At 72.0% G+C, this 111,407-nt stretch carries 107 protein-coding genes and 1 pseudogene (2 of these 108 only partly in view); 46 read left to right on the top strand and 62 right to left on the bottom strand.

Features of this window, described 5'->3' with window-relative positions; all coding sequences use genetic code 11:
- Both ASD48_RS31710 and ASD48_RS31715 read left to right on the top strand, forming a co-directional pair.
- Positions 1–34 carry the end of a serine hydrolase domain-containing protein gene (locus ASD48_RS31710; protein ID WP_057605247.1) on the top strand. 1,133 nt of this gene lie to the left of the window's left edge, so 34 of the gene's 1,167 nt are visible here — the last part of the coding sequence; the start codon falls outside the window, past its left edge; it ends in the stop codon at positions 32–34.
- Between the two features lie 155 nt (positions 35–189).
- Entirely contained in the window at positions 190–948 is a 759-nt protein-coding gene (locus tag ASD48_RS31715; protein WP_057605248.1) for a GntR family transcriptional regulator, read from the top strand.
- A 19-nt stretch (positions 949–967) separates the two neighbouring features.
- Here ASD48_RS31715 and ASD48_RS31720 read toward each other — a convergent pair whose 3' ends face one another.
- Both ASD48_RS31720 and ASD48_RS31725 read right to left on the bottom strand, forming a co-directional pair.
- Positions 968–1,696 carry a class I SAM-dependent methyltransferase gene (locus tag ASD48_RS31720; RefSeq protein WP_057605249.1) on the bottom strand — a complete coding sequence of 243 codons (729 nt, stop codon included), beginning with the start codon at positions 1,694–1,696 and terminating at the stop codon, positions 968–970.
- A 5-nt stretch (positions 1,697–1,701) separates the two neighbouring features.
- Positions 1,702–2,265 (bottom strand): PadR family transcriptional regulator, encoded by a 564-nt coding sequence (locus ASD48_RS31725; RefSeq protein ID WP_057605250.1) that lies wholly within the window; start codon positions 2,263–2,265, stop codon positions 1,702–1,704.
- A 79-nt stretch (positions 2,266–2,344) separates the two neighbouring features.
- Between ASD48_RS31725 and ASD48_RS31730 the strand changes: the two genes are divergently transcribed.
- Positions 2,345–2,752, top strand: a complete 408-nt coding sequence (locus ASD48_RS31730) for a nuclear transport factor 2 family protein (RefSeq protein WP_057605251.1) — start codon at positions 2,345–2,347, stop codon at positions 2,750–2,752.
- 191 nt (positions 2,753–2,943) lie between these two features.
- Here ASD48_RS31730 and ASD48_RS31735 read toward each other — a convergent pair whose 3' ends face one another.
- Positions 2,944–3,843 carry a hypothetical protein gene (locus ASD48_RS31735; RefSeq protein WP_199876064.1) on the bottom strand — a complete coding sequence of 300 codons (900 nt, stop codon included), beginning with the start codon at positions 3,841–3,843 and terminating at the stop codon, positions 2,944–2,946.
- A gap of 694 nt (positions 3,844–4,537) precedes the next feature.
- On the opposite strand from ASD48_RS31735, the gene rho reads away from it, so the two are divergent.
- Positions 4,538–5,680, top strand: a complete 1,143-nt coding sequence (gene rho / locus ASD48_RS31740) for a transcription termination factor Rho (RefSeq protein WP_057605252.1) — start codon at positions 4,538–4,540, stop codon at positions 5,678–5,680.
- A gap of 88 nt (positions 5,681–5,768) precedes the next feature.
- Positions 5,769–6,686: pseudogene (locus ASD48_RS42755) on the top strand (serine hydrolase); the annotation flags it as partial.
- Positions 6,687–6,769: 83 nt separating this feature from the next.
- On the opposite strand, the gene ASD48_RS46225 reads toward ASD48_RS42755, so the two are convergent.
- From ASD48_RS46225 to ASD48_RS31820, 15 genes are all read right to left on the bottom strand, one after another.
- On the bottom strand, positions 6,770–8,188 hold the full coding sequence (locus ASD48_RS46225) for a glycosyltransferase 87 family protein (RefSeq protein ID WP_057605253.1): 1,419 nt from the start codon (positions 8,186–8,188) through the stop codon (positions 6,770–6,772).
- Positions 8,189–8,208: 20 nt separating this feature from the next.
- Positions 8,209–9,720 (bottom strand): polyprenol phosphomannose-dependent alpha 1,6 mannosyltransferase MptB, encoded by a 1,512-nt coding sequence (gene mptB, locus ASD48_RS31755; protein WP_282438359.1) that lies wholly within the window; start codon positions 9,718–9,720, stop codon positions 8,209–8,211.
- 36 nt (positions 9,721–9,756) lie between these two features.
- Complete coding sequence (locus tag ASD48_RS31760; protein ID WP_057605561.1) at positions 9,757–10,686, bottom strand: glutaminase; 930 nt, start codon at positions 10,684–10,686, stop codon at positions 9,757–9,759.
- 123 nt (positions 10,687–10,809) lie between these two features.
- Positions 10,810–12,222, bottom strand: coding sequence for an aspartate ammonia-lyase (gene aspA / locus ASD48_RS31765; RefSeq protein WP_057605255.1), 1,413 nt, complete (start codon positions 12,220–12,222; stop codon positions 10,810–10,812).
- Positions 12,223–12,466: 244 nt separating this feature from the next.
- Positions 12,467–13,483 carry an asparaginase gene (locus tag ASD48_RS31770; RefSeq protein ID WP_057605256.1) on the bottom strand — a complete coding sequence of 339 codons (1,017 nt, stop codon included), beginning with the start codon at positions 13,481–13,483 and terminating at the stop codon, positions 12,467–12,469.
- A 44-nt stretch (positions 13,484–13,527) separates the two neighbouring features.
- Entirely contained in the window at positions 13,528–14,967 is a 1,440-nt protein-coding gene (locus ASD48_RS31775; protein WP_057605257.1) for an amino acid permease, read from the bottom strand.
- Positions 14,964–15,641 (bottom strand): FadR/GntR family transcriptional regulator, encoded by a 678-nt coding sequence (locus tag ASD48_RS31780; RefSeq protein ID WP_057605258.1) that lies wholly within the window; start codon positions 15,639–15,641, stop codon positions 14,964–14,966. Before ASD48_RS31780 ends, ASD48_RS31775 begins: the two co-directional genes overlap by 4 nt.
- A 239-nt stretch (positions 15,642–15,880) precedes the next feature.
- On the bottom strand, positions 15,881–16,717 hold the full coding sequence (locus tag ASD48_RS31785) for an undecaprenyl-diphosphate phosphatase (RefSeq protein WP_057605259.1): 837 nt from the start codon (positions 16,715–16,717) through the stop codon (positions 15,881–15,883).
- Between the two features lie 94 nt (positions 16,718–16,811).
- Positions 16,812–17,177: a fluoride efflux transporter CrcB gene (crcB, locus tag ASD48_RS31790; protein WP_057605260.1), complete on the bottom strand. Its 366-nt coding sequence runs from the start codon at positions 17,175–17,177 to the stop codon at positions 16,812–16,814.
- Positions 17,174–17,566, bottom strand: a complete 393-nt coding sequence (locus ASD48_RS31795; RefSeq protein ID WP_057605562.1) for a DUF190 domain-containing protein — start codon at positions 17,564–17,566, stop codon at positions 17,174–17,176. The genes crcB (ASD48_RS31790) and ASD48_RS31795 overlap by 4 nt, the downstream gene beginning before the upstream one ends.
- The gene (gene crcB, locus ASD48_RS31800) at positions 17,563–18,033 is read right to left on the bottom strand and encodes a fluoride efflux transporter CrcB (protein WP_057605261.1); all 471 of its coding nucleotides are present in this window, start codon (positions 18,031–18,033) and stop codon (positions 17,563–17,565) included. The genes ASD48_RS31795 and crcB (ASD48_RS31800) overlap by 4 nt, the downstream gene beginning before the upstream one ends.
- Positions 18,034–18,111: 78 nt before the next feature.
- On the bottom strand, positions 18,112–19,080 hold the full coding sequence (locus ASD48_RS31805; RefSeq protein WP_057605262.1) for an SMP-30/gluconolactonase/LRE family protein: 969 nt from the start codon (positions 19,078–19,080) through the stop codon (positions 18,112–18,114).
- A gap of 133 nt (positions 19,081–19,213) precedes the next feature.
- Positions 19,214–19,501 carry a hypothetical protein gene (locus ASD48_RS31810; protein ID WP_057605263.1) on the bottom strand — a complete coding sequence of 96 codons (288 nt, stop codon included), beginning with the start codon at positions 19,499–19,501 and terminating at the stop codon, positions 19,214–19,216.
- Positions 19,502–19,713: 212 nt separating this feature from the next.
- The gene (locus tag ASD48_RS31815) at positions 19,714–21,282 is read right to left on the bottom strand and encodes an arabinogalactan endo-1,4-beta-galactosidase (RefSeq protein WP_057605264.1); all 1,569 of its coding nucleotides are present in this window, start codon (positions 21,280–21,282) and stop codon (positions 19,714–19,716) included.
- A 104-nt stretch (positions 21,283–21,386) separates the two neighbouring features.
- The gene (locus ASD48_RS31820) at positions 21,387–23,408 is read right to left on the bottom strand and encodes a beta-galactosidase (RefSeq protein WP_057605265.1); all 2,022 of its coding nucleotides are present in this window, start codon (positions 23,406–23,408) and stop codon (positions 21,387–21,389) included.
- 228 nt (positions 23,409–23,636) lie between these two features.
- On the opposite strand from ASD48_RS31820, the gene ASD48_RS31825 reads away from it, so the two are divergent.
- From ASD48_RS31825 to ASD48_RS31850, 6 genes are all read left to right on the top strand, one after another.
- On the top strand, positions 23,637–24,965 hold the full coding sequence (locus ASD48_RS31825) for an extracellular solute-binding protein (RefSeq protein WP_057605266.1): 1,329 nt from the start codon (positions 23,637–23,639) through the stop codon (positions 24,963–24,965).
- On the top strand, positions 24,962–25,897 hold the full coding sequence (locus tag ASD48_RS31830) for a sugar ABC transporter permease (RefSeq protein ID WP_057605267.1): 936 nt from the start codon (positions 24,962–24,964) through the stop codon (positions 25,895–25,897). Before ASD48_RS31825 ends, ASD48_RS31830 begins: the two co-directional genes overlap by 4 nt.
- Complete coding sequence (locus ASD48_RS31835; RefSeq protein WP_057605268.1) at positions 25,894–26,799, top strand: carbohydrate ABC transporter permease; 906 nt, start codon at positions 25,894–25,896, stop codon at positions 26,797–26,799. Before ASD48_RS31830 ends, ASD48_RS31835 begins: the two co-directional genes overlap by 4 nt.
- Positions 26,796–27,830 carry a LacI family DNA-binding transcriptional regulator gene (locus tag ASD48_RS31840; RefSeq protein ID WP_057605269.1) on the top strand — a complete coding sequence of 345 codons (1,035 nt, stop codon included), beginning with the start codon at positions 26,796–26,798 and terminating at the stop codon, positions 27,828–27,830. The genes ASD48_RS31835 and ASD48_RS31840 overlap by 4 nt, the downstream gene beginning before the upstream one ends.
- 128 nt (positions 27,831–27,958) lie before the next feature.
- Positions 27,959–28,309 (top strand): VOC family protein, encoded by a 351-nt coding sequence (locus tag ASD48_RS31845; RefSeq protein ID WP_057605270.1) that lies wholly within the window; start codon positions 27,959–27,961, stop codon positions 28,307–28,309.
- Between the two features lie 84 nt (positions 28,310–28,393).
- A complete protein-coding gene (locus ASD48_RS31850; RefSeq protein ID WP_020126045.1) occupies positions 28,394–28,786 on the top strand; it encodes a MarR family transcriptional regulator in 393 nt (130 codons plus the stop codon).
- Positions 28,787–29,031: 245 nt separating this feature from the next.
- Here ASD48_RS31850 and ASD48_RS31855 read toward each other — a convergent pair whose 3' ends face one another.
- Positions 29,032–29,430, bottom strand: coding sequence for an SseB family protein (locus ASD48_RS31855; protein ID WP_057605271.1), 399 nt, complete (start codon positions 29,428–29,430; stop codon positions 29,032–29,034).
- Between the two features lie 288 nt (positions 29,431–29,718).
- Positions 29,719–30,336, bottom strand: coding sequence for a MerR family transcriptional regulator (locus tag ASD48_RS31860; protein ID WP_057605272.1), 618 nt, complete (start codon positions 30,334–30,336; stop codon positions 29,719–29,721).
- A gap of 135 nt (positions 30,337–30,471) precedes the next feature.
- Here ASD48_RS31860 and ASD48_RS31865 point away from each other — a divergent pair, with 135 nt between their 5' ends.
- A complete protein-coding gene (locus ASD48_RS31865) occupies positions 30,472–30,873 on the top strand; it encodes a DUF3291 domain-containing protein (protein WP_057605273.1) in 402 nt (133 codons plus the stop codon).
- A gap of 118 nt (positions 30,874–30,991) precedes the next feature.
- Positions 30,992–32,437, top strand: coding sequence for a glyceraldehyde-3-phosphate dehydrogenase (locus ASD48_RS31870; protein WP_057605274.1), 1,446 nt, complete (start codon positions 30,992–30,994; stop codon positions 32,435–32,437).
- A gap of 59 nt (positions 32,438–32,496) precedes the next feature.
- Here the strand turns inward: ASD48_RS31870 and gndA are convergent, their stop codons facing one another.
- From gndA to ASD48_RS31885, 3 genes are all read right to left on the bottom strand, one after another.
- Entirely contained in the window at positions 32,497–33,936 is a 1,440-nt protein-coding gene (gndA, locus tag ASD48_RS31875; RefSeq protein WP_054240726.1) for an NADP-dependent phosphogluconate dehydrogenase, read from the bottom strand.
- Positions 33,937–34,124: 188 nt separating this feature from the next.
- On the bottom strand, positions 34,125–34,631 hold the full coding sequence (locus ASD48_RS31880) for a MarR family winged helix-turn-helix transcriptional regulator (RefSeq protein ID WP_057605275.1): 507 nt from the start codon (positions 34,629–34,631) through the stop codon (positions 34,125–34,127).
- Between the two features lie 285 nt (positions 34,632–34,916).
- Positions 34,917–36,551 carry a cellulase family glycosylhydrolase gene (locus ASD48_RS31885; RefSeq protein ID WP_057605276.1) on the bottom strand — a complete coding sequence of 545 codons (1,635 nt, stop codon included), beginning with the start codon at positions 36,549–36,551 and terminating at the stop codon, positions 34,917–34,919.
- A gap of 304 nt (positions 36,552–36,855) precedes the next feature.
- On the opposite strand from ASD48_RS31885, the gene ASD48_RS44530 reads away from it, so the two are divergent.
- On the top strand, positions 36,856–36,975 hold the full coding sequence (locus ASD48_RS44530) for an SDR family oxidoreductase (protein WP_157880751.1): 120 nt from the start codon (positions 36,856–36,858) through the stop codon (positions 36,973–36,975).
- 29 nt (positions 36,976–37,004) lie between these two features.
- Here the strand turns inward: ASD48_RS44530 and ASD48_RS31890 are convergent, their stop codons facing one another.
- Positions 37,005–37,748, bottom strand: a complete 744-nt coding sequence (locus tag ASD48_RS31890) for a GntR family transcriptional regulator (protein WP_057605277.1) — start codon at positions 37,746–37,748, stop codon at positions 37,005–37,007.
- Positions 37,749–38,118: 370 nt separating this feature from the next.
- Between ASD48_RS31890 and ASD48_RS31895 the strand changes: the two genes are divergently transcribed.
- A complete protein-coding gene (locus tag ASD48_RS31895) occupies positions 38,119–38,571 on the top strand; it encodes a hypothetical protein (protein ID WP_157880752.1) in 453 nt (150 codons plus the stop codon).
- Positions 38,572–38,983: 412 nt separating this feature from the next.
- Positions 38,984–39,643, top strand: coding sequence for a YceI family protein (locus tag ASD48_RS31900; RefSeq protein ID WP_057605279.1), 660 nt, complete (start codon positions 38,984–38,986; stop codon positions 39,641–39,643).
- Between the two features lie 721 nt (positions 39,644–40,364).
- Here the strand turns inward: ASD48_RS31900 and ASD48_RS31910 are convergent.
- Positions 40,365–40,925, bottom strand: coding sequence for a TetR/AcrR family transcriptional regulator (locus ASD48_RS31910; protein ID WP_057605281.1), 561 nt, complete (start codon positions 40,923–40,925; stop codon positions 40,365–40,367).
- 121 nt (positions 40,926–41,046) lie between these two features.
- Between ASD48_RS31910 and ASD48_RS31915 the strand changes: the two genes are divergently transcribed.
- The gene (locus tag ASD48_RS31915) at positions 41,047–41,733 is read left to right on the top strand and encodes an SDR family oxidoreductase (RefSeq protein ID WP_057605282.1); all 687 of its coding nucleotides are present in this window, start codon (positions 41,047–41,049) and stop codon (positions 41,731–41,733) included.
- 40 nt (positions 41,734–41,773) lie between these two features.
- Here the strand turns inward: ASD48_RS31915 and ASD48_RS31920 are convergent, their stop codons facing one another.
- A complete protein-coding gene (locus tag ASD48_RS31920) occupies positions 41,774–42,274 on the bottom strand; it encodes a PaaI family thioesterase (RefSeq protein WP_057605283.1) in 501 nt (166 codons plus the stop codon).
- Between the two features lie 91 nt (positions 42,275–42,365).
- Between ASD48_RS31920 and ASD48_RS31925 the strand changes: the two genes are divergently transcribed.
- Positions 42,366–42,833, top strand: a complete 468-nt coding sequence (locus ASD48_RS31925; RefSeq protein ID WP_057605284.1) for a helix-turn-helix domain-containing protein — start codon at positions 42,366–42,368, stop codon at positions 42,831–42,833.
- On the opposite strand, the gene ASD48_RS31930 is transcribed toward ASD48_RS31925, so the two are convergent.
- Positions 42,793–44,322, bottom strand: a complete 1,530-nt coding sequence (locus tag ASD48_RS31930; protein ID WP_057605285.1) for an NAD(P)/FAD-dependent oxidoreductase — start codon at positions 44,320–44,322, stop codon at positions 42,793–42,795. The genes ASD48_RS31925 and ASD48_RS31930 overlap by 41 nt on opposite strands.
- A gap of 1 nt (position 44,323) precedes the next feature.
- On the bottom strand, positions 44,324–45,310 hold the full coding sequence (locus tag ASD48_RS31935) for a patatin-like phospholipase family protein (RefSeq protein ID WP_242432797.1): 987 nt from the start codon (positions 45,308–45,310) through the stop codon (positions 44,324–44,326).
- A 161-nt stretch (positions 45,311–45,471) separates the two neighbouring features.
- Between ASD48_RS31935 and ASD48_RS31940 the strand changes: the two genes are divergently transcribed.
- A complete protein-coding gene (locus ASD48_RS31940; protein ID WP_057605286.1) occupies positions 45,472–46,065 on the top strand; it encodes a TetR/AcrR family transcriptional regulator in 594 nt (197 codons plus the stop codon).
- A gap of 29 nt (positions 46,066–46,094) precedes the next feature.
- On the opposite strand, the gene ASD48_RS31945 is transcribed toward ASD48_RS31940, so the two are convergent.
- The 7 genes from ASD48_RS31945 to ASD48_RS31975 form a co-directional block, all read right to left on the bottom strand.
- Positions 46,095–46,814, bottom strand: coding sequence for a DinB family protein (locus ASD48_RS31945; RefSeq protein WP_057605287.1), 720 nt, complete (start codon positions 46,812–46,814; stop codon positions 46,095–46,097).
- A gap of 392 nt (positions 46,815–47,206) precedes the next feature.
- The gene (locus ASD48_RS31950; RefSeq protein ID WP_057605288.1) at positions 47,207–48,007 is read right to left on the bottom strand and encodes a carbohydrate kinase family protein; all 801 of its coding nucleotides are present in this window, start codon (positions 48,005–48,007) and stop codon (positions 47,207–47,209) included.
- Between the two features lie 4 nt (positions 48,008–48,011).
- Positions 48,012–48,593 carry an inosine/xanthosine triphosphatase gene (locus ASD48_RS31955; RefSeq protein ID WP_057605289.1) on the bottom strand — a complete coding sequence of 194 codons (582 nt, stop codon included), beginning with the start codon at positions 48,591–48,593 and terminating at the stop codon, positions 48,012–48,014.
- Positions 48,583–49,137 (bottom strand): class I SAM-dependent methyltransferase, encoded by a 555-nt coding sequence (locus tag ASD48_RS31960; RefSeq protein WP_157880753.1) that lies wholly within the window; start codon positions 49,135–49,137, stop codon positions 48,583–48,585. Before ASD48_RS31960 ends, ASD48_RS31955 begins: the two co-directional genes overlap by 11 nt.
- A gap of 94 nt (positions 49,138–49,231) precedes the next feature.
- Entirely contained in the window at positions 49,232–49,849 is a 618-nt protein-coding gene (locus tag ASD48_RS31965; RefSeq protein WP_057605291.1) for a uracil phosphoribosyltransferase, read from the bottom strand.
- Between the two features lie 2 nt (positions 49,850–49,851).
- Positions 49,852–51,234, bottom strand: a complete 1,383-nt coding sequence (locus ASD48_RS31970) for a prenyltransferase/squalene oxidase repeat-containing protein (protein WP_057605292.1) — start codon at positions 51,232–51,234, stop codon at positions 49,852–49,854.
- A complete protein-coding gene (locus ASD48_RS31975; protein ID WP_157880754.1) occupies positions 51,231–51,950 on the bottom strand; it encodes a hypothetical protein in 720 nt (239 codons plus the stop codon). Before ASD48_RS31975 ends, ASD48_RS31970 begins: the two co-directional genes overlap by 4 nt.
- A 238-nt stretch (positions 51,951–52,188) precedes the next feature.
- Here ASD48_RS31975 and ASD48_RS46070 point away from each other — a divergent pair, with 238 nt between their 5' ends.
- From ASD48_RS46070 to ASD48_RS31990, 4 genes are all read left to right on the top strand, one after another.
- Positions 52,189–52,314 carry a hypothetical protein gene (locus ASD48_RS46070; protein WP_282438361.1) on the top strand — a complete coding sequence of 42 codons (126 nt, stop codon included), beginning with the start codon at positions 52,189–52,191 and terminating at the stop codon, positions 52,312–52,314.
- 224 nt (positions 52,315–52,538) lie between these two features.
- Positions 52,539–53,396, top strand: a complete 858-nt coding sequence (locus ASD48_RS31980; RefSeq protein ID WP_057605294.1) for an SDR family oxidoreductase — start codon at positions 52,539–52,541, stop codon at positions 53,394–53,396.
- Between the two features lie 171 nt (positions 53,397–53,567).
- Positions 53,568–54,326: a nuclear transport factor 2 family protein gene (locus ASD48_RS31985; RefSeq protein ID WP_057605295.1), complete on the top strand. Its 759-nt coding sequence runs from the start codon at positions 53,568–53,570 to the stop codon at positions 54,324–54,326.
- Positions 54,327–54,523: 197 nt separating this feature from the next.
- Positions 54,524–55,633, top strand: coding sequence for a macro domain-containing protein (locus ASD48_RS31990; protein ID WP_079074108.1), 1,110 nt, complete (start codon positions 54,524–54,526; stop codon positions 55,631–55,633).
- A 28-nt stretch (positions 55,634–55,661) separates the two neighbouring features.
- On the opposite strand, the gene ASD48_RS31995 is transcribed toward ASD48_RS31990, so the two are convergent.
- On the bottom strand, positions 55,662–56,573 hold the full coding sequence (locus ASD48_RS31995) for an AraC family transcriptional regulator (RefSeq protein ID WP_199876066.1): 912 nt from the start codon (positions 56,571–56,573) through the stop codon (positions 55,662–55,664).
- 231 nt (positions 56,574–56,804) lie between these two features.
- On the opposite strand from ASD48_RS31995, the gene ASD48_RS32005 reads away from it, so the two are divergent.
- Entirely contained in the window at positions 56,805–57,671 is an 867-nt protein-coding gene (locus tag ASD48_RS32005; protein ID WP_057605298.1) for a hypothetical protein, read from the top strand.
- Positions 57,672–57,729: 58 nt separating this feature from the next.
- Here ASD48_RS32005 and ASD48_RS32010 read toward each other — a convergent pair whose 3' ends face one another.
- From ASD48_RS32010 to ASD48_RS32020, 3 genes are all read right to left on the bottom strand, one after another.
- Positions 57,730–59,247 carry a glycoside hydrolase family 43 protein gene (locus tag ASD48_RS32010; protein ID WP_057605299.1) on the bottom strand — a complete coding sequence of 506 codons (1,518 nt, stop codon included), beginning with the start codon at positions 59,245–59,247 and terminating at the stop codon, positions 57,730–57,732.
- 263 nt (positions 59,248–59,510) lie between these two features.
- Complete coding sequence (locus ASD48_RS32015) at positions 59,511–60,377, bottom strand: GNAT family N-acetyltransferase (RefSeq protein WP_057605300.1); 867 nt, start codon at positions 60,375–60,377, stop codon at positions 59,511–59,513.
- A gap of 127 nt (positions 60,378–60,504) precedes the next feature.
- Positions 60,505–61,275, bottom strand: coding sequence for a response regulator (locus ASD48_RS32020; protein ID WP_199876068.1), 771 nt, complete (start codon positions 61,273–61,275; stop codon positions 60,505–60,507).
- A 109-nt stretch (positions 61,276–61,384) separates the two neighbouring features.
- Between ASD48_RS32020 and ASD48_RS32025 the strand changes: the two genes are divergently transcribed.
- Positions 61,385–62,992, top strand: a complete 1,608-nt coding sequence (locus ASD48_RS32025; RefSeq protein ID WP_057605301.1) for a sensor histidine kinase — start codon at positions 61,385–61,387, stop codon at positions 62,990–62,992.
- The gene (locus ASD48_RS32030; protein ID WP_079074110.1) at positions 62,989–64,200 is read left to right on the top strand and encodes a SpoIIE family protein phosphatase; all 1,212 of its coding nucleotides are present in this window, start codon (positions 62,989–62,991) and stop codon (positions 64,198–64,200) included. Before ASD48_RS32025 ends, ASD48_RS32030 begins: the two co-directional genes overlap by 4 nt.
- 256 nt (positions 64,201–64,456) lie before the next feature.
- Here the strand turns inward: ASD48_RS32030 and ASD48_RS32035 are convergent, their stop codons facing one another.
- Positions 64,457–65,269, bottom strand: coding sequence for a VOC family protein (locus tag ASD48_RS32035; protein ID WP_057605302.1), 813 nt, complete (start codon positions 65,267–65,269; stop codon positions 64,457–64,459).
- Between the two features lie 499 nt (positions 65,270–65,768).
- On the bottom strand, positions 65,769–67,550 hold the full coding sequence (locus tag ASD48_RS32040; RefSeq protein ID WP_057605303.1) for a RecQ family ATP-dependent DNA helicase: 1,782 nt from the start codon (positions 67,548–67,550) through the stop codon (positions 65,769–65,771).
- 311 nt (positions 67,551–67,861) lie between these two features.
- On the opposite strand from ASD48_RS32040, the gene ASD48_RS32045 reads away from it, so the two are divergent.
- The gene (locus tag ASD48_RS32045) at positions 67,862–69,307 is read left to right on the top strand and encodes an MFS transporter (protein ID WP_057605304.1); all 1,446 of its coding nucleotides are present in this window, start codon (positions 67,862–67,864) and stop codon (positions 69,305–69,307) included.
- Between the two features lie 83 nt (positions 69,308–69,390).
- On the opposite strand, the gene ASD48_RS32050 is transcribed toward ASD48_RS32045, so the two are convergent.
- The 4 genes from ASD48_RS32050 to lnt form a co-directional block, all read right to left on the bottom strand.
- Positions 69,391–71,319: a GAF domain-containing protein gene (locus tag ASD48_RS32050; RefSeq protein ID WP_057605305.1), complete on the bottom strand. Its 1,929-nt coding sequence runs from the start codon at positions 71,317–71,319 to the stop codon at positions 69,391–69,393.
- Positions 71,320–71,404: 85 nt separating this feature from the next.
- Positions 71,405–72,208 carry a 3-hydroxybutyrate dehydrogenase gene (locus ASD48_RS32055; protein ID WP_057605306.1) on the bottom strand — a complete coding sequence of 268 codons (804 nt, stop codon included), beginning with the start codon at positions 72,206–72,208 and terminating at the stop codon, positions 71,405–71,407.
- A gap of 54 nt (positions 72,209–72,262) precedes the next feature.
- A complete protein-coding gene (locus tag ASD48_RS32060) occupies positions 72,263–72,742 on the bottom strand; it encodes an NUDIX domain-containing protein (RefSeq protein WP_057605307.1) in 480 nt (159 codons plus the stop codon).
- Positions 72,743–72,769: 27 nt separating this feature from the next.
- The gene (lnt, locus tag ASD48_RS32065) at positions 72,770–74,380 is read right to left on the bottom strand and encodes an apolipoprotein N-acyltransferase (RefSeq protein WP_057605308.1); all 1,611 of its coding nucleotides are present in this window, start codon (positions 74,378–74,380) and stop codon (positions 72,770–72,772) included.
- A 221-nt stretch (positions 74,381–74,601) separates the two neighbouring features.
- On the opposite strand from lnt, the gene ASD48_RS32070 reads away from it, so the two are divergent.
- Positions 74,602–75,684: an O-antigen ligase family protein gene (locus tag ASD48_RS32070; RefSeq protein WP_079074112.1), complete on the top strand. Its 1,083-nt coding sequence runs from the start codon at positions 74,602–74,604 to the stop codon at positions 75,682–75,684.
- A gap of 24 nt (positions 75,685–75,708) precedes the next feature.
- On the opposite strand, the gene ASD48_RS32075 is transcribed toward ASD48_RS32070, so the two are convergent.
- On the bottom strand, positions 75,709–76,284 hold the full coding sequence (locus tag ASD48_RS32075; protein ID WP_057605310.1) for a hypothetical protein: 576 nt from the start codon (positions 76,282–76,284) through the stop codon (positions 75,709–75,711).
- Positions 76,285–76,391: 107 nt separating this feature from the next.
- Positions 76,392–77,177, bottom strand: coding sequence for an aspartate/glutamate racemase family protein (locus ASD48_RS32080; RefSeq protein WP_057605311.1), 786 nt, complete (start codon positions 77,175–77,177; stop codon positions 76,392–76,394).
- Between the two features lie 57 nt (positions 77,178–77,234).
- Here ASD48_RS32080 and ASD48_RS32085 point away from each other — a divergent pair, with 57 nt between their 5' ends.
- On the top strand, positions 77,235–78,410 hold the full coding sequence (locus tag ASD48_RS32085) for a glycosyltransferase (protein WP_199876070.1): 1,176 nt from the start codon (positions 77,235–77,237) through the stop codon (positions 78,408–78,410).
- A gap of 97 nt (positions 78,411–78,507) precedes the next feature.
- Here the strand turns inward: ASD48_RS32085 and ASD48_RS32090 are convergent, their stop codons facing one another.
- Entirely contained in the window at positions 78,508–79,830 is a 1,323-nt protein-coding gene (locus tag ASD48_RS32090; protein ID WP_079074114.1) for a TerD family protein, read from the bottom strand.
- Between the two features lie 281 nt (positions 79,831–80,111).
- Here ASD48_RS32090 and ASD48_RS32095 point away from each other — a divergent pair, with 281 nt between their 5' ends.
- The 4 genes from ASD48_RS32095 (at position 80,112) to ASD48_RS32110 (ending at position 84,749) form a co-directional block, all read left to right on the top strand.
- Positions 80,112–80,543 carry a DUF6643 family protein gene (locus ASD48_RS32095; RefSeq protein ID WP_057605314.1) on the top strand — a complete coding sequence of 144 codons (432 nt, stop codon included), beginning with the start codon at positions 80,112–80,114 and terminating at the stop codon, positions 80,541–80,543.
- 39 nt (positions 80,544–80,582) lie between these two features.
- Complete coding sequence (locus ASD48_RS32100) at positions 80,583–81,407, top strand: MOSC N-terminal beta barrel domain-containing protein (RefSeq protein WP_057605315.1); 825 nt, start codon at positions 80,583–80,585, stop codon at positions 81,405–81,407.
- 181 nt (positions 81,408–81,588) lie between these two features.
- Positions 81,589–82,194 (top strand): hypothetical protein, encoded by a 606-nt coding sequence (locus ASD48_RS32105; RefSeq protein WP_199876072.1) that lies wholly within the window; start codon positions 81,589–81,591, stop codon positions 82,192–82,194.
- 107 nt (positions 82,195–82,301) lie between these two features.
- A complete protein-coding gene (locus ASD48_RS32110; RefSeq protein ID WP_057605317.1) occupies positions 82,302–84,749 on the top strand; it encodes a right-handed parallel beta-helix repeat-containing protein in 2,448 nt (815 codons plus the stop codon).
- 5 nt (positions 84,750–84,754) lie between these two features.
- Here the strand turns inward: ASD48_RS32110 and ASD48_RS32115 are convergent, their stop codons facing one another.
- Positions 84,755–87,100 carry a hypothetical protein gene (locus ASD48_RS32115; RefSeq protein WP_057605318.1) on the bottom strand — a complete coding sequence of 782 codons (2,346 nt, stop codon included), beginning with the start codon at positions 87,098–87,100 and terminating at the stop codon, positions 84,755–84,757.
- A gap of 280 nt (positions 87,101–87,380) precedes the next feature.
- Here ASD48_RS32115 and ASD48_RS32120 point away from each other — a divergent pair, with 280 nt between their 5' ends.
- Entirely contained in the window at positions 87,381–88,211 is an 831-nt protein-coding gene (locus tag ASD48_RS32120) for a DeoR/GlpR family DNA-binding transcription regulator (protein WP_057605319.1), read from the top strand.
- 54 nt (positions 88,212–88,265) lie between these two features.
- Positions 88,266–88,736 carry an SRPBCC family protein gene (locus ASD48_RS32125; protein ID WP_057605320.1) on the top strand — a complete coding sequence of 157 codons (471 nt, stop codon included), beginning with the start codon at positions 88,266–88,268 and terminating at the stop codon, positions 88,734–88,736.
- 39 nt (positions 88,737–88,775) lie between these two features.
- Here the strand turns inward: ASD48_RS32125 and ASD48_RS32130 are convergent, their stop codons facing one another.
- On the bottom strand, positions 88,776–89,900 hold the full coding sequence (locus ASD48_RS32130) for a PLP-dependent cysteine synthase family protein (RefSeq protein WP_057605321.1): 1,125 nt from the start codon (positions 89,898–89,900) through the stop codon (positions 88,776–88,778).
- Positions 89,901–90,298: 398 nt separating this feature from the next.
- On the opposite strand from ASD48_RS32130, the gene ASD48_RS32135 reads away from it, so the two are divergent.
- Both ASD48_RS32135 and ASD48_RS32140 read left to right on the top strand, forming a co-directional pair.
- Positions 90,299–90,622 (top strand): hypothetical protein, encoded by a 324-nt coding sequence (locus ASD48_RS32135; RefSeq protein ID WP_054240675.1) that lies wholly within the window; start codon positions 90,299–90,301, stop codon positions 90,620–90,622.
- A gap of 224 nt (positions 90,623–90,846) precedes the next feature.
- Entirely contained in the window at positions 90,847–91,383 is a 537-nt protein-coding gene (locus ASD48_RS32140; RefSeq protein WP_057605322.1) for an ATP-binding protein, read from the top strand.
- 84 nt (positions 91,384–91,467) lie between these two features.
- Here the strand turns inward: ASD48_RS32140 and ASD48_RS32145 are convergent, their stop codons facing one another.
- Genes ASD48_RS32145 through ASD48_RS32155 form a run of 3 tightly spaced genes read right to left on the bottom strand, consistent with a single transcriptional unit; the run spans position 91,468 to position 95,074 of the window.
- Positions 91,468–94,029 (bottom strand): ABC transporter permease, encoded by a 2,562-nt coding sequence (locus ASD48_RS32145; RefSeq protein ID WP_057605323.1) that lies wholly within the window; start codon positions 94,027–94,029, stop codon positions 91,468–91,470.
- Positions 94,026–94,784: an ABC transporter ATP-binding protein gene (locus tag ASD48_RS32150; RefSeq protein ID WP_057605324.1), complete on the bottom strand. Its 759-nt coding sequence runs from the start codon at positions 94,782–94,784 to the stop codon at positions 94,026–94,028. Before ASD48_RS32150 ends, ASD48_RS32145 begins: the two co-directional genes overlap by 4 nt.
- Entirely contained in the window at positions 94,781–95,074 is a 294-nt protein-coding gene (locus ASD48_RS32155; protein ID WP_057605325.1) for an SHOCT domain-containing protein, read from the bottom strand. The genes ASD48_RS32150 and ASD48_RS32155 overlap by 4 nt, the downstream gene beginning before the upstream one ends.
- Before the next feature lie 233 nt (positions 95,075–95,307).
- On the opposite strand from ASD48_RS32155, the gene ASD48_RS32160 reads away from it, so the two are divergent.
- The 3 genes from ASD48_RS32160 to ASD48_RS32170 are packed head-to-tail and all read left to right on the top strand — an operon-like array spanning position 95,308 to position 97,372.
- Complete coding sequence (locus ASD48_RS32160) at positions 95,308–95,874, top strand: TetR/AcrR family transcriptional regulator (protein ID WP_242432798.1); 567 nt, start codon at positions 95,308–95,310, stop codon at positions 95,872–95,874.
- A gap of 8 nt (positions 95,875–95,882) precedes the next feature.
- Positions 95,883–96,467 carry a DUF4865 family protein gene (locus tag ASD48_RS32165; protein ID WP_057605327.1) on the top strand — a complete coding sequence of 195 codons (585 nt, stop codon included), beginning with the start codon at positions 95,883–95,885 and terminating at the stop codon, positions 96,465–96,467.
- Positions 96,464–97,372 carry a phosphotriesterase gene (locus ASD48_RS32170; protein ID WP_057605567.1) on the top strand — a complete coding sequence of 303 codons (909 nt, stop codon included), beginning with the start codon at positions 96,464–96,466 and terminating at the stop codon, positions 97,370–97,372. Before ASD48_RS32165 ends, ASD48_RS32170 begins: the two co-directional genes overlap by 4 nt.
- A gap of 24 nt (positions 97,373–97,396) precedes the next feature.
- Here ASD48_RS32170 and ASD48_RS32175 read toward each other — a convergent pair whose 3' ends face one another.
- Genes ASD48_RS32175 through ASD48_RS32185 form a run of 3 tightly spaced genes read right to left on the bottom strand, consistent with a single transcriptional unit; the run spans position 97,397 to position 99,285 of the window.
- Entirely contained in the window at positions 97,397–97,819 is a 423-nt protein-coding gene (locus ASD48_RS32175; protein ID WP_057605328.1) for a PPOX class F420-dependent oxidoreductase, read from the bottom strand.
- 55 nt (positions 97,820–97,874) lie between these two features.
- Entirely contained in the window at positions 97,875–98,759 is an 885-nt protein-coding gene (locus ASD48_RS32180; RefSeq protein ID WP_057605329.1) for an NAD(P)-dependent oxidoreductase, read from the bottom strand.
- 10 nt (positions 98,760–98,769) lie between these two features.
- Positions 98,770–99,285, bottom strand: coding sequence for a hypothetical protein (locus ASD48_RS32185; protein ID WP_057605330.1), 516 nt, complete (start codon positions 99,283–99,285; stop codon positions 98,770–98,772).
- 140 nt (positions 99,286–99,425) lie between these two features.
- On the opposite strand from ASD48_RS32185, the gene ASD48_RS32190 reads away from it, so the two are divergent.
- The 4 genes from ASD48_RS32190 to ASD48_RS32205 all read left to right on the top strand — a co-directional run bounded on the left by ASD48_RS32190 (position 99,426) and on the right by ASD48_RS32205 (position 102,485).
- A complete protein-coding gene (locus tag ASD48_RS32190; protein WP_079074116.1) occupies positions 99,426–100,400 on the top strand; it encodes a LysR family transcriptional regulator in 975 nt (324 codons plus the stop codon).
- A gap of 46 nt (positions 100,401–100,446) precedes the next feature.
- Entirely contained in the window at positions 100,447–100,983 is a 537-nt protein-coding gene (locus tag ASD48_RS32195; protein WP_242432799.1) for a hypothetical protein, read from the top strand.
- 70 nt (positions 100,984–101,053) lie between these two features.
- Entirely contained in the window at positions 101,054–101,638 is a 585-nt protein-coding gene (locus tag ASD48_RS32200) for a TetR/AcrR family transcriptional regulator (protein ID WP_057605332.1), read from the top strand.
- Positions 101,639–101,717: 79 nt separating this feature from the next.
- On the top strand, positions 101,718–102,485 hold the full coding sequence (locus ASD48_RS32205; RefSeq protein WP_057605333.1) for an SDR family oxidoreductase: 768 nt from the start codon (positions 101,718–101,720) through the stop codon (positions 102,483–102,485).
- A 352-nt stretch (positions 102,486–102,837) separates the two neighbouring features.
- Here the strand turns inward: ASD48_RS32205 and ASD48_RS32210 are convergent, their stop codons facing one another.
- Complete coding sequence (locus ASD48_RS32210; RefSeq protein WP_057605334.1) at positions 102,838–104,082, bottom strand: ROK family protein; 1,245 nt, start codon at positions 104,080–104,082, stop codon at positions 102,838–102,840.
- A gap of 27 nt (positions 104,083–104,109) precedes the next feature.
- Positions 104,110–104,772 (bottom strand): alpha-ketoglutarate-dependent dioxygenase AlkB, encoded by a 663-nt coding sequence (locus ASD48_RS32215; protein WP_057605335.1) that lies wholly within the window; start codon positions 104,770–104,772, stop codon positions 104,110–104,112.
- Positions 104,773–104,850: 78 nt separating this feature from the next.
- On the opposite strand from ASD48_RS32215, the gene ASD48_RS32220 reads away from it, so the two are divergent.
- The gene (locus ASD48_RS32220; RefSeq protein WP_057605336.1) at positions 104,851–105,990 is read left to right on the top strand and encodes a methyltransferase; all 1,140 of its coding nucleotides are present in this window, start codon (positions 104,851–104,853) and stop codon (positions 105,988–105,990) included.
- On the opposite strand, the gene ASD48_RS32225 is transcribed toward ASD48_RS32220, so the two are convergent.
- Entirely contained in the window at positions 105,977–106,819 is an 843-nt protein-coding gene (locus ASD48_RS32225; RefSeq protein WP_057605337.1) for a class II fructose-bisphosphate aldolase, read from the bottom strand. The genes ASD48_RS32220 and ASD48_RS32225 overlap by 14 nt on opposite strands.
- A gap of 27 nt (positions 106,820–106,846) precedes the next feature.
- Positions 106,847–107,728: an SIS domain-containing protein gene (locus ASD48_RS32230; RefSeq protein WP_057605338.1), complete on the bottom strand. Its 882-nt coding sequence runs from the start codon at positions 107,726–107,728 to the stop codon at positions 106,847–106,849.
- Positions 107,729–107,822: 94 nt separating this feature from the next.
- Between ASD48_RS32230 and ASD48_RS32235 the strand changes: the two genes are divergently transcribed.
- A complete protein-coding gene (locus ASD48_RS32235) occupies positions 107,823–108,602 on the top strand; it encodes a DeoR/GlpR family DNA-binding transcription regulator (RefSeq protein WP_057605339.1) in 780 nt (259 codons plus the stop codon).
- A gap of 268 nt (positions 108,603–108,870) precedes the next feature.
- Here the strand turns inward: ASD48_RS32235 and htpG are convergent, their stop codons facing one another.
- Both htpG and ASD48_RS32245 read right to left on the bottom strand, forming a co-directional pair.
- Positions 108,871–110,796 (bottom strand): molecular chaperone HtpG, encoded by a 1,926-nt coding sequence (gene htpG / locus ASD48_RS32240; protein ID WP_057605340.1) that lies wholly within the window; start codon positions 110,794–110,796, stop codon positions 108,871–108,873.
- Positions 110,797–110,907: 111 nt separating this feature from the next.
- Positions 110,908–111,407 carry the 3' portion of a hypothetical protein gene (locus tag ASD48_RS32245; RefSeq protein ID WP_242432800.1) on the bottom strand. The gene runs 151 nt beyond the window's last position, so 500 of the gene's 651 nt are visible here — the last part of the coding sequence; the start codon falls outside the window, past its right edge; the stop codon is at positions 110,908–110,910.

The raw sequence follows: 111,407 nt of genomic DNA on the forward strand, positions 1-111,407 counted from the left end.
GGCATTGGTGGACGCCCTGTACAGCGTGCTCTGAGCGAGGGCCCGGAGCGGGCGGCCGGGCGGTGCGGGGCGGTCCGGTTTCGGCCGATCGGGCGGCCCGCTCTTCCCAGCTGGTTTAGACCAATGCTAGATCTGGTGGCGCACCGAGTCCGCACGACCACGGCACGTCACCCACAGGAGGCGCGCGGCATGGCCCGCAGCACCACCCCCACCACCCCTCATGTCCACCCGCACCCCGAGGAGGGGCCGCTGTACCGGCGGATCGCCACGCAACTCCTCGGCGAGCTGCGCGAGGGCACCATCGCGCCCGGCGAACGGCTGCCCGCCGAGCGGCGGCTGGCCGGACACTTCGGCGTCAGCAGGCAGACCGTACGGCAGGCCCTGGAGGTCCTGCGGAGCGACGGCCTGGTCGAGACCGACCGGCGGGGCAGTCACGCCGCCCTGCCCGCCGGGTCCCTCGGCACCCCGTCGTTCCTCGCCTTCCCCGTGGGCGCGCGGCCCGCGGACGACGCGTCCGCGGTGGCCCACACCGCCGTGAGCTGGGAGACGCCCCCGCCCGAACACGCGGAGGCCCTCGGACTCGCCCCGCACCGGCCGACGCTGGTGCACCGCTACGAGTCCGCCCGCGCCGACGGACGCGGTCTGCGTACGGCCGTCACGTCCTTCTCCGCGGTGGCCCTGGCCGAGGTGGAGGAACTGGCCCGCTACCGGGACCGCGCCGACTCGGGCGCCTCCCCGGAGCTCCGGCGGGCCTACGACTGGATGCGCCGGGCGGGCCTGACCCTGCACCACCGGGACTGCATCACGCATCTCGCCGACGACCCGTCGATGCGGGTCACCCGGCGGGTGCACGACCAGTACGCCCGCCCCCTGGAGATCACCGACCTGGTGGTGGACACCCGGCGGGAGGCGCTGGTCTACGCCTTCACGCTGCCCGCGGCCGGGTGATCCGGCCGTCCGGACCGGTTCAGCGGTCCGTCCGGCGGGCTTCGACCACGCGGACCCGTGGGCTTCCGTCGCTCCTCGTCCCGAACTCGGGCAGGGCGCGGAGGTCCACGCGGAACCCGGCGCGCTCCAGTTCGCGCCGCACCTCACCGAGACGGAAGGCGCGGTAGTACATCACGAACGGCGGCCGCCACAGGGCGTTGCGCACCCGCATCACGGCGTCGAAGCCGAGGAGCATCCAGAACGCCGGCGAGCTCGGCCTCGGCGGGGCCAGGACGGGGAACGCGAAGCATCCGCCCGGCCGCAGCGCGGTCCGCACCTGGGCGAACAGGCCCGGCAGCTCGCGGGGCAGGAAGTGCCCGAACGCGCCGAAGCTGACGACGAGGTCGAAGGCGGCGGTGAACGGCAGGGCCCGGGCGTCCGCGCGCACCCAGGACACCGGGGGCCCCGCCGGAGAGGTCCGCCGGCGGGCCTGTGCCAGCATCCCGGCGCTGAAGTCGACGCCCGTCACACTCCCCCGGCACACCGTCGCCAGCACCTCGGCCCCCGCGCCCGTCCCGCAGCACAGGTCGAGGCCGTCCTCGTAGGGGCCGGACTCCTTCAGGGCCGAGGCGACCGCGTCCAGGACGGCGTCCGGGGTGCGGAAAGGCGTGTGGTCGAACTTCGGCGCGAGGAGGTCGTAGCCGTGCTCGACGGACGACAGGGCCTGGACGGCGAGTTCGCGCAGCGTGGGGCCTTCGGGACTGAACATCCGCGTCAGCCTACGGCCGTCCGCCGCTTGAGGAGCAGCAGCGCGCGTTCACACCAGGCCAGGTTCGTCTCCTCGAAGCCGATGCCGGCCAGCAAGGTCAGATAGGGGCCGATCCGGTCGGTCTCGGCCAGGTACGCGTCCTCGGTGCGCCCGTCGAGGAGGCGGTCGCGCACCCGCCGGTAGCGGTCGAGTTTGGCGCGGGACCAGGTCATGCGCTCCTCGACCAGCCCGCGGGTCACCTCGGGGTCCACGCCGTCCATCGCCTGGATCCTGATGAGGAGTTCGTCGCGGATGACGGTGGGCCGCCGCGGCGGGGTGGCGGCGAAGGCGTCCAGGTCCGCGCGGCCGGCCTCGGTGAGGGTGAACATCCTCTTGTTCGGCCGGCGTTCCTGCTGCACCACCCGTGCCTCGATCAGACCGTCCTGCGCGAGCCGCTCCAGTTCCCGGTAGAGCTGCTGCGGGGTCGAGGGCCAGAAGTTCGCGAGGGAGACGTCGAAGAGCTTCGACAGTTCGTAGCCCGAGGCCTCGCCTTCCAGGAGAGCGGCCAGGACGGCGTACTTGAGGGACATGTGGACACGGTAGCAGGAGGCGATTATTGTCATCGACACCTACTCAATAAATTGACCAGTCCAGCAATGAGGTGATCCGATGCGCGCGTTCCGCGAGGCGGTCGAGGCCGGCGATCTCGAGGCCGTCGAAGCGCTGCTGGCCGAGGACGTGGTGTTCACGAGCCCGGTCGTGTTCAAGCCGTACCCGGGCAAGGCGATCACCGCGTCGATCCTGCGGGCGGTGACGCGGGTCTTCGAGGACTTCCGCTACGAGCGGGAACTCGACGGGGGCGACGGGCGTGACCACGCGCTGGTGTTCCGGGCCCGGGTGGGCGAGCGGGAGCTGACCGGCTGCGACTTCATCCACCTCAACGAGGAGGGGCTCATCGACGAACTCACGGTCATGGTGCGCCCGTTGTCGGGCGCACAGGCTCTGGCGGCGGCGATGGGAGCCCGGTTCGACCAGATCCTGAAGGAGGCGGAGGCCCGGTCGGCCTCCGCCTCCTGACCTCAGGCCACCGTGAGGGTGAGGACTCCCGCGTAGGTCGCACCCGGCGTGAGGAAAGGTGAGGACGGGGTACACGGCGCACGGCGGGGTGACGGCGGTCACGAACGCGCTGGACGCGCCGGAGGCCGGCCGCTGAGGCGCGTGCCCGCGGTCCGGCCGCCGTGCCGTGCGGCCCGTGCCCCGGCCGGGCCTCAGCCCCCGAGGTCCTCCAGGGTCGTCCTCGTGTCCGTCTTCAGGTAGCCGGTGACCTCTTCGAGCGACGGCGGGTCCGTGTCCTCGTCGTACGAGGAGTAGTAGGCGCTGTAACTCATCGTGTACGTCACCCAGCCGTCCCGCACGGCGAGCGTGGCGTAGAGGGATCCGCTGGACGAGCCGGACGTGGTGTCGTTGCTGACGAGATAGGCCTCGTCGCCTATGCCCGTGACGGCTTCCACGTCGTAACCCGTGTGGCTGTCGGCGTAGTTCTTCCAGGCCGCGGTGAACTCCGGTCCGGGGTCGGTCTTCTTGTGCAGGTCCAGCTGGGAGTACAGGTAGGCGTCCGCGTAGCTGGACGTGGACTTCTTCAGGCTGATGCTGCACAGGCCCTCGTCGAGGGCGTCGTCCTCGAGGCTGTTGTGCGTCGGGGAGCTGTCGTTGTCCGGGTACTCCTCCTTGAAGGACGAGTAGTCCGTGGAGTTGCACAGGTTCGACGGCGCCGAGTAGCCGCCCAGGTCCGGATCGTCCTCGGCGCCGACCAGGAAGACGCCGGCCGCCCAGGCCGCGGACGCCAGCACCGCTCCGACGGCGCCCCACAGGACGGCCTTCCCGGCGCCGCCGCCACCGCCACCGCTCCCGGGCGGCGGGCCGACCACGGGGTACGGACCCTGCTGGAGGTACGGGTTGACCGGCTGGGGCTGCGCGGGCTGCCCGACCAGGGTCGGCTGGGCATGGACGCTCGGCTGGCCGGCCTGGGTCGCGGGCGCCGCCGGCGGGAAGCCCAGCGGTCCGCCGGGGGCCGGCGACTGCGGATGCGGGTAGGGGTACGCGCTCGACTGGGCCGGCGCGTCGGACGGCTGCTCCGGCTGCTGCGGGGGCTGAGGCGGCGTGGACATGACGTGAAGATAATGCAGAAATGGCGGTCAAGTCCCCTACCGTTACGGATCGTTACCCTCTGGGGACATCTGTGGGAGAACCCGGAAGAGGCCGGGACTTTCGCCCGGCCTCTCCTGTGTGCGTCGCCGTCTGAACCGGGGCGCCGACCGTCGCCTGCGCGGTGCTCTTCCGCACCAGGAACAGCGCGACCAGCGCGACCAGCGGCGACGCGCAGCCGCAGATCACCACGCCGACGGCCATCCCGTGGCCGAGGGCGGTCCGGGCCGCCGCGCGGGCGCTGTCACTGCCGGCGTTCGACGCGCCGCGTCCGCCACGCTGGTGGGCAAGCCGAGCGGGACCGACGCGGGGATGGAGGCGGCTGCGACGCCCCTGCGGGTGCGTGGCCGCTTCGTGGGGAACAACCGTCGCGCCGAGCGCGTTGACGCCATCGGGATCGACCGGCGTGCTACAGTGCCGACAGCACTTGTGTACGCCCCTCCAGTGGGCGCCGGTGCCAGTTCCCTTCAGTTCGCCGCGTCACCCGTCGCTTCCGACCGGTACAGCGGCTTTCCCGCACCACCTCACCGACGGCTCAGGTTCGCCGTGGCCGAGGTGCTGTTCCCGCCGCCCGAGGTGCGCCGTGCGCCCTCCCATCGCGGCCGCTCCCCCTCTCCGCATGCCTCATGCCTTCCGTCCTCGAAAGGACCGACCACCATGACCACCACTCTCGATCACCCCCCTGTCCAACAGCGGCCCCCGGCCCGGGTCGCCGCCGGTGTCCTCGACGTCGACGCGAGCGGGAAGGGGCAGTTGCGCCCCGCGGACTGCCTGTCCACACCCGCCGACCTCCAGGTCCCGGCCGCACTGATCCGCCGTCACGGCCTGCGCAGGGGCGACCTCGTGGAAGGGGTGCGCGGTACCCAGCGCGCCCTCACCGAGGTCGCCCGCGTCAACGGCCGGGCGCCCGAGGAGTTGCGCGCTCGCCGCCACTTCCGCGACCTGACTCCCGTCCACCCCCACGAGCGGCTCCGCCTGGAACATCCGGCGGCCGGCCTGGCCGGCCGGGTCACGGATCTCGTCGCGCCGATCGGCAAGGGACAGCGCGGACTGATCGTCGCCCCGCCGAAATCAGGCAAGACGGTACTGCTCCAGCAGATCGCCGCCGCCGTCGCCGGCAACCACCCCGGGGCGCGGCTGATGGTCGTCCTGCTCGACGAGCGGCCCGAGGAGGTCACCGACATGCGGCGCTCCGTGCGCGGCGAGGTGTACGCCTCGACGTTCGACCGGGCGCCCAGGCAGCACATCGCGCTGGCCGAACTCGTCATCGAGCGGGCCAAGCGGCTCGTCGAGGCGGGCGAGGACGTCGTGATCCTCCTCGACTCGCTCACCCGGCTGTGCCGGGCCCACAACAACGCGGCCGCCGCCGGGGGCCGCACCCTCAGCGGCGGTGTGGACGCGACCGCGCTGATCGGCCCCAAGCGGTTCTTCGGTGCCGCCCGGGCGGCCGAGGAGGGCGGCTCGCTCACCGTCCTCGCCACCGCCCTGGTCGAAACGGGTTCCCGGGCCGACGACTTCTACTTCGAGGAACTGAAGAGCACCGGCAACATGGAGCTCCGCCTCGACCGCGAACCGGCCTCCCGCCGGGTCTTCCCGGCCGTCGACATCAACGGCTCCGGCACCCGGCGCGAGGAACTCCTCTACTCACCGGGCGAGTTGACCGCCGTACGCGGTCTGCGCCGGGCCCTGCAGACCCGGGACGGCCAGGCGAACCTGGAGACGCTCCTGGAACGGATGCGCGAGACGCCGGACAACACGGCCTTTCTGCGCCGCATCCAGCCGACCCTGCCCGCCGCGTAGGGCGGAACGTGCGGCATCCGGGTGCACGCACCCCCGTGTCCGGCACGGGCAGCGCGGGGAATGCCGGGTTCATTCCTACGTTGATCGTATGACGATCGGATTCTCTTCCCGGGCCGTTGCGACGGCGTGCGCGTTCTGTGTGGCGGGCGTCCTCGCCCTCGGCCCCGCCGCGGCCGCCGGCGCGGACCCCGCAACGCCGGGTGGACCCGGCGGGCCCGGTGCGCCCGGTGCGCCCGGTGGGCCCGGTGGGCCAGGCGGGCCAGGCGGGCCCGGTGGGCCCGGTGGGCCAGGCGGCCCCCAGGTGACGGCGCCCCGCCCGTCCCTGCTCTACCGCTCCGGGACGCAGGTCAGGCCCCACCCTGGCGCACCCGAGGTCCCCGACGTCTCGGCGCTGTCCTGGCTGGTCTCCGACGCGCGGACGGGTGAGGTGCTCGCCGCGTCGAACGCGCACCGCAAACTGCCCCCGGCCAGCACCCTCAAGACTCTCTTCGCCCTGACGGTGCTGCCGCTCCTGCCCGGCGAGCTCCGGCACCGGGTGAGCGAGGAGGAGCTCAGCGGCGTCGGGCCCGGCAGCAGCCTCGTCGGAGTCGCCGAGGGACACACGTACCGGGTCTCCGACCTGTGGCGCGGAGTGTTCCTCAACTCCGGCAACGACGCCGTGCACGTACTGGCGGCCCTCAGCGGCGGCTGGCACGCCACGGCCACCCGGATGCAGGCCAAGGCACGTTCCCTGGGCGCCCTGGACACCCATGTGCTGTCGCCCGACGGATACGACGCCCCCGGCCAGGTGTCCTCCGCGTACGACCTGGCGGTGTTCGGGCGGGCGGGGCTGCGCAACGCGGACTTCGCGCGGTACTGCGGCACCGCCGAGGCGAGCTTCCCCGGGGACGGGGACCGGTCCTACGGGATCGCCAACACCAACCGGCTGCTGACCGGCGCGGACGGTGTCGAGCCGTACCCGGGGCTGATCGGGATCAAGAACGGCTACACCAGCAACGCCGGCAACACCCTGGTCGTCGCCGCCCGTCAGGGCGGCCGCACCCTCGTCGTGACGGTGATGAACCCTCAGGCGGGCGGCGGGTTCGAGGTCTACGAAGAGGCGCGCGCGTTGCTGGACTGGGGGTTCGCGGCCGCCGGGCGGGTCGATCCGGTGGGCTCGCTGGACGCGCTGCGGGCCCGTCCCCGGCCGCGGCCGGTACCCGGACCGGGCCCGGAGGCCGGGCCCGTGCTCCCCTCGGCCTCCGCCGCCGCCTCTCCCCCGGCCGGAACCACGGCCGCTGCGGCCGTCCCCGCCGCCGACCCGCCCGGCTGGCCGGAGGCGGCGCTGATCGCGGGCGCCACCGCGCTGGGCGGGGCAGCCGTGGCACTCGTGCTGCGGCTCGCCGGGCGGCGCCCGTCGGGAGGATGACCGACGGGCAGCCACACCAGCAGACCAAGCGTGATCCAGGTGTAGACGTTGCTGCCGAGGAAGCCGTCGACGCCGGACGCGTCGTCGAACCACAGCCACACCACGCTGGTGCACAGCACCGCGTACAGGGCGCCCGCGACGCGTGGGCGCCCCGCGCGGATCAGCACCGCGAAGGACGGCAGCAGCCACACCAGGTGGTGCACCCACGTCACGGGACTGACCAGACAGGCGGCGAGGCCGGTCAGGGCGAAGGCCGCCGGCCAGTCCCCCGCGGCCGCCGCCCGCCGCGCGCGCCACGCCCACCGGCCCAGCGCGGCCAGCACCAGTACCGCCCAGACCGCCCGGCTCTCCACGCCCAGCCGAGCCAGGACGCCCTGCAGCGACTGGTTGGAGACGTAGTCGAGCCGGCCCACCCGGGTCGTGTCCCACAGGGCCCGCGTCCAGTAGAAGCGCGAGGCGTCCGGGGCGACCAGGGCCGCGAGCGCGGTGGCGGCCGCCGCCACGGTCGTGGCCACCACGGCCGCCCGTCGGCGGCCGGCGACCAGCAGCAGGCCGACGAAGAGCGCGGGCGTGAGCTTGACGGCCGCCGCCAGGCCGATGCCGACCCCGGCCCAGCGGGTCCGCCCGGACGCGAGCGGCCCGGCGTCGGCGAGCACCAGGGCCAGCAGCAGCAGGTTGACCTGGCCGAAGCTGAGGGTGTCACGCAGCGGTTCGAAGAGCGCGAGTGCGCTGGCGGCGAGCCCGGCTCCGTACCAGCCGTAGCGCCGCCACCGGGGTCCGACGCACACCCGCGCCACGAACGCCAGCGCCGCCAGGTTGAGCAGCAGCGCGGTCACGATCGCGGTGCGCAGCCCGACCCACGCCATCGGCAGCATGACGACGGCCGCGAACGGGGGGTAGGTGAACCCGTACCGCGTGCCCGGTACCCGGTAGTCGTAGACCCGGCCGCCGTCGTGGATCCAGCTGTTGACGGTGCCGTGGTAGACCCGCAGGTCGAACCAGTCGCGCAGCAGCGGCACCGTCGCGGTGAAGACGGTGACGAGGGCGGCGAACGCGAGGAGCAGCAGGAGGCGGCCGCGGTCGGTGCGGGGCGGCTTCACCCCGCGGATCTCACGAGGTCTCACGCCGTACGTCCCAGGGCGGTCGGCGCCTGTGCGGCGAGGTGGGCCTGCCACAGGACGACCACGGCGAGCGCGCCGCCGCAGACGGCCAGGACCAGACGGGCCGGGTCGGCGGGGCCACCGTCGGGCAGGACGACGAGGGCGAGAACGCCCGCCACGGCCGCCGTCCGGTGGCGTATCAGGGTGGCCGGGGCCGCCGCCGCGATGAGGAACAGAGCCCACAGCGCGTACCAGGGGCGGATCGCCGGGCCGAACGCGGCCACCGTCGCGAGACTCAGGCCGAGCGCGTACACCGGCCGCCGACGCAGCCGCCACCAGATGACGACGAGGGCGACGGCGGTGACCGCGAGCCCCAGGGCGTGCCAGACGGGCACCGCCCAGGGCGCCAGGTCACTGCCCAGGCCCTCCAGGAGAGCGCGGGTGGCCCGGCCCAGCAGGCTGGTGAGCGCCCAGTTGTGCGCGGAGACGGGTGTGTTCAGGGCGGCTATCCAGCCGTAGCCGGTGCCCGCGACGGCGGTCGCCACGACCGTAGTGGCGGCGGCCGCGGCCCCCGTGGCCGACACGGTCCGGACCGGGCGCCCGCCCGCACGCAGCGACAGGACCACGATCGCGACGAGCCCCAGCGCGGCGGGCGCCTTGACCAGGGCGGCCAGGGTGACCAGGACGGCCCCGAGCACCGGGCGCCGGCCGAGCGCCGCCACCAGCCCGACACCGAGCAGGCCCAGCATGATCGCGTCATTGTGGGCACCGGCCACCAGATGCAGCAGCACCAGCGGATTGAGCGCGCCGAGCCAGAGCGCGGCCGCCGGGTCGGCCCCGCTGTGCCGGGCGAGCCGGGGCAGGGCGGCCGTCATCAGTGCCACCCCCGCCAGCGCGACGCACCGCATGCCGAGCAGCCCGGCGGACAGGGCGCCCCGGGTCAGTCCGGACAGGGCGGCGGCGACGGCGAGGAAGACCGGGCCGTACGGGGCTCCGGTGTTCCGCCACAGCGGGGCGACCTCGTCGGCGAGCGGACCGCCGAGCCGGGCCGGACCGTGGGCGTACACGTCGAGATGCGCGTCCACCATGGCGCCCTGCGCCAGATAGCTGTACACGTCCCGGCTGAACAGCGGCGGCGCGATCAGCAGCGGCGCCGCCCAGACGGCGAGGACCAGGACGAGGGCGCGGGGGGTCGGCGGATCCGCGCCACGCACCAGCGTGCCCAGCAGGATCCAGGCCGCGGTCAGCAGCACCAGCCCGAAGTACACGCCGACCAGACCCAGCACGGCGTGCACCGAGGACGGGGCCAGGAGTTCCCGGGCGGGCAGCGCGCCCGCCGTCTCGCCGCCGAGCGCGAGAAAGGCGGTTCCGGCCAGGCCCAGAACCTGGCAACGACGCAGATCGACGGAAAAGGCCTTGGTCAGCACTCTGTCATCGTGGCCGTCCCGGGTGACCGCGGAGCGACATCGCGCCTGCCTGGCGGCGGCCCGCGCGTGACCGGCGGGCGAGCCGGGCGCCGCGCCGACGAGCACCGCGGGCCGGACCGTCTCGCGGTGCGAACCGCGGGCTCAGAACACCGACACCCCGGTCAGGGTCGTGAACCGGTCCAGGGCGGCGACTCCCGCCACCGAGTTGCCCCGGTCGTCCAGACCCGGGCTCCACACGCACAGCGTGCAGCGGCCCGGGACGACGGCGATGATGCCGCCACCCACGCCGCTCTTGCCGGGCAGGCCGACCCGGTAGGCGAATTCGCCGGCCGCGTCGTAGGTGCCGCAGGTCAGCATCACCGCGTTGACCTGCTTGGCCTGGCTGCCGGTGAGCAGCCGGGTGCCGTCGGCGCGCAGGCCGTGCCGGGCGAGGAAGCCGGTGGCCAGGGCGAGGTCGGCGCAGGAGGCGGTGAGGGAGCACTGCCGGAAGTACTGGTCGAGGAGGACCGGTACCGGGTTGTCGATGTTGCCGTAGGACGCCATGAAGTGGGCGAGGGCGGCGTTGCGGTCGCCGTGCGCGGCCTCGGAGGCGGCGACCTCCTCGTCGAAACCGAGCGTGGGGTTGCCGCTCTCCGCACGCAGGAAGCCGAGGAGTTCGCCCGCCGCGTCCCCCGTGCGGGTCTGGAGCCGGTCGGTGACGACCAGCGCGCCCGCGTTGATGAAGGGATTGCGCGGGATGCCGTTCTCGTACTCCAGCTGGATCAGGGAGTTGAAGGGGTTGCCCGAGGGTTCGCGGCCCACGTGCTCCCAGAGTTCGTCGCCCTCGCGGGCCAGGTCCAGGGCGAGGGTGAAGACCTTGGTGAGGGACTGCGTGGAGAACGGCTCCCGCCAGTCCCCCACGCCGTACACCGTGCCGTCCGGTTCCGCGACGGCCATGCCGAAGCGGCGCGGGTCGCAGGCCGCGAGCGCCGGGATGTAGTCGGCGGGACGGCCCCGGCCGGGGGTGCGTTCCACCTCCTCGGCGATGCGGTCCAGGACCGGCTGGAAGGCACGGGACGGCGTCGTTGTCATGATCACTATTGTGCCTCCGTGCCGGTCCGGGCGCGTCGTCGCGGGTGGCGGGTGGCGGACGTGGGTGCCGGACGTCGGGTGCCGGGCGTGGGGTACCGGACGTCCGGTGCCGGACGAGTGCGGTCAGACGAGGGGGGCTCCGCTGCCCGCCAGGACCTCGGGGCGCAGCAGTTCGGCGAGCCGCTCGGCGGGCAGCAGGCCCTTCTCCAGGACGAGTTCGGCCACGCCACGGCCGGTGACGAGGGCCTCCTTGGCGATGTCGGTGGCCGCCGTGTACCCGATGTGCGGGTTGAGGGCGGTGACCAGGCCGATGGAGTTCTCCACGCTCGCGCGCAGCACCTCGGTGTTGGCGGTGATGCCGTCCACGCAGCGCTCGGCGAGGGTGAGACAGGCGGCGCGCAGGTGGGTGATGGACTCCGACAGGGAGTGCAGGATGATCGGCTCGAAGGCGTTGAGCTGGAGCTGTCCGGCCTCGGCGGCCATGGTGATGGTGACGTCGTTGCCGATCACCTCGAAGGCGACCTGGTTGACGACCTCGGGGATCACCGGGTTGACCTTGCCCGGCATGATGGACGAACCGGCCTGTACGGGCGGCAGGTTGATCTCGCCGAGGCCGGCGCGCGGCCCGGAGGACAGCAGCCGCAGATCGTTGCAGCTCTTGGAGAGCTTGACGGCGACGCGCTTGAGCACGCCGGACATCTGGACGAACGCGCCGCAGTCCTGGGTGGCTTCGACCAGGTTGGCCGCGGTGACCAGCGGCAGCCCGGTGATGTCGGCGAGGTGACGACGGGCGGCCTCGGCGTACCCGGCGGGGGCGTTGAGGCCGGTCCCGATGGCCGTGGCCCCCAGGTTGATCTCATGGATCAACTGGACCGCCTCGTCAAGACGGTTGCGGTCCTCGTCGATCATGACGGCATAGGCGGAGAACTCCTGACCGAGCGTCATCGGCACCGCGTCCTGCAACTGTGTACGGCCCATCTTGAGCACGTCACGGAACTCGACGGCCTTGCGGGCGAAGGAGTCCTGGAGAACGGCCATGGCCTTGAGCAGGCCGCGCACGGCGAAGACGGTCGCGACCTTGACCGCGGTGGGGTAGACGTCGTTCGTCGACTGGCCGAGGTTGACGTCCTCGTTGGGGTGCAGGTGCCGGTAGTCGCCCTTCGCGTGCCCGAGCAGCTCCAGCGCGCGGTTGGCGACGACCTCGTTGGCGTTCATGTTGGTCGAGGTGCCCGCGCCGCCCTGGACGACGTCGACGACGAACTGCTCGTGCAGCTTCCCCGCGCGTATCTCACGGCACGCGGCGACGATGGCGGCCGCCTTGTCCGGCGCGAGCAGGCCGAGCTCCTCGTTGGCGAGGGCGGCGGCCTCCTTGACGGCGGCGAGGGCGTCGATGAGGTGCGGATAGGCGGAGATCGGCGTCCCGGTGATGGGGAAGTTCTCCGTGGCGCGCAGGGTGTGGACGCCCCAGTAGGCGTCGGCCGGGACGTCCCGGTCTCCGAGCAGGTCGTGTTCGCTGCGGGTGACGGCGGCGGTCATGAGGGTACGGCCTCTTTCCGAGGGTGAGGGTCGGGTGGAGCGGGAGTCGTCCGGTGGGGAGGGCGGCCGGCTCGGGCGGTACGGGGTGACGCCCGCCCGAGCCGGTCGAGGCACCCGTCCGGCGGTGACCGGACCGGTGGTTCAGGGTCGGCCGCGCCAGGTCCGAGCGCGGTGCGAGGACCGCGCGTGGGATCCGGCGGGACGCCGGTGACCACCGCGCACACCCGGTGGTCACCGGAGACTGTCAGGCGCAGGCGCGCACGGTGACCGGGTCCAGCGCGCGGACCGGGCGGACGCAGCCGACCGGTTCGCCGCCGCCGAGGAGGGGTTCGCCCGCGAACTCGGTGAGCAGGGCGGGGTCCACGCCGGCGCGGACGAGCGCGGCCGCGGTGACCGGGACGCGGGCGCGGTTCGCGCCGTCGGAGATCTTGACGGCGACGGCCCTGCCGTCCGGGAGTGCGGCGACCTCGACGCCCTCGAAGCCGTCCTTCGCCAGCAGACCGGGGACGGCCCGCATCAGCGCGGCCACGTCCCGGCCGGAGCCGGACGCCATCTCGGCGTGCCCGCGCATCGCGTCGGCCACCCGCGCCTCGGGGGTACCGGGCGCGGAGGCGCTGACGCGGGCGGCGGCCCGGGCGAGGCCGTGCAGGGAGACCGAGAACAGGGGGGCGCCGCAGCCGTCGACCGTGACCCGGGCGATCCGCTGTCCGGTGAGGTCCTCGACGATCTCGGCGATCGCCTGCTGGAGCGGGTGCCCCGGGTCGAGGTAGTCGTCCAGGGACCAGCCGTTGAGCCTGCACGTGTACAGCATGGCCGCGTGCTTCCCGGAGCAGTTCTGGGCCGTTCGGGAGGGCGCGCGGCCCTCCCGTATCCAGGCGTCGCGGACCGCCGGGTCGTACGGCAGGTCCGCGACGTTGCGCAGGTCGTCCTCCGAGACGCCCGCCAGCTCGAGGATCCGCCGGGTCCCGGCGAGGTGGCGTTCCTCGCCGGAGTGGCTGGCGGCGGCGAGCGAGAGCAGCTCGCCGTCGAGCGGCAGCCCGGCGCGGACCATGGCCACGGCCTGGACCGGCTTGAGCGCCGAGCGCGGGTAGAAGGCGGCCTCGATGTCGCCGAGCTGGAGCTCGATCTCACCGCCCGCGCCGAGGACGACGACGGAACCGTAGTGGATGCCCTCGGTCACCCCGCCGCGGACGAGGTGGGCGACGGGGGTGTGGAGGGGTTCGCGGATCGCGGGGGCGTCGGCGAGGGAACTGCTGTACATCACTGCCTGCATCACTGGTGGGTGGTCGGCGGCCGGCGACGGGGTCACGCGTCGGCCTTGGCTGAGGTGCGCGCGAGGTTGCGGCGGATGGCGTACCACCCGGCGACCAGCGCGGCGGCGATCAGCGGCAGGCACAGCACGGTGGTGCGTCCGGCGCCGCCGTCGGCGTACATGAGGACCAGGACCGAGGCGAGGAAGAACAGCGTCACGAGTTCGGTCCAGGGGGAACCCGGCAGCCGGTAGTCGGGTCGGGTCAGTTCGCCCTTCTGGGTCTTCTGCCAGAAGAGCAGGTGACAGATCATGATCATGCCCCAGGTGGAGAGGATGCCGATCGCCGCGAAGTTCAGCACGATCTCGAAGGCGTCCGCCGGGACCACGAAGTTGAGGCCGACGCCCAGCACACAGATACCGCTGGTGAGCAGGATGCCGCCGTACGGGACCTGGCTGCGGCTCATCAGGCCGGTGAACTTCGGCGCGGAGCCGGACATCGCCATGGAGCGCAGGATGCGGCCGGTGGAGTACAGGCCGGAGTTGAGCGAGGACATGGCGGCGGTCAGGACGACGAGGTTCATCACGCCGCCCGCCGCGGGGATGCCGATGTTGGAGAGGACCGTCACGAAGGGGCTCTCGCCGGACGTGTACTTGTTCCACGGCAGCAGCATCGACAGCAGGACGACCGAGCCGACGTAGAACAGACCCACGCGCCACATGATCGAGTTGATCGCCTTCGGCATGATCTTCTCGGGGTTCTCGGTCTCACCGGCGGCGACGCCGACCAGCTCGACGGAGGCGTAGGCGAAGACGACGCCCTGGATGATCAGCAGCATGGGCAGCAGGCCGCTGGGGAAGATGCCGCCGTTGTCGGTGATCAGGGACGGGCCGGGCGTGGCGCCGTCCACCGGGTGCTGGGTGACCAGCAGGAAGATGCCGATGCACATGAAGATCACCAGCGCGCCGACCTTGACGATGGCGAACCAGAACTCCAGTTCGCCGAAGATCTTCACCGAGATCAGGTTCACGGTGAGGACCACGGCCAGGGCGATGAGCGCGATCACCCACTGGGGTATGTCGGAGAACATCCCCCAGTAGTGGGTGTAGGTGGCCACCGCGGTGATGTCGGCGATGCCGGTGGTCGCCCAGTTCAGGAAGTACATCCAGCCGGCCGTGTACGCGCCCTTCTCCCCCATGAACTCACGGGCGTAGGACACGAAGGCGCCGGAGGAGGGCCGGTACAGCACGAGTTCGCCGAGGGCGCGCACCACGAGGAAGGCGAAGATTCCGCAGACGGCGTAGGCGATGAAGAGGGACGGGCCGGCGTCGGCGAGCCGTCCGCCGGCGCCGAGGAAGAGACCGGTGCCGATGGCGCCGCCGATGGCGATCATGTTGACGTGACGGGACTTCAGCGACTTGCTGTAGCCCTCGTCTCCGGCGTCGACGTGACGGGTCGAGGGGCGCGTCTCGTCTTTGAGGTGCTGGTCGCTCACGCCGCGGGTCCGCCTTCCAGGGGAGGGTCCGTGCGCGGGGCGCGCACGATGTCGGTGAGGGTCGTCTCGACGCGGTCGAGGTGGTGGCTCATGGCCTCCACCGCGTCGGGCTCGGAACCGTCGATCAGCGCCTCGACGATCGCCCGGTGCTCGCGGTTGGACTGCTCGCGCCGTCCGCCCAGCTCGTTGAGGAAGGCCGACTGACGCGCCAGTGCGTCCCGGATCTCCTCGATGACCCGGCGGAACACCGGGTTCTGGGCGGCCTCGGCGACGGCCAGGTGGAAGAGCGTGTCCATCGCGACCCACGCGGTGGTGTCCGTCTCCCGCTCCATGCGGTCGAGCAGATGCGCCAGGTGGTCCAGGTTCTCCGGGGTGCGGCGCAGTGCCGCGTATCCGGCGACCGGGACCTCGACGTGCCGGCGCACCTCGAGCAGATCGCTGGCCGCGTAGTCGCCGAAGGTGGGGTCCTCCACGGTGTTCGCGATCACAAAGGTGCCTTTGCCCGTCTTGGCGACGGTCAGGCCCATCGTCTGCAGGGCGCGCAGGGCTTCCCGCAGGACGGGCCGGGACACCTCGAGGGTGCGGCAGAGCTCCGCCTCGGAAGGGAGCTTGTCACCGATGGCGTAGCGGCCGCGCTCGATGGCGCCGCGGAGGTGGGTGAGGACCGCTTCCATCGCACTGATGCGCCGCGGCCCCGCCCCACCTGTCTGGCTGTCTGACAGGTTCACGGGAGTGATACTCCGGGTGCGCTGCCGTCGCTGTCAAGACGTGCCGTGAAACAGAAAATTCAGGGGGCGGGGAGCCTGAAAGGTGTCTTCCCGCCCCCTGAGGGGTACGACGAGGGGATTACCCGACCCTCGGCCGGCCGGCCGCCGATGTGTCTCTATGTGTCTCGACCGGCCGCCGGGGCCGGTCAGCTGTCGAGGACCCCGGCGGCCAGCAGCCCGAACAGCGCGACGCCGACGACGAGCCGGTAGATCACGAACGCGTTGAAGGAGTGCTTGGCGACGTACTTCAGCAGCCAGGCGATCGAGGCGTAGGCGACCGCGAAGGACACCACCGTGCCGACGGCCAGGGGCGCCGCCCCGGCGCCCGTGCCCAGGGCGTCCTTCAGCTCGTAGATGCCGGCGCCGGTCAGGGCGGGGATGCCCAGGAAGAACGACAGCCGGGTCGCCGCCACCCGGTCCAGGTCGAGCATGAGCGCGGTGGACATGGTGGCGCCGGAGCGGGAGAAGCCGGGGAAGAGCAGCGCGAGGATCTGGGAGCTGCCGACCAGCATCGCGTCCTTGAACGAGGTGTCGTCCTCACCGCGCTTGTGGCGGCCCATCCGGTCGGCCGCCCACATCACGCCGCTGCCGACGATCAGCGAACCGGCGACCACCCAGAGCGAGGCCAGCGGGCCCTCGATGAGCGGCTTGGCGGCGAGGCCCACGACGACGATCGGGATCGTCGCGCAGATCACCCACCAGGCGAACTTGTAGTCGTGGTGGTGACGCTCCTGCGGGCTGCGCAGCCCGCGGAACCAGGCCGTGACGATCCGCACGATGTCCTTGCGGAAGTACACGAGCACGGCGGCGATCGCCCCGACCTGGATGACGGCCGAGAACCCGACGACGGCGTCGTCGTCGACCTTGATGCCCATCAGGCCCTCGGTGATCTTCAGATGGCCGGTGGAGGAGACGGGGAGGAACTCGGTCACTCCCTCGACGGCTCCGAGGACGACGGCCTGGCCGACGGAGATGGCGCTCATGGAATCCAGTTCTGAGGAGACGAATCGGTCGACGGCGTCGTGGACGCTCCGGTGTCGTACACAGTCCTACCAGGCGCGGAGCCGGCCGGGCCGCCTACGACCACACCCACCGGCCTGTGGCGACCCCGGCGAACGCGGCCCCGAGACCCACCGCCACGCTCGCGACGGCGTTGGCGGCGGCGTAGAGGCCCGCGCCGGTCTCGGTCAGCCGCAGCGTCTCGTACGAGAACGTCGAGTACGTCGTCAGCGCTCCGCAGAAACCCGTCCCCAGGAACAACCGCAGGTCGGGCCCGACGGTGGTGGCGCCTGTCAGGACACCGAGGATCAGGCAGCCGCCGATGTTGACGACGAAGGTTCCCCAGGGGAAGAGCGAGTCACGCCGGGCCTGCACCGCGCGGTCGGTCAGGTAGCGGAGCGGGGCGCCGATCATGCCGCCGACGACGACCAGCAGCCAGTTCACAACGACTTCTTACCCTTCATGTCCGGATCGCCCTGGTTCTCGGCCCGGTCCCCGCCCCGGCCGACGTACCGGATGACCTCGCAGCGTTCGAGCGTCACCATGCCCTCCGTGACCAGCTCGTCGAGCTCGGGCAGGAAGGCCCGCACCCGCTCCTCGGTGTCCACGACGACGATCGCGACCGGCAGGTCCTCGCTGAGCGACAGCAGCCGGGAGGTGTGGATCAGCGAGGAGGCGCCGAAGCCCTCGATGCCGCGGAAGACGCTGGCGCCCGCGAGACCGGCCGCGCGGGCGCGGTGCACGATCTCCGTGTAGAGGGGCTTGCGGTGCCAGGTGTCGCTCTCGCCGACGAAGACGGTCAGCCGCAGGGCGGTGCCGGTCGGTCTCGTCATCGCCGCCTCCACGATCGCTGCCTCCACAGGAGAACGCGGCGGGTGGCCGTGGCCGCCAGCCCGACCGCGAGGAGCGCCGCCAGCAGGGTCGCGGCGAGGTAGGCCAGGGCCGTACCGGGACGGTCCTCGTCGAACAGCCTGCGGATGTCGACGGCGTAGGTCGAGAAGGTGGTGAATCCGCCCAGCACCCCGGTGCCGAAGAACGGCCGCACCAGCCGGTGGGCGGTGACCGCCTCGGTGATCACCACCAGGAAGACACCGATCACCGCGCAGCCGGTCACGTTCACCCAGAAGGTCGTCCACGGGAACCCGCCGGTCTGTGTGGGCCACCACAGGGAGGCCGCGTAGCGCGTGGCGGCACCGGCCCCGCCACCGACGGCCACGACGGCGACCACCGGGAGCTGCCCCGTCCCGGTGGCCCTGCGTGCCGCGCCGGTGCGGAGGCTCTCGGCCTCCGGAGCTGTCATGTCGTACGTCTCCTGCCCTGGCCGGGACCGCCCCGCCTCATCGGAGTGATCACGACCGGGCACCAGCGTAACGCCGCCTCACTTGGTCACGGGCGCCTCGCAGACCGCGATCCCGCGCTCCCAGAGGCTGCCGAGGACCAGTCGGCCGCCGGTCTCGCAGACGCTGGTGACCATGCGGAACCCGGAGCGGCGGTAGGTGAGGTGGTGCACGATCCGGCCGTCGTCGTCGACGGCCAGCACCCCCGTCGTGCCCGACGGACGGTACGGCGCCTTCGCCGCGAGGCGGGCGGCGCGGCGGCGCACGGCGGGGCCTGCGCGGTGCAGGAGGTCGAGCGCAGGGACGCGCGGGCCGGCCAGGGCCACCCAGACCGGGCCGTCGGGCGCGCCGCGCCACAGGTTGTCCGGGAACCCCGGCAGCTGTTCGACGAGCGGCTCGGCCCGCCCGGCCCGGGGGCCGGTGAGCTGGTAGCGGGTGAGGCGGCGGGCGCCGGTCTCGGCGACGATCAGGAAGGAGTCGTCGGCGCCGCGCGCCAGGCCGTTGGCGAACTGGAGCCCCTCCAGGACCACTTCGGCCTCGCGGGCGCCGGGTTCCAGGCGCAACAGCCGTCCGGTGCCGGTGTGTTCGACGAGGTCGCCCATCCAGTCCTCCAGGGGGTGGACCCGGCTGGACACGGTGAAGTAGACGGTGCCGTCGGGCAGCGCGACGACGTTGCTGCAGAAACGCAGCCGCTCCCCCGCTGCCGACTCGGTCAGGACACGAACGTTTCCGGTGCGGCCCTCGGGGTCGACACGCAGCAGGGCGCCCTCGGCGCAGCAGACCAACAGGTCGCCGTCCGGCAGGAGTTCGAGGCCGAGCGGCCGTCCGCCGATCTCGGCGATGTGCTCCACGCGAGCCGCGGGCGGGTCGTCCAGACCGTCGATACGCAGGATCCGCCCGTCCGCCACCCCGGTCAGTACCCGCCCTCTGGGGTCGGCGACGACGTCTTCGGGGCCGTGCCCGGGGAGTGTGATGTACCTGAGGGGGACGAGAGGCGTCCGACGGTCCATAGGGGCCGCCCTTCCTTGAGGAGGCGGCCATCCTCGCAGGCGGGCATGGCGTCGACAGGTCGTGGCCGTGGTCTTTGCCGGGCCTTTCCGGAGGGTGAACCCTCCGTCCTCCACCGCCCCTTGGCGAAGTCCTTCACCACCCTTTCTCGAACATCCGCGCCACTTCGGCGATGCGCATCTCGTCGCGCCGGTAGTAGGTGCGGCGCCTGATCCGCTTGGCGCGCAGCAGGCCGATGCCGGCGAGCAGGCTGAGGTGGGTGCCGGCCACCTGGCGGCGCACGCCCAGCTTCGCCGCGACGACGTCCGCCGTGACGCCGTCCTCTACGAGGTCGCCGTGGCGCTGCGGCGGGAAGTGCCGGTCCGGCTCCTTCAGCCACTCCAGTATTTCCAGTCGCCTCTCACTCACTGGAGTCCTCAGCATCGTCGTGCCCTCCGTCCCTGTGGTCGGGGCTCCCCCGGTACCGCGTCGTCCCACTGTTCCGCAGCCGGGGCCGCCCTGTCCCGCACTCCGCGAGCCTTGGCCGGGATCGAACACCCTTGCTCCACAAGGGTGTTCGGATGAAGGGCCGGAAGACGGACGGGGGCCCGGCCGCGCGGTGCGGCCGGGCCCCCGCTCCGGGAGTGCTGGGCGGATCAGCGGTGGCTGAACCACGACATGGAGGACAGGGCCTTGTCGTCGTAGCCGAACAGGGCCTGGTTCTCCCAGCCGTTGCCGGAGGCGGCGTCGGTCGGGTCCCAGCCGTTGCCGGTGACGGCGGTCCAGGTGGACTCCCAGTAGAAGAGGCCGAGGCCACGGCCGTTCGGGACGGCCTCCACGATGCTCGCCACGTCGTTCATCCACCGGGTCTGGCCGGCGACGGTGGCCGGGTAGCCGGACACCAGCTCGCTCGAGAGGTCGATGATGTTCTCGGTCGAGTCCTCGCTGTCCAGCCGGAAGGGGTAGGCCGTCTCGGCGACGTACACCGGCTTGGCGTAGCGGGAGGCGGCGTCGTCCAGGGTGGTCTGGAAGTCGGCGAGCGTGCCGTGCCAGTACCCGTAGTACGACAGGCCGATGACGTCGAACTTCACCCCGTTGGAGACGGCGCTGTCGAACCACCAGCGGGTGCCGGCCAGGTCACCGCCCTTGGCGAGGTGCAGCGCCACGCTCGTACCGGAGTTGACCGCCTTGACCGCGTCGTAGCCGGAGTTGAGCAGTCCGGCGAGCTGCGACCAGTTGTCGGTGGAGCCCGTGGACCACAGCATGCCGCCGTTGATCTCGTTGCCGACCTGCACCATGTCCGCGGTGGTGCCCTGGGCCTTGAGGGCGTTGAGGACGTCGTAGGTGTGGTTGTAGACGTCCGTCTTCAGCTGGCTGTAGGAGTGCCCGGCCCACGCGGCGGGCACGGTCTGCGCCCCCGGGTCGGCCCAGGTGTCCGAGTAGTGGAAGTCCACCAGGAGCTTCGTGCCCTGCGCCTTGATGCGCTTGGCCGCCGCCAGGACCCGCGCCTTGTTGTTGTAGCCGTCGGCGGGGTTCACCCAGACCTTGACGCGCGCGTAGTTCTGACCAGCGTTCTTCAGGACGGCGAGCGCGTCCTGGGTGGTGCCGGAGCTGTTCTTGTAGACGCCGCCGAGGGCCTCGCTCTTGATGAGCGACGACACGTCCGAGCCCTTGACGGTCAGGCCGGTGGAGCCCGACGCGAAGGTCAGGTCGTCGACGTTGATCCAGTTCCCGGCGTTGGCGTCGGAGTTGATGCTGATGGTGCACTGGTTGTTCGTCACCGCGATGGAGGTGACGATGCGGATCCAGCCGCCGGCGGAGACCGGGATGGCGGTGCGCTGCTCGGCACTGCCGCAGTTCTTCAACGCGATGTACGCGGAGTTCTGGCCGCCGCCGGAGCGCACCCAGGCGGTGAGCTTGTAGTTCCCGTTGGTGAGCCCGGACAGGTACTGGTACGTCTCGACCTTGTAGGCGGAGGCCGAGTAGTGCGAGAGGCGGTAACTGCCCGCGTGGCCACCGGACTCGGTGAAGGAGGCGGAGTTCTGTCCGGCCGCCGAGTACGTCGACCAGCCGGACGGGGTCGCGGTGCCGGCGGCGTCGGTCTCGAAGCCGCCGTTGGTGAGCGTGGTGGCCGCCTGCGCGGTCTGCGCGGGCAGGACGGTGAGGGCGAGCCCCGCGGCGAGCGGCAGCAGCAGGGTTCTGAGTGTGCGTCTGGGATGGAACATCGTCGTCCGTCGTCCCTTCGACGTGATGGATGGTGATTCCCTCGTGCGGTGAGGGGCCCCCTCCGCCCGCGGCTCGCGGCTCCACGGGCGGAGGGGGAGTCGGCTCAGCCGTCGAGTCGCACGACCCGTACGGCGCCCGCCGGGACCGCGAGGCGGCCGGCGGCTCGTTCGCCCGTCAGCAGTTCGGTGCCGGAGGTCTCCAGCGGCACCTTGGCGTCGGCCGGGGTGTGGTTGATCGCGAAGAGGTAGCTGCCCGTCGCGCCGGAGCGGCGCACGACCTCCACGTCGTGCGGCAGGTCGGCGCGCGGGGCGATCGCCGCGTCCTCGGCGGCCCGGCCGAGCAGGGCGTCCAGGCCCTCGGGGCCGAGGCGGGTGGAGACGTACCAGGCGGTGCCCTCGCCGAGCCGGTGCCGGGTGACGGCGGGGTGGCCCGCGGTGAGGCCGTCGGCGTAGGTCCACACGGTCTCGGCGCCGCGCGGCACCACGAACTCCGTCCACACGTCGCCGGCGAGCTCGCTGCCGTCGGGGCCGGTCAGGCGCACGCCTCCGCCCTGGAGCAGCGGCGAGAACTCCTCGACCGTCAGGCCCAGGACGTCGCGGAGCGCGCCCGGGTAGGCGCCCTCGTGGACGGCGTCGTGCTCGTCGACGATGCCGGAGAAGTACGACACGACCAGGGTGCCGCCGTTCGCGACGTACTCCCTGAGGTTGTTCCCTGCCGCCTCCGTCATCAGGTACAGGGCGGGCACCACGACCAGCGGGTAGCGCGAGAGGTCGGCCTCGGGGTGGGCGAAGTCGACGGTGAGGTGGCGGTCGTAGAGGGCCTCGTAGAAGGCGTCGGCGCGTTCGCGCGGGTCGGCGTCCTCGCTGGGCCGCCAGTCGAGGTTCTGCGCCCACCAGGAGTGCCAGTCCCACAGGACCGCCACGTCGGCCTCGGTGCGGGTGCCGCGGATCGCGCCGAGCGAGTCGAGACAGGCGCCGAGTTCGACGACCTCGCGCCACACACGGGTGTCGGTGCCACCGTGCGGGACCATCGCCGAGTGGAACTTCTCGGCGCCGCGCCGGGACTGCCGCCACTGGAAGAACATGGCGCCCTCGGAGCCGCGGGCCACGTGGCCGAGGGAGTTGCGGGCCATCTGGCCGGGGGCCTTGGCGGGGTTGCGCGGCTGCCAGTTGACGCCCGAGGTGGAGTGCTCCAGGAGGATCCAGGGGGCGCCGGCGGCGACGGAGCGCGTGAGGTCGGCGGCCATCGCGAGGTTGACGTGGGTGCGGCGGCCGTCGGTGATCAGGTAGTGGTCGTTGGTGACGATGTCGACCTCGCGGCCCCAGGCCCAGTAGTCGACCGAGTCGCACTGGCTGAGCGCGGTCATGAAGTTGGTCGTCACCGGGAGACCGGGCGCGAGGCGGTGCAGGATGTCCCGCTCCATGAGGAAGTTCTCGCGCATGGTGGCGTCGGCGAACCGCCGGTAGTCCAGCGCCTGCCCCGGGTTGCCGACGGTCGGGGTGGCGCGCGGCGGGTTGACGTCCTCGAGGCTCGCGTAGCGCTGGCCCCAGAAGGCGGTGCCCCAGGCCTTGTTGACCGCCTCGATGGTGCCGTACGTCGTCTCCAGCCAGCGGCGGAAGTGGGCGGCGCAGGAGTCGCAGTAGCAGGCGGAGACGGGCACGCCGTACTCGTTGTGCACGTGCCACATCGCCAGCGCCGGGTGGTCTCCGTAGCGCTCGGCGAGGCGGGTGGTGATGTTCGCCGCGGCGGCGCGGTAGTCCGCGTTGCTGTGACATATCGCGGCGCGGGAGCCGAACTCGTAGCGCACGCCCTCCGGGGTCACGGGCAGCGCTTCGGGGTGCTCGCGGTAGAACCAGACCGGCGGCGCCACTGTGGGTGTGCCCAGGTCGACGCGGATGCCGTTGTCGTGCAGCAGGCCGATGACGCGGTCCAGCCAGCCGAAGTCGTACTCCCCGGGCGAGGGCTCCAGCAGGGCCCAGGAGAAGATCCCGACACTCACCATGGTGACGCCGGCCTCGCGCATCAGGCGGACGTCGTCCTGCCAGACGCTTTCCGGCCATTGCTCGGGGTTGTAGTCCCCACCGAAGGCGAGCCTGGTGAGGCCCTTGGGGCTGGTCTCCGGCATGGATCTCTCCCGTTTAATCGATCATTTGGGAACGTGCACACACGGTGGCGGCGTTCGGATCCCAACATAACCGCACAGCAACAACCATTGACAAGTGTCCGGGATGTTTCTCTACTGTGAACGCTCACAGACAGCAGAGCAGCTTCTCGCGACGGGCGGGGAGCCCGCTCCTGCGATCGCATGGCAGGTTTTCGCACCGGGCGAGAACCCAGGTCAGGGGAGAGATCCATGCCCAACACGAAGCGCCGGCGGCTCTTTGTCAGAGGTGCGGCTGCCACCGTCGCCGTCGCCCTCGGCGCCACCGCACTCACCGCCTGCGGCTCGTCCGACGAGGACAGCGCCGAGTCCGGTCCGGTCTCGCTCACGTACTGGACGTGGACGCCCGGCATGGACAAGGTCGTGGACCTGTGGAACAAGGGCCAGGGCAAGAAGGACCAGATCACCGTCACGGTGAAGAAGCAGGCGTCCGGCGACACGCTGGTCACCAAGATCCTCACCGCGCACAAGGCCGGCAAGGCCCCCGACCTGGTCCAGGCCGAGTACCAGGCACTGCCGACGCTGGTCAGCAATGACGCGCTCGCGGACATAGCGAAGAACGTCGGCGACGCGAAGGACAAGTTCGCCGACGGTGTCTGGCAGCAGACCACGCTGGGCACGGACGCCGTCTACGCGGTGCCGCAGGACATCGGCCCGATGATGTTCTACTACCGCGCGGACCTGTTCAAGAAGTACGGCCTGACGGTCCCGACGACCTGGGAGCAGTTCGCGGAGACCGCCCGGGCACTGAAGCAGAAGGCTCCGGACACGGACCTCACCACCTTCTCCGCCAACGACTCCGGCCTCTTCGCGGGCCTCGCCCAGCAGGCCGGCGCCAAGTGGTGGACCACCTCCGGCGACAAGTGGAACGTCGGCATCGACGACGCGGCCACCAAGAAGGTCGCCGACTTCTGGGGCGGTCTCGTCAAGGAGGGCGCCATCGACAACCAGCCGATGTACACGCCGGCCTGGAACAAGGCGCTCAACACCGGCAAGCAGATCGCCTGGGTCTCCGCCGTCTGGGCCCCGGGCACCCTGACCACCGCCGCGCCCGACACCAAGGGCAAGTGGGCCATGGCCCCGCTCCCCCAGTGGTCGACCAGCGAGAACGTCACCGGCAGCTGGGGCGGATCCTCCACGGCCGTGACGACGGACTCGAAGCACAAGGAGGCCGCCGCCAAGTTCGCCGCCTGGCTGAACACCGACGGCGACGCCCTCAACGCGCTGGCCAAGGAGAGCGGCATCTACCCGGCCTCCACCTCCGCCCAGCTCAGCGGCGCCTTCATCACCCCGCCGGACTACTTCTCGAACCAGGCGGACTTCTACACCACGGCCGCCAAGATCGCGAAGACCACGGCGCCGTCGGCCTGGGGCCCGAACGTGAACGTCGCCTACACGACCTTCAAGGACGCGTTCGGCGCCGCCGCGAAGGACAAGTCGGACTTCTCCGCCGCCCTGGCCAAGATGCAGGCGGACACGGTCGCCGACCTCAAGAAGCAGGGCTTCGAGGTCTCCGAGTGACCATCGCACGCCGGAGGTCGTACGGGGTCAAGGGGGCCCCGTACGCCTTCCTCGTCCCGGCGACGATCCTCTTCGCCCTGTTCTTCGCGCTGCCCATCGGCTACGCGGTGTGGCTCAGCTTCCGCAAGGTGCACGTCTCCGGCCTCGGCCTGGGTTCCGGTGCGCGCAAGGAGGTCTGGGCCGGCCTCGAGAACTACACCGACGCCTTCACCGACAGCGAACTGCTCGACGGCGCGCTGCGCGTCCTCGGCTACGGCTGCATCGTCGTCCCGGTGATGCTGGGCCTGGCGCTGCTGTTCGCGCTGATGCTCGACTCCGACAAGGTGCGGCTCGCGCCGTTCACCCGGCTCGCGATCTTCCTGCCGTACGCCATCCCCGGCGTGGTGGCGGCGCTGCTGTGGGGGTTCCTCTACCTGCCCGACGTCAGCCCGTTCTACTTCGTGCTGGAGAAGCTCGGCATGCCGCAGCCGGACCTGCTGGACGGCGGTCCGCTGTACCTCGCCCTGTCGAACATCGCGGTCTGGGGCGGCACCGGCTTCAACATGATCGTCATCTACACCTCGCTGCAGGCCATCCCGGCCGAGGTGTACGAGGCGGCGAAGCTGGACGGCGCCACCCCGACTCAGATCGCGCTCCGGATCAAGATCCCGATGGTGGCGCCCTCGCTGGTGCTGACCTTCTTCTTCTCGATCATCGCCACCCTCCAGGTGTTCAACGAGCCGACCACCCTCAAGCCTCTGACCAACTCCGTGTCCACGACCTGGAGTCCGCTGATGAAGGTGTACCGGGACGCGTTCGGCACGGGCGACATCTACCAGGCGGCCGCCGAGGCCGTGATCATCGCTTTCGCCACGCTGGTGCTGTCCTTCGGCTTCCTGCGGGCCGCGAACCGCCGTACCAAGCGGGACGCCAGTCTTGGAGGGGCACGATGAGTTCCACAGCCGTTCGGAAGGCCCCCTCCGCGGCCGGTGCCACCGGCGTGTCCGGCAACCGTGCGCCGCTGCGCGGCCGGATCGCGCTGGTCCCGACGATCGGGCTGCTGCTGGGCGCCCTGTACTGCCTGCTGCCGGTGGCCTGGGTGGTGATCGCGTCCACCAAGTCCGGCAGCGAGCTGTTCTCCACCTTCACCTTCCTGCCGGGCAGCGGCTTCACCGACAACCTGCACGACCTCGACGCCTACCGCGACGGCATCTACTGGCAGTGGATGGCCAACTCCGCCCTGTACGCCGTGCTCGGCGCGCTGCTGTCCACGTGTGTGTCGGCGTTCAGCGGCTACGCGCTGGCCACGTACCGCTTCCGGGGCCGCGAGACGCTGTTCAACGTGCTGCTCGCGGGCGTGCTGATGCCGCCGATCATCCTCGCCATCCCCCAGTACCTGCTGATGGCCAAGGCGGACCTGACGGACTCCTACTGGTCGGTGCTGCTGCCGCAGGTCCTGTCCCCGTACGGCGTCTACCTCGCGCGCATCTACGCGGCCGCGGCCGTGCCGAGCGACGTGGTGGAGGCCGGCCGGATGGACGGGGCGAGCGAGTGGCGGATCTTCACCAGGGTCGCGTTGCCCATGATGGTGCCGGGCATGGTGACGGTGTTCCTGTTCCAGTTCGTGGCGATCTGGAACAACTTCCTGCTGCCGTACATCATGCTCAGCGACGACGAGAAGTTCCCGCTCACCCTCGGTCTGTTCACGCTCCTCGAACAGGGCGCCAACACCCCGGCGCTCTACACGCTGGTGATCACCGGAGCGTTCCTCGCGGTGATCCCGCTGGTGGCGCTGTTCCTGGTCATTCAGCGGTTCTGGAGCCTGGACCTGCTGTCCGGAGCCGTAAAGTCATGACCATGAACAATGGTGCGGGGGGCCGGCGCAGACCGCCGACCATCCACGACGTGGCACGCGAGGCCGGAGTCTCCCGGGGCACCGTCTCGCGGGTGCTCAACGGTGGACACTACGTCAGCCCTTCCGCGGCCGAGGCGGTCAACGCCGCGATCCGCAGGACGGGTTACGTCGTGAACCGGCACGCCCGTTCCCTGATCACCGGCCGTTCCGACTCGGTGGGCTTCCTGCTCACCGAGCCCCAGGAGCGGTTCTTCGAGGACCCCAACTTCAACGTCCTGCTGCGCGGCTGCACACAGGCGCTGGCCGCGCACGACATCCCCCTCCTGCTGATGCTGGCCGGGACCGAGGACGAGCGGCGGCGCATCACGCGGTACATCACCGCCGGGCATGTCGACGGGGTGCTGCTGGTCTCCAGCCATTCCGGGGACCCGATCGCCACGGAGCTGCGCGAGGCGGGCGTCCCGCTGGTCGCGTGCGGCAAGCCGATCGGGATCGGGTCCAAGGTGAGCTACGTGGCCGCCGACGACCGCGACGGCGCCCGGGACATGGTGCGCCATCTGCTGGCCCAGGGCCGTCGGCGGGTCGGCGTGGTCACCGGCCCGCTGGACACCCCCGGCGGTGTGGAGCGGCTCGCCGGCTACCGGGAGGTGCTCGCCGAGGCGGGCGTCGACTACGACGAGCGGATCGTCGTCTCCGGTGACTACAGCCGGGCCAGCGGTGAGGCGGGTGCCGAGCGGCTGCTGGCGCAGGCACCGGACCTCGACGCGGTCTTCGTCGCGTCCGACCTGATGGCACAGGGCGTGCTGACCGCGCTGCACCGGGCGGGCCGGCGGGTCCCCGAGCACGTCGCGGTGGGCGGCTTCGACGACTCCCCGGCGGCGACCGCGGCCAGCCCCTCCCTCACCACCATCCGGCAGCCCTGGGACCGGATCAGCAACGAGATGGTCCGGGTGCTGCTCGCCCAGATAGGGGGCGAGGACCCGGCGGCGGTGATCCTGCCGACGGAGCTGGTGAAGCGGGAGTCGACGTAGCGGATCGGGCGGTGCACGCGCCGAACCGGTCAGGATCGGAGAAGCCGTCGGCCGCTCTCCGGCCTAGCGTGAGTAGTGCGGGAACACGGACTCGTTCCCGCCTACCGCACGTCACCGAGGAGAACGCCATGAGCGCCGGCATGCAGACGATCATCTACCCCGTCAAGGACCTCGCCCGGGCGAAGGCCCTGTTCAGCGCGCTGCTGGAGGTCGAGCCGTACGCCGACGAGCCCTACTACGTCGGTTTCAAGGCCGCGGGACAGGACGTCGGTCTCGACCCGAACGGGCACTCCAAGGGCATGACCGGGCCGGTTCCGTACTGGCATGTCACGGATCTGCGCGAGCGGCTCGCGGCGCTGGTCGCGGCGGGGGCGGAGCTGCTTCAGGACGCGCAGGACGTCGGCGGCGGCAGGCTGATCGCCTTCGTCAAGGACGCGGACGGCAACCTGGTGGGGCTGCTCCAGGACCCGGCCGCCTGAGGCCCACGAGGCGCCTGGGGAACCGCTTGCACCCGCACTAGTTGCACACTCAATGAATCGCCGTATCGGTGTTACCGTGCACATATGGCAGCGAAGACGGCCGGGGCGGGCCTCGAAGAGCGGTGGCGGGACATCCTGTCGGTGCACGCGCGCACGATGTGCGAGATCGATCGGGCCCTGCATCCGCACGGCCTCGGGGCGAGCGACTTCGAAGTGCTCGACATCCTCGCCTCCGAGGCGCCCCGGGAGGGCGACCAGTGCCGGGTGCAGAACCTGGTCGGACGGGTGCACCTCAGCCAGAGCGCGCTCTCCCGGCTCATCGGCCGCCTGGAGAAGGAGGGCCTGGTGGAGCGTTCCGTCTGCGTGGAGGACCGGCGCGGGGTATGGGTCGCCCTCACCCGCAAGGGCCGTGACCTGCACACCGAGGTACTGCCGCTCCAGCGGGCGGTGCTGGGGCGGATGCTGGCCGAGTCCTAGAGCCGGTCCGCCGGGTCAGGCCGACGGCAGGCCACGGCACCTCGCCGGCCCCCGCGTCTCCGGCACACCGGACAGGACTCTCCGGACGCTTCGGGCTCTGCGGGCTCTCCGGACGAGGCGCCCGAGACCTCCCGGCTCCCCCGGTGCACGGGGGAGCCCGATGCGGGGAAGGCGCTGCGCGCACCGGCCGGTGCGGGCTTCGTCCGGTCCCGGCAGGGCGCCGGCGTCTTCGCCGCGTCCGTGGGTCAGCGGGCCAGCAGCGTGCGGACCCCCTCCGAGGTGAGCGTCAGCGGATGGTCGCCGGCCGCGTCGATCGACAGGGACAGCTCACCGGTCGGCCACTGCGCGGCGAGCGCGCCGAGGGGCACGAGCCGGTAGCGGGCGACCTCGGGCAGCAGATCCGCCATCTCCGGTTCGGAGGTGAACACCGGCACCACGGGCGCGGCGCCGGGCTGTTCGAGGACGGGCAGCGCGACCGTGGCCGGGTTGGTGACGTCCTCGTCCATCGCGTCGTCGGGCACGGGCACCAGGACGTCGCAGTGCGCGAGCGTGTCCAGTGCGGCGGTGTCCTCGGTGTCCCGGGCCAGCGCGTCCAGCGCCAGCGCGGCGGGGTTGTTGCTGCGGTCGTGCGCGGGTGTCTCCATGACGGTCTCCCCTGGTAGCGGCGGTTCGGGCGGTTCGGCCACGCGTACCCGACCGGCCGGCGCTCAATCCCCCGGCGGCCCCCGGGGCGCCGACCACCACATGCCCGGCACAGATCCGGACGAACCGTGCGATCCGTGTGGCCCATGGAGAGGCGGCCCGCGGCCCACTCGCGACCGGTTCCTCCCGGGGCCGGTTCCCGGTCCCCTCGGGGCCGGATTCCCTCGGGGCCGGATTCCCTCGGGGCCGGATTTCACGACATCGGCGAGAGCCCCCGGTTCGGGCAGACGTCAAGAAGGGTGTCGGCGGGCCGACTCGTTCTCCTGCGCCATGCGCCTGAGCGCCATCAGGGCGGGCTCCAGCAGGACGGTCAGCAGCAGCGCGCGTTCGGCGGTCTCCAACGGGTCGGTGAGGCCGTCGAGCTGGTCGAGATCGAGGGTGGCGGTGCGCTCGGCCAGCCGCGCGTACGGCAGCAGGGTGTGCCGGTCCAGCGGGACGCCGAGGGAGCGCAGCGAGGACATGGTCTCGGCGAGGGTGGCCCGGGCGGGCGCCGACTCGTGCACGTCCCAGCCCAACTCCTCCACCAGAGCGGCCACTTCGGCACCCTCGGGTGTTTCCTCGGCGGGCTCGTCGTCCAGCCGGAGCGAACCCAGGGCGAGGCCGAGCACGCGGTGGGTGTCGCCGGCGTGTTCCGCGAGGGCGTCCAGCACCTCGCGGGTGGTGCTCACGGACAGCCCCCGGACGCCGGTCAGGGCGCGGATCAGGCGGAGCCGGCGCAGATGCCGGCCGTCGTACTCGGCCTGGGTCGCCGCCGTCTGCCGACCGGGCTGGAGCAGTCCCTCGCGGAGGTAGTACTTGATCGTCGTCACGGAGACGCCACTGTGGCGGCTCAGCTCGGAGATGCGCATGCGGTTCGGCTCCGGTTCCTGCGGTTCGGTTTCGGTCCGGCCCTGCCCTTGAAAACTGGATACCTCTACTGTCTAACATAGATAGTGGAGGTATCCAATGTTCCTTCGCCTCGCCGAAGAGAGAAGGCCACAGTCATGCCCACCCTGCGCTGGACCACCGTCGACACCCCCGCTCCGGACACCGACGCGTTCGTCATGGCGTCCCGGTTCGAGGTGCGCTCGCTCAAGGACGTGCCGCGCTTCTTCGTCCAGTCGCTCAGGGCCTGGAAGCAGGTCTGCGGCGCACCCGGCGCCTACGGGGCCTCGCTGATCGCCCAGCCGCTGAAGCGCACCTTCTGGACCCTGTCGGCCTGGGAGGACAAGGCCGCGCTGTACGGCTACGCACGGACCGAACCCCACAGGTCGATCATGCAAGGGCTGCGGCCCACGATGAAGGGCTCGGTCTTCACGTTCTGGGAGGTACCGGCATCCGACCTGCCCATCGACTGGACCGACGCCCGGCGGCGGCTCGCCGACCAGGAGCGGGCCGGCACCTGAGAACCCTCGCCCCGAGGCCGCCCCCCACGGGGGTGCACAGCTGAGCGCGGGCCCGCTTGAATGATCGAATGACCGCAGGGTTAGCATATGAGCGCCACCTAGCTCGAAAGATAGGCCCGTGACGCTCAACGACGATTCGTTCACCAACTGGAAGAACCGCGAGGAGATCGCGGAGTCGATGATCCCGATGATCGGGAAGCTGCACCGCGAGCGGGACGTGACCGTCCTGCTGCACAGCCGCTCCCTGGTGAACAAGTCGGTGGTCAGCATCCTCAAGACCCACCGGTTCGCCCGCCAGATCGCGGGCGAGGAGCTCTCGGTCACCGAGACGCTGCCGTTCCTCGAGGCACTCACCGCGCTCGACCTCGGCCCGTCGCAGATCGACCTCGGCATGCTCGCCGCGACCTACCGGGCCGACGACCGCGGTCTGTCGGTGGCGGAGTTCACCGCGGAGTCCGTGGCCGGTGCCACCGGCGCGAACAAGATCGACCGGCGCGAGCCGCGCGATGTCGTCCTGTACGGCTTCGGCCGCATCGGCCGGCTCGTCGCCCGTCTGCTCATCGAGAAGTCCGGCTCCGGCAACGGCCTGCGACTGCGCGCCATCGTGGTGCGCGGCGGCGGCGACCAGGATCTCGTCAAGCGCGCGTCCCTGCTGCGCCGCGACTCGGTGCACGGCCAGTTCCAGGGCACGATCACGGTCGACGAGGCCAACAACAGGATCATCGCCAACGGCAACGAGATCACGGTGATCTACGCCGACGACCCGAGCCAGGTCGACTACACGGAGTACGGCGTCCGCGACGCCATCCTCATCGACAACACCGGCAAGTGGCGCGATCGCGAAGGCCTCGCCAAGCACCTGCGGCCGGGCATCGACAAGGTCGTGCTGACCGCGCCCGGCAAGGGCGATGTGCCGAACATCGTGCACGGCGTCAACCACGACACCATCAAGCCGGACGAGCAGATCCTCTCCTGCGCCTCGTGCACCACCAACGCGATCGTCCCGCCGCTGAAGGCGATGGCCGACGAGTACGGCGTGCTGCGCGGCCACGTGGAGACCGTCCACTCGTTCACCAACGACCAGAACCTGCTGGACAACTACCACAAGGCCGACCGTCGGGGCCGTTCGGCGCCGCTGAACATGGTCATCACCGAGACCGGCGCCGCCTCCGCCGTCGCCAAGGCGTTGCCCGACCTCAAGGCGCCGATCACCGGCAGCTCGATCCGCGTGCCGGTGCCGGACGTCTCGATCGCGATCCTCAGCCTGCGGCTCGGCCGGGAGACGACCCGTGAGGAGGTCCTCGATCACCTCCGTGAGGTGTCACTGACCTCGCCGCTCAAGCGCCAGATCGACTTCACCACGGCGCCGGACGCAGTCTCGATGGACTTCATCGGCTCGCGCCACTCCTCGATCATCGACGCGGGCGCCACCAAGGTCGACGGCGACAACGCGATCCTCTACCTCTGGTACGACAACGAGTTCGGCTACTCCTGCCAGGTCGTCCGGGTCGTCCAGCACGTCTCCGGGGTGGAGTACCCGACGTACCCGGCGACGGGCGTCTGAGACCGACGGCACGAAAAGGAGTGGGGCGCCCTGGGCCGAGGGCGCCCCACTCCCGTGTGTCAGGCCGACGTCTCCGGGCGGTCGGCCTCGGCCCAGTGGGTGTGGAAGGCACCGGGGCGGTCGGTGCGCTGGTAGGTGTGGGCGCCGAAGTAGTCGCGCTGGCCCTGGAGCAGGGCGGCGGGCAGGCGCTCCGCGCGCAGGGTGTCGTAGTGGGCGAGCGCGGCCGAGAAGGCGGGCACCGGGATGCCACGACGGGCGGCGGAGGCCACCGTCTCCCGCCAGGGCACCTGCGCGTCCGTGATCTCCATGGCGAACTCCATCTCGCCGAGCAGGCTGACCAGGTCCGGGTCGGCGGCGTACGCGGCGCGGATACGGTCGAGGAACGAGGCGCGGATGATGCAGCCACCCCGCCAGATCCGGGCGACCGCACCGAGGTCGATCTTCCAGCCGAACTCGCCTGCCGCGTCCTGGATCATCTTCCAGCCCTGGTCGTAGGCGATGACCTTCGAGGCGTACAGGGCGTGCTCGACCTGTGAGGTGAAGCGGGTGGCCTCGGTGCGGCTGAGCGGGGGTGTGGTGCCGCCGGGAAGGCCGGCGTAGGCGGCGCGCAGGGCGCTCTGCCCGGAGGCGGCGCGCGCGAAGGTCGCCTGGGCGATGGCGGTGACCGGGGAGCCCAGGTCCAGGGCGGTCTGCACGGTCCAGCGGCCGGTGCCCTTCTGACCTGCGGCGTCGGCGACGATGTCGACGAACGCCAGGCCCGTGGTGGCGTCGGTGTGGCCGAGGACGTCGGCGGTGATCTCGATCAGGTAGGAGCCGAGCCGGCCCTCGTTCCAGGTGCGGAAGATGTCGGCGATCTCCGCCGGGGTGTAGCCGGCGACCTGGCGCAGCAGGTCGTACGCCTCGGCGATGAGCTGCATGTCGGCGTACTCGATGCCGTTGTGCACCATCTTGACGAAGTGTCCGGCGCCGTCGGTGCCGATGTGCGTGGCGCAGGGCTCGCCGCCGACCTTCGCGCTGATGGACTCGAACATCGGGCCGAGCACGTCGTACGACTCGGTGGAGCCGCCGACCATGACGGCCGGCCCGTTCAGGGCGCCCTCCTCACCGCCGGAGACACCTGCGCCGACGAAGTGCAGACCGCGCTCGCGCAGCGCCTCCTCGCGACGGCGGGTGTCGGCGTAATGGGCGTTGCCACCGTCGATGATCATGTCGCCGGGCTCCAGGAGCGGGGCGAACTCGTCGATGACCGCGTCGGTGACCGCGCCCGCCTGCACCATGATCATCAGCCGGCGGGGCCGTTCGAGAGCGGCCACGAAGTCGGCGGCCGACTCGGCGGGGACGAAGGCGCCCTCGTGGCCGAACTCCTCGACGAGCGCGCGGGTGCGACCGGCGGAACGGTTGTGGACGGCGACGGTGTAGCCGTTGCGGGCGAAGTTGCGCGCGAGGTTGCGGCCCATCACGCCGAGGCCGGTGACGCCGATGGCGGCGGTTGCGTTCACGAGGTACGTCCCTAGGATCGGTGGCGTGGTCGGAGGGGCGGGCGGCCCCCCGGTACCCCCAGGTACGGACGGTCGGCCGGTTCTTCTCGATCCGTCGGCGATTCCTTGCGACGACCGGCGATCCCGTGAGCCGGTCAGACCCTTCGAGCCGTCCCGGACCGGCGGGACCGGCCGGGTCGCCCGAGCCGCTACCGGCGACGCCAGGGCAGTCCCGCGGGGTCGGCCTCGGTGTTCTCGGCCCGCACCAGGGCCTCGCCGATGGCCTCGCCGATGTCCGCGAACTGACGCACCTGTTCGGGGGTGAGGGCGTCGAACACCGCCCGCCGGACGGCCTCCACATGCCCCGGGGCGACCTCCTCCAGCAGGGACCTGCCCTGGTCGGTGAGGAAGGCGAGCTGGCCCCGGCCGTCGGCGGGGTCCTCCCGGCGGTCCACGAGACCGTCCTCGCGCAGCCGGTTCACCGCGTGGGTGAGGCGGCTGCGGGTGATCTTCAGACGCTGCGCGAGCTCGGACATGCCGAGGGTGCCGTCCGGGGCCGCGGAGAGGTGGGCGAGCACGCTGTAGTCGGCGTGTGTCATACCCGCGTCGCGGCGCAGCTGCCGGTTGAGGTGGTCGGCGAGCAGGGTGGAGAATTCGATGTAGGCCAGCCAGGCTCGTCGTTCGTCGGCGTTGAGCCAGCGGGGCGTCGTGGACATGGGCACACCCTACGGGTTGGGCCCGTACCCGCCCCGAGAGCCGGAAAGGCCGGACCAGCCGGAGCGAACGGACCATCCGGACCGCCCGGACGAGCCGTCGTCGACCGGACGAGCCGTCGTCGGCGTGCGCCGAATGCAACTCGGCCGCCGATCCTCGGCAGACCCTTGCCCCGTGCGGAACACCGGCACGGAAAACCGGTATGGAAACCGGTGCGGAAACACCGGTACGGAACACCGGCCGGCGGAGGCGCCGAAGCCCTCCGCCGGTCGGTGGCAGCGGGCCGGTCAAGTGGTGGCGCAGGCACCGCCGTTGAGGGTGAACGCGGTCGGCGCGGTGTTGGTCGCGCCCTTGCTGCCGATGAAGCCGACGGTTACCGAGCCGCCGGCAGGGACGGTGGACGTGTACGCGGCGGGGGTGACGCTCACCGAGCCGGCGCTCTGGGTGGCGGTCCCACCCCACATGTTGGTGACGGTCTGACCGTCGGCGAAGGCGAAGGCCAGTTTCCAGCCGCTGATGGCGGTGGTACCGGTGTTGCGCAGGGTGATGTCGCCCTGGAAGCCGCCGGGCCACTCCCCCACGACGCGATAGCCGACGGAGCAGGCCACGGCGGGCGCGCTCCCGGTGGTGACGTTCACCGCCGCGGAACGGGCGGAGCGGTTGCCGGCGGCGTCGCGGGCGTAGACGGCGAAGGTGTACGCGGTGTTCGCGGTGAGGCCGGTCACGGTGGCGGAGTTGGTGGTCGAGGCGGCGACACCGGTCTCGGTGGTGCCGCTGATCCGTACGACGTCGTAGCCGGCGACGCCGACGTTGTCCGTGGCGGCCGCCCAGGAGAGCGTCGCGGAGGTGGCCGTCACCGCGGCGGCGGTCGGGGTGCCCGGGGTGGTGGGGGCCTGGGTGTCACCCGGAGTGCCGCCACCGAAGATCGTCGCCTCCTCGGCGGTCTGGGCGATGCCGTTGACGCCGTTGAAGATGCGCTGGCCCCATGAACTGAGCTGCGTCGGATCGAAGTTGGTCGTCAGGTCGAGGATCGGGTCGGTGTTCCCGCTCCAGGACCAGGCGAGGTAGCCCAGGTCGAGCTGCTGGGCGGTGGCCATCATGGTGTCCTCGTCGGGGTCGCCCCACTGGTCGGCGGGGCCGCCGAACTCGCCGATGAGGATCGGGAGCCGGGCGTCGACGAAGGCGTTCAGATAGTCGGTGATCTCCGCCGCGGTGTCGAAGACGCTGTACATGTGGATCGAGAAGATCAGGTTGCCGGTGGTGTCGGCGGCGTACACGGACTGGGCGTTGGCGCGCATGACGCCCTGCCAGTCCTGGCCCCAGTTGGGCGCGTCCACCATGATCGTGTGCTGGAAACCGGCGTTGCGCAGCTTCTTGATCGCGGCGATGGTCGGATCGGTCCAGCCCGCCGGGTCGGTGTTGCCCCAGGGCTCGTTGCCGATGTTGACGATGATGTAGTTCTCCTGGCCTGCCAGGACGTCCTTCAGGCCGATCCAGTAGTCGGCCGCCTGGTCGAGCGTGCCGGCGGCGGTGTCCTCGCCGTACCCGGTGGTGTCGTGCACCTCCAGTACGCAGATGAGCCGATTGGCCTTGCACTGCGCGACGACGGTCGCCACGTCCGACGCGCTGTTCGCGCTCCAGCGGTGGCCGTCGGCGAGGACGACGCGCACCGCGTTGGCGCCCATCGCCTTGATGTCGGCGAGGGACTGCTGGGTCCTGCCCGGGTACCAGGTGTGCGCGTGGTTCACGCCGCGCATGACGAAGTCGTTCCCGTTGCTCTCGACCAGCCGGCCGTCGCTGATGTGCAGGCCGGTGGCGAGAGCGTCGGGCGATCGGGTCTGGGCCTGGGCGGCGGCCGGGCAGAGGGCACCGACGAGGACCAGGCCGAGGAGGGCCGCGAGTCTGGTCAACAGCGTGCTCATGGGGCGCGCTCGCGACGCGCTTCGGGTCGTGCTCCTTGTTGTTCTCACTGCGACTCCAGAAGTGAGGCCAAGAAACTCGGGCGGCAGAAAGGACGGGGGTGCCGGGAGTGCCGGGGTCCCCGGGGGCGGGAGTGCGGGGGGGATGGCTTGTGGGAGCGCTCCCATGAAGCCACTACGTCAAGTACACGTCAAGCCCTCGCGCAGGGTCCCGCCGGACAGGGGCAGGGCCCCAGGGGGTACGCCGAGCGGGACCGAGGACCGGACCGGACCGCGGGTGAGCGCCACCCCGCCGAGGAGGGCGACGGTGCCCACGGGCGGTTCCCCCGAGGACATCGCCTGGTGCGCCGTCCACCTCGCGTCGGCGGAGTCGGCCTGGGTGACGGGCGGCAACTTGCCCGTGGACGGCGGAGTGCTGGCCAAGTGACCTGTTCCCAGGAGGCGTTGCGGCGGGGATTACGAAGCGGCGCGACGGCCGCGCGCGGGCTTGCGTCCGCGTGCCGCGCCGTCCTGCTCCAACTGCTCCTCCACGGCCCGCTGCGCCCGGACGGTCGCCCCCGCGATCAGGGCGGAGGCCAGCTCCCCGTCCCGCTCCTCGCAGGCCTGGAGCAGCCGCTCCTGGTCGTCGACGCTGTGCGCGAGCCGGCCGGCCCGGGTCAGGCTGAGGTGCCGCAGCATCAGCGTGCGCAGGGCCAGCGAGTCCAGGATCTGCTTCAGCGTGGGGTTGCCGACGATCTCGGACATCCGCTCCTGGAGCAGCACGTGGTTCCAGAAGTATCCGTCCACGTCACCGTCGTCGGCGAGCTCGCGCATCCGTTCGACCCGGGTGCGCAGCTCGGCCAGTTCCTCGTCGTCGGCCCGCTCCACCAGCAGCCCCGCGAGCATCGACAGGAGGTTCTTGCGCACCTGGTAGATGTCCCGGATGTCCTGCGGGGTCGGCGCGGCCACCCTGGGGCGGCGGCGCGCCTTCATCTCGACCAGGCCCTCCTGTTCGAGGAGCATCAGCGCCTCGCGCACGGGCGTACGGCTGGTCTCGAACCGGCGTGACAGATCGACGCTGTTCAGATCCTGACCGGGCTCCAGTCGGCCCTCGATGATGCCCGCGCCGACCCACTCGGCGATCTGCGCGACCAGCGGTTCGCGCCGGTCCCGCAGCCGCAGGAGGCGCTCCAGCACAAGGTGCGTGTCCTGAACGGTCATGCCGTACTTCTCCCTGCCTGTCCGGGCTCACAGCCGACGCAACGGTGTCGACACCGTCTCACCCCTGGGTGGTCCACACCGGAGATGCCCGCCTTGCTGTCGACAGTCTGCCTCCAACACCGCGGTTCGACCCTGAAAGTGAACAGAAACGTCGGCAAAAAGGTCGGCAACAAGGGCGGCCAGCAGCGTCCACACGAACATTGACGGACGTCGACGTCGACGTCGACGCAGACCCGAATACCGGAGAAACGAGGAGACATGAAGCGAGTCCGCACGAGTCCACCGGCCCTCACCGGACGTTCCGTGGTGGGCGGCGATCGCGGCGACGGGCGCCGCCCAGATCGACTACGCCCTGTCGTACGGGGACCGGTTGCGCAGCCTCACCGTCTCCGGGAGTGCCATGGGCGTCCAGGACGCGGAGTACGCGGAGCCCGCCGCCGCCCTCCAGCCCGACCCGTTCGGCGACATGCCCGTCGACTTCAAGGAGCTCGGCCCCTCGTACCGGGGCGGCGACCGGGACGGGGCGGCGGCCTGGCTGGAGATCCACGAACGCGCCAGGACCTCCGCCGCCTTCGCCCAGTCCCTCGCGAACACGATCACCCGGTCGGCGCTGGAGACCCTCACCCTGCCCGTGCAACTCATCACCGGAGACGCCGACCTGTACAGCCCGCCGTCCGTCATGCGCCTCCACGCCGGCCATCTGCGGGACGTCGGGACGCATGTCGTCCGCGAGGCCGGCCACAACCCGCACCGGGAGCAGCCGGCCGCCTGGAACCGGCTGCTGATCGCCTTCCTCCGGCGGCACCGCGGCGGCCGCTCCTAATGGCCGCTCCTGGACACGGGGTCGTACGCGAGCGCCGTCGACGGGTCATCGCCCGCACCGTTGCGATGACCCGTGACGTCCATGTCTCCGCGCTCATCTCACCGACACCGAACCGATCGAACCGATCGAACCGATCGAACCGACGGAGACCGACAGTGGCCCGGCTCTCGGGTTACGGCTCTTCGGCGCCCCGGCCCGACGGCGATTTCCCCGGATTTCTTCGAGCGGGACCGTTACGGAACTGCCGGTCGAAGTCCGGGGATTACCTTGACCATGGAGTGACGGGCATGTGTGGGTATTGTATGCGCCGGTCATTCCATGACGGTGTATCAGCCTTTCGGTACGGATTCATCCGGCGTCGCTCCCGAGGAAGGCTTGCGGCGTTATCTGAGGTGCAGTAACTACGTGGACCATGAACCTGTTCACCCGTGGCGCATCTTCCCGACGCCCGGCTCCCCCCACAGCTCCGCAATCCGCCGCCGACCCGCTGTCGCATCACTCCACCGGCCTGCCGAATCCCGCCCTCGTGGCACTGACCGGCGACTGGATGATCGACCCGGCGCACAGCCGTATCGGCTTCTCCGTCCGGCACGCCCTGGTGACCACCGTGCGCGGTGCTTTCACGGAATACCAAAGCCGGCTCTACTTCGACGGCCGCGACCCCGCCCGTTCCCGGGCCGAGATCGTGTTGTCCACCGCCAGCGTCGACACCGGCGTGGAGCAACGCGACGCGCATTTGACCGGCCGTGACTTCCTGGATGCCGCGACCTATCCGCGTATGCGTTTCACCAGTACCGCCGTACGACTCGCGGGCCCCGACGTGTACCGCATGACCGGCGACCTCACCATCAAGGCGACCACTCGTCCGGTAGTCCTCGAACTCACCTACATAGGACATGTCACCGACCCGTTCGGCTATGAGCGGGCCGGTTTCGACGGGACCACCACCATCGACCGTTCCGAATGGGGCCTGACGTACAACGCGCGACTGGCCGAGGGCGGCGCCATGGTGAGTGAGAAGGTGCGCCTCCAGTTCGACATCGCGGCCATTCGCACCACCCCCGCGGGCTGACCGGCTCGGGGGCGAAGTCAGCGCAGGGCCCTCTGAGCCCGCGTAGGCGTTTACGGTTCCGGCTGTTCACGTCCGTCGCTCCTTGCGCCTGCACCGGTCACCGGCCGACGACGACGATGAGCAGGATCAGCGGTTCGGTGAAACTCCGCAGTCCGGAGACCGTGGAGATCACGACGGTGAACAGGATGCTGGGCCGCAAGGGCGCGGCGGGAGGCCGGGTGGCTGAAGAGCATCGGCGTGAGGGGGAACCCTTCAGCCACCCGGGGTGCGTGACCTGGTCCGCTCGGACGGTGCCGACGCGTCCGTGACGGCGGAATATGCCGTTCATCCGCTTCGGCCTACCGGAGCAGGGTCCGGGCCTGGCTCCGAATTACGCAAGAGAGTGCACCCGCTGCGCAGCTTTGACAAGAGTCAAGCGCGGATCGAGACATTCATGCTCGCCCTTGCTTGGGTTTGACGCATCGGCGCGCATGGTCGCAACTGGAGGACGAGCGACCGCTCATGCGGGTCTACGGCGCTGCCGTACCGGCCCCGGGTGAGGACGATCCCTTCGCCGACGTGGCAGCCGTCCGGATCGAGACCAAGGACGCCCTGGCCGTCCGATGCGCGGACCTCGTCAGGGACGACGAGACCGTGCTGTTCGACATCGGCACGCACCACGGCCCACCAGGTGGAACGCCATTGCACGGGCGGCCCCGAGCCGGGCCTGTCGGTCCGCCGATCAGCCCGCTTCCGTCAGGGCCGCCCGCGCGGCCGTGAGGATCTCCTCGGAGAGGGGCGAGTCCTTGGTGGCCCGGGCCAGGACGAGTGCGCCGAGCATCGTGCACAGACGGGCGACGCCGTCCTCGTCCTCGGTGGCGAGCCACTCCGCGAAGTCGGCCACGCCCTCGGTGTAGACGCGGTGCGCCCCCTCGGCGCCGGGTTCGCGGGCCATGTCGTGGGCGAGCGCGGCGGTGGGACAGCCCTCCGCCGGGTTGTCGCGGTGCTCGACGGACAGATAGGCGTCGATCAGCGCCCGCTGGGCGGCGGCGCGCTGTCCGGTGCCCTGCTCGACGGCGGCCGCGCGGCGCTGGGCGAGTTCCCCGAAGGCGTGGGCGGTGGCTTCGTCGATGAGCGCGTCCTTGGAGGCGAACTGCTTGTAGAAGCCGCCGTGCGTCAGCCCGGACGCCTTCATCAGGTCGGCGACGCTGATGTGCGTGCCCTGCTCGCGGAACAACCGGGAGGCGGTTCGCACGACCCGTTCGCGGTTCTCCCGCGCCTGCGCCTGTGACACACGACCCATCGGCTCTCCTCGGTTGAATGTCGGTTGCCATCTATTCTATGCTCAGTTTAGATTTCAGTCGTAATCTAATTAACCCACGGACGGGCCCCTCCCTCCGGGGTCCACAGCACCGGGAGCAGACATGGAACTCAAGGACGCCGTCGTAGTGGTCACCGGCGCCAACCGCGGACTGGGACGCGAGCTGGCCACCCAGCTCCTGGAGCGTGGCGCGAAGGTGTACGCCGCCGCGCGCCGGCCGGAGACCGTCGACCTGGCCGGCGCGATTCCGCTCCGCCTGGACGTCACGGACGAGGAGTCCGTCCTGTCCGCGGCCCGCGTGGCGTCCGACGCGACGCTGCTGGTGAACAACGCCGGCATCTCCACCGGCACCTCGCTCATCGCGGGCGGCCTGGACGCCGTGCGGCTGGAGATGGCGACCAACTTCTTCGGGCCGCTCGCCGCCACCCGCGCCTTCGCCCCGGTCATCGAGCGCAACGGCGGCGGCGCGGTGCTCAACGTCCTGTCCGTGCTCTCCTGGCTGCACCCGGCCGGCCTCGGCTCCTACGCGGCGACCAAGGCCGCCGCCTGGGCGCTGACCAACGCGACCCGCGAGGAGCTGGCGCCCCGCGGCATCGCCGTGTCCGCGCTGCACGTCGGATACATGGACACCGACATGGCCGCCGCCGTCCCCGCCGACCAGAAGGCCGACCCCGCCGACGTCGCCGCCCAGGCGCTCATCGGCCTCGAGCAGGGCCTGCCCGAGATCCTCGCCGACGAGACCACGCGATACGTCAAGCAGGGCCTGGCCTCGGCGCCGAGCGCGGCATGAGGCGGTCCGGCCGGGCGGCCCGGCCCCGCACGGAGCCGGGTCACCCCTGAGGGCGAGGCACCGGGAAGAGCAGACAACTGCTGGTGGCGTGGGCGAGCAGACGGTCCCTCGCGTCGAACAACTGCGCCTGGGCCAGGGCGGTTTGACGGCCGGCGGTGACCACCGTACCGATGGCACGGACGGTGCCCGTGTCGGCCGTGATCCGCCGCAGGAACTTCACCGTCAGGTCCAGGGAGGTGTAGGCCATGCCCAGCGGGAGGGTGGACTGGACGGCGCATCCCGCCGCCGAGTCGAGCAGGGTGGCGAAGATGCCGCCGTGGACGCTGCCGATCGGGTTGTAGTGCTCCTCGCCGGGCGTCAGGGAGAAGACGGCCCTGCCGGCCTCCACCTCGTCCAGGGTGAAGTCGAGGGCATGGCTGACGGGCGGTCCCGGCAGCCGCCCCGACTGAAGTTCGCGCAGGAATTCGAGACCCGCCATGCGTCCGGCGGCGTCCGCCAGGATCGCCGGATCTTCCCACTGATACGTACGTGTTCGTCCCACAGCCCAGTGCCTCCATCTGACTTTTCGAAGTGAAGCTAGCTTCCCCGTCGGCTGACTGTCAACGACGAAGTCAGGGTCCTAGGATGGCGGGATGAAGTGGCTTGAGGCGAGCACGGAGAACTGTCCCGTCCAGCGCACGCTCGACGTGATCGGGGAGAAGTGGACCTTGCTGATCCTGCGGGACGCCGTCAACGGCGTCCGCCGCTTCGACGACTTCCACCGCCATATCGGCTTGTCGGAGGCGGTCCTCAGCGACCGCCTCCGCAAGCTGACCGCGGCCGGGATCCTGAGGACCGTCCCCTATCAGGAGCCGGGCAGCCGCCCCCGCAACGAGTACCGGCTGACCCGCAAGGGCTGGGACCTGTGGCCCGTCCTGATGGCACTGAGCCAGTGGGGCGAGGCGTACGCCCTCGACGCCGAGGGTCCCGTGCTGGACGTGCGCCACACCGAGTGCGGCGCTCCGCTCCGCGTCGTCGTCGAGTGCTCCGCGGAACACTCCGCCCTCGGCCCCGGGGAGGTCACGGCCCGGCTGGGACCTGGCGCCCGGCCCCGTTCGTGAGCGTGACGCCGTACGCCTCCGGGTCGAACCCGGCCAGCCGTCGGCGCATCCGGCCCGTCGACCAGGGCCAGCTGAAACTGTTGCGGCCGTTGCCGTCGAGGTAGTAGCTGGAGCATCCGCCCGCGTTGTAGACGGTGGGCGCGAGGGCCTGCTGCACCTCGGCGGCGAAGGCGGCCTGGACCTCGGGACGGACGTCCATGGCCGCCCAGCCGGCCGAACGGAAGTGCCGCACCGCGCCCGCCAGATACTCCAGTTGGGCTTCGAGGACCATGAAGGCCGAGGAATGCCCGGTTCCGAGATGCGGCCCGAGGAGGAGGAACGCATTGGGGAAACCGCTCACGGTCGTGCCCAGATAGGCGTCCGGGCTGCCCTTCCAGTGCTCGTCCAGGCAGACACCGTCGGCGTCGAACACCCGCTGGGCGATGGGCATGTCCAGGATGTGGAAGCCCGTGCCCAGGATGATCGTGTCGACGTCGGCGCAGGTGCCGTCCGCGCCGACGACCCGGTTGCCGCGGACGGCCTCGACCGCCGTGGCGTGCACGGTGACGTTGGGCCGGGTCAGTGCCGGGTAGTACGTGTTCGACAGCAGCAGCCGCTTGCAGCCGAGCGTGTAGTCGGGTGTCAGCGCCCGGCGCAGCCGCGGGTCCCTGACCGTGGCCGCGAGATGGAGGGTGCCCACCTTCTGCACCGCCCGCAGCAGGGCGGGATGCCGGAAGCCGAGGCCCAGGGTCTCCATCGCCGCGTACTCCGCGCTCCGCAGGGCCCGCTGGGCGGCCGGAAAGCGTCGCAGGAGCCGGCGTTCGGCCCCCGGCACATGGTGGTCGGGCTTGGGAAGCACCCACTGCGCGGTCCGCTGGAAAAGGTCCAGCCGAGCCACCCGCGGCTGGATGGCGGGCACGAACTGCACGGCCGACGCGCCACTGCCGACGACGGCCACCCGCGCGCCCGCCAGATCGTGGTCGTGACGCCAGCGCGAGGAGTGGAAGACCTCACCGGAGAAGTCCGCCAGCCCGGGGATCTCGGGAATCAACGGCTCGTGCCAGGGTCCCGCGGCAGCGATGAGCAGGCGCGCCGTGTAGCGGTCACGGCTGGTCTCGACGTGCCAGCGCGCCTCGTCGGCGTGCCACTGCGCGCGCAGGACCTCGGTGCCGAAGCGGATGAGCGGGGTGATCCCGTACGTGGCCGCCGTGCGGTGCAGATAGGCGCGGATCTCGGGCTGGGCGGCGAAGGCCCGCGTCCACCCGGGGTTGGGCGCGAAGGAGTAGGAGTACAGGGCGGAGGGGACGTCGCAGGCGCAGCCCGGATACGTGTTGTCCCGCCAGGTGCCGCCCGGCTCGTCCGCCTTCTCGAGGAGGACGAGGTCCCGCAGACCGGCTTCACGCAGCTTGATCGCGGCTCCGATGCCGGACAGGCCGCTGCCGATGATGAGCGCCTCCACCTCGTGGGTCTCGCGTGTGACGGTCGCGGTGGTGCCGTCGGGTCGGGACATGTCAGGCTCCTGTACGCGGGCGAGGACACGGCACGGGTTCTGCCAGAAGGTCACGGACCGTCGCCCGCGTCGTACGAAGAGAGGTCTCCAGCACGGCCGGCCGGCGGCGTGGGTCCATGAGGTTGCCGCCCATCGCGGCCAGGTCGGCGGCCGTGGGCTCGATGCGGACGACGCGGGTGCCCGTGGCGCTCAGCGCGGCGCACTCGGCGCTCAGGATGCGGGTCATGACGCGGCGCAGCAGCGCTTCGGCCCGGCCGAGTCCGCTGCGCCGCCCGGGAGCCCGCGAACTCATCGGCGCCACGACGTACACCTCGTCCAGCCCGCAGGGCACCAGCAGGTCGGCCGAGGTCGGGGAACCGATGCCGCCGTCCGCGTAGCGCCGGCCGCCGATGCGCACCGGCGGAAACCAGCCGGGGACCGCCCAGGAGGCACGGAGCGCGTCCCGCAGGGCGACCGGCGGGATGTCCGGATGCCCGAAGGGCGTGCGCCGGCCCGAATCGAAGTCGGTCGCCACCAGCCAGGTCGCGGGATGGGCCACCCACTTTCCGTCCGGTGCCAGGAAGTCGGCGGCGGCCGCCAGCCAGGTGGCGTCGCCCCTGCCCCGCGGCAGCAGGCCGGACAGACCGGTCAGCGCGGGCAGGGCACCGCCCAGTGCCCGGCCGGCGAGTCGTGGTGATCCGAGGAGGGCGGCCGGCCGTGGCGGTACGCCCCGGGGCGGCGCCCCGAAGTGGTGCGCCAGCTCGGGCCGGGAGTCCTCGCCCCCGAGCTGTGCGGCCAGCAGCTCCCGCACACCGATGCCGCTCCCCAGCATGGCGGCCAGCTCGGCCCCCGCCGAGGTGCCCACCAGGACGTCCGCGTCACGCGGATCCCAGCGCAGGGCCTCCTGGAGCGAGTGCAGGGCGCCGATCGTCCAGGCCGCGCCGAGCGTTCCGCCGCAGCCCAGCACCAGCCCCCGGGAAGGTGTCGCTCTGCTTCCGGTCGTGGTCAATGCAGTCTCCGCCCCTCTGCGATACCGCCGAGATCCGGATACTAGCGGTATCTGAAATCGAGGGACAGGCCCTGCGGGGATAGGATCCGAGAGCCTTCGGCACTTCGCGGGACAGCCGCACCGGACGGACGCCGCACAGGACGGACAAGGAAACGGACAACATGGCCCGCCTCAGCCGCGTCGAGAGCCAGGAACGCACTCGGGAACGGCTCGTCACCACCGCCCGGGACCTGTTCCTGCGCAACGGCTACGCCGCCACTTCCCTCACCGACGTCGCGGAAGCAGCCGGTTTCTCCAAGGGAGCCGTCTACTCGAACTTCCGCAACAAGGACTACCTGTGCCTCGCCGCCATCGACGACATCCGAGCCGAGCAGCTGAGGCTGCTGACGGACTCCGTCAGCGGTGACGACCGGTTCGAGGTCCGCCTCGCGGCCTTCTCCGCCTGGGGCGAGGCGCACATCGGCGACGAGGCGTGGACCACGCTCGAGGTCGAGTTCCTCACGCGCGCCCGTCACGACGAAGAGCTCCGGCGTGAGATCACGGCGCGCGCCACCGCCGTCCGCGAAGTACTGGCCCAGCTCCTGGAGGCGCTCGCCGGGGAGCTCGGAGCCGGCTTGGCCATGCCCGCCGACCAGGCCGCGATGACCCTGCTCAGTCTGGGTATCGGCCTGGGCATCCAGCGGGTGGCCGACCCTTCGGTTCCCACCACGGTCCTCACGGACACCCTGCGGCTCGTGCTGAACCTGGGGGCATGAAGCCGCGGCGCCCGCACGGGGCGCCGGGCCTAGCCGGAGGTGGTGAAGCGGGACCGCCACAGATCGCGGAGCAACGCGATCTCGGCCATGTGGTGGATGAATTCGAGGTTGGCCGACGCCAGCACACCGATGTACGGGTAGTCGCGGTCGTTGCTGTACGGGTACCGCGAGAACCCGACCGTGTCGAGCTGCTCGTCGGTGACACCGGCGACGCCGTCCCGCCAGCGGTCGATCACCGCCCAGAACCGCTCCAGGGTCGGGACGGCGGAGGGCGTGAAGTCGACCATCAGCTTCGGGTCCTGCCGCCGTTCACCGAAGGTCCACTCCCACATGCCCGCGAACTCGAAGTGCAGGTGCCCCAGGCGCCACGCGATGGTCGTGATCGGCGTCGCGTCGGGTTCCGGGTCGCCGGTGTGGGCGAGGATCTCCTCGACCCGCTCGACACTCACGCTCCAGTCCTCGGCGATCCTGGCGACGGACATGCCGTCGGCTGCCTGCCGGGCGACCTCGGCGTACTCGTTCGCCGGGATGTCCGCGGCACCCAGGTCGAGCACCCACTCCCCGGGCCCGAACGCCCTGGGCGTCGCCGCTTCGCCCCGGCGCCGGAGCGACCAGCAACCGGGCACCGGCTCCCACAGATACTCCTCGTCGCCGAGCCCCGTCAGCCGTACCTGGGCCATCTCCCTGGCCTGGTCGAACTGGTCGAGCAGTGGACCCAGACGGTCGGGTCGCGCGCCCTCGGTCCGCATACGTGGCTCCCCTCGGTCGCGCCGCGTAACTCACCGCGCTCAGGCGGAAGTTAACGGCTCACGTCACCGGCCGCCACCGATTTCCCCACTCCCCGGAGCGCATGTGGGGCAGCGGGCCGCACCATGCCATGGGTGCGGGGGCCTGTCCTCGACGGCACGGAGAGGAGCACGGCCACCTGCGCCGGTATCGCCGCCTCGCCGCCGGCGGGCTCACGCACCGCCAAGGGGCCGAAGAGCAAGGCGTTCCTTGTCGAAGTCGTCCACGCTCCGGTCTGTTCGTCCGTCCGTCCGTTCGTCCGTCCGTCCGTCCGTTCGTCCGTCCGTTCGTCCGTTCGTCCGTCCGTCCGGGAATCAGAAACCCCGTGCCGCATGCGCCGACGGCCCTGACGACGTCATGGCGAGACGAAGTGCTCGCGCAGTGTCGAGACCAGGAGCCGGTCGGTCAGGCCTCGCCGTTCGACGGCGTCCGACGGGCGGGGAAAGTCGCCCTCCACGATGCCCGAGCGGCTGTGAACGTGGTAGCGGTCGCCGAGGGTGTGCATGAGCACCCCGCGGACGTCGTCGAGCAGGAGTTCCGGTGGGGCGCCGAAGGCCGCGAACGTCTTGTGCTCGCCTGCCAGTACATCCACCGGGCCGAGCAGCGAGCGCAGTTCCTCCAGCCCCAGCCACCGGTTCACCGAATGCGGGACGATGTCGAGGGCCACCCTGGCGCCGCGTGCCGCCGCGCGGTGCATGATCTCGAGGGTGCCCTCCCGCGTCGATGCGCGAAACAGCATGTATCCCGAGACGACGACGAAGGGGGCCCGGACGGCGCTTGCCACGGCGACCGTGTGTGCGGTGAGGGCGTTCCGATTGGCGTTCGGCGCCGCCACCATGGCGCGCGAACCGTCCGGCAGGTAGCCGACGAGCACCGCCCCGGTCCGCTCGACGGTGTTCTTGTCACTGATCAGCTCGATGCCGAGCGCCTGCAGTTCCTCGGCCAGGAATCGGGCGGGTAGGGATGTGGGGTCGCCCAGGCCGCTGACCAGTGAAACGGGAGAGAACCCGTTCTCCCTGCCCGCCCGGGCGAGGTTGAAGCCGGAGCCGCCCGGAGTGAGCAGAACCGACCCTTCGGTGTATCCCACTTCGCGCAGATCCTCGTCGGGCGTCACCAGCACGTCGACCGCCATGTCGCCCACGACCAGGAGCCCCACACGGTCACCGCGAGACATCGAAGTGCGAGGCGAGGTTTTCCCGTGCCGCGGACCAGGGGCTCAGGAACGGGAGAAGCGCGAGGGTCACCGGCTGTACGTAGAGGGAACCTCGGGTGATCAGCCCGCCGGACAGCCAGGCCACCAGGCCGCACGTCCGCCAGTCGTCGCCGCCCACGGCTGCCGAGACATCGCCGAGAGAGCCGCCGGCCGTCAGCACGGCGGCGGCGGACGGGGGCAGTTGGTAGGTGGAGCTTCTGCTCCGCCCGACCTGGTCGGCGGTGGCGACGACGACCCAGGCCATGACCATGACCGTGCCGTCGACCGTCTCCACACCCCCCTCCAGTCCGACCCAGAAATCAGCCTGCGGGAGTGCCTTCCGCACCGATTCGGCGCGGTACTCGGCACCCCTGCGCGTCTCGTCGTCACCGCGGGGCTGCTCCGGGGCGCCCGCGATCGCCACGCCCTCGACCAGGACGGGCCCGAGCAGCTGGGTGAATCCCTCCCGGATCGCGTCGATCTTGGCCTGGTTGGTCGATCCGACGGCGACGCGCGGGAGCGTGGTCGAAGTCGTTTCCTCAAAGGGCATGGGGCTTGCTCCATGTCACGGTCGTTCGGCCTTCCTCGTGGGAGAAGCGTGCACCGGGCAGGAGCGAGCCGTAGACGGATACGAAATCCCGCTCGCTCAGAAAGACATCCGCGCGGAGATGACCTCTCCACCGCGGACTCAGACGGAACAGTACGATCCGCAGCGCCGCGACGACACCGAGGCGGCCTCGATAGTTGCGGAACGATGTGACGACCCGCCAGGTGTGTCCGATCCGGCGCCGCCGGGGCCTGTTCGGCGCGGAGAAATCGATGAGCGCGATCCGTCCGCCGGGAGAGGTGACCCGGACGATCTCCGCCAGCGATTCTTCCGGATCGGTGTGGTGCAGCGCTCCGTAGCTGAAGACGTAGTCGATGCTTTCCGTGGCCAGTGGCAGCTTCGCCGCGTCCGCCGTGATCAAGGGAACCTCGGGGACCCTCGCGCGGCGCAGTATCGCGTGATCGATGTCGAGGCCGATCACACGGTCGAAGCGACCGCTCAACTCCCTTGCCACAGCGGCTGAACCGCACCCCACGTCGAGTGCCACACCAGGCATGGTCCGTGCCCCCGTGACGCCGAGCCCCTTCAGGATCGCCGCGCCGGTGAGGGGGGCCCTGGTTCGTTCCCAGTGAGCGAGCCCGTCAGGCACGTTCGCCCCTTTCGCCGCTCCAGACGAGATGCCGACCGTTCCACCCGAGGACCAGGTCCCCGACATCGAACCCCGGACCGATCATGCGGCCATCGCCGTCGACGTCCTCGGCGTGCCATACGCAGTGGAGGTGGGCGTCGGCCGCGTCGGCGATGATGCGTTCCCGGCCCGCGGTGGCGACGAAGGGGGCGACGACGTCCACCCGGGCTCCCGGAACCCGGACCCGCAGGGCGTGGAGACAGGCGATGATCGTGCGGCCCGACGCGACGAGCGTGTCCACCAGCGCGTACCGGGCGCCGGGCACGACGGGCAGGGACGCGTAGCTGACCGTCGGATCCTCGGTGTGCCTCGCCCGCCACGGGACGATCACGCCGGCCGGCCCGAAGCCCGCGGCCTCCACGTAGGCGTCCCTGAGGGCGAGCCCTCCCCGCAGAACGAAGATCGGCACCAGATCCGCGGTGTCCATACGCGTGAACAGCTCCCTGCCGATCGCGCCGAGGAGGCCCGTCTCATGATGCTCGAGGAGGCGGCTCTTGAGGCGATCGGCTTCCTGAGAAGGGTAGATGTGCAGACGCGGATCGATCCTTTCGGGATACGAGAACGGCTGCATGTTCATCCTCGTCGCGCGGCCATGACGAACAGCGGGATCGCCACGATCCAGGCGGCCCCGGCGAGCACGAGGGCTTCGGTGTCCGCTCCGCTCACCGTCCCCAGGGTGGCGACGAGGCCGCCGCCCAGGGCGACGGCGGTCAGCTCGATCGCGAGCACGCGTGGGGACAGCAAGGTCTTCCATGCGCGACGGCCCTTGTCGGCGGGTGGTGTTGCGAGCGCGTCGGTGCGCAGACGCAGTTCTTCCTGCGCCTTCTCCAGTTCCGCGATACGCGGGACGACGCTCACCGTCAGCACCTGGCAGACAGTCCGCCAGCGGGATGCCTCGACCGCGTCCAGGTAGCGGCTGAGCGCGTTGACCGCCTCGAGGACCGCCCAGGAGGCCGAGACCGCGGGGACACCGGGGACCTGCCAGCAGAGTTCCTTCTCGTGCCGTTGGGCCAGGTCGTCGACCAGTCGGCGCACCGTGGGGTGGTGAACGTCGACTCCCAGTCCCAGCAAGGCGATCAGGGATCTCTCGGCCGGCAGGTGGGTCCAGCGCAGGCGGGCCGAATGCAGACGGCGGGGCAGCCCCGAGGCGATGGAGGCAGGCAGCTGGTAGTGCTCGATCCACGGGACCAGGGGCGCCTGGGGAAGCGTCGTGAGCAGCCACTCCTTTGCCTCGTCGAGGGCGGCGGCGCAGGCCCATGGCATGTGGGCGGCCTGCATCCCCTCCACCGCGTGTGACGTGTGGGCGGCCGTCGAGCGCTCGCCGTGCCGGATGCCCCAGCCACCGTCGTCGTTCTGTTGACGGACGAGCCAGTCGGCTCCCCTTTCCCGCACCTGGCGGAGGGGGGACGCCGACGCATGGCTCATGTCCAGCGCTCTCAGCGCGTACGCCGTGGCCGTGACGTCGCTCAGGTCGTCGGAGGCCAGACAGCCCCACCCGCCGTCGTCGTTCTGCGCGCGACTGAGCCACATCAGGCCCTCGTCGACCACCGGATGTCCGCTGAAGAGCCCGAGAGCCGCGAGAGCGTGCAGGGACAGGCAGGTGACCAGGGTGAGGCTCAGGTGATCGGCGAACCCCGGTTTCGACCAGCCACCGTCGGCACACTGCTCGCTGCAGAGCAGATCGGTCGCCTCGATCAGATGGACGTCCTGGCGCTTGACCCCCATGCGGATGAGCGACGACGCCACGCACGCGGTTCCCGTCGCGGTCGGGGGACCCGATTCGTCCAGGAACTGGGGCCAGCCGCTGGCCTCGGGGCGCTGGACGAAACGGCTGTAGATGTAGTGGTGCGCCTCTTGCAGGTCGGCCGAGACCTGGGCGATGTCCTGATCGATGCGCAGCAGCGCGTGTTCGAGGATCCGGCTCACATCGGTTCCGCCGACATCACCCGCCGTCATGAACGCTCCGGTTCCACGCCGCCGTGTTCGGCGTGCTGAGCCGGGGCCCCGTCCGGCCTGCATTCAGGACAACGTCGTAACCCTTTCACGCGCGCCTCGCTCAGCGTCACGGCCGTCAATTTGACGTTCTCGGTCCTGCGACAGCCCTGCCGGTGATATTCACGGCTTTTGCCGAAAGTCTTTCCCAGGGCGGCCGGAGTCGCGTAGACGAGTGGATTCTGACGACGGATCTCAGCGATGCTCCTACGCACGCTCACCGGGTCCTTCGTCGCCTCGGCCGGCGGGGCCGACTCGTACGAAGACCGGTTCTCCCGGGCCGCGGCGACGATCGCCTCGGCCTGCCTCCGCGCGTCGGCGACGATCTCGTCCGCCTGCCGGCGCGCCGCCTCCAGCAACCCCGCGCATTGTTGTCGGACCGCCTGGACGTCGGTGTTCGCCGGGGGACCTTCGGTGGTGGCGACGCGTTCCCAGGCCCGCTCCCAGGGAGCGGTCCCGCTGATGCCGCACTGACCGAGGAAGACCAGCAGCACGGCTTTTCTCGGAAACCGCCGGCCGGCGAGCATGTCCGACGTCGTCGATCTGGAGAGTCGGACAGGCGCGTCGCGGGTGCGTATCTCGAGTTCGCGCAGGGAGGGGTGGTCCGCACGGAGGTGGACGACACGGAGCAGGGCCGCCAGCTCCAGACGGGTCGTCACGGAGGCGAGTTCGTGGTCCACATCCGCTGTGTCAAGTCGCTCGATCACTGAACCACCCAGTGTCCGCACCTGTCCGCACCTGTCCGACGGCAGTCTAGGTCAGCCACTGTGCGGCGAAAAGGGTGCGTCCTGGAACGGCTCCATTCGTCCGCCGGCGCCACCACTTCGTCCGCTCGCCTTCTGGACACCCCGTCAAATCCCTTCTCCTTTGACCAGGATCCCCGACACACCGGGGGTGGGGAATGAAGGGGAGAGTCACATGCCGAACGGAAATCCGATGAAGCCCGAAGACCGGTACTGGCGCACGCTCATCGCCATCGAGAGTTTCAAGGTGACGGTCTGGACCATTATCCAGATCATCTCCGTCGTCGCGAATTTCCTCTAGTGCCCGCATTCGGAGGTCCTTTCGGCGGTTCCGCACCCGCAGGGGAGAGCGGGACCGCCGACGGTTTTCAGCGAGAGGTGGGCTTCGACGAGGGGCCGTCGTCGGCGTCATACTCTTCCGGCGCGACGCGCCCGCAGCGTGAGCCTGCTCGTCGAGGGGCTCGACTCCGGATTCAATACACCGGCGTCACCCACCCACACCGATCTGACGGAAGTGATGTCAGCATGACCGGATCACCCCGACCGACCCTGGTGGTCACCGGAGCCACGGGCCGAATCGGCGGTCGGGTCGCCCGTCGCCTGGCCGCGCGGGGAGTGGCCCAGCGGATGCTGGTCCGCAGCCCCGAGCGGGCACCGGAACTGCCCGGCGCCACACCGGTCCAGGGCGGTTACGGCGATCACGACGCCGTCCTGCGCGGTCTGGACGGTGCGAGGACCGTGTTCATGGTGTCCGCCTCGGAGAGCCCCGACCGGCTCGTCCAGCACAAGACCTTCGTCGACGCCGCGGCGGAGGCGGGCGTCGAGCACCTCGTGTATCTCTCGTTCTTCGGCGCCGCGCCGGACGCCACCTTCACCCTCGCCCGCGACCACTTCCACACCGAGGAACACATCCGTGCGCGCGGCCTGTCGTACACGTTCCTGCGCGACAACCTCTACGCGGAGTTCGTCCCCGATTTGGCCGGTGAGGACGGTGTCATCCGTGGTCCGGCCGGGCAGGGACGTGCCGCGTTCGTCTCGCAGGACGACGTCGCCGACGCCGCCACCGCCGTGCTGACCCGCCCGGCCGAGCACGCCGGCAGTGTGTACGACCTGACCGGGCCCGACTCCCTGGGCTTCGCCGAGGCCGCGGTGATCCTGTCCGAGGCGCAGGGCCGCACCGTCACCTACCTGCCCGAGACGGTCGAGGAGGCGTACGCCTCCCGCGCCTCCTACGGCGCTCCGCGCTGGCAGCTCGACGCCTGGGTGTCGACCTACACGGCCGTCGCCGCCGGTGAGCTCGACGGGGTCAGCGAGGCCGTGCCCCGCCTCACCGGCCGCCCCGCCACCCCACTCGCCGACGTCGTCCGCGCTAGACAGGGCTGACCTGCGATCGCCTCCCGTCGGCGTCGCCGGCCTTACGGCCTCACCGGCGCCACAGATCTAGGTGATGTCACTTTTTGACCATCAGAGGTCATCAAAAAGTGACAGCAGCCCTTCCACGTCGGCCTAGTTTGAACACATCACCCCGTGCAACCGCCGACAAGGAAGACAGCCATGAGCAACGCCAAGAACACGGTCCTCCAGGCCGCCACCGAACTGTTCGGCGACAAGGACCCCTCCGCCGTGGACCGCTGGGTCGCCGCCGACTACACGCAGCACAGCTCCCTCGCGGCCGACGGCCCGGAGGCGCTGCGCGGACTGGTCGCCGGTCTCGGCACCGACTTCCGCTACGAGGGCGCCCGGGTCATCGCCGACGGCGACCTGGTCGCCCTGCACGGCACCTACCACGGCTTCGGCCCGGACCCGCTCGTCGGCTTCGACATCTTCCGGGTCGCCGACGGCAGGCTCGCCGAGCACTGGGACGCGCTGAGCCCGTACGTCGAGGACACCGTCTCGGGCCGCTCCCAGACCGACGGTCCCGCAGAGACGACCGACGCCGACCGGACCGAGGCCAATCGCGCCCTGGTGACGGAGTTCGCGGCGAAGGTGCTCGTCGGCGCCGACTACTCGGTGCTGACCGACTACATCTCCGCCGAGACGTACCACCAGCACAACCCGGAGGCCGCCGACGGGCTGGACGGCTTCGGCGCGGCCGCCGCGCGATGGGCAGAGCAGGGCAGGAACCTCGTCTACACCGAGGTCCACCGGGTCATCGCCGAGGGAGATCTCGTCCTGGTGCAGTCCGCGGGCGAGTTCGGGGTGCCGGTCGCCTACTACGACCTCTTCCGCGTCGCCGACGGCAAGATCGTCGAGCACTGGGACGTCATCGCCCCCGTCCCGGCCGAACTCCCCCACACCAACGGTCTGTTCTGACCTCCCACACCCGACGGTCTGTTCCGACCTCCACACCGATGGTCTTTTCCGACCTCGACACCGATGGTCTGTTCCGACCTCGACACCAACGGCCTGCGCCGACGAGGGTCCGCTCCGACGGGGTCCGCACCACCTGCCGGGGCACTCCCCCGCGGCTGTCCGCCCGCCGATCCGCAGCCCCCACCCGGAGCCGTTCCATGACCACTTCGCGCCCCCGGTCCAGCGATCCCGACCGGCCGGACGCCCGACCCGACTCCCGATCCCGACCCCGGCCCGATACCCGGGCCGAGGCACGCACCGAGGCACGCACCGAGGCACACGACGGTTCGGGGGCCGGGGCCAGGATCGAGGGCCACCCTCCGGCGTTGCCGCTGGCCGCCTACCGCAAGGCCGTCGCCCTGGACGAACCCTTCCGGCCGTCCGCGGTCCCCGCTCCGGCCGACCGGCTGGACGAGCACGTGCGCACGGCGCTGCGTCTGCTCGGCACCGACCGGGCCGTGTCACGACCCGGCCCGTCCACCGGCTTCCTGCGGGATCTCCGCCACGCCGACGCGGCCACGGCGCGCCGGCTCCTGCGTGCCGTGCTGACCGTCCGTCCTCCCGGCCCCCTGCCCGAGGGCGCCGAGGAGGCCGTGGACCGGGTCCTCGGTACGGAACGCCACCTGCGGCCCGGCGTCCCGGCCGGTCATCTGCCCACGATCGCGGAGGAGTTCCCCGGCACGGCCTTTCCGGCGGCCCGCCACACCGCGCTGTGGCGGGGCGACATCACCACCCTCGCGGCGGATGCCATCGTCAACGCCGCCAACAGTGCCCTGCTCGGCTGCTTCCGTCCCCTGCACGCCTGCGTCGACAACGCCGTCCACCACGCCGCCGGGCCCCGGCTGCGCGACGACTGCCACACCGTGGTCACCTTGCAGGGCGGCTCCGAGCCGACCGGTGGCGCCAAGATCACTCGCGGCTACCATCTCCCCGCCCGCCACGTCCTGCACACCGTCGGCCCGATCGTCGACGGCCGGCCCCGCGCCGGAGACGCGCGGGCACTGGCCTCGTCCTACCGCGCCTGTCTGGACCTGGCGGCCGAGGCCGGGTCGATCCGCACCGTCGCCCTGTGCGCGGTGAGCACCGGCGTCTTCGGTTACCCCAAGGACGAGGCCGCCCTCGTAGCCCTGCGAACGGTCGCCGACTGGCTCGACGAGCATCCCGGCAGGCTCGACCGCGTCGTGTTCACCGTCTACGAGGACGCCGGCGAGACCGCCTACCGCCGCGCCCTTGCCCGACGGAGCCGGCCCTCGGGCGCCCCCTGGTAGGACACCGAGGCCCGGAGCCCTTCACCGCTCATCCCGGCCCGTGGTCCTCGGCGCGGCCCCGGACCATGGTGCGGAAGTCGATCGGAGACCGGCCGGTCCGGTGCATGAAGTACTTGCTGAACTGGGACGGACGGGCGAAGCCCAGCTGATCCGACACCTGGGCCGCGGTCCGGTCGCTGTGCGCGAGCAGGCGCTTGGCCTCCAGGACGACCCGGCGGTCCACGAACTCCTTGGCGCTGATCCCGGCGGCGGTCAGGGTGGCCCGGGCCAGGGTGCGCGCGGAGTAGCCGAGCATGTGGGCGTAGTCCTCCACTCGGCGGGTCCGCGTGAAGTGCCGTTCGACGGCGTCCCGGAACCGCAGGTAGGTCTCGTCCGGCTCCGGGGCCGGGCTGCCGACGGGGACCGTGAGGTGGGCCAGACGCAGCACGAGGACCGCCAGGAGATGGCGGAGGGCGGCCAGATGGACACCCAGGGGCAGGTGGCCGAGTGCGCCGAACTCGCGGCTCAGGTGCTCCACCGCGAGGTCGAGCGCCGCGGCGTCCTCGGCGACGGGGGTGCTGACGACGGGTGCGTGCGGGTCGTCGACGCGGGCCGCCGTCGCGGTGGCCGCGTCGAGGAACTCCTGACGGAAGAGGACCAGGGTGCCCTCGGCCCCGGTCAGGTCGCCCCACTGCTGCACCTGCCCGGGGCGCACCCACAACCAGGCGCCCGGCCGCAGGACATGACCGGCGAAGTCCACCGTGTGCCGGAGGTCTCCCGACGTCAGAGCGAGCAGATGGTGGAAGTCGGGACGCTGCGGCCGGGTGAGGACGCGCTCCGGCACCCGCCCCCGCAGGTCGGCCAGCGACATGACCTCGACGCCGGCGGGCGTCCCGGCCGGCGCGGCGAAGGGCACCTCGGTGATCTCTCGCGAGGCATTCTGTCGGTTTTTGGCCATCATCAGTCAGAAGTGTATCCCGATGAAACCTTCCTCACCTCGTACGTTGAAGGTGTCCCGCAGGCAGAGGTGCCTTGAGTGACGGAAAAAGGCAAGACCTCGGAGAAAGGCCTCAGAGAAAGCCATGGAGACGACCACGGAGAAGGCCACGGAGAAGGCCATGGAGAAGGCCGCAGGGCAGAGCACAGAAAAGGGCACGGAAAAGAGCAGGGAAAAGGAAGGAACTCCTCAGTCGTGAGAACCACGAGCAAGCCCCCTCTCGCTGCGGTACAGGCGGCCGACACGTTCCGCGCCTGGCTGGGAGCGGCGGACCGGATCCTGGTCGCGGCCGGCGCCGGCCTGAGCGCGGCCGCCGGCTACGACTACGGCGACGCCGAACGCTTCGGGCAACTGCTTCCCGCACTGCACCGCCTCGGCCTGCGCTCGCGCTACCTCCTCGGGGTGCCCCTGCCGAGGGACATGATGTGGGGCTACTGGGCCGTCCACATCGACGACATCCGCTACAGCACCGGTCCGAACCCGCTCTACCTGCGGCTGCGAGAACTGGTCGGCGACCGCGACCACCGGGTGATGACGTCGAACGTCGACGCGCTGTTCGTCCGCAACGGCTTCGCGGCGGACCGCGTCTTCACCCCCCAGGGCGACTACGGCCGTCTCCAGTGCACCGTGCCCTGCACGCGGGAGACCTGGTCCAGCAAGCCGTACCTCGACGCGGTGCTCGCGGCGTACGACCGGGAGAGCGGTCGCGTGCGCGACGAGGCGGCCCTGCCGCGCTGCCCCCGCTGCGGCGCGGACGTCTTCCCCAACGTCCGGGTCGGCCCCGAGTTCGTCGACGACGCGCATCTGCCCGCCGGCCGACGCCTGGCCGAGTGGCTCGAACGGAACCCGGCCGACGAGAACCTGCTCGTCGTGGAGATCGGCGCCGGATTCAACACCCCCGGCGTGATCCGCCGCCCCGTGGAGAACCTGGTGCGCCGAACGCCCCGGGCCCGACTCGTCCGGGTCAACCCCGAACACCCCGAGGTCCCCGCCGACCTGGCCGGACGAGCGCTGTCCGTCCCGCTCGACGCGAACCGGCTCCTGCACGAACTCCTCGCCTGAGGGCCTCGGAGCCGGGGCGGCACGGACGACGCGGACGGCGCGGACGGCGTGAGGCGGGTCAGCGATCGACCGGCTCGTACGCGAACCAGTCGAAGTGGACGGCGCCGCCGCCGGCGAACATCCCGATCACCCGGCCGGTGAAGCCGCCGGCGACCTCCGTGGAGAGGTACTTCCCGTCCAGCGAGGCCAGTTCGACGAAGGTGCCGTCCGCCTCCTCGACGCCGAACGTGACGATGTCCGGGCCGGTGCGGGCATCGCGCACGGAGTGCACGGCGGACACCTCGATCCGCAGAACCACGGGCCCGGGGAGCGTCGACCGGGACGCCACCACGGTGTCCGACGGACCGATACGGGCCCGCACCCGCACCTCACCGGACGAGGCCTCGATGTCGTAATGGTGCTGCTCGTCAAGGCGGACGGCCAGGCCCCCGTGGCCGTCCGCGACGTCGACCAGGGCGCGCACCCGGCACGACAGGTGTTGCTGCCGCCGGCCGACGAACGTCACGTCGGTGTCGTCGAGGGAGCCGCCGCGGGCACGCAGGGTGAGCCAGCCGGGCTTCTCCTTCGTCGTGCACACCTCCGGCGGCCGGTGCCGCAACGACACCCACAGCGGGGCGAGTTCACTCAGCTCGAAGTCGTCCCGGTCCGGCACCGCGGGCTGCGGCACCAACGGCCAGGGAGGCGCCGGTATCGAGGGCGACAGTTCGCCGACGACCGGCCAGCCGTCCGCCCAGTCGACCGGCACCAGATACGTCTCCCGGCCGAGTACGTGCCACCCGGGGGTGCCACCACCCGGCCGCACGCCGAGCAGCACCATCCACCACGAGCCGTCCGGCGCCTGCACCAGGTCGGCATGACCGGTGTTCTGGACGGGGTGGTCGGTGCCCCGGTGCGTCAGGATCGGGTTGGCCGGGCACGGCTCGAACGGCCCGGCGGGGGTGCGGCCGCGGGCGATCGAGACGCTGTGGCAGCGCTCGGTGCCGCCTTCGGCGATGAGCAGGTACCAGAAGTCGCCGATCCGGTAGAGGTGCGGCGCCTCCGGGGCCTTCGCGCCGGGGCTGCCGGACCAGAGCCGGCGCTGCGGGCCGAAGGTCTCCCCGGTGTACGGATCGATGCGGACCTGTCCGACTCCGGCGGTGGTGCACCAGCAGTTTCCGTCCTCGTCCCAGGCGAGGTCCGGGTCGATGCCGTGCACTCCGGGCAGCCGGAGGGGATCGGACCAGGGGCCGGCCGGATCGGTGGCCGTGAACAGCAGATTGCCGTCGGCGCTCACATTCGTGACGATCAGCCAGAAGCGGCCGTCGTGGTGGCGGAGCGTGGGGGCGTAGACGCCGCCCGAGGACGGCGTGTCGAGCGGCAGGCGCAGCTGGCCGGGCCGGTCGAGGGCGTTCCCGATCTGCGTCCAGTGCACCAGGTCCCGGCTGTGGAAGACCGGTACTCCCGGGAAGTACTCGAAGCTGGAGCAGGCCAGGTAGTAGTCCTCCCCGACCCGGCAGACGGACGGATCCGGATGGAAGCCCGGAATCACCGGGTTGACGACGGTCTCGGCCTTCTCGGGCTTGCTCGACACCCTCATCGAGTCCTTTCACTCGGATGACCCGCCGGAGGTTCCGGCGGAGCCGGTCCGGCCGGTTCGGCGGCGGAGCCGGACGATCACGATCGAGTAGGCGCGGTGCGCTGCTTCCTGTCAATTTCCGTGCCGCATACCGAAAGTTTCCGTCGCCGGGAGACCCGCGTAGAGAGCGCAGAGACCGCCGAGAGAGCGCAGACCCGCCGAGAGAGGGTGAGCCGACCGGCGGCTCTCCCCCGGTGCCGCGCGGACCGTCGTGAGAGATCGGCTCAGTCCTCCCGGCGAAGGTCCCGGGTCTCGGGCAGTTGGCGGAAACCGGCCGACCTGTAGGTGGCGACGGCGCCCGCATTCGCGCTCGGGGTGCAGACGATCGCGCTCGACGAGCCGAGGTCGCGGAGTGCGGCCGCCGCGGCGACGGTGATCGCCCTGCCGTGGCCTTGACCGCGATGTTCCCGGTGCACGCCCATCGGCTCGAGCAACCCGGGCCTGCCCGGACCGGCCGACCACACGGTCACCGCCGCCACCGCGTTGCCCAGGGCGTCGTACCCGACCAGACACCGAGCGTCGGCGTAGGGCGATCCGGCGGCCATCGCGTGCCAGTGCCCGTCCGTGAACGTGGACCTGTCGAACGCCGCCCGCTGTACGGCGGTCCGCGCGTGCGCCCGCTCCGGTCCGGTCACCTCGATCCGTATGCCTGGGTCCCGCACCGGCGGCGTGAGGTCGCGGCGCAACGGCGTCCACGCTTCGTCGGCGTCCCAGCCGTGCTCCAGCAGCAGATCCTGGAGCAGTGCGCCCATCGGCGCCTCGACGGCCACCCTGCCCGCCGGCAGTACGCCGCGCTCGGGCTCGGTCAGGTCCTCGCGCAGCCGCTGCGTCAACTCCTCGTCCCGGCGGGCGTCCGGGGCGATCGTCAGCCGCAGCAGCCGGGGCTCGTCCAGCAGCCCGACGGCGAGGATCCGTCCGTCCCGGCTCCAGGTCCGGACGGCCGCGGCCGTCGCCTCCGCGCCGAACCGCCAGAACCAGCCCAGGTCCCCCGGGTGCAGTTGCGTCGGAGCCCCGTCGTGCTGCCACTCCCGCAGGACGCCCTCGGCCTCGCTCAGCCCGTCGACTCCCGGCTTGCCCAGCACCGTCGCCATACCCCCGATGACACACCAACGCGCCGGCCGCCCGCACCCGAATTCCGGTGGGCGGGCGCGGTGGGCGTTCGGGGGGAAGACGGCGGGTCGGGGGTGCGGAGCGGCGAGGGTTCGGGGTTCCGGTGTCTCAGGGGCGGGGCCGGGTGGCGGTGTCGAGGTAGAAGGCGTCGATGCTCTGGACGGCCTTCTCGAACTCGTCCAGGTTGACGGGCTTGGTCACGTAGGCGTTGGCGTGGCTGCTGTAGGCGTCGGTCACGTCGCCGGGGGCGGTGGAGGTGGTGAGGACGACGACAGGGATGGTCTGAAGGTCTTCGTCGCTCTTCAGGACCTTCAGCAGCTCGCGGCCGTTCATGCGCGGCATGTTCAGGTCGAGGACGATGAGGTCGGGGCGCGGGTTGCCCGGGGTGCGCAGGTGTTCCAGAGCGGCGACTCCGTCGGTGACCTGGACCAGGTTGCGCGCCCCACGCTCGGAGAGGGCTTCCTCGATGAGCATCGCGTCGGCGACGTCGTCCTCGACGAGCAGGACGTCGAACGGGCGGGCGGGGGTGGTCATCATCGGATGCTCCGTGGGTGTCTCGTCAGAGTGGTGAAAGAGCCCCGGCCAGCGACGCCGGGCGCCTTGGCGGGTCAGGCCGCAGGCGGCGCCGAGCTGCGGGTAGCCCGCTCCCGCGCGGGCGGCAGCCACGGCTGCTTCCCGTTGGAGCCGTTCGGCGGCCTGTTGGAGTTGGTTCAGCAGGTGGAGCAGAGCCAGGGCCTGTGCCGGGTCGTCCGGTGCCGGGTTCGGGGGGCTTTCCAGCAGCCGGTGGGCGAGGCGCTGGGCAAGGTTGCCGACCGCGGCGTCCGCGATGACGGCCGTCTCCTGCGGACTGGTCCGCAGATCGAAGTTCTTGCCTGGCATACCTGGCACTCTATGGTCCGGGGGGAGCTCGCGACAACAAGCGTTGTCGCCGTCTAGAGTGTGCCGACCGTTGCCTTCGGGCAAATGTTCGCAGCGAGGAGTCCACAGAATGACCGGCAGCGAGAGACCACCGCGTACGCGGTGGCTTTCCACGTGGACGACCCGGCGGTGGCTTCGCGTGGGGGCGGCCGCGTCCCTGGCGGTGCTGGCTCTTCTCGGCGTCACCGGGGCATGGATCCTGGCGCGGACCGAATCGATCAGCAGGGACCTCGTGGACGTGCGGTCTCCCGCGCTGACCACGGCGATCCGTCTGGAGTCGGCCCTCCTCGACCAGGAGACCGGAATCCGCGGATACGGGCTCACCGGCACGCCGGACTTCCTCACTCCGTACCAGGAGGGCCTCGCCGAGCAGAAGACGAGCGTCGCGCAGCTCACCGGGCTGCTGGCCGACGACCGGGCCCGCCTCGACGACCTGCGGACCGTGCAGGACACGCTGGCCACCTGGCAGGAGAGGATCGCCCGGCCGATCGCCGCCTCACCGGTGGGCGCCCCTTCGCCGCTGGCCACCGAACGGGCGGCGGAGGGCAAGAAGGCCTTCGACGCCGTACGTGCCGCCCTGAGCGGACAGCAGGAGCGGCTGCGCGCGGACCGCGCCGGGGCGAGGGACGACCTGATGGACACGATGGCCCTGCGGAACGTGGTGTTCAGCGCCGCCGCGGTGCTCGTCGTCGTCCTCACGGCCTTCGTCTTCGAAGGACTGCGCCGCGGCATCACCCGGCCGCTGGACCGGCTCGGCGCGGACGCCCGCACCATCGCCGACGGCGACTTCGAGCATCCCATCACCCCGACCGGCCCCGCCGACCTGCGGCGGCTCAGCGGCGAGATCGAGTTCATGCGCCGCCGTCTCGTACGGGAACTGGCCTTCAGCGAAGAGGCCCGTCAGCGTCTCGACGCGCAGGCCGCGGACCTTCAGCGCTCCAACGCGGAGCTGGAGCAGTTCGCGTATGTCGCCTCCCACGACCTCCAGGAGCCGCTGCGCAAGGTCTCCAGCTTCACCCAGCTCCTCCAGCGGCGCTACGGAGGGCAACTCGACACCCGGGCCGACCAGTACATCGACTTCGCGGTCGACGGGGCGAACCGTATGCAGGTCCTCATCAACGACCTGCTCGACTTCTCCCGGGTCGGACGGATGCACAACACCCACCAGAGCGTCGACCTGGAGACGGTGCTGGAGCGGACCCTGTCCGCGCTGAGCGTCGGCATCGAGGAGGCCGCCGCGACGGTCACCCACGACCCGCTGCCGACCCTGGTCGCCGACCCCACCCAGATGGGCATGCTCTGGCAGAACCTGATCGGCAACGCCGTCAAGTTCCGCCGTCCCGGCAAAGCTCCGGAGATCCATGTCACGGCGGCCCGGGAAGAGGAGCTGTGGCGGTTCACCGTCACCGACAACGGCATCGGCATCGCTCCGGAGTACGCCGACAAGGTCTTCGTCATCTTCCAGCGGCTGCACACCAAGGACGCCTACTCCGGCAGCGGCATCGGCCTCGCGATGTGCAAGAAGATCGTCGAGTTCCACGGCGGCACCATCGGCGTCGACACCGCTTACCAGGACGGCACCCGCATCGCCTTCACCCTGGCACCCGAGCCGCCGGCGAACCCCGGCCCGTCCACCCTGCCGGAGGCCGACCGCGCCGGCACCGAGCAGACACGATGACCACCGCGATGACGACCGGCCCCCAAGCGGCGCCCGACGAGCCGATGTACCGCATCCTTCTGATCGAGGACGACCGGGGCGACGCCCTGCTCGTCGAGGAGCTCCTGTACGACACGGGGCTGCGGTTCGAGCTGACGACCCGCACCACCCTGGCCGAGGCCCGCACCGAACTGGCCGGCGCCCCGATCGACTGCGTCCTCCTCGACCTGCACCTCCCGGACGTGTCGGGCATCGACGCGGTCGCCGCCGTGCGAGCCCTGGCCCCGCACACCGCCGTCATCGTCCTGACCGGGCTGTCCGAGGCCCAGGCGGGCACCGACGCCATGGCCGCCGGAGCCCAGGACTACCTCGTCAAGGGCAAGGTCGAAGCGGACCTGCTGCACCGCACGGTGCGGTACGCCGTCTACCGAAGCCAGACCGAGCGCGCGAGCGCCGAAGCCCAGGCCACCCGTCTGCGGGCCGAGGAGAACGCCCGCCTGGAACGCGGGCTGCTGCCCCAGCCGATGCTCGACACCTCCACCGTGCGAGTGACCTCCCGCTATCTGCCCGGCGCCGCGATGGCCCTGCTCGGCGGGGACTTCCTCGACGTGGTGGAGGGAGACGACGGACTGCTGCACGCCGTCGTCGGCGACGTCAGCGGACACGGCCCCGACGCCGCCGCGCTCGGTGTCTGCCTGCGCATCGCCTGGCGTTCCCTCGTGCTCGGCGGGCACCGCGGCGAGGACCTGCTGCATCTCATGGAACGCATCCTGATCGCCGAACGCGGCGACCAGCAGCTGTTCGCCACCTGCACCCTCCTCACCCTCGACCAGGACACCGCGACCGCCACCCTCCACCTGGCCGGCCATCACGAGCCCCTCCTCACCACGGCCGGGGGAACCCGGGAACTCACCGCCGCGCACGGCATCGCCCTGGGCATCGTCCCCGGGCTGCGCAGCTGGCCCTCCACCGTCATCCCGCTCCCGGCCACGGGCGCCCTGACCCTCTACACCGACGGCCTCACCGAGGGGCACAACGGGGCGACGAACGAACGGCTCGGCGTCGAGGGGCTGCTCACGCTGATCGGAACCCTGCCGTCGGCAGACCCGGCCGCTCATGTCGACCTCCTCATCAAGGAAACCCACGAGCTGAACGCCGGACGCCACTCCGACGATCTCGCCGTGCTCCGCCTCGACTGGGGCGTGCGCCCCACCCCCACCCAGCCCTGAGCCCTTGCGGAACAGCAGCGCCGAGGGAACTCGGCGGACCGGGTCGTGGACGAGGGCCAACGTGCCGTGCTCGCCCGCGGTCCGGCTGAGGAGCGTCCACCGGTCCGCGGGCAGGCCGTCGTCGAAGAGGGGCGTGGCCCGCCGCGCTCAGGCTCGGAAGCGCACTCGGGCTCGGAAGCCCGCTCAGGCTCGGAAGCGCACTCGGGCTCGGAAGCCCGCTCAGGCTCGGAAGCCCGCTCAGGGCTCGGTAGGCCACTCAGCTCGGTGAGGACGGGGTGAGCACCACGAAGTCGGCGTTCGACGGGTCGAGGCAGACGGCGAGCCGGCCGACGCCCTCCGCGTCCGCCGGTCCCATCTGCACGCTGCCGCCGCCCCCGGTGACCGCGGCAACGGCGGCGTCACAGTCGTCGACGGCGAACACCGGGTGCCAGTACGCCTTCCCGCCCGCCAGGGCCAGGTCCTCCTCGCGGACCTGCATCAGGCCGCCCTGCATGCGTTCCTCGGGAAGCCCGGCCGGTGTGATGAGGGTGTACGTGCCTCCGCCGCCCGGCATTTCCGTGTCGCTGAACCGCCAGCCGAAGACCGCGCCGTAGAACTCCTTCGCGGCCGCGGCGTCGCTCGTGTACAGCTCGGTCCAGGACAGCGAACCCGGCACGTCGGCCAGTTCGAAGCCCGCGTTCTTCCCGGGCTGCCAGACCGCGAACTGGCCGCCCGACGGGTCGGTGTACTGCGCCATCCGCCCCCACTCGCCGAGGTCTCTCGGGGGCACCCGGACCGCGCCACCCGCGCTCTCCACCGCCTGGGTGGTGGCATCCGCGTCGGTGACGCAGTAGTAGATCATCCAGGCCGAGCGGGCGCCCTCCTCGGACAGCTTGCCCAGACCGGAGACGGTCTTGCCGTCCTTCTGGAACATCCCGCCCGCCAGGTCCCCGCCCTCGCCCCCGCCGTCGCCCATGGACTCGAAGTCCCAGCCCAGCACCGAGCCGTAGAAGGCCGCGGCGGCGCGCACGTCGGGCGCCCCGAGGTCGAGCCAGCAGGGGGAGCCGGGAGTGAGGTCGGTCGTGATCACGGCTGTTCCCTTCGCAGGTCCTGTGTCATTTCAGCCTGACACCGGCCACCGACAATCGCGCGTCGGCCGCGAGCGGAGGGCCCCCGACCAGGCGTACGAGCGCTGCGGGCGCCAGGACCCGCGGTTCGGCCTCGACGCCCTGCCCCTGACCTGCCACGCCCGCCGCAGAGGCTGGGGACATCCGGGTCGCGTCCCCCTACCTGCCCCCGGCTGTCGTGGTGCCTACGCACTACACGCCGACTCGTCGGGCCGTGGCCCGACCTGGAGTTCAGCGACCTGGTCCAACGAGCCGACCGTCACGCCCCGGGCGGACGAGCGGGGCGGAAGAGCGGGCGCGGACGAGCGGGGGCCGACGAGCAGGGCGGACGAGCGGGGCGTTCAGCTCGGCGAGCGCCGGCTCTCGCCGAACAGCCGCCGCGAGGGGCGCATCGGCACGGGAGCGGGGCGCCCGACACGGTGGCGACCCCCCTCCGTCACGCGGAACCGTGCGGGTCCGGCGTCAGCGCGGTGAGTCGGGCAGTGCGGCGAGCAATTGCCTGTCCGTCACCACGGCCAGCGACAGGGTGCGATAGCCGACCGACTCGAACAGGATGGTGATCTTGCCGTCGCCCTCGCTCATGACCTCTCCCCGCCCCCACCGCTCATGGCGCACGACGACGCCCGGCAGGTAGGGGTGTTCGTCCGCCGCGGGCCGGGCGACGGTCTCCACCGCCCGGACGGCACCCGCGGAGTCGCCCGCACGCGCACCGGACCGGGTCCACCGGCGCTGCCGCGTGGCCGCCCGGCACGGCCCTCCGGCGTCCTTTGACCGCTCGCGCCTCCGGGCGGTCGCAGGCTCGGCCGCCGGACCCGTGCAGATGCCGCACGCCCCGCACGGGACGGGGACGGACTCTCCGAAGTACCCGAGGAGGAAACGCCGTCGGCAGTCGGTCGTCTCGGCGTACCCGCGCATCATGTCGACCCGGGACTGTTCGAGCTTGCGGTGCGTGGCGTGGACGGCGAGGGCGCTCTGCACGGCGGCGTCGACGTCGTCGTCCGCGCCGGTGAAGCGGCTGCCGTCCGGCCCGGTACGAACGGCCCCGGCCTCCTCCATCAGGTTCAGCACGGCGGACAGCGCCGTCGCGCCGAGTTCGCAGTCGTCCCGGAGCCGGGTCGCGCCCACGGCGCCCTCCTCGCCGCGCAGTCGCTCGGCGACGCGACGCAAGGCGTCGGCGTCGGGAGCGCCGGCGGCGAAGAAGCGCTGCAGGCCCAGGTCCTGCGGACGGTAGGCGAGGATCGCCCTGGCCGGCGCCCCGTCGCGGCCGGCCCGGCCGATCTCCTGGTAGTAGGCGTCGAGCGACCCGGGGACGGAGGCGTGCAGCACGAACCGTACGTTCGCCTTGTCGATCCCCATCCCGAACGCCGAGGTCGCCACGACCACGTCGAGTTCACCGGAGCTGAAGCGGTCCTGGGTCCGGCCGCGCTCGGCGGCGGACCGGCCCGCGTGGTAGCTCGCGGCGGACAGTCCGAGGTCGCTCAACTGCTCGGCGTAGCTGTCCGCGGCCCGCCGGGTCCCCGCGTACACGATTCCCGGCTTCTCCTCGACGGCCGCCCGCTCCACGACGAACCGCTCCTTGGCGGCTCCGTCCTGAAAGGTCGACACGTCCAGGTGGATGTTGGGGCGGTCGAAGCCGGCCACTATCTCCACCGGGTCGTCCATGCCGAGCCGTTCGGCGATGTCCCGGCGCACCGGGGCGGCCGCGTTCGCGGTCAGTGCCAGCACCGGCGGGTTGCCGAGCCGCTCGCGCGCGTGGCGCAGCCGCAGGTAGTCCGGCCGGAAATCGTGCCCCCAGGACGACACGCAGTGTGCCTCGTCCACCACCAGCAGCCGGGGCCGGACGGCGGCGAGCCGGTCCGTGACGTCCGGTTTGGCGAGCTGCTCCGGCGCGAGGAAGACCACGTCGACCGAGGAGGCGCTGATGCGGGCCCACGCGGTCTCGTTGTCGCTCCTGGGCTGCGCGGAGTTGATGGCGGCGGCGCGCAGCGCGCCGGATCCGAGCAGGCTCTGCATCTGGTCCCGCTGCAGCGCGATCAGTGGTGAGACGACGACGACCGGACCGCCGAGCAGGACCGCGGGCACCTGGTACACGGCGGACTTGCCCGCGCCGGTCGGCATGACGGCGAGTACGTCACGCCCCTTCATCACGGCCTTCATCGCGCCCAGTTGGGCCGGACGCAACTGCTGCCAGCCGAAGACCCGACGAGCGATGGCGCGCAGGCGACGGGACGTGAGTGCGAACATGGTTCTCCTTGCGGGAAGGGCGTCCAACCGCCGTGTGCCTGGCGGTTACCCCGGTTCGCCGGGTTGTCGCCTCACGATTCGGTCGCGAACATCAGGATCCCCACGAGGCTGTATTGCGCGGCTCCGTCGAGCGGCTCCGTTGAACGGCTCCATTGAGCGGCTCTCGTAGAGGCGTAGGCGACGCCGTCATGGTGGTCGCACGCACCTCCGCAGGCAGAACTATGGTGTCCCACCACATGTGCCCCTGACCTGCGGATTCCTACGGTATGGCGACACGGAACGTCCCCGCCAACCGCTTGGAAGTGGTACCGATGTCCTCCCCCGCGACCGCTCCGCCCTCCCCGGGAACCCCAGCCAGCCTCAAGCGCATCGTCGCCGCCAGTCTCATCGGCACCACCATCGAGTGGTACGACTTCTTCCTCTACGGCTCGGCAGCCGCCCTCGTCTTCAACAGGCTGTTCTTTCCGGACTCCGACCCGCTCGTCGGCACACTCCTGTCGTTCCTGACCTACGCCGTCGGTTTCGCGGCGCGGCCGCTCGGCGCGCTGGTCTTCGGGCACTACGGGGACCGCCTCGGGCGCAAGAAGCTGCTGGTGCTGAGTCTGCTGCTGATGGGCGGGGCGACCTTCGCGATCGGGCTGCTGCCGACGCACGCGACCGTCGGGAGCGCCGCCCCGGTGCTGCTGACCGTGCTGCGGCTGGTCCAGGGGTTCGCCCTCGGCGGTGAGTGGGGCGGAGCCGTTCTGCTGGTGTCCGAACACGGGGACGCGCGACGGCGCGGATTCTGGGCCTCGTGGCCGCAGACGGGCGCCCCCGCCGGGCAGCTGCTCGCGACGGGTGTGCTGTCCCTGCTCACAGCCGTGCTCTCGGACGCCGCGTTCGCCTCCTGGGGCTGGCGGATCCCCTTCCTGCTCTCCGGCGTGCTGGTGGTCGTCGGTTTGTGGATACGTCTGTCTGTCGATGAATCCCCGGTGTTCCGGCAGGCGTTGGCGCAGGCCGAGGCACGCAAAGCGGCCCGCTCGGCGGATGCGGCGGCGGAGCAGCTGCCGCTGGTGTCGGTGCTGCGGCATCACTGGCGTGACGTGCTGGTCGCGATGGGCGCGCGGATGGCGGAGAACATCTCCTACTACGTCATCACCGCGTTCATCCTCGTCTACGCGACCACCTCGGCCGGTGTCTCCAAACAGACCGCGCTCAACGCCGTGCTCATCGCCTCCGCCGTGCACTTCGCGGTGATCCCGGCCTGGGGTGCGCTGTCCGACCGGGTCGGGCGCCGTCCGGTGTATCTGCTGGGCGCGGTCGGGATCGGGCTCTGGATGTTCCCGTTCTTCTCGCTCGTCGACACCGGCACCTTCGGCAGTCTCGTCCTCGCGGTGACGGTGGGGCTCGTTCTCCACGGGGCGATGTACGCACCCCAGGCCGCCTTCTTCTCCGAGATGTTCGCGACCCGGATGCGCTACTCCGGCGCTTCCATAGGCGCCCAGTTCGCCTCGGTCGCGGCGGGCGCGCCGGCGCCGCTGATCGCCACCGCGCTGCTGGCCGACTACGACAGCTCCACCCCGATCGCCCTCTATGTGATCGCCGCGGCCCTGTTGACGGTCCTCGCCGTGGGAGTCGCCAAGGAGACCCGTCACCGCGACCTGACCGAGGGCGACCCGACCGACGGAAACCCGACCGACGGAAACCTGACCGAGGGCGATCGCGGCGTGGGCGCGGAGCACCCGCAGACCCCGGCGACGGACGCGCGCGCCGTCTGATCCCGTCCCCCTCGCCTCCCGTCCCTCCCCCTCGCCGCCTCACAGCCGCCTCCGTACGCCGTCCGCGCGCGTACGGGGGCCGGTCAGTGCGGTGCCGGGATCGCCAACCGGTGCAGTCTCAGCGCGAGTTGGATTTCCAGTGCGCGGGCCGGGCTCTGCCAGTCGTCGCCCAGGAGGCGGCCGACGCGTTCGAGTCGCTGGGCCACCGTGTTGACGTGGACGTGGAGTTCGTCCTTGGTGCGGACCGGGCTCATGCCCGAAGCGAAGTACGCGTCGAGGGTGCGCAGCAGGTCGGTGCCGCGTCGTGCGTCATAGGCGACGACGCGGCCGATGGTGCGCTCCACGAAGCCCGCCACATCCCGGTCGCCGGCGAGGAGGAGCCCCAGGAAGCCGAAGTCCTCGGCGGCCGCCCCGTCGCCGGAACGGCCCAGCAGCCGCAGGGCGTCGAGACAGCGACGGCCCTCCGCGTACGCGGCGACCACCGTGTCCGGGTCGGCCGCGAGGTCCCGCACCGGTGCGGAGGCGCCGACGGTGACCGCTTCGTGGACGGCGGTGCCGAGGTGCAGCGCGGTACGGCGGGCCAACGCCGTCGCGGTGTCGCCGTGTTCGAGTGGCAGCAGCAGGACGGTGCCGCCGTCGCGGGCGGCGGCCAGGCCGTGCCGGGTGGCGGCGAGGTGGGAGGCGGCGGACCACAGGCGGCGGCGCGCGGCCGCCTCCTGGTCGGCGTCGGGAGCGGTGGCGTCGAGGCGGGCGGCGAGCACGACATGGGTCGCGTCGAGGTCGGCGTGCAGCCGGGTGGCGCGCTCGCGCAGCAGCCGCGGGTCACGGTCGCGGGCTTCGAGCAGGTCGTCCAGGAGCTCGCCGCGCACGCGCTGTTCGGCCTCGGCGGCCGAGCGTCTGGCCAGCAGCAGCAGGGAGGTGACCATCGCGGCCCGCTCCAGGGTGCGCTGGTCGACCGGGTCGAGGCCCGGGTGGCCGCGCAGCACCAGGGCGCCGAGCAGTTCCCCGCCGGCCGCGACCGCCGCGACCCAGTCGTGCTCATGACGTACGGCGTGGCCTTCCGCGCGGGAGGCCTCCACGGCCGCGGCCGGCGCGGTCTCCAGGAACTCCACGGTGCCGTCGAGTACTTGGGAGACCGCGGCGGCCACGTCGTGCACCCCGCCGCCGCGCAGGACGAGCTCGGCCAGCCGGTCGTGGACGTCGGAGGCGCGCTCGATGACCGCGCTGCGGTCCCGGATGATCTCGTTGGCCTGCTCCAGGCCGGCCAGGGCCGAGCGCGTCTCGGTCAGCAGGTTGGCGGTGTCGATGGCGGCCGCGGCGAGCGCGGCGAAGGATCCGAGCAGGGCGATCTGCTCCCGTTCGAAGACCCGGGCGCGCCGGTCGGCGGCGAACAGCACTCCGATGACGTGGGGTCCCAGCATCAGCGGAACCCCGAGGATCGCGACCAGCCCCTCGTCGCGTACGCCCGCGTCGATGGTCGTCGTGTGCCGGAAGCGGTCGTCTCGGAAGTAGTCGTCGGTGACGTAGGGACGGGCCGTCTGGGCGACGAGGCCGCCGAGCCCCTCCCCCATTCCGAGGCGCAGCTGCTGGAAGCGGGCGGCGACCGAACCCTCGGTGACCCGCATGTACGTGTCGCCCCTGGCCGGGTCGTGCAGGCTGAGGTAGGCGATGTCGGTGCCGAGCAGCGAGCGGGCCCGCTGCACGATCGCCTGCAGGACGGCGTCCACGTCTCGGGGGCCCGCGAGGTCGTGGGCCGTCTCGAAGAGGGCGGACAGCTCGGCCTCCCGTCGGCGGCGGCCCTCCAGCTCGGAGCGGACCCGCAGCGCGAGCAGCTTGGCGTGTTCGAGCGCCGCGATCCGCTCGCCGGACCCTCCCTCGGCGCGGGCGAGCAGCACGGGCCGGTCGTACGCCTCGGCGGCCGCGCCCCGGGCGAGCAGCTCGAGGAACGGCGCGTCGGCGTCGTAGGCGGGACCGGGGGCTGCGGTCGCGCCCTTCAGGTGATCGCGGGACATGCTCACAGGATTCCTCATCGGCGGGCCGCCCCGGCAGCCCTGTGGACAACTCCGCCGGCGCCGCAGGGCGGGGTGCTCGGTGCGCTCAGTGCGCGGTCCAGCCGCCGTCGAGGACCAGCGAGGTACCCGTCACGAAGGACGCCTGCGGGCCGCACAGATACGCCACGGCCTCGGCGACCTCCTCCGGTTCGATGAGCCGTTTGACGGCGCTGTCCCGCAGCAGCACGTCGGTCAGCACGCGTTCCTCGGGCACGCCGTGTGTCCGCGCCTGGTCGGCGAGCTGCCGCTGGACGAGCGGGGTGCGCACATAGGCGGGGTTGACACAGTTGGAGGTCACACCGTGGGGCGCGCCTTCGAGGGCGGCGGTCTTGGAGAGGCCCTCCAGTCCGTGCTTGGCTGCGACGTACGCCGACTTGTAGGCGGAGGCGCGCAGTCCGTGCACCGAGGACACGTTGACGATGCGGCCCCAGCCCTGCCCGTACATGTGGGGCAGGGCGCCGCGGATGAGCCGGAACGGTGCCTCCAGCATCACGGTGAGCACCGTGTGGAAGACGTCCGGCGGGAAGTCCTCCAGGGGGGCCACCCGTTGCAGCCCGGCGTTGTTCACCAGGACGTCGGTCCCGGCGGCCGCGAGTTCGGCGGCGTCCAGGTCGGTGAGGTCCAAGGCGTACGGTTCGACCGAGCCGGGCAGACCGGCCGCGCTCCCGGCGAGCGTCTCCAGTCCCGCCGCGTCCCGGTCGACGGCGCGGACCTTGGCCCCGGCGGCCGCGAGCCGGAGAGCGCAGGCCCGTCCGATGCCGCCGGCCGCGCCGGTGACGAGGGCGGTGCGGCCGCCGAGGTCGAGCGGGCGGGTGGCGGGACCGGGGGCGGCGACCTGGGGCGGAGTCATGCGACGAGCCTAGGCAGGGCCGGGGCCCCGCCCCATGTGGTCACCGCCCATACTTCAGACCGAAGGCGTGGTCTCGAACCACGTGGGTTCGTCAGTGAGCGCCTGCTTGATACGGAACAGCTGCCGGTCCCGCATCGACGGCAGCGCGTCCAGCGCGAACCAGCCCACCGCGACGGACTCGTCGTCGTTGACCCGCGCCTCGCCGCCCACGGCCCGGCAGCGGAGGGTGACGTCCATGAACTGGCATTCGTCGCCGTTCGGATACTTCACCTGCCCGCCGGAGCGGACCAGGACGACGCGTTCGGGGACGCAGCGCACGCCCGTCTCCTCGTACACCTCCCGCACCGCGCAGTCCGCGGGCTGCTCGCCCGGCTCGGGTATGCCCGAGATCACGCACCACTCGAGGTTGTCCGCGCGCCGGCCGAGCAGCACCCTCCCCTCGTCGTCGAGGACGACGGCGCTGACGCCGGGGAGCCAGAGCAGACGGTGGCCCGCGGAGGCCCGGATCTCGGTGATGAAGTCAGGAGTCGGCATACGGCGACCCTATCCGGGCGGCCCGTATCAGTCGGTGGTGCTCCGTCGGGCCCGTGCCCCGGTGCCGATCGCCCATCCCAGGCCGCCCACGGCGACGAGCACCAGGGCGATCTCGGGCAGGATGCCGAGCTTCGTCGCCGGCGTCTCGGAGGAGCGCAGGGGCACCTTCTGCACCAGGGAGTCCGCGACGAACATGCCGGTCTTCTGGGTGATCTTCCCGTCCGGCATGATGATCGCGCTGACGCCGCTGGTCACGGGCACCGTGACGGTGCGGCTGTGCTCGACGGCGCGGACCCGTGACATGGCCAGCTGCTGGTAGGTCATCTCGCTGCGGTCGAACGTGGCGTTGTTGCTGGGCACGGAGATCAGCTGGGCGCCGTGGGTGACCGTGTCGCGCACGGCCCAGTCGAAGGCCGCCTCGTAGCAGGTGGCGAGGCCGACCTCGGTCCCGTCCATGTCGAACACACCCGGCTTGGCGCCCCGGCTGAAGTCCTGGCCGACCATGGAGGTCCAGTTCTCGTTGATGGCTCCGATGAACGAGCGCAGCGGGAGGTACTCGCCGAACGGCTGGACCTGCCGCTTGTCGTACGTCTGGGTGGGTCCCTTCACCGGGTCCCACAGGATCTGCTCGTTGTAGAGCTTGCCGTCCCGCTCGACCACGCCGCCGACCGAGATCGGCGCGCCGATCGCCTTGGCCGCCTTGTCGATGACCGCGGCTGCGTCGGCGTAGGCGAAGGGGTCGATGTCGGAGGAGTTCTCGGGCCACAGGACGAAGTCGGGCTGGGCGACCTTGCCCGCCTTGACCTCGGCGGCCAGGCGCTCCGTCTCGCGCGCGTGGTAGTCGAGCACGGCCCGGCGCTGGGCGTTGAACTCCAGACCGAGACGGGGAACGTTGCCCTGGATGACGGCGACCGTCGCGGTGCCGTCCTCCGCCTTGTCACTGACCAGGGAGCGGGCGGCGACGGCGCCGACGACCGGGACGGCCACGCTGAGCAGGGCCAGGGCGGCCGCCGACCGCCGCACCGAACCCGATCGCCGCCGCTCCAGGACGAGGCGCACGATCTCGTACAGGCCGAAACCGCACAGCACGACGGCGAAGCCGAGCACGGGGGTGCCGCCCACCGCGGCGAGGGGCAGGAAGACACCGTCCGCCTGGCCGAAGGCGATCTTGCCCCAGGGGAAGCCGCGGAAGGGCACGCGCGCGCGTGCCGCCTCACCGGCGGTCCAGAGCGCCGCCGCCCACAGCGGCCAGGCCGGCAGCTTGGAGACCGCCGCCACGCCCACGCCGACCAGTGCGACGAAGACCGCCTCGATGACCACCAGGGCGATCCAGGGCCCGGGACCGACCTCGACGCCGGTCCACACCAGGAGCGGCAGCAGGAAACCCAGCCCGAAGAGGTAGCCGAGACCGAGGGCTGCCTTCCAGCTGCGCCCGCGCAGCACCCAGCCGAGGACGGCGAAGGCCGGCAGCGCCAGCCACCACAGGGTGCGCGGCGGGAAACTGACGTAGAGCAGCACTCCGGAGAGCGCGGCTGCGGCGGCCGGGACGAGGCGCAGGAGCCGCGCGCCGCGCGAGGCCCGCGCGGCCTGGGGGTCCAGCTGGTCCGGCTGGCCCACGGAAGTTGCGGTGACGGTCACTCCGGGAGTGTACGGCGAGTGACCTTTTGGCCGACAGCGCAGTCCGCGGGGCGGTCCACGCCTGTCGCACAACCCGGCGCAAGTCATCCACAAACCGCCCATCAGCCGTTACGGTGTGCCCGTGCCCCATGTCGCGCGCGGGCGGCGGGGGTCCGTCACGGTTCAGGGCCGTCACGGTCGGGGGGCGACCGGGTTCGGGGGGACGGGTGGGTTCCACGGGGATGACGTCTGCGGTCGACGCGGACGCGGACGGGGAAAGACGAAACGTTTCCGACGCGGCGGGCGTGGCCGTGCTCGGGGCCTGCGCCAGCTGGTCCCTGGTCACCGCCGCCGTGCACGACGGACGCCCCGAGGGTGTCCTGCTCGCGGTACTGGCGGTGGCGGCCGGTTTCGCGGCGGGGCGGATCCTCGGGGTGCTGCTGCCGGTCGCCGGGCTCTGTGCCGGGGCGCTGGCGGGGCTGACCCTGACGGTGGCCCGGCCCCGGCTCGGTCCGGGCCCCGAGACCGTCGCGCCACTGGGTCACGCCGGCGCCACCGCCGCGGTGCTGACCCTGTCGGCCGGTGCCGCGTGCTGTGCGGCCTGGGCTGCCTCGGTGCCGGTGGTGCGGCTCGGGCTGTCGCTGCTCGCCGCAGGCATCGCGGTCGCCGGGGTCTTCGTGGGCTCGACCACGGCCGTGGTGACCTGTTGCGCGGTGCTGCTGTGCTCCCTGGCGGCCGGCCGGACGCGCCGCCGGGGGCCCGCGCTCGCTGCCCTGGCCGTGGCCGCCGCCCTGGTCATGGGCCTGGTCTGGGCGGTCGCCGGGGACGTGCTGTCCGGCGGCCTCGCCGAGTCACTGACGGACCGGCTGACTCCGCACCGGGTCGATCTGTGGCGTGACGCTCTGGGGATGGCCCACCGGGAGGCCGGCCTCGGCGTGGGGCCCGGACGCTTCGGGGAGCTGAGCGGTACGGCGGCGCGGTCGACGCTGCCCGACGGGAAGCCGCACTCGGCGCCGCTGCAACTGGCGGCGGAGCAGGGTGTCGTCGGTGTGCTGCTGCTTTCCGCGGCCTTCTGCTGGGTGCTGTTCGCCCTGTGGCGCGCGCCGCGCCCCACCCCGGTCGTTCTCACCGCGGGTGCCGCGCTCACGGCGCTGGCCGCCGTCGCCGCGATCGGCAACGCGCTGAGCTTCACCGCGGTGTCGGTCGGTGCGGGACTGCTGGCCGGCCTGGCCACGGCCCGGCCGCTCGCCGAGGAACCCCCGGCACCCGAGGCCCGGCCGGAGTGCGACCGGGACCTGCGCCACGACGGCCGCCCGGCCGCCTGACCCGGCGCCTTCCCGGCGCGCGGCTCAGGGCGTGGTGCCCGGGGTGCCGGCCCGCAGCCGGTCCCTGATGACGCGCACGGCCGACTCCGCGTCGTCCACCGTGATCGTGAACGTGTGACCGTCCCAGAGCCGCAGCAGCACGCCCTCCCCCCGGCGGACCACGACGGCCGTGCCCTTCTCCGGCCGCCAGCGATAGCCCCAGCCTCCCCAGTGGCGGGGAGTGACGAGCGGTACGAAGTCGGCTCCGGCGACATGGGCCAGCGGGATCCGCCGACGCGGCAGCCCGATGTGGCCGCAGCGCACCTCCAGCGACTCCTGGTCGAGCTTCAGGTCGACGTGGACGAAGGCGAGGGTGCCGAAGAGAACCAGCAGCCCGGCGGCGATACAGCCGACGACGGACATGGCGAGCGGGGCGATGCCGGACGTCCACGCGGATTCGACGGCGAGCTCGACGCCGAGGGCCATGCAGGCGGCGCCGACGAGCGCCAGCACCCACTGGAACCGGTTGGTGGCGCGTCCGGTCCAGACGTCGGGATGCGGGGCGTCGGCATGCGGGACGTCGGGAAGCGGGATGCTCTCGTCGTGGGGGTGGTCCCTCATATTGATGAGGTTACTCAGGTTTCGCTGCGCCGGTAGCACGTAGCGCAGGGTGACTGCTCCGCCCGGGCGGCGGGCGGCCCCCGGGGGGGCCGGTCCCGGCCGGTCGGTCACTGGGCGGGGCTGACGGCCTCCAGCAGTCGGCCTTCCGCATAGGCCAGGGCGGGCGCCGGAAGAGCGCCGGGACGGCCGCTGAGGAGAACCGTCACGGTGCCGGGCGCCGCCGCCTCGGGTGCGGGGCGCGCGCCGATGCGGCGCAGTGCCTGCGCGGCCACGGCGCCGGCCGAGCCGTGCAGGACGAGCGGCGGCCGGTCGGGACGCTGCACGGCGGCACGGATACGGTCGGCGACCAGCTCGTAATGGGTGCAGCCCAGGACGACGGTCGTCACTTCCTCGGGGGTGAGCGCGGCGGCCGCGGTGACCGCGGCGTCGATCGCCGCCTCGTCCGCGTGCTCGACCGCCTCCGCCAGTCCCCAGCAGGGCACCTCGTGGACCGGGACGCCCCCGGCGAAGTCCCGGATGAGGTTGCGCTGATAGGGGCTACCGGTGGTGGCGGGCGTGGCCCAGATCGCGACGGGGCCGCCACCGGCCGCTGCAGGCTTGATCGCCGGGACGGTCCCGATCACCGGGATGCCGGGTTCGAGGAGGGACCGCAGCGCGGGCAGGGCGTGCACGGTCGCCGTGTTGCAGCCGACGATGAGGGCCTCGGGCCGGTGCGCGGCGGCGGCCTCGGCGACGGCCACGGCACGCTCGGTGAGATCCTGCGGGGTGCGCGGCCCCCAGGGCATGCCGTCGGGGTCGAGGGAGAGCACGAGATCGGCGTCCGGCCGCAGGCGCCGTACCGCGGCGGTGGCCGCCAACAGGCCGATTCCGGAGTCCATGAGCGCGATCTTCACCCGGCCACCATAGACGATGTGCTCTTGCGCCCCGATGGCGTGGGGCAGACTGCGCGCGTGAGCGCCATCGTGTGGATCGCCGCCGTAGCTCTGGCCGCCTGGCTGTGGCTGTTGCTCTGTCAGGGCTTCTTCTGGCGCACGGACGTCAGGCTGCCGGCCCGGGAGGAGCCGCGGGAGTGGCCGTCCGTCTGCGTCGTCGTCCCCGCGCGCGACGAGGCGGCGGTGCTGCCCGCCAGCCTGCCCTCCCTGCTCGCGCAGGACTACCCGGGGCGGGCGGAGATCTTCCTCGTCGACGACGGCAGCTGCGACGGCACGGGGAAGCTGGCGCGCACGCTCGCGCGGCAACGGGGCGGGCTCCCGCTGACCGTGACCTCGCCGGGCGAACCTCCCGCGGGCTGGACCGGGAAGCTGTGGGCGGTGCGTCACGGCATCGGCCTGGCACGCGCGCGTGAGCCCGAGTACCTCCTCCTCACGGATGCCGACATCGCGCACGGGCCCGACAGTCTGCGCGAGCTGGTGGCGGCGGCCCGCACCGGAGGGTTCGACGTCGTCTCCCAGATGGCACGGCTGCGGGTGGAGAGCCTGTGGGAGCGGCTGGTGGTACCCGCCTTCGTCTACTTCTTCGCGCAGCTCTACCCCTTCCGATGGATCGGCCGACGCGGGGCGCGGACGGCCGCGGCCGCGGGCGGGTGCGTCCTGCTGCGCACCGACGCGGCCGAGCGGGCGCGGATCCCGGACGCCATCCGGCACGCCGTCATCGACGACGTGGCGCTCGCGCGGGCCGTGCGGGCTGCGGGCGGTCACATCTGGCTGGGGCTGGCCGACCGGGTGGACAGCGTGCGGCCGTACCCGGGGCTGCACGATCTGTGGCGGATGGTCTCGCGCAGCGCCTACGCGCAGCTGCGGCACAGTCCCCTCCTGCTGACCGGCACGGTGCTCGGTCTGGCGCTGGTGTACCTGGTGCCTCCGCTCGCCCTGCTCGGCGGGCTCGCCGCGGGCAGTGCGGCCACCGCCGTGTCGGGCGGTCTGGCGTGGCTGGTGATGGCGGGGACATACGTCCCGATGCTGCGTTACTACGGTCAGCCGCTGTGGCTCGCTCCCCTGCTGCCGTTCACCGCGTTCCTCTATCTGCTGATGACGGTCGACTCCGCGGTCCAGCACTACCGGGGGCGCGGCGCGGCCTGGAAGGGCCGCACCTACGCCCGTCCGGACGCGGTCGCGGACGAGGGCTGAGCCGTCGTACAGGGACCCCCGCGAACAGGGTCCCCGACGATCACAGGGGTCCCGGCCGCGGGAGCCCCTGCCGCAGGAGTCGCGACCGCAGGGACCTCTACTTGCGGCCCGGCGTCCAGTTCATGCCCCACCCGTAGGTGTAGTCGACGGTCCGCTGTGGGCTCACCCCGCGCTCGGGCACCAGGTAGCGGGCCTCGCGCTGGACGACGAGGTCGCCGCCGTTGTTGGTGATCAGCGCGAGCGCGCACACGGTCGAGGGGACCGTGCACTCGTCCAGGGAGAAGTCGATCGCGGCGCCGAACTGCGGTTGCAGCGTGACCGTGGCGTGCAGGTCGGCGAAGGAACGCGCGCCCTCGTAGATGGTCACGAAGACAAGGATGCGCCGGAAGTCGTTCTTGTGGTCGAGGTTCACGGTGAGGTTCTCACCGCTCGCCACGGCGCCGGTACGGTCGTCGCCGTCGAGGTGGATGAACGGCGGTTGATGCAGGGCGCCGAAGGCGTTGCCGAGGGCCTGGACCACGCCCTTGCGGCCGTCGGCGAGCTCGAACAGGGCGCACAGGTCGAGGTCGAGGTCGTTGTGCATGGCGACCGCGCGGCCGCGCTTGCTGCCCCACCCGGAGAACTGCTTGCGCACCTCCCAGTTCAGGTTCACGCGCAGGGCGCCCGAGGTGCCGCCCTGCTTGCTCAGGGACACCGACGGGGCGGCCTTGGTCAGCGTCACCTTGGTCAGCCGGACCGGGGCGGCGGGCGGTGCGGGCGGCGGAGGCGGCGGGGCCTGGTGGACGGGCGGGGGCACCGTGGCCGGAAAGGCGGGCATGGTCGGCTGCTGGGACGGCGGAGGAGGAGCCTGACGGGTGGGCGCGGCCGGGGCGGCCGCCTGCTGCGGCTCGTCCACGGCGATCCCGAAGTCGGTGGCCAGGCCTTCGAGGCCGCTGTCGTAGCCCTGCCCGACGGCCCGGAACTTCCAGGCACCCTGGCGGCGGTAGAACTCCCCCAGCACGAAGGCCGTCTCCACCGTCGCGCCGGCGCTGTCGAACCGTGCCACGACGGTGCCCTGCGCCGCGTCCCGTACCTCGATGTAGAGGCCGGGCACCTGGCCGAACGAGCCGCCGTCCGTCGAGGCCGCCAGGACGATGGTCTCGATCGCGGGCTCCACGCGCGCGAGGTCGACGAGCAGGCTGTCGGTCACCCGGCCGCCGGCGTCGCGCTTGCCCTCGTGCCGGACGGCTCCGGAGGAGTGGGCCGGCTGGTTGTAGAAGACGAAGTCCGCGTCGGATCTGACCTTTCCGCCCATCAGCAGCAGCGCCGACGCGTCCGCGTCCGGAACACCCGTTCCCGAGCGCCAGCCCAGTTCGACCCGCAGTGCCGTGGTCGGCACCGGAGCATTGGACCCCTTCGACATTGACATGTACGCCCCCATCGCGTGTCAGTGCACCGGGCCGCACGCCTCGGCACCCCTCGGGTTGTCTTTCCGGCCAACCTATTCCGCGGGACGGGGAACTCCCATCGGGAGCGCAGGATCAGCCCTGACCAACCGTCGGTAACCCGCTCGGAACTCGGCCTTTACACGATCGGAAGGACGCGCGCCGTCCTTTTTTCCCACGTTCGCTCGCATTGGGGATCCGAGGTCACTGCGGACACGGAAATCAACCCTCTTATCGGTCTCCCCAACCAGCACATCGTGGGCTTAACTTATGTGCCATGACCTCCCCCCGCTCCACCTATGGCGGCGGCTACTACGCCTCCTTCCCGGACACTCCGATCTACGACTCGCTCGTGGCCGAGCGGGGCACCCCGCAGATCGCCCCGATCCGGGTCCCCGCCGCGTACGACATGGGCAGCAGCAACCTGCCCGCGTTGCCGTCGGCTCTGCCCGCTCTCCCGGCGGGCCCCTCGCAGTCCTACGGGTACGGCTACCCGCAGGCCCAGCAGCCCGCGCCGTTGCAGCAGGCTCCGGCGGCGTACATCCCGCCGCAGGCCAACGCACCGCGCGGCTACCCCGGACCCCAGGGGCAGCAGCAGCCGCGTCCGGCGGGCCCCGGCACGGGCTACGACGCCATGCGCCCGGCCGCTCCCCGGCCCGCCGCGCCCCAGTACCAGGACCCGTACAACCAGCAGTACCGGGGCTACTGAGCCCACGGGGTCGTCGGTGCCACCTGGCAGGATGACCCCATGGGGCATGTGCAGCTGCTGTCGATTCACGTCCATCCGGTCAAGGCGTTCCGGGGTCAGGAACCCCGGGAGGCCGTCGTGGAGCCCTGGGGGCTGGCCGGTGACCGACGCTGGGCGTTGATCGACCACGGGGGAAAGGTCGTCACACAACGTCAGCAGCCGCTCCTCGCGCTGGCCGCCGCCGAGCTTCTGCCCGGCGGCGGTGTACGTCTGTCCGCGCCCGGTCTGGAGCCGCTGACCGTGCAGGTGCCCGAGCCGGTGGGCACGGTGTCGATGGAGATCTTCCGTGACAAGGTGGAGGGGGTCCTCGCCGACGACACCGCGCACGCCTGGTGCAGTGCCCACCTCGGCGCCGACGTGCGGCTGGTGCACATGGACGACCCCGCGACCCGTCGGCCGGTCGACCCGGGGTACGCGCGGCCCGGCGAGACGGTCACCTTCGCCGACGGATATCCGCTGCTGGCCACCACGACCGCGTCCCTGGACGCCCTCAACTCGCTGATCGCCCGGGGCGAGCACGCCGGGGAGGGCCCGCTGCCGATGAACCGTTTCCGGCCGAACCTGGTCCTGGCGGGCACCGATCCGTGGGCGGAGGACGGCTGGTCGCGCCTCGCCGTCGGCGAGGTCGAATTCCGGGTCGCCAAGCCGTGCGGCCGCTGCGTCGTGACCACCACCGACCAGGGCACCGCGACACGCGGCAAGGAGCCCCTCCACACCCTGGGCCGGCATCGGCGCCTCGGCGGCAAGTTGATCTTCGGACAGAACCTGGTACCACTCGGTCGCGGCACGATCAGAGTCGGTGATCCGGTGTGCGTCATCGCATAGTTCCGGCCTAGGTCGGAGGCCGGGCGATCCGTGGGAACCCCCGCCCGGCTCCGGAGCGTTGGGATTGCGTGAGAAGTTCATGAGAGGTCCCGGGCTCTGGTGATTTCGCTCTCTCTTTCCCCGGGCTCGCGCGTGAACGGCTCCAACGGGGGTTATCACGGAGCGGGAAGGGGGTGCGGGCGTGCGAGCGATCGGCGGAATCTGGCGCTGGCGACACAACCCGCTGCGCCGTACGACGGATCTGGTCGAGGCGTGGGTGGCGTTGTCGGCCTTGTTGCTGATCCTCCTCGTCGCGCCCGTGGTGGGTTCCCTCGTCGGCGCCGTGGCGCAGGAGGCCCTCCAGCAGTCGGTCCACGAACAGCGGGAGTCCCGCCACGAGGTCACGGCCACCGTGGTGCGCCAGGTGGACGGTTCGCCGCTGGAGGTGGACCCGGAGACGGCCACCGGCCGGGAGACCCGCACCCGGGTCGTCGCGGACTGGACGGCACCGGACGGCACGCCGCAGCACGGCACGGTCCTGGCGGGCCTCAAGTCCCCGCACATCGGCGACCACTTCGGGATATGGACGGACGCACACGGCGCGCTGGTGGCCCGGCCACTGGACACCGCCACGGCGACGACGCACGCCGTGCTCGCCGGCTTCGGCGCGGCCCTGCTCACCGCGGGCACCGTCGAGGGTGTTCGGCGGCTGATCGTCTGGCGCCTGGTCCGTCGCCGGTACGCCCGTTGGGACCAGGCCTGGGACCGTGCGGGCCCGGACTGGGGCCGCACCGGCACCGGCAGCTGACGGCCTTCCGTCTCTGGTCAACCCACCACCCGCGCGCACGCTACGGTGGTCCGGCCGAACCATTCGGCATCAACCCGCGTACCACGAGGTGGGGGCACATCAACGCCATGGCACAGGGCACGGTCCAGGTGACGCACACCGGCACATCGAGGTGGCGGCGCCGCACGGGTGAGTACGCATCGCTCGCCGCCGCCCTGGAGGCCGCGGCCGAGGGTGACGTGCTCACCATCGCTCCCGGAACCTATCGGGAGAACCTGGTCGTCGACCGGTCGGTGACGCTGCGCGGCCCCGAGGGCTCCCCCGGTTCCGTGCGCCTCGCGCCCCTGGACGGGGTGCCGTTGACCGTACGCGCCTCGGCGGTGGTACAGGACCTGCACGTGGAGGGCCAGGACGCGGCCGCGCCCGCGGTGCTCGTCGAGGACGGCACACCGGAGCTGCTGGACGTACGGATCGTCACGCGGTCGGCGGCGGGCATCGAGGTGCGGGGCAGTGCCCGCCCGACGGTGCGGCGGTGCACCGTCGACAACCCGGCGGGCATCGGCATCGCCGTGGTCGACGGCGGCGGCGGTGTCTTCGAGGAGTGCGAGGTCGTCGCGGCGGGACAGGCCGGCGTCTCGGTGCGCGGCGGGGCCCACCCCCGGCTGGAGCGCTGCCGGGTGCACCACACGTCGGGCGCGGGTCTGAGCGCGACCGGCGACAACTCCTCGCTGGAGGCGGTGGGCTGCGAGATCTACGAGGTCCGGGGCAGCGGTGTCCAGATCACCGCCCGGGCCACCGCGCACCTCACCGACTGCGACGTGCACCGCACGACCTCCGACGGCGTCACGCTCGACACCGACGCCGTGCTCACCCTGGCCGACTGCCGCATCCACGACATCCCGGAGAACGCGGTCGACCTGCGCTCCCGTTCCGTCCTGACACTGACCCGCACGACGGTGCGTCAGTTCGGCCGCAACGGACTGTCGGTGTGGGACCCGGGCACACGCGTGGACGCCAACCAGTGCGAGATCTTCGACAGCACCGGCGACTACCCGGCCGTCTGGGTCAGCGACGGCGCCACCGCGGTCCTCGACTCCTGCCGGGTGCACGACGTGCCCGACGCCCTGTTCGTCCTCGACCGGGGCTCCCGCGCGGACGTCGTGGACAGCGACCTGTCCCAGGTGCGCAACACGGCCGTGTCGGTGAGCGACGGGGCGACCGCCCAGCTGGACGACTGCCGGATCCGGGACGCGGCGACCGGCGCGTGGTTCCGCGACCACGGCAGCGGTGGCACCCTCAACAACTGCACCGTGGACAGCACCCAGACCGGCGTGATCGTCACCAAGGGCGCCGACCCGACCGTCGAGCGCTGCACCGTCGACTCCCCCGCCGAGGCCGGGTTCTATGTGTCGGCCGGTGGCCGCGGCACCTTCCTGAACTGCCGGGTGACGAACAGCGGCGGCTACGGCTTCCATGTCATAGACGGCAGTCGTACGACGCTGCGCAAGTGCCGTACGGAGCGCTGCGCGCGCGGTGGTTACGAGTTCGCCGACGCCGGGGGCGACGCGGGCCCGGGCTCCGGTCCCCTGGTCGAGGACTGCACCAGCGACGAGAGCGCGGGCGTGCGGACACCCGGGGCCGCTGGGGCGCCCGAGCCGGTGGTGCAGACGAGCGCCCAGTCGCCGGGTCTGCTGGGTCTGGTTCCCGAGCAGCGGGCCACCGCGCCGGAACCGCCGCGGGCCGCCGGTGAGCCGCAGACGTCGGTGCGGACCTCGACGGACGTGCTCGGCGAGTTGGACACGCTGGTGGGCCTGGAGAGCGTCAAACGCGAGGTGCGGGCCCTCATCGACATGATCGAGGTGGGCCGGCGCCGTCAGCAGGCCGGGCTCAAGGCGGCGTCCGTCAAGCGCCATCTCGTCTTCACCGGCTCCCCCGGCACCGGCAAGACGACGGTCGCCCGCCTCTACGGGGAGATCCTCGCCGCCCTGGACGTGCTGGAGAAGGGCCACCTCGTCGAGGTTTCCCGCGTCGACCTGGTCGGCGAGCACATCGGCTCGACGGCGATCCGCACCCAGGAGGCCTTCCAACGGGCGCACGGCGGCGTGCTGTTCATCGACGAGGCGTACGCGCTGTCGCCGGAGGACGCGGGCCGCGACTTCGGCAAGGAGGCCATCGACACCCTGGTGAAGCTGATGGAGGACCACCGGGACTCCGTGGTGGTGATCGTGGCGGGCTACACCGCGGAGATGGAGCGCTTCCTTTCGGTCAACCCCGGTGTGGCGTCCCGTTTCTCACGGACCATCACCTTCGGCGACTACGGCCCCGACGAGCTGTTGCGGATCGTGGAGCAGCAGGCCGAGGAGCACGAGTACCGGCTCGCTCCGGGCACCGCGGACGCCCTGCTGAAGTACTTCACGGAACTCCCCAAGGGAGCCGCCTTCGGCAACGGGCGAACCGCGCGCCAGACGTTCGAGGCGATGGTGGAGCGGCACGCCGGCCGGGTGGCCCAGGTGGCCGAGCCGAGCACGGACGACCTGACCCTGCTGTATGCGGAGGATCTGCCCGAGCTGCCCTGATCCGCTCAGGTGCGCTGCACGGGCAGCTCCGGCCGCAGCCGCCCCAGCAGCATCTCGCGTTCCTCGACGAACGCCGGGTCGGCCTGGTAGTCGGAGTGGCCCAGGACGGGCGCGGGCAGCGGGTGTTCCTCGGTGCGGCCGTACGCCAGCGGGTCCGCGAGGGGCTCGCGGTCCACCTGGGGGCCGCAGTCGTCGCCGGAGAGCCGGACCGGGCCGCCGATGGGGTCGGTGAGCCGGTACAGGTTGCGCCAGCAGGCGATGTCCTCGTGCAGGGCGGCGAGCGCGGCCGGGCCGAAGTGCGCCGGGAACCAGCGGCCGTAGAGCCGCTCGATCGGGGAGCCGTAGGTGAGCAGGGCGACCCGCTTGCGGTCGGAGGGCTTCAGCTGCCAGGCCGCGGCGGCCGCGAGGACGCTGCCCTGGGAGTGCCCGGAGATCACCAGACGTCCGCCCGTGGCGCGCGTCCAGCCGGCCATCCGCCAGGTCAGGTCGGGGACCGCGCGCTCCGCGTAGCAGGGCGGGGCGAAAGGGTGCGCGGCGCGCGGCCAGAAGGTGCCGACGTCCCAGAGGATGCCGATCGTGCGCCGCGCGGAGGCGTCCTTGTAGGCGCGCCGGCCCCAGGTGACGAAGAGGACGAAGCCGAGGCCGATGAGCCAGGAGCCCATCGCCTGTGCGGTCTGGGCCGCGCCCTGGACGAAGGGCTGGGCTCCGTCCCCGGCACGGACCGGGGTCTTCCCGGTGCCGAAGGCTCCGACGAGCGCTCCCGCGCCCAGGAGCAGCGTCGCGGTGGAGACGACGGCGACAAGGAGCGGGCCACGGTCGGTGAGGGTGGCCATCGCGCGGGCGCGGGCGATGCGACGGGTGCGGGCCGGGTCGCCGGGTCCGACCCCGTACTCACGGCCCACCGCCTCCTCCTCGGCCCGGGTGAGCAGCCAGGTCTGCCGCGCGAGGAGTCCGCACAGCGCCAGCAGGACGACGAGCAGCACGGGGATGACGGACGCCTGCCAGGTCAGGAGCACGGGCGGTCCGTCGAGGAAGGTCCCGGTGCCGTCCAGCCAGTCCGACACCCGCTGCGACACCCCGCCGGACATCACTCCGCCGAGCGCGCAGGCCAGCATCGCGACGGCGGGCCCACCGAGCCCGCGCAGGGCGCAGCGCTCCTGCTGGACGAGCTGCACCCGCTCGACGGCGGTGGCCCCGGCCGGGTCCGACGGCGCGGAGCGCTCCCGTGGACAGTGGTGCAGGACGCGGGCGACGACCGCGAGGGCGATCACCAGGGCGCCCTGGGCGAGGGCGAGACCGCCGAAGGTCGCGTCGCCGGGAAGCCGCCCCTCGGAGTGCCAGCCGGGGCGCTGCCACCCCGCGTACACCAGGGTGAGGGCGAGCAGGACGAGGGCGGCCAGGGGCAGCCGGTGGACGAGGTGCGCGTCGATGCGGCGGTCGAGGCGGTGCTCGCTGCGGCCCCGGCGGCACACCACCCACACCGTGGCGAACGCGCCCGCCACCAGGGACGCCTCCAGCAGTCGGCCGAGCCAGTCGAGGAGCGCGGGGCCGCCGGGCCGGCGGTCCTGGCGCACGGCGGCCGTACCGACGGCAGCGGCCACCGTCAGCAGTCCCGCCGCGGTGTGCGCCGCGCGCAGGCGGGCCACCAGCCGGCGCCCGTACCAGAAGCCGGGCCGGCCGAGTGCGGTGTGACCGGGGCCGTTCTCGGGCTCGGCCGCGCGGTCGAGCGGCTCCTGGGACTCGTAGGCCCGCCAGGTGCGGTGGGACAGGTACCACAGGAGACCGACGAGGGCGGTCGGGACCAGGGCGGCGAGGGCGAGCCGACGGCCCGGCAGGCTCCACCAGCCGCCGTCGGAGACCGCCGGTGAGAGGAAACCCAGCCAGGAGTGACGCTCGGCGCAGGCGGTCGTGCCCGCGCACTGCCAGGCGGTCAGGTCGAGGGCGACCTCGCAGGCCGCGGCGACGAGCAGCACCGTCAGGCTCAGTGCCGCGAGCCGCACGAGCAGCCCGTACAGCCGCACCGCGCGGATGCCCTCCGGTGCGGCGGGACGCATCCAGTGGGCGAGGTTGACGACCATGAACGGCAGCAGCAGGAGCCACAGGGCGCGGGTGCCGTTGCCCGAGGTGAGGTTGGACCACACGTAGGCCTCGGGAACGGGAGCGTCGCGGCCGCGGTCGTCGGCGGGAGCGGTGTCCGCGGTGACGTCGTCGGCGCGCCGGAACACGGCCGCCGTCTCGTCGCCGGTGATCCGCACCGTGCGCGGATCGTTGAGCATCTTCTCGGGCGTGGCACCACCCACGCCGTGGACCAGGAGTTCCAGGGCCGTTCTGTCCGCTGAGGCACGTTCCACTGTTCGCACTTCCCCCGTGACACGCCTTCGACATGTGTCCGCGCGGACATAAGGATCGCCACTTCACAGGCTTGATACACCTCCCGTCACGGAACCTCCCCGGTGCGGGCGGTGAACGCCCACGCCCCCGGTGAGTGGCATGCACGCGTCGGGGTGGTGGACCAGCTGTGAGCAAGCCGTGCGAGGATGGGACGCCCCGCACCGGAATCGGCGAGAATGGCCTCGTCGGAGCAGGTGAGCGGGCCTGTCGGACGGGTTGAGGGAAAGGACCGGAGCGTACGTGAGTGAGAATCAGAACCTCCTCGCGGAGCAGCGCCGCGCCCTGATCCTGGACGAGGTACGCCGCCGGGGCGGCGTGCGGGTCAACGAGCTGACCCGCAAGCTCGGCGTGTCGGACATGACGGTGCGCCGGGACCTCGACGCGCTGGCGCGGCAGGGTGTCCTGGAGAAGGTGCACGGCGGTGCGGTGCCGGTCGTGGAGGCGAGCACCCACGAGCCGGGCTTCGAGGCGAAGTCGGGTCTGGAGCTGACCGCCAAGGAGGACATCGCGAAGGCGGCGGCGGAACTCGTCGCCGCGGGCAGCGCGATCGCGCTGTCGGGCGGTACGACGACGTACGCGCTGGCGCACCATCTGGTGGACGTGCCGGATCTGACCGTGGTGACCAACTCGGTGCGCGTGGCCGACGTCTTCCACGTGGCGCAGCGCACCTCGGGCCCCCGGCAGGGCGCGGCCACGGTCGTGCTGACCGGCGGGGTGCGCACGCCGTCCGACTCGCTGGTGGGTCCGGTCGCCGACCAGGCGATCGCGGCGCTCCACTTCGACGTGCTGTTCCTCGGTGTGCACGGGATATCGGCCGAGGCCGGTCTGTCCACGCCGAACCTCGCGGAGGCCGAGACCAACCGGCGCCTGGTGCAGTCTGCGCGCCGGGTCGTGGTGGTCGCGGACCACACCAAGTGGGGTGTGGTGGGCCTGAGTTCGTTCGCGGCGCTGGAGCAGGTCGACACGCTGGTGACGGACACGGGGCTGCCGGAGGCGGCGCGCGCGGAGGTCTCAGAGCACCTGCGGCGGCTGGTGGTCGCGGGCGAGCCCGGTGAGGGTACAGACATCTGAAGGGCCTGCGGCTAGGGTGACGCACCCGCTTCCACGCCCGAGGAGGTCGCGCGCATGGCTCACCGACTGCGCCCCGAAGGACTCGCGTTCGTCGAGACCGCTCCTGTACGGCTGGTTTTCGCCCAGGAGGTGTCCGCTCCCCCTGAACTCGTCTTCCGCGCCCTCGCCGAGGACGTGTCCGGCTGGGCGGAGTGGTTCCCGGCCGTGCGGTCCGTCCAGCCCCTGGACGACGGCGCGGGGCGCGACGTACGGCTCAGGGGCGGCACGCGTTTCCGGGAGACGGTGCTCGTGGCGAAGGAGCCGGAGCTGTACGCCTACCGCGTGGACGTGACCAACGCGCCGGGGGTGCGGGCGCTGGTCGAGGAGTGGCGGCTGGCGCCGGCCGGGGCGGGGACGCGGGTGCGGTGGACGTTCGCCGCCGACGGCAACGGGGCGTTCCGGGCGGTCCTGCGGCTGGCGCGGGCCGGTCTGGGGCGGTCGTTCCGGGACGCGGTGACGAAGCTGGACCGCCGGCTCACCCCGTAGGGGTCGCGGACCGTCCGCTCGGGCCGCGCGTCGCGGAGGTCAGGCCGGCCACACGCCCGTGGCCAGCAACGATTCGATGGCGGCGGTGTAGGGGGCGATGTCCAGGCCCTGTTCGGCGAGCCAGGTGTCGGAGTAGTACTTGTCGAGGTAGCGGTCGCCCGGGTCGCACAGCAGGGTGACGACACTGCCGCGGTGTCCGTCGGCCACCATCTCGGCGACGATCTTCAGCGCGCTCCACAGTCCGGTGCCGGTCGAGCCGCCCGCCTTGCGGCCGATGGCCCGTTCCAGTGCGCGTACCGCGGCGACGCTGGCCGCGTCCGGGACCTTCATCATCCGGTCGACGGCGCCGGGCACGAAGCTGGGTTCCATGCGCGGGCGGCCGATGCCCTCGATACGGGAGCCGCAGTCGCAGGTGACGTCCGGATCGCCGGTGGTCCAGCCCTCGAAGAAGCAGGAGTTCTCCGGGTCGGCGACGCAGATGCGGGTGTTGCGCTGTGTGTAGTGGACGTAGCGGGCGAGGGTCGCGGAGGTGCCGCCGGTGCCGGCCGTGGCCACGATCCAGGCGGGCTCCGGGAACCGCTCCCACTCCAGTTGGCGGAAGATGGATTCGGCGATGTTGTTGTTCCCGCGCCAGTCCGTGGCCCGTTCGGCGTAGGTGAACTGGTCCATGTAGTGGCCGCCGCTGTCCGCCGCGAGGCGGGCGGACTCCTCGTACATCGTGCGGGAGTCGTCGACGAAGTGGCACTGACCGCCGTGGAACTCGATCAGGCGGATCTTCTCGGCGCTCGTCGTGCGCGGCATGACCGCGATGAAGGGCACGCCGATCAGCTTGGCGAAGTACGCCTCGGAGACGGCCGTCGAACCGCTGGACGCCTCGATCACCGGGCGGCCCGGCCGGATCCAGCCATTGCAGAGGCCGTAGAGGAAGAGCGAGCGGGCGAGCCGGTGCTTCAGGCTGCCGGTGGGGTGGGTCGACTCGTCCTTGAGATACAGGTCGATGCCCCACTTCTCGGGCAGCGGGAAGCGCAGCAGATGGGTGTCGGCCGAGCGGTTGGCGTCGGCCTGGACCTTGCGGACGGCTTCTTTCAGCCAGTCACGGTAGGCGGTGTCACTGCGGTCGACGTCGAGGGTGGCGCCGGTCCTGTGGGGCTGGGGGGTGGTCACGGCGGGGCTCCTTCAGGCTTCGCGCCGACGGTGGTCCGCGCGGCCGACACACCGATCATAAACACCAGTCGCACGCTTCTCACCTGCATAAACACACCTTTGAGAGCCTCAAAGGCGGCCCTGGGGGGCGGCTTTGGGGGCGCGGGGGGCGCATTCCCGCGAATGCTCCGGGCGGGTGGCGCCGAGGCGTCGTGCGCACTGGTGCTCGACGCCGGGCGCGGGCAGACTGCACCGGGTCGGGCGAAGGCCCGGGCGGGGTGATGACGCCGGTCCGGACGCGGGTCCCGGACGGGGGCGCACACTGGACCGAGGACGGGTTCGATCACGACGCGGGCTGGATCACGACCCACGCGGGTGCACGGTTCGGCTCGCCCAGGCACACAAGGGGGCGGGGAGGCATGGCGGAGCCGGAGTTCACGGCTACGGGCGTGCGCATCGGCAAGCGGCTGCGTTCGCTCACCCGAGCCGGTCAGGTTCGGATCAGCGACGGCAGGCTGGAGCTGCTGACCAGCTACGGCAGCGAGATCGACAGCGCGCCCGTGCAGGCGGTCCGCGCCTCCAGGCCCTGGTTCGCGCCGGAGGACCGGGCCCTGGCCGACCTCAACGGCAAGCGGTATCTGCTCACCCTCGGCGACCACGACCCGGCACCGGGCGAACCGGGGCCTCCCGCGGCGCGCCGCTTCATCGAGGCCGTGCGCAGGGCGGCGGGGCGCGGCGGCTGAGCCGGCGCGGATGTGCCGTGTCCGAGGCCGAACGGGTGGCCTGGCCCACGCGAGTTGCGGCTCTGCGGCCACTGCGTCACTCTGGTCTCACGTCACTCTGGGTTTACCGGCGATAACGCTGCGAACCAGCCCGCCGGCCACGACAGCAGGCGGCCGCCTTGCGCAGACGCCCTGCTCGATCCGAATCCCGTGTTCTTCCGGACCTAAGTCGGGGAGTCGCAGCCGTGATCACCAACCCGAACAGGCACTGCACGGTCGAGCTTCAGGCCCTGCCGTCGCGGATCGGCCAGGTCCGCAGAATCGTATCCGCGCAATTGCGCTACTGGCATATGGATCCGCTCATAGACCGCGCCGCGCTCGGTGTGACGGAGCTGTTGACCAACGTCCACCTGCACGCGCGGCCCGACAAGATGTGCGTCGTGGAGATGGAGCTGCTGCTCGACCGGCTCACCGTCTCCGTGCGCGACCACGACCCGCGCCTGCCGGTCGTGGGGGTCGTCGACGAGGAGGCGCTCGCCACCTGTGGGCGCGGCCTGGCCATGGTGGCGGCGGTGAGCGAGAGCTGGGGCGCCCGGCCGGACGGCGAGTCCGGCAAGGTCGTGTGGTTCACGCTGCCGACCCCCGTCGCCACGCGGGAGCTGTCGGCGCGTCCGCCGCGTCGTACACCCCGGGAGCAGGTCGCGCCGCGGTTCACGGAGGTCGTCTCCGTCGACGACCTGCGGCCCGCACATGCCCCCGCCCGGTCGGCCGTCGTCGGCTGACCGGGCGGTGACGTCACCTTCGGGACGTCCGTCGCCCCGGGGCACGGTGACTGGTCCCCGAGGCGTACGCCGTCCGGGTGTACGTCACTCGGTGGCGATGGCCCGCAGCACGTCCAGGCGTGCCGCGCGCCGGGCCGGACGCAATCCGGCGAGGGCTCCGGCGGCGATGCCCACCAGGGCCACCACGGCGAGCCGCGCGGTCGGCAGCGCGAAGGCGAAGGCGCTGTCGCTCGACCCGTCGGAGGCCCGGACCAGCACCCAGCCGAGGAAGGCGCCGAGGGCCAGGCCGCCCGCCGTGCCGAACGCGGCGACCAGGACCGACTCCCAGCGGACCATGGCCCGCAGCTGGGACCGGGTCTGGCCGACGGCGCGGAGCAGGCCGAGCTCGCGGGTGCGTTCGTGGATCGCCAGGGTCAGCGTGTTGGCGATACCCAGCAGGGCGATGAGGACCGCGAGGGCGAGCAGGGCGTAGACCAGGGTCAGCATCATGTCGATGCCGCCGGCCGAGGACTGCGCGTACTCGTCGCGGGTCTGCACCTCGGGATTGCCGTAGTGGGCGGCGACCTTCTCCACGGCGGCCTTGCCCTCGGCCGTGCTCACGCCGTCCGCGAAGGAGACCGCGAGCAGCGTGTCGGCGTCCTGGGTGCGGTGCGGGGCCCAGGCCGCGCGGGTGATGACATAGTCGCCGGCGAGTTCGGAGCGGCCGTAGACGGCACGCACGGTGAACGTCTTCTCGTCGCCGTCGGTGAAGGCGAGCCGGGCGGTGTCACCGGTCGTCAGGTGCCGTCGGTCCGCCTCCTGCCGGGTGATCGCGATGCCGTCGGTCCCGAGGGCGCCCAGGTCGCCCCGGACGGTCCCGAGGTCGAAGGTCCGGCGCAGTGCGACCGGGTCGGTGACGGTCAACGCCCGCCCCTTTCCGTCGACTTCCGCGACACCCCGGCCGAGTCCGACGGCCGTGTCCACCTCGGGCAGCCTGCCGAGGGCCGGTGCGAGCCGAGGGCTGAGTCCGCTGCCGCCCGCGCCGAACGAAGGGGTGCTGACGGCTACGTCGCCCGCGAAGGAGCGGGAGACGGTCTGGTCCATGGTCGCCTTGAGGGAGGCCCCGAACACGGTGAAGAGGGAGACCACCGCGACGCCGATCATCAGGGCGCCGGCGGTGGCCGCCGTCCGCTTCGGGCTGCGCAGGGCGTTGCGGCGGGCGAGGCCCCCGGTGATGCCCCGCAGGCGGTCCAGAGGGCTGCCCAGGACGCGTACGGCCGTGCTGGAGGCGACCGGTCCGAGGACGACGAAGGAGATCAGGGCCAGGACGGCTCCGCCTCCCGCCAGCCACACCGACGGGGTGACCAGGACGCCGGTGAGGGTCACCGCGACGGCGAGGGCGAGCAGGCCCGCGCCGGCGACGGCGCGGAGGCGGGAGGCGCCGGAGGAGTCCACGGCGGTCTCGCGCAGCGCGGCCAGCGGGGCGGTGCGGCCGGCGCGCACGGCGGGCAGCAGCGCGGACCCCAGGCAGACCAGGACGCCGACCAGGAGGGGGACGGTCAGCGACAGGGCTCCGATGACCAGGTCACCCTCGGGGAAGGGGAATCCGATGGCCGGGAACAGTGCCTGGAGACCGGCGGCGATACCGATGCCGCCCGCGAGTCCGGCGGCCGAAGCGGTCACGGCTACGGCGGCGGCCTCGACGAGGGTCGCCTCGGTGACCTGTCGGCGGGAGGCGCCGAGGGCGCGCAGCAGGGCGTTCTCCCGTGCGCGCTGGGCCACGACGATCGCGAAGGTGTTGTGGATGGAGAAGGTCGCGACCAGCAGGGCCACACCGGAGAACACCAGGAGGAACGTCGTGAAGATCGTCAGGAACTGGCTGGCGATCATGTCGGTGTTCTCCTGCGCGGCCTCCTGACCTGTGATGGCCTCGACACCCTCGGGCAGTACCGGAGTCAGCCGGCCGACGAGTTCCTCCTGGCTCACTCCCGGGGCGGCGCGCACCACGATGCTCGTCGCCCGGCCGGGCCTGGCGGTCAGGTACTTCTCGGCGTCGGCCCGGGTCATACCGGTGAAGGTCACCTGGGCCATGCCGTCCTCGCCGCCGAAGGTCGCGAGTCCGACGATCGTCACGCGTACGGGGTCGGGGGTGCGCAGCGTGGTGGTGTCGCCGATCTTCAGGCCGCCCTTCTCTGCGGTTCCCCGGTTGACGACGACCTCGCCGGACCGGGCCGGTGCGCGGCCCTCCGCGAGGCGGTAGGGGTTGAGCTTCGTGTCGGTGATCCAGTTGCCCGCGAGGGTGGGCGGGCCCTGGCCACCGATCGGTTCGCCGTCGCCGCCGACGAGTTGGCCCGCGCCCTGGATGTCGGGGGCGACGGCCGCGACGCCGGGGACGGCCGCGACGGTGCCGACCAGGTCCGTGCGGACGGGCTGCCGCACGCCCTGGCTCTCGCCGGGGGTGGTGATGGTGTCGGCGCCGCGCACGACGGCGTCGGTCCCGGCGGTCGCGTTGCCGAACATCGAGTCGAAACCGGCGCGCAGGGTGTCCCCCATGACCAGCGTTCCGGCCAGGAACGCCACGCCGAGGAAGACGGCGAGGAAGGTTCCGGCGAAGCGGCGCCGGTGGGCGCGCAGGGACGAGAGGCTGAGCCGCAGGGACGCGTTCATGACGGCACCTCGAAGGCTTTCATGCGGTCCAGGACGCGGTCGGCCGTCGGGGACGCCATCCGGTCCACGAGCCGTCCGTCGGCGAGGAAGACGACCTCGTCGGCGTGGGCGGCGGCGACCGGGTCGTGGGTGACCATGACGACCGTACGGCCGGTCCGGCGTACGGTGCGGGCGAGGAGGCCGAGCACCTCTCCCCCGGCTCGGGAGTCGAGGTTGCCGGTGGGTTCGTCGGCGAAGACGACGTCCGGCCGGCCGGCGAACGCCCGTGCCACGGCGACGCGTTGCTGCTGGCCGCCGGAGAGCTCGGAGGGCCGGTGGTGGAGCCGGTCGCGCAGCCCGACGACGTCCACGAGGGCGTCGATCCACTCCGACTCGCCCCGCTCGCCCGCCAGGTCCAGCGGCAGCCGGATGTTCTCCTCGACGGTCAGGGTCGGCACCAGGTTGAACGCCTGGAAGACGAACCCGACCCGGTCGCGGCGCAGGAGGGTGAGCCGACGGTCGTCGAGCGTGCGCAGTTCGGTGTCGCCGATGTACGCGGTGCCCGAGGTGAGGGTGTCCAGGCCGGCGGCGCAGTGCATCAGGGTGGACTTGCCCGAGCCCGAAGGGCCCATGATCGCGGTGAACCGGCCGGCCGGAAAGGCCACGTTCACGCCGTCCAGGGCCCGTACGGCGGTGTCGCCGACGCCGTAGACCTTCACGGCGTCGACGACCCGCGCGGCGTTCCGCGTGGCCGTGGTGGCGGTCGCGGTGCTCATGCCGCACCGCCCTTGTCCGTGCGGCCGAACTGCTCGTCCAGGACGGACAGCCGACGCCAGTACTCGTCCTCGTCGATCTCACCGGAGGCGAAGCGACGGCCGAGGACGGCGAGGGGCGAGTCGCCGGTGGGCCGGGGGTCGCCGACCGCGCTCCACGGACCGCGGCGGCCTCGCCACGCCGTGCGGCGCAGGACCGTGACGGCGCCCACCACGACGGCCGCCCAGATCAGCGGGAAGAACAGGATCCACGGGCCGGGTCCGCCGCCGTCCCAGTTCGCCAGGGTGTTCATCTCGGGTCATCTCCTCGGTGGGTCCGTGTCTGCGTGATGCCTCGAGAGTCCCGCCGGGAGGGGGTCCGGGTCGTCGTACGGCCAGCGGCAGTGCGCGTACCCCGCCGGGAGTACGCGCGCGTGTCCCGGCTGCTCCCCGAGGGCTGTTCCGTGGGGGCTGTTGCGTGGGGCCAGAGTTCTGTACCTACCGGTATGGCTCGACTTCTGTACCTACTGGTATGTACAGTCGAGTCATGAGCACTTCGGAGCGGCTGATCGAGTCCACCCGGGAGCTGCTCTGGGAGCGCGGTTACGTGGGGACCAGCCCCAAGGCGATCCTGGAGCGCGCGGGCGCCGGGCAGGGCAGCATGTACCACCACTTCAAGGGCAAGCCCGATCTCGCCCTGGCGGCGATCCGGCGGACGGCCGACGAGATGCGGGCTACCGCCGAGGGAGTACTCGACGGGCCGGGCACGCCGTACGAGCGCATCGAGGCCTATCTGACACGCGAGCGGGACGTGCTGCGCGGCTGCCCCGTCGGGCGGCTGACGATGGATCCGGAGGTGATCGCGAACGACGAGCTGCGCGAACCCGTGGACGCGACGATCGACCGGATCCGGGAACGGATCGCGCAACTCGTCGAGGAGGGCAAGGAACAGGGCGAGTTCGGGCCCGGGCTGGACGGCGAGGCGATCGCCGCCACCGTCGTCGCGACCGTGCAGGGCGGTTACGTCCTGGCCCGCGCCTCCGGTTCGCCGACCGCCTTCGACGCGGGTGTCCGCGGGCTGCTGTCGCTGCTCGCGCCCCGTCCGGCCGACTAGGAGGCCCGATGCACGCCATGCAGTACGAGCTCACGCTGCCGTCCGACTACGACATGGGCGTCATCCACGCGCGCGTGTCCCGCGTCGGGCATCTGCTCGACGACTGGGAGGGCCTCGGTCTCAAGGCGTACCTGGTGCGCGAACGCGGGGTGCACGGATCGCCGGTCAACCAGTACGCGCCGTTCTACCTCTGGAACACCGTGGAGGGCATGAACGCCTTCCTCTGGGGAGGCGGGTTCCAGCGGCTGAGCGACGACTTCGGGCGTCCGGCGGTCCGTCAGTGGACCGGTCTGGCGTACCGGGAGGGCGTCGCCGCCGGTTCCCCCGCCCTGTTCGCCGTACGGCGTCGCGTGCCGGTCCCGGACGGGGCGGCGCTGTCCGAGGCGGCGCGGGACGCGGCGGACGAGGCGGGGCGGCTGGCGCGGGAGGAGGGCGCGGTGCTCGCGGCGGCGGCGGTCGACACGAGCCGCTGGGAGAGCGTGCACTTCTCGCTCTGGGAGCACGACACACCGAAGGCCGACGGCGACCTGTTCCGGGTGCTGCACCTGTCTGCGCCGGGGCGGACCGCCCTGCCCGGGGGCCGGCAGTGGTGAACGCCGTGCGGACCGTGCTCGGGGACCTGCCGGCGGAGCGGCTCGGCGTGTGCGACGCGCACGACCACCTGTTCTTCGGCAGTCCCCGGCTGCCCGGCCAGGAGCTCGACAGCCGTTCCGCGGCACGTGCCGAACTGGCCGCGTTCCGCGCGCAGGGCGGTGACGCCGTCGTGCAGTGGACGCCGTACGGTCTCGGGCGGCGCGCGGCTGATCTGCCGGCGTTGTCACGGGAGACCGGCGTGCGGGTGGTGGCCGCGACGGGGCTGCACCAGGACATCCACTACGACACGGCGACGCTGCACGGCCTGCGGCACCGGCTCGCCGAGGTGTTCGTGGCCGAACTGACCGAGGGCATCGGGACGTCGGGGGTCCGCGCCGGGCTGGTCAAGGTCGCGGGCGGGTTCCACGCCCTCGACGCGCACACCCGCTGGACCATGGCCGCCGCGGCCGAGGCGCATCACGCGACGGACGCCCCGATCGCCGTCCACCTGGAGCTGGGCACCGGCGCGCTCGACGTGGTCGACCTGCTGTGCGGGGAGTTGGGCGTGCCCCCGCACCGGGTGATCCTCGGGCACCTCAACCGGGCGCCCGACGCGGTGGTGCACAGGCAGGCCGCCGAGGCGGGCTGCTGGCTCGCCTTCGACGGCCCGTCACGCGCCCACCACGCCACCGACTGGCGGATGCCGGACGCCGTGCGGGCTTTGGCCGATGCCGGTTTCGGCGACCGGCTGCTGCTCGGCGGCGACACCACGACGGCCGCGGCCCGCTCGGTCGACGGCGGGCCCGGCATGCCGTATCTGCTGCGCAGGGTCCGGCCACGGCTGGCGCTCGCCGTGGGTGAGGAGCTGGTGGCGCGGATCCTGGCGGAGAACCCGGGGCGGGCCTTCGGCGTCGAGTGGCGCTGACCGCCGGGCCCGGCGGCGGGCCGCTCAGGTGGACGCCTGGTCACTGTCCTTCAGGGCGCCCCAGCCGTGCCAGCGGTCGATCTCCATCCAGGCGCTGACACGGGAGCGGACCCGGTCGGGGTACGGCTTGCCCGTGTAGTGCGTCGAGATGCGGTCGATGTCGGCCAGGCCGTCGTCCTCGTGCAGCTCGACCACCCGTCCGATGAGGGTGACGTGCGTGTACCAGTCGTCGGCGTCGAGGACGGTGAGGGTCAGGCGCGGGTCGCGGCGCAGGTGCCGGAGGCGGACCCGGCTCTCGTCCAGGCTGATCAGGACGCGTCCGTCCTCCCAGACGTACCAGGTGGGAGTGGAGACGGGGGCTCCGTCGGAACGCAGGGTCGCCATCACACAGGGGTTGGGGCGGCCCAGCAGTTCGACGGCCTCGGGCGGCAGCGGGGGCTTGGACACGGATTCTCCTCGCGGTTCGGGTGCCTCGCGGTTCGCGGTTCGGGTGTCCCGCGGTTCAGGCGTTCTTGTCGAAGCTGGCGAAGTAGGCGGCGGCCATGTCCTCGTCGCCGTGGCCCTGAGCGGCCGCCCGCTCCAGACGCTCGGCACTCGCCGCCGCCACGTCCAGGCGGACGCCGTGCTCACGGCCGGCCTCCACGATCAGCCGCGCGTCCTTCGCCGCCGTCGCGACCGCGAACTGTGCGGGCGAGAGCCGGTCGTCGAGGATCAGGCCGGTCTTCGCCTTCAGGTACCCCATGTCGAGCGGACCACCCGCGATCAGCTCGAAGAACGCGTTCGGGTCGACATCCAGGGACTGCGCGAGGGCGAGGACCTCGCCGGCCGCGGCGGTGGCCGCGATGACCCAGCTGTTGGCCACCAGCTTCAGCCGGGTCGCGCTCCCCTCGGCGCCGTCCTCGCCCGTCCACACCGTCCGCGCGCCCACCGCGTCGAACACCGGCGCCACCGCGTCGCGGTGCTCGCCCGGGCCCGCCGCCAGCACGGTCAGCAGACCGGCCTCGGCGGGTTGCCGGGTGCCCAGGACAGGCGCGTCGAAGAAGACCAGGTCGTGCGTGCTCGCAAAGGCCGCCAGATCGCCGATGGCCCCGGTCCCGGCGGTCGTCGACTGCACCCAGGCCGCTCCCGCCCGCAGTCCGGGCGCGGCCTCGCGCATGACCTCCAGGGCGGCGGGGCCGTCGTAGAGCATGGTGAGGACGACGTCCGCGCCTTCGACGGCCTCGGCGGGGGTGCCGACGACGTGGACGCCGTCGGCGGTGAGCGGCTCGGCCTTGGCCCGGGTGCGGTTCCAGGCGCGCACCGTGTGGCCCGCCCGGGCGAGGTTGCGGGCCATCGCGGCACCCATGATGCCGGTGCCGAGGACGCTCACTGTCAGTTCGTCAGTCATGGCCTCAAACCTACTTCGACGCGGCGCCGACCAGGCCGTCCAGCCACGCCTGGTGGCCGTTGAGCATCGGGTCCGGCCGTTCCCCCGCCAGGGCGGCCGCGGGCTGCCCGAGCTGGGTCTCCTGGGTCAGGACGCGGACCCGGCCGCCGGACAGGTCCTCCACCAGCCAGGCGTGCAGCACGTCCAGGCGCTCCTCGGGCGGGCCGTCCAGTGCGGCCGTCCAGGACAGGCGGCCGGGAACGCCGTCGGCGGGGGCCTGGAACTCGACCACCAGCGCGTCCAGGGGCGGGAAGCCGAAGGTGCCGAAGGAGAAGACGAGGCCGTCCTTCAGCTCGGGGCCGCCGCCCTGCGGGAACGAGATGTCGGCGACGTTGCCGTAATAGCCCTCCCACTCGGAGGTGTCGATCAGAAAGCGCCAGACCTTCGCGGCCGTGAGGCCCCGCACGATCACCTCGTTGGAGACGAAGTTGTCGCCGGTGCCGGGGACGTACTTCTCGGGCCAGTCAATCGCGTTCTGCGTGGTCATCGGGGTTCCTTCCGGAGTGTGCGGGTGCCGCCGCTCGGCAACACGTTCGGACGATAGGACCGAGGGCCATCGGGAAACCAATAGAGAGACCGATGCCTGCCATCGGGACTCCGATGCACAGGACGGATACGCTGGTCGGTATGGAGAACCGGACGCCCGACATCGGCGAACTCGTCGGCGGGGCTGGCGGGGCCACCGCCGGCCGGCAGCTTCCGGCACACGCCGACCTGAACCTGCTGCGCACTTTTCTGGCCGTGTACCGGGCCGGCTCGTTCACGGCGGCCGCCCCGCAGCTGGGGCTCTCGCAGCCCACCGTGACCGCCCAGATCCGCACCCTGGAGCAGCAGACCGGGCGTGAGCTCTTCACCCGGCTCCCCAGGGGGGTGGAACCGACGCCGCCGGCACGTGAGCTCGCCGGGCAGGTCGCCGGGCCGCTCGACGCGCTGGCCTCGATCGAGGGCGGCGGCCCGCAGCCGGGACCGAGCACGCCGGTGCATCTGGCGGGGCCGTCGGAGCTGCTGTGCGTGCGGGTGCTGCCGGCGCTGGCCCCGCTGGTCGCCGACGGGCTCCAGCTGCGGGTGACACAGGGGCTGACCGAACCGCTGCTGGAGGAGATGCGGGCCGGCCGGCACGATCTGGTGATCGCCACCCGGCGGCCGCGCGGCCGTGCGCTGGAGTCGGTGCCGCTGGCCGACGAGGAGTACGTCCTGGTCGCCTCCCCGGCCTGGGCCCGGCGGGTCGAGGGGCACCCGGCGGGGGGCGGCGGTCTGTGCGCCGCGCTGCGGGACGTCCCCCTGGTGTCGTACGCCGAGGATCTGCCCATCGCCCGGCGCTACTGGCGGAACGTCTTCGGCAAGCAGCTCACCGCCGGCGCCGCGGTCACGGTGCCCAATCTGTACGCGGTCCTGTCGGCGGTCAACGCGGGCGCCGGCTACAGCGTGCTGCCGCACTCGCTGTGCCAGGAGTACCTGGACGCGGGCCGCCTGACCCGCCTGCACTCCCCCGAGGAACCCCCGCTCAACACGCTCTTCCTCGTCCAGCGTCCCGGCAGCGGCGCCAACCCGGATGTGCTCCGGGTCAGCGACCGGCTGCGGGCGGCGGCGCGGGACTGGTAGCAACCCGCTCACAGGCCTTGCCCGTTGTGTCTGACCAGGTCAGGATGTGAGCCTGCTCCAGGGGGTGCCCATGCGGATCCGGTACGCCGCCGCGGCCTGCGCCGGTCTCGCGGTACTGGCCTCGTCCACCGGCTGCACGGTGCCGGAGGCGGGCAGCACCGGCATCACGGTGACCGAGGACGGGCAGCCGGTCGGGGTGCTGATGGTCTGTCACCATCACATCGACAGGGCCGTCCTGTACACCGGCGACGGCGGGGAGGAGTCCCAGGACATGGGGAGCTGGACCAGCGCGAAGCCCGCCACCGGCCTCGTCACCTGGCCGTTGCGCACCGGAGGCGGGGGCTGGAGCGTCGACCGGCAGCCGCCGGCCACGCTCGAACGGCGGCGCGCCTACGTCCTGTACGGATCGACCGAGGACAACTCCTGGTCGACGACCGACGTCTCCTTCACGCTCGCCCACCTGGCCGCGCTCGCCCCGGGCCGGGTGCGCTACTTCGCGGGTGATGTGCCGGGCGCCGACGACGACGGCTATCTCACCGCGTCGATCGAGGACTTCCGGGCCGACGCCTGCGAGGACGACTGACTCGTACCTCTTACCTCCTACCTCCTCCACATACTTGACCGATCGTTCTCGTTTGATCTAGCGTCACCCCATGGCCAGGAGCAAGGAATTCGACCCGGACGCCGCCCTCCGGTCGGCACTGGAGCTGTTCTGGCGGCGCGGCTACGAGGCCACTTCGATGGCGGACCTCGTCGGGCACCTGGGCATCGGCCGCGCCAGCCTCTACGCGACCTTCGGCAACAAGCACGACCTGTACCTGAAGGCGCTGGACCGGTACGGGGAGGAGCACCAGCCGCTGCTCCTGGACGAGTTGTCGCAGCCGGGACCCGCGCTCCCCGCGGTGCGCGCCGTGGTGCGGCGGTTCGCCGCGGAGGCGGCGGACGAGGCGAGCCGGGCGTACGGGTGCCTCGTCACCAACACGGCGGCGGAACTGGCCCCGCACGACGCCGCGGCGACCCGCCGGGTGGAGCGGAGCTGGGAGCACCTGGAGACGCTGCTGGAGTCGGCGCTGGTGCGCGCGCGGGCGCAGGGCGAACTGCCGGCCGGGCGCGATCCACGCGGGCTGGCGCGCATGCTGCTGGTCCTGCTCCAGGGACTGCGGGTGGTGGGCAAGGCGTCGACCGATCCCGCGCGCGTCCGGGACGCGGCGGAGCAGGCGCTCACCCTGCTGGACTGACCGCCACCCGGCCACGCGAACCTTCGAGGGCGCTTTCGGCTGCCCGCATATTGGAATGATCGGTCTGGAAAGGACTGTCATGTCTCGGAACCGCTTCTCCGGCCGCACCGCGCTCGTCACGGGTGGTGGTTCCGGCATCGGACGCACCCTCGCGCTGGCCTTCGCCGCCGAGGGGGCCCGGGTCGTCGTGGCCGGGCGCACCCGCGCCTCGCTCGACGAGACGGTCTGGCTCGTCGAACGGTCCGGCGGGACCGCGCTCGCCAGGGTCGCCGACGTATCGCGCGCCGCCGACCTGGACGCGCTCGTCCGGGCGGCCGTGGACCGGTTCGGCTCCCTCGACGTCGCCGTCAACAACGCGGGTGTCCTCCGCGCGGGACGGCCGCTCGCCGATGTCGGGGAGGAGGACTGGCGGTCGATGGTCGACACCAACCTGACCGGTGTCTTTCTCGCCCTGCGTGCCGAGGTGCGGCAGATGCGGACGCAGCCGCGGGGCGGCGCGATCGTCAACGTGTCGTCCAACATCGGCGTGCACCGGCAGATCCCGGGCCTGACGGCGTACGCCACGAGCAAGGCGGCCGTGACCGCGCTGACCCGCGGTGCCGCGCTGGAACACCTGGGCGACGGCGTCCGGATCAACGCCGTCAGCCCCGGCCCGTCCGAGACGGCCATGTCGCTGCGGCCGGGCGAGTCCGAGGCCGAGCGCGCCCTGCGGATGAAGGAGCAGTCGCCGCTCGGACGGGTGTCGTCGACCGAGGAGGTGGCCCAGGCGGTGCTCTATCTCGCCTCGGACGACGCGGCGTCCGTCGTGGGCACCGACCTGGTGATCGACGGCGGGGCCGCGCTGTAGCCCGGCCGGCCGGCAGGCGAGGCCTGCCGTAGGCGAGCCCGCGGTGATCGGGCCCTACGGTGAGGCGGCCCCTGCGGGCGAGCGGGCAGTGGGCGGTAGGCGGGCCCGAAGTGGGCGGGCTCTACGGTAGGCCGACCCCGCAGTGGGCCGGCTCTGCGGCAAGGCCAGCCCTGCCGTAGGCGAGCTCTGCGGTGATCGGTCTACGGCAGGCGGGCCCTGCGGGGTAGGCGGCTCTGCGTTGGACGACCTGCGGCAAGGCGGGCCCTGCAGTGGGCGGGCTCTGCGGCAAGGCGGGCCCTGCGATGGGCGGGCCTTTCGGTTGGCCGCGCGGGGTCGTGTGCGGCGCCGCGGCTCACGCGGGGCCCAGCGCCCCCAGCGGGTCGTCCAGCACCGGCTGCCAGGCCAACTCGGCCGCGCCGACCAGGCTGTTGTGATCGAGGGAGCAGGCGAGGATGGGGACGCCGCCGCTGCGGCCCCACAGGCTCCGGTCGGCGACGACGGCGCGCAGCCGGTCGGGGTCGGCGTCGAGGAGCGTGCGGTGCAGACCGCCGAGGATGATCCGGTCGGGGTTCAGGATGTTGACCAGGCCGGCCAGTCCCAGGCCGAGCCGGTCGATGAGGGCTTCGGCGGCCATGCGGACCACCGGATCGCCGTACTCCTCCCGGATCAGCTCGTTGGCCTGGTGGAGCAGCGAGCCCTCGGGGCCGGGCTCGCGGCCCGCGGTGGTGAGGAGGGCGAGCGGATCCGCCTCGACGTCGAGACAGCCCCGGCTGCCGCAGTAGCAGGGACGGCCCTCGGGGTTGACGGTGAGATGGCCGACCTCCAGCGCGAGGCCCGAACTGCCCGTGTGCAGACGGCCGTCCAGCACCAGTGCGCCACCGACGCCCCGGTGCCCGGTGGCCACGCACAGCAGGTCGCGGGCGCCGCGTCCGGCGCCGTGCCGGTGTTCCGCGAGGGCGGCGAGGTTGACGTCGTTGCCCACGAATCCGGGGCCGGTGAGACCGGCGGCGCGGATCCGCTCGGCGAAGATCTCGCGCACCGGCGCGCCCACCGGCCACGCCAGGTGCAGCGGATTCAGCGCCAGCCCCTCGGGTTCGGTGACCGCGGACGGTACGGCGAGTCCGGCGCCCACGCAGGGCCGGCCGGTCTGCCGCAGCAGTTCGGCGCCGGCGTCGACGGCGGCGCCGAGCACCTTGGCGGGGTCGGCGTCGACGGTCTCGCAGCTGGGCGTGGTGGCGACGATCCGCCCGCCGAGACCGACCAGCGCGGCCCGGAACCCGTCGGCGTGGACCTGTGCGGCGAGGGCGACCGGGCCTTCCTCGGCGACCTCGAGCCGGTGGGAGGGGCGCCCCTGCGAACCGGCGGCGGCGCCCGGCCGCGCGTCGACCCTGATCAGGCCCAGCGCCTCCAGTTCCGCGGCGACCGCGCCGGCCGTCGCACGGGTGACGCCGAGTTCGGCGGTGAGGACCGCGCGGGTGGGCGCCCGCCCGGTGTGCACGAGCTCCAACGCGGGCCCCAGCGCACCACGCCCCCGGTCCAGCCGCGCTCTCGAGGTGGTCCCATCCCCCGCCGGCCGGGGGTCCGCCTTGCCGCTCATGAGAGCGAGTCTCCCATGATCCGTTCCTCAGGTGGCGCCGGGGAAGCCGCTCACCCGCAGGGTGATGTTCAGCCGTCCCGTCAGGCCGAGGCCGGCCGGCGCGGTGCCCGGGAGGACCTTCGGCACCCCGTGATACGCGAGCCGCGACGGCCCCCCGAACACGAACAGATCACCACTGCGCAGCTCGACGTCGGTGTAGGGCCGGGTCCGGGTCAGCGGGTTGCCGAAGCGGAAGAGACAGGTGTCGCCGAGGCTGAGGGAGACCACGGGCGCGTCGGACTTCTCGTCGGCGTCGCGGTGCATGCCCATCCGGGCGTCGCCGTCGTAGAAGTTGATCAGCGCGATGTCGTACGCGGCCCCCCGGGCCTGCTCCGGTCCCAGCGCGTCGGCCACCGCGCGCCGCCCCAGCTCGCCCAGCCAGGCGGGGAAGGGCTTGACGGGCGCGCCGTCGCCGTCGCTGACCGTACGGGCGTAGGCGTACGGGTACCAGTGCCAGCCCAGGCAGACCTGGCGGGCGGTCATCGTGCCGCCGCCGGGTGTACGGACCGTGCGCAGGCCGGCCGGCGGGCGGGCCCAGTCCCGGCAGGCCCGGAGCAGCTCACGCTGGTGTGCCGGGTCCGCCCAGTCGGGCACATGCACCGCGCCCGGCGCGACCTGCGCACGTTCCCGCGGAAACAGCTCGGAGTCCATGGACCCATCCTCCGCCATGAGTCCGGCACCGGGCCTGAGCTGCTGCTCGGTTAGCCTTGAAGCACGATGAACGACCCTATGACGACGCCGTGGGGCGAGGTCACGCTGGCCCGCCACCCCGAGGATCCGCGCGAGACGCTGCGCGCCTGGGACGCATCCGACGCGTACCTGCTCAGACACCTCGCGGAGCAGGACATCCCGCTGACCGGCACGGTGGTGGTGCTCGGCGACCGCTGGGGAGCGCTGGTCACGGCGCTCGCGGCGCACCGCCCCACACAGATCACCGACTCCTGGCTGGGGCAGGAGGCGACCCGGGCGAATCTGGCGCGGGCCGGTGTCGGGACCGGCGCGGTCCGGCTGCTCACCACCCAGGACCCGGTGCCGGAGCGGATCGACGTCCTCCTGGTCCGGGTGCCCAAGAGCCTGGCCCTGCTGGAGGACCAGCTGCTGCGGCTGGCGCCCGCCGTGCACGCGGGCACGGTCGTCGTCGGCACCGGCATGGTGAAGGAGATCCACACCTCGACGCTGAAGCTGTTCGAGCGGATCCTCGGGCCGACCCGGACCTCGCTCGCCGAGCAGAAGGCCCGGCTCGTCTTCTGCACGCCGGACCCGTCGCTGCGCCACCCCGTCAACCCGTGGCCGTACGTCTACGACCTTCCCGACGACGTCGGTGGCGCCCTTTCCGGCCGTCCGGTCGTCAACCACGCGGGAGTGTTCTGCGCCGACCGGCTCGACATCGGCACCCGGTTCCTCCTCAAGCACCTGCCGGCGACCAGCGGCACCCGTCGGGTCGTGGACCTGGGCTGCGGCAACGGGATCGTCGGCACGGCGGTGGCGCTGGCCAACCCGGAGGCCGAGGTGCTGTTCACGGACGAGTCGTTCCAGGCGGTGGCGTCGGCGGAGGCCACGTACAAGGCGAACGGGGTGCCGGGGCACGCCGAGTTCCGGGTCGGGGACGGGCTGGCGGGGGTGGCGGACGGCAGTGTCGACGTCGTGCTGAACAACCCGCCGTTCCACTCCCACCAGGCGACGACGGACGCCACGGCCTGGCGGATGTTCACGGGGGCACGGCGCGCCCTGCGGCCTGGCGGAGAGCTGTGGGTGGTGGGCAACCGGCACCTGGGCTACCACGTGAAGCTGAAGCGGCTGTTCGGCAACAGTGAACTGGTGGCCGGTGACCGGAAGTTCGTCGTGCTGAGGGCGGTCAGGCGGGGATGAGCCCGACCCCGGTGACGATCCGCTCGACGGTACGCGCCATGGCCTCCCGACCCGCGCTCAGGTAGGTCCGGGCGTCGACCGCGTCCGGATGCGCTCCCAGGTGCTCGCGGATCGCGCCGGTCATCGCCTGGTTGAGCGCGGTGCCGATGTTGACCTTGGCGATGCCGCCCGTCACGGCGGCCGTCAGCTCGCGGTCCGGGACGCCGGAGGAACCGTGCAGGACGAGGGGCACGTCGAGGGCCGTACGGAGCCGCTCGAGCAGGTTGTGGTCGAGGACGGCGGTGCGGGTGGTCATCGCGTGGACACTGCCGACGGCGACGGCCAGGGCGTCCACACCGGAGTCCGCCACGAACGCGCGGGCCTCGGCCGGGTCGGTGCGGGCACCGGGCGCATGCGCGCCCTTGCCGCCTATCTCCCCCAACTCGGCCTCGATCCACAGCCCTCGGGCGTGCGCCAGGTCGACGGCGGCACGGGTCGCGGCGAGGTTCTCCTCGTACGGCAGACGGGAGGCGTCGTACATGACCGAACTGAAGCCCGCGTCGGCCGCGCGGCGGAGCAGCGGGTCGCTCTGGACGTGGTCGAGATGCAACGCGACGGGTACGGCGGCCCGTTCGGCCGCCGCTGCGGCGGCGCGCGCGAGCGGGAGCAGCTGCCCCCGGCGGTAGGCGACGGCGTTCTCGCTGACCTGGAGGACGACGGGCGCGCCGGCGGACTCCGCGCCGTCGATGACGGCCTCGACGTGTTCCAGCGTGATGATGTTGAAGGCGGCGACGGCGCTACGGGCCGCGTGCGCCCGGGTGACCAGTTCGCCGGTGGTGGTGAGCGGCACGGCAGCTCCTCTGCGGGAGTCGGGGGCTCAGGGGGTGAGGATCACCGAGCGGGTGAGGTGGCGCGGGCGGTCCGGATCGAGGCCGCGGGCGGCCGCGACGGCCACGGCGAGGCGCTGGGCGCGGACCAGTTCGGCGAGGGGGTCCAGTTCACCCGGCACCCACAACGCGCCGGTGGCGCCCACCTGTCGGGCCAGCCCGTCGGGTGCCTCACCGAACATCCAGGTCGCGGTGGAGGCGTTGGCGATGCTGATGGGGCCGTGCCGGTACTCCATCGCGGGATAGGCCTCGGCCCAGGACAGCGACGCCTCGCGCATCTTCAGCGCGGCCTCGTTGGCCAGTCCGACGGTCCAGCCGCGTCCCAGGAAGGTGAACTGCCCGCAGTCCACGAGCCCTCGGGGAAGCGGCTCGGCGAGTGCGGTGCGGGCGTCGGTGACGACCCTGTCGCCGTGCAGGCCGAGATGGGCGCGGAGCAGGGTGAGCGCGGTGGTCGCGAACCTGGTCTGCACGACGGAGCGTTCGTCGGCGTAGTCCAGGACCACGACGTGGTCGGCCGACTCCGTGACCGGGGTGTGCGGGTCGGCGGTGATCGCGGTCGTGCGGGTGCGTCCGCGCAGCCGGCCGAGCAGGCCGAGGACCTCGGTGGTGGTGCCGGACCGGGTCAGGGCGACGACCCGGTCGTAGGTGCGGGCGTGCGGGAACTCCGAGGCGGCGAAGGCGTCGGTCTCGCCGTGCCCCGCCCCCTCGCGCAGGGCGGCCGCGGCCTGGGCCATGAAGTACGAGGTGCCGCACCCGACGATCGCCACCCGCTCCCCCGGCTTCGGCAACTCGCCTGCGTATCGGGCGGCTTCGGCTGCGGCGCGGGTCCAGCACGCGGGCTGGTCGGTCAGTTCGTCCTCGACGTGGGTCATGCCCCACCTCTCCCCGACGGTGACTGTCTATGCGTGTTCATGCAAGATAGAGCCATCATTCGAGCAACTTCAAGCATGCGAACGGAGAACGTCGATGTCGCGTGACGCCCGCTGGAAGGCACTGCTGGAGCTGCTCGTCGAGCGCGGCCGGCTGGACGTCGAGGACGCGGCGGCCGAGCTCGCCGTGTCGGCGGCGACGATCCGCCGTGACTTCGACCAGCTCGCCGAGCAGCAGATGCTGCTCCGCACGCGCGGCGGGGCGGTGGTGCACGGGGTGTCGTACGAGCTGCCGTTGCGCTACAAGACGGCCCGGCAGGCGACCGAGAAGCAGCGGATCGCGAGGGCGGTGGCCGATCTGGTCGCACCCGGCGAGGCGGTCGGGCTGACCGGTGGGACGACGACCACGGAGGTGGCGCGCGCGCTGGCCGTGCGCGGCGATCTGGCGTCCGGCTCCCCCGCGCTGACCGTGGTCACGAACGCGTTGAACATCGCGGCGGAGCTTGCGGTGCGCCCCCAGTTCAAGATCGTGGTGACCGGCGGGGTGGCGCGGTCACAGTCGTACGAGCTGGTCGGGCCGCTGGCGGACGGGGTGCTGGGTCAGATCACCCTCGACGTGGCGGTGCTCGGTGTCGTGTCCTTCGACGTGACGCACGGCGCCGCCGCGCACGACGAGGCCGAGGCGGCGGTCGACCGGATGCTGTGCGAGCGGGCCGAGCGGGTGGTGGTGGCCGCCGACTCCAGCAAGCTGGGGCGGCGGGCGTTCGCCCGGATCTGCGCGGCCGACACGGTGGACACGCTCGTCACGGACACGGCGGCCGACGCGGCGGCGGTGGCCCGGTTCGAGGAGGCGGGCATCAGGGTCCTCCTCGCCTGAACCGCCGACTGTGCGCCATCGCCCTCCGTACGCCGTTGCCGGCCGGCCGACCGCCGTGCCGCCGCCCAGCCGCCGCCCTGCCGTTGCCGGCCACCCGCCACCGTGCGGTGCCGCTGAGCAGCGACGTCGTACGTGACCGGCCTCGCCCCGACCACCACGGTCGTCGCCACCACGGTCGTCGCCTGCGGCCGGCACTCGTCGGCGGCGGCCGCCGGTGAGACCGGGCGGCGGGGCCGGCGGAAGGTTCTGCCCGGCCCCGCGGCGGCGGCTACAGCGCCCGCTCCAGCTGGTCCGCCACCAGCTTCACGAACCGTCCGGGCTCCTTGGGCCGCCCGCCCTCGGCGAGGACCGCCAGACCGTGCAGCAGCTCGGCGGTCTCGGCGAGCCCGGCACGGTCCTCCCGCTCCTTGTAGGCCTGGTTCAGGCTCTTCACGAGCAGGTGATCGGGGTTGAGTTCGAGGATCCGCAGGGCGCGCGGCACCTCCTGCCCCATCGCGCGGTACATGTTCTCCAGCGCCGGGGTGAGATCGTGCGCGTCGGAGACGATGCAGGCCGGGGACACGGTGAGGCGGGACGAGAGCCGCACCTCCTTGACGTCCTCCCCCAGTTGCTCCTTCATCCAGCCGAGCAGACCCGCGTACTCCTCGCCCTGCTTCTCGCGCTCGCCGTCGGCGTTCTCGTCGTCCTCCCCACCGAGGTCGACCTCGCCCTTGGCGACGGACCGCAGCGGCTTGCCGTCGAACTCGCCCACCGCGTCGACCCACACCTCGTCGACCGGGTCGGTGAGGAGCAGGACCTCGATGCCCTTCGCCCGGAACGCCTCCATGTGCGGGGAGTTCTCGATGCTCTGCCGGGACTCGCCGGTCAGGTAGTAGACGGCGTCCTGACCGTCCTTCATCCGCTCCACGTAACTCTTCAGCGTGGTCGGTTCCTCCGCGCTGTGCGTGGTCGCGAACGACGAGACGGCGAGCAGGGTGTCGCGGTTGTCGGAGTCGGTCAGCAGTCCCTCCTTCAGGACGGCGCCGAACTCCCGCCAGAAGGTGGCGTAGCGGTCGGGGGCCGCGGTCATCATGTCCTTGACCGTGGAGACGACCTTCTTGGTGAGCCGGCGCTGCATCATCCGGATGTGCCGGTCCTGCTGGAGGATCTCGCGCGAGACGTTCAGCGACAGGTCCGCCGCGTCCACCACGCCCTTGACGAACCGCAGGTAGGACGGCAGCAGCGCCTCGCAGTCGTCCATGATGAAGACGCGCTTCACATACAGCTGCACACCGCGCTGGTAGTTCTGGTTGTACAGGTCGTGCGGGGCGTGCGAGGGGAGGAACAGCAGCGCCTGGTACTCGAAGGTGCCCTCCGCCTGGAGCCGGACGGTCTCCAGCGGTTCGCGCCAGTCGTGGCTGATGTGCTTGTACAGCTCGTGGTATTCGTCGTCGGACACCTCGTCGCGCGAGCGCGCCCACAGGGCCTTCATCGAGTTCAGCGTCTCGGGTTCGGGCGCCGTGTCCGCGGCCCCCTCGGCGTCGGCGGTGTCGCCGTCGACCGCCTTCGGGACCAGCCTGATGGGCCAGGTGATGAAGTCCGAGTAGCGCTTGACGATCTCCTTGATCGTCCGTTCCGCGGTGTAGTCGTGCAACTGGTCGTCGGCGTCGGCCGGCTTGAGGTGCAGCGTGACCGTCGTGCCCTGCGGCGCGTCGTCCACCCTCGCCAGCGTGTAGGTGCCCTCACCGCGCGACGACCAGCGGGTGCCCTGGCTCTCACCGGCCCGCCGGGTCAGCAGCGTCATCTCGTCGGCCACCATGAAGCCGGAGTAGAAGCCGACGCCGAACTGCCCGATGAGTCCCTCGGCCCCGGCCTCCTCCTGGGCCTCGCGCAACTCCTGCGCGAACGTCGCCGTGCCCGAGTTGGCGATCGTGCCGATGAGCCGGCCGACCTCGTCGTACGACATTCCGATGCCGTTGTCCCGCACCGTCAGGGTGCGGGAGGCGTCGTCGATCTCGATCTCGATGTGCGGGTCCGAGACGTCGGCGTCGAGCGTGTCGTCCCGCAGCGCGGCGAGACGCAGCTTGTCCAGCGCGTCGGAGGCGTTGGAGACGAGCTCGCGGAGAAAGACGTCCTTGTTCGAGTAGACCGAATGGATCATCAGCTGCAACAGCTGACGGGCCTCTACCTGGAACTCAAACGTTTCTGTCGACATGATGGGCGTGTACCTCACAGGTTCCGGAGTCTCCTGGACTGGCGAGAGCCACTGTAAAACACCAAGTCAGACTGCGGTGCTCGCTGTTCGTGATCGTCCGGACGCGGGCGATCAGCGCCGGATCTCCTCCACTTGTGCGAAGCCTTCCGCTCCGCTCCACCGGAGCCGGGTCAGCCACTCGGTGGAACTGCGGGTGAAGACGAGGTCCTCCGAGCCGCCCACGGGGGCGACCTTGGACCAGCCGTCGAAGCTCTGGGTGAGTTTCGTGTCCCACCGGGTGAGGTCCGCCGTACCGACGGCCGCGATCGACTCCATGGGCGGTTCGCCGTCGTAGCAGTAGTCGCCCCAGTCCGCGATGACGGCGACCGTCCCGTCGAACGCCTTGAGCGTGAGGCTCTGGCACCGGTCCGTCGCGGTCGCGTACACCACGCGCGGCGCGCTCCACACGCGCGTGTCCGCGTCCCGGTGCCGTTCCACGAGCCCGCGGCCCTCGACGTACGTCATGCCCACGTGCCGGCCGTCGGGCAGCCCGATCTCCTCGTCGAACCGAGGGGCCGGTGCGGTCGGTGAGAACGGTGCAGTCGGCGCGGTCGGCGATGCATCGGTCCCCG

Source organism: Streptomyces sp. Root1310 (genome assembly GCF_001426425.1).
GTDB lineage: Bacteria > Actinomycetota > Actinomycetes > Streptomycetales > Streptomycetaceae > Streptomyces.

Bases quoted from the DNA above. Each gene is read 5' to 3' on its own strand.
- ASD48_RS31715 (WP_057605248.1), top strand. From the start codon at position 190: ATGGCCCGCAGCACCACCCCCACCACCCCTCATGTCCACCCGCACCCC.
- ASD48_RS31720 (WP_057605249.1), bottom strand. From the start codon at position 1,696: ATGTTCAGTCCCGAAGGCCCCACGCTGCGCGAACTCGCCGTCCAGGCC.
- ASD48_RS31725 (WP_057605250.1), bottom strand. From the start codon at position 2,265: ATGTCCCTCAAGTACGCCGTCCTGGCCGCTCTCCTGGAAGGCGAGGCC.
- ASD48_RS31730 (WP_057605251.1), top strand. From the start codon at position 2,345: ATGCGCGCGTTCCGCGAGGCGGTCGAGGCCGGCGATCTCGAGGCCGTC.
- ASD48_RS31735 (WP_199876064.1), bottom strand. From the start codon at position 3,843: ATGTCCACGCCGCCTCAGCCCCCGCAGCAGCCGGAGCAGCCGTCCGAC.
- rho (WP_057605252.1), top strand. From the start codon at position 4,538: ATGACCACCACTCTCGATCACCCCCCTGTCCAACAGCGGCCCCCGGCC.
- ASD48_RS31760 (WP_057605561.1), bottom strand. From the start codon at position 10,686: ATGACAACGACGCCGTCCCGTGCCTTCCAGCCGGTCCTGGACCGCATC.
- aspA (WP_057605255.1), bottom strand. From the start codon at position 12,222: ATGACCGCCGCCGTCACCCGCAGCGAACACGACCTGCTCGGAGACCGG.
- ASD48_RS31770 (WP_057605256.1), bottom strand. From the start codon at position 13,483: ATGTACAGCAGTTCCCTCGCCGACGCCCCCGCGATCCGCGAACCCCTC.
- ASD48_RS31780 (WP_057605258.1), bottom strand. From the start codon at position 15,641: ATGGAAGCGGTCCTCACCCACCTCCGCGGCGCCATCGAGCGCGGCCGC.
- ASD48_RS31785 (WP_057605259.1), bottom strand. From the start codon at position 16,717: ATGAGCGCCATCTCCGTCGGCCAGGCCGTCGTCCTCGGAGCCGTCGAG.
- ASD48_RS31795 (WP_057605562.1), bottom strand. From the start codon at position 17,566: ATGACGAGACCGACCGGCACCGCCCTGCGGCTGACCGTCTTCGTCGGC.
- crcB (WP_057605261.1), bottom strand. From the start codon at position 18,033: ATGACAGCTCCGGAGGCCGAGAGCCTCCGCACCGGCGCGGCACGCAGG.
- ASD48_RS31805 (WP_057605262.1), bottom strand. From the start codon at position 19,080: ATGGACCGTCGGACGCCTCTCGTCCCCCTCAGGTACATCACACTCCCC.
- ASD48_RS31810 (WP_057605263.1), bottom strand. From the start codon at position 19,501: ATGCTGAGGACTCCAGTGAGTGAGAGGCGACTGGAAATACTGGAGTGG.
- ASD48_RS31815 (WP_057605264.1), bottom strand. From the start codon at position 21,282: ATGTTCCATCCCAGACGCACACTCAGAACCCTGCTGCTGCCGCTCGCC.
- ASD48_RS31820 (WP_057605265.1), bottom strand. From the start codon at position 23,408: ATGCCGGAGACCAGCCCCAAGGGCCTCACCAGGCTCGCCTTCGGTGGG.
- ASD48_RS31825 (WP_057605266.1), top strand. From the start codon at position 23,637: ATGCCCAACACGAAGCGCCGGCGGCTCTTTGTCAGAGGTGCGGCTGCC.
- ASD48_RS31835 (WP_057605268.1), top strand. From the start codon at position 25,894: ATGAGTTCCACAGCCGTTCGGAAGGCCCCCTCCGCGGCCGGTGCCACC.
- ASD48_RS31840 (WP_057605269.1), top strand. From the start codon at position 26,796: ATGACCATGAACAATGGTGCGGGGGGCCGGCGCAGACCGCCGACCATC.
- ASD48_RS31845 (WP_057605270.1), top strand. From the start codon at position 27,959: ATGAGCGCCGGCATGCAGACGATCATCTACCCCGTCAAGGACCTCGCC.
- ASD48_RS31850 (WP_020126045.1), top strand. From the start codon at position 28,394: ATGGCAGCGAAGACGGCCGGGGCGGGCCTCGAAGAGCGGTGGCGGGAC.
- ASD48_RS31855 (WP_057605271.1), bottom strand. From the start codon at position 29,430: ATGGAGACACCCGCGCACGACCGCAGCAACAACCCCGCCGCGCTGGCG.
- ASD48_RS31860 (WP_057605272.1), bottom strand. From the start codon at position 30,336: ATGCGCATCTCCGAGCTGAGCCGCCACAGTGGCGTCTCCGTGACGACG.
- ASD48_RS31865 (WP_057605273.1), top strand. From the start codon at position 30,472: ATGCCCACCCTGCGCTGGACCACCGTCGACACCCCCGCTCCGGACACC.
- ASD48_RS31880 (WP_057605275.1), bottom strand. From the start codon at position 34,631: ATGTCCACGACGCCCCGCTGGCTCAACGCCGACGAACGACGAGCCTGG.
- ASD48_RS31885 (WP_057605276.1), bottom strand. From the start codon at position 36,551: ATGAGCACGCTGTTGACCAGACTCGCGGCCCTCCTCGGCCTGGTCCTC.
- ASD48_RS31890 (WP_057605277.1), bottom strand. From the start codon at position 37,748: ATGACCGTTCAGGACACGCACCTTGTGCTGGAGCGCCTCCTGCGGCTG.
- ASD48_RS31900 (WP_057605279.1), top strand. From the start codon at position 38,984: ATGAACCTGTTCACCCGTGGCGCATCTTCCCGACGCCCGGCTCCCCCC.
- ASD48_RS31910 (WP_057605281.1), bottom strand. From the start codon at position 40,925: ATGGGTCGTGTGTCACAGGCGCAGGCGCGGGAGAACCGCGAACGGGTC.
- ASD48_RS31915 (WP_057605282.1), top strand. From the start codon at position 41,047: ATGGAACTCAAGGACGCCGTCGTAGTGGTCACCGGCGCCAACCGCGGA.
- ASD48_RS31925 (WP_057605284.1), top strand. From the start codon at position 42,366: ATGAAGTGGCTTGAGGCGAGCACGGAGAACTGTCCCGTCCAGCGCACG.
- ASD48_RS31930 (WP_057605285.1), bottom strand. From the start codon at position 44,322: ATGTCCCGACCCGACGGCACCACCGCGACCGTCACACGCGAGACCCAC.
- ASD48_RS31940 (WP_057605286.1), top strand. From the start codon at position 45,472: ATGGCCCGCCTCAGCCGCGTCGAGAGCCAGGAACGCACTCGGGAACGG.
- ASD48_RS31945 (WP_057605287.1), bottom strand. From the start codon at position 46,814: ATGCGGACCGAGGGCGCGCGACCCGACCGTCTGGGTCCACTGCTCGAC.
- ASD48_RS31955 (WP_057605289.1), bottom strand. From the start codon at position 48,593: ATGCCCTTTGAGGAAACGACTTCGACCACGCTCCCGCGCGTCGCCGTC.
- ASD48_RS31965 (WP_057605291.1), bottom strand. From the start codon at position 49,849: ATGCAGCCGTTCTCGTATCCCGAAAGGATCGATCCGCGTCTGCACATC.
- ASD48_RS31970 (WP_057605292.1), bottom strand. From the start codon at position 51,234: ATGACGGCGGGTGATGTCGGCGGAACCGATGTGAGCCGGATCCTCGAA.
- ASD48_RS46070 (WP_282438361.1), top strand. From the start codon at position 52,189: ATGCCGAACGGAAATCCGATGAAGCCCGAAGACCGGTACTGGCGCACG.
- ASD48_RS31980 (WP_057605294.1), top strand. From the start codon at position 52,539: ATGACCGGATCACCCCGACCGACCCTGGTGGTCACCGGAGCCACGGGC.
- ASD48_RS31985 (WP_057605295.1), top strand. From the start codon at position 53,568: ATGAGCAACGCCAAGAACACGGTCCTCCAGGCCGCCACCGAACTGTTC.
- ASD48_RS31990 (WP_079074108.1), top strand. From the start codon at position 54,524: ATGACCACTTCGCGCCCCCGGTCCAGCGATCCCGACCGGCCGGACGCC.
- ASD48_RS31995 (WP_199876066.1), bottom strand. From the start codon at position 56,573: ATGATGGCCAAAAACCGACAGAATGCCTCGCGAGAGATCACCGAGGTG.
- ASD48_RS32010 (WP_057605299.1), bottom strand. From the start codon at position 59,247: ATGAGGGTGTCGAGCAAGCCCGAGAAGGCCGAGACCGTCGTCAACCCG.
- ASD48_RS32015 (WP_057605300.1), bottom strand. From the start codon at position 60,377: ATGGCGACGGTGCTGGGCAAGCCGGGAGTCGACGGGCTGAGCGAGGCC.
- ASD48_RS32020 (WP_199876068.1), bottom strand. From the start codon at position 61,275: ATGCCAGGCAAGAACTTCGATCTGCGGACCAGTCCGCAGGAGACGGCC.
- ASD48_RS32025 (WP_057605301.1), top strand. From the start codon at position 61,385: ATGACCGGCAGCGAGAGACCACCGCGTACGCGGTGGCTTTCCACGTGG.
- ASD48_RS32030 (WP_079074110.1), top strand. From the start codon at position 62,989: ATGACCACCGCGATGACGACCGGCCCCCAAGCGGCGCCCGACGAGCCG.
- ASD48_RS32040 (WP_057605303.1), bottom strand. From the start codon at position 67,550: ATGTTCGCACTCACGTCCCGTCGCCTGCGCGCCATCGCTCGTCGGGTC.
- ASD48_RS32045 (WP_057605304.1), top strand. From the start codon at position 67,862: ATGTCCTCCCCCGCGACCGCTCCGCCCTCCCCGGGAACCCCAGCCAGC.
- ASD48_RS32050 (WP_057605305.1), bottom strand. From the start codon at position 71,319: ATGTCCCGCGATCACCTGAAGGGCGCGACCGCAGCCCCCGGTCCCGCC.
- ASD48_RS32055 (WP_057605306.1), bottom strand. From the start codon at position 72,208: ATGACTCCGCCCCAGGTCGCCGCCCCCGGTCCCGCCACCCGCCCGCTC.
- ASD48_RS32060 (WP_057605307.1), bottom strand. From the start codon at position 72,742: ATGCCGACTCCTGACTTCATCACCGAGATCCGGGCCTCCGCGGGCCAC.
- ASD48_RS32070 (WP_079074112.1), top strand. From the start codon at position 74,602: ATGACGTCTGCGGTCGACGCGGACGCGGACGGGGAAAGACGAAACGTT.
- ASD48_RS32075 (WP_057605310.1), bottom strand. From the start codon at position 76,284: ATGAGGGACCACCCCCACGACGAGAGCATCCCGCTTCCCGACGTCCCG.
- ASD48_RS32090 (WP_079074114.1), bottom strand. From the start codon at position 79,830: ATGGGGGCGTACATGTCAATGTCGAAGGGGTCCAATGCTCCGGTGCCG.
- ASD48_RS32095 (WP_057605314.1), top strand. From the start codon at position 80,112: ATGACCTCCCCCCGCTCCACCTATGGCGGCGGCTACTACGCCTCCTTC.
- ASD48_RS32100 (WP_057605315.1), top strand. From the start codon at position 80,583: ATGGGGCATGTGCAGCTGCTGTCGATTCACGTCCATCCGGTCAAGGCG.
- ASD48_RS32110 (WP_057605317.1), top strand. From the start codon at position 82,302: ATGGCACAGGGCACGGTCCAGGTGACGCACACCGGCACATCGAGGTGG.
- ASD48_RS32125 (WP_057605320.1), top strand. From the start codon at position 88,266: ATGGCTCACCGACTGCGCCCCGAAGGACTCGCGTTCGTCGAGACCGCT.
- ASD48_RS32135 (WP_054240675.1), top strand. From the start codon at position 90,299: ATGGCGGAGCCGGAGTTCACGGCTACGGGCGTGCGCATCGGCAAGCGG.
- ASD48_RS32145 (WP_057605323.1), bottom strand. From the start codon at position 94,029: ATGAACGCGTCCCTGCGGCTCAGCCTCTCGTCCCTGCGCGCCCACCGG.
- ASD48_RS32150 (WP_057605324.1), bottom strand. From the start codon at position 94,784: ATGAGCACCGCGACCGCCACCACGGCCACGCGGAACGCCGCGCGGGTC.
- ASD48_RS32155 (WP_057605325.1), bottom strand. From the start codon at position 95,074: ATGAACACCCTGGCGAACTGGGACGGCGGCGGACCCGGCCCGTGGATC.
- ASD48_RS32160 (WP_242432798.1), top strand. From the start codon at position 95,308: ATGAGCACTTCGGAGCGGCTGATCGAGTCCACCCGGGAGCTGCTCTGG.
- ASD48_RS32165 (WP_057605327.1), top strand. From the start codon at position 95,883: ATGCACGCCATGCAGTACGAGCTCACGCTGCCGTCCGACTACGACATG.
- ASD48_RS32180 (WP_057605329.1), bottom strand. From the start codon at position 98,759: ATGACTGACGAACTGACAGTGAGCGTCCTCGGCACCGGCATCATGGGT.
- ASD48_RS32185 (WP_057605330.1), bottom strand. From the start codon at position 99,285: ATGACCACGCAGAACGCGATTGACTGGCCCGAGAAGTACGTCCCCGGC.
- ASD48_RS32190 (WP_079074116.1), top strand. From the start codon at position 99,426: ATGGAGAACCGGACGCCCGACATCGGCGAACTCGTCGGCGGGGCTGGC.
- ASD48_RS32200 (WP_057605332.1), top strand. From the start codon at position 101,054: ATGGCCAGGAGCAAGGAATTCGACCCGGACGCCGCCCTCCGGTCGGCA.
- ASD48_RS32205 (WP_057605333.1), top strand. From the start codon at position 101,718: ATGTCTCGGAACCGCTTCTCCGGCCGCACCGCGCTCGTCACGGGTGGT.
- ASD48_RS32210 (WP_057605334.1), bottom strand. From the start codon at position 104,082: ATGAGCGGCAAGGCGGACCCCCGGCCGGCGGGGGATGGGACCACCTCG.
- ASD48_RS32215 (WP_057605335.1), bottom strand. From the start codon at position 104,772: ATGGACTCCGAGCTGTTTCCGCGGGAACGTGCGCAGGTCGCGCCGGGC.
- ASD48_RS32220 (WP_057605336.1), top strand. From the start codon at position 104,851: ATGACGACGCCGTGGGGCGAGGTCACGCTGGCCCGCCACCCCGAGGAT.
- ASD48_RS32230 (WP_057605338.1), bottom strand. From the start codon at position 107,728: ATGACCCACGTCGAGGACGAACTGACCGACCAGCCCGCGTGCTGGACC.
- ASD48_RS32235 (WP_057605339.1), top strand. From the start codon at position 107,823: ATGTCGCGTGACGCCCGCTGGAAGGCACTGCTGGAGCTGCTCGTCGAG.
- htpG (WP_057605340.1), bottom strand. From the start codon at position 110,796: ATGTCGACAGAAACGTTTGAGTTCCAGGTAGAGGCCCGTCAGCTGTTG.